Here is a 115,343-nt window from a genome sequence, read left to right on the forward strand (position 1 = left end):
CGGTGGTTGCCGCGCGCAGTGCCTCGGTCGGCGTCATGCCCAGGCGCACCATCCACTCCAGCTCGCGCTCGTTGGTGCCGTGGGTAAACACGCCGACGTCGCTGCCGTTGCCGATGATCACGCCCAGCTTGTGCGCCAGGCGGAAGGCGCGCGCCGCTTCCTGCATCCCCGGCGTCGGCGTACCGCCGCGCACGTGCTTCTGGAAGTATTCGCCGACCGCTTCCGGCGCCGTCAGGGTCGGCACGTAGGCGGTGCGGCGTTCCACCATTAACTTGAACGTGGCTTCGCTGGCGCCGTAACCATGCTCGATCGTGTCGACGCCGGCCAGCACGGCCAGGCGGATCGCATCGTCGCTGCTGGCGTGGGCCGCCACCTTGCGTCCCGTGACATGGGCGGCCGCCACCATCGCCTTCATCTCTTCCAGGGTGAAGGTGGGGCGGGTGCTGCCGTCGATGCCGGTGCGGTAGTCGGCGTAGAACTTGATCCAGTCGGCGCCATGCGAGGACTGCTCGCGTACCGCCTTGGTCGCTTCGTCGACGCCGGTGGCCTGCTGGGCGCCATAGGGAATCTCCATGTCCGGGCGGTAGCTGCGCTCGGCCGGGCCATAGCTGGCGGTGGCGACGATGGCGCGCGTGGCCACCAGCAGGCGCGGGCCCGGCACCTGGCCTTCCTCGATGGCGCGCTTGACGCCGACATCGGCGTAGTCGACGCCTTCGGTGCCGAGGTCGCGCAGGGTGGTGAAGCCGGCCTGCAGGGTGTCGGCGGCATGACGCACGGCCAGCGCGATGCGGTAGGCCGGCGCCTCCTTGATCACCTGATCGTCCCAGGTGGTTTCGTTATACGGGTGCAGCAGGACGTGCGAGTGCAGGTCGATCAGGCCGGGGATCAGGGTCTTGCCGGGCAGGTCGATGCGCTCGGCGTCGCTTGGGACCGTCATCTTGTCCGCCGGGCCGACGGCCTGGATGCGGCCTTGCGCCACCAGCAAGCTCCAACCCTGGTGCGGGGCGCCGTCGCCGGTCCAGACCTTGTCCGCGGTGATCAGGACCGGACCGGGTGGCGGGAGCTGGGGTGCGGCCTGGGCGCCGATGAAGCTGGCGAGGGCGGTGGCGATGGAAATGGCGAGCTGCCTGGCGCGGATCCGCATGGGGGTCTTCCTCTTGTCATTATGAAATGGAAGACGCCATCATAGCCGCCGAAAGTGAGAATTGGCGAGCTTTGCGGCCATCCGGCGGCGTATGCTGGCGCCTATGAAACTACGAGAACTCATCCTGCTGGCCGGCTGCGCGGTGCTCAGTCTGCCGTTCGCCGCCGGCGCCCAGGAGGCGCAGCAACTGATGGACAAGATGGCCGGCGTCTACAAGCACCGCTTCATGAGCGGCGTCGTCGTGCCGGGCAAGGCCGACGAAGCCTACCAGGCCGAAGACGTGATCGAGATCGTGCCTTTCGATGCGGACCACATCTACGTGCGCGCCGACCTCGAGTTCTATAACGGTCACCAGTGCCAGATCTACGGCATGGCGCGCTTCGAGAGCGGCAAGTTCGTCTACCACGACCCGGAACCGCCGCTCGAGGGACACGCGCCCTGCGTGCTCAGGGTCGGTATCGAGAAAGACAAATTGACGCTGACCGACCGCGATGGCGCAGACGGCGAGTCGAGCTGCTGGACGCATTGCGGGGCGCGCGGCAGCCTGACCTACGACATCGGCATGGACAAGCGCCGCAGCATCCGCTACATGGACAGGCTCAAGGCATCCCGCCAGTACCGGCAGGCGCTCGACGAGCTGCACAAGACCGAAGCGCCGGCGCGCTAGCCCTCCAGATCCCCCAGCGACTGCTCGATCCCCACCTGCACGTCGCGCAGGAAGGCGCCACCCTTGCTAGAGAGCGCAATCCCCGGCACGGCCAGCTCCACCAAGCACACCAGCGCCTGCCGGAACCACTCCATGTCCGTGCCCATCAGGGGCAGGGCGTGGGCGTCGATCAGGTAGTGGACGGCGCGCGTGAGCAGGTTCGGATCGCGTCCCGCGCGCGCGATGCCCGGTGCGAAGTCGATCACTTCGCGGTGGAAGCGGTCGGCCAGGGTCTCGAGGATGTCGTTCGAGACCTGGGAGTGGCCGGCGGCCAGCACCACCCGGGCCAGGTCCAGGCAGACGTCCTGCAAGTCCTGTTCGTCGAGGCGCTGCGTCATGGTGTTGCTGCTTTCGTGCGTTGTGAAGGCCGTTAGCATGCCATGAAACGCGTACTTGCGTCGGCTTCAAATTCGCGCGTCTCCGGCCGTTTCAGGAGTGAGGAAGGATTACTGTGCGGCCCAGCCGCCGTCCATGTTCCAGGCCACGCCGCGCACCTGGTCGGCGGCCGGCGAGCAGAAAAACACGGCCAGCGCGCCCAGTTCTTCGGGGGTGACGAATTCGCCGGACGGCTGCTTCTCGCTCAGCAGGGCCTTCTTGGCCTGCTCGTTCGAGACGCCGTCGCGGGCGGCGCGGTCGTCGACCTGCTTCTGCACCAGCGGGGTCAGCACCCAGCCCGGGCAGATCGCATTGCAGGTGACGCCGGTGTGGGCGTTTTCCAGCGCGGTGACCTTGGTGAAGCCGACCAGGCCGTGCTTGGCCGCGACGTAGGCCGATTTGCCGCTTGATCCGACCAGGCCGTGCACCGAGGCCAGGTTGATGATGCGGCCCCAGTTCTTCTGCTTCATGCCGGGCAGGGCCAGGCGGCTGGTGTGGAAGGCCGAGGTCAGGTTGATGGCGATGATGGCGTCCCACTTCTCGGCCGGGAATTCTTCGACGTTGGCGACGTGCTGGATGCCGGCGTTGTTGACGAGGATGTCGACGCCGCCGAACTTCTCGGCCGCGAAGGCCATCATGGCTTCGATCTGGTCCGGCTTGGACATGTCGGCGTTGTGGTAAGCGGTGCGCACGCCGAATTCCTGGCCGATGTCGGTGTACAGCTTCTCGATCTGCTGGGCGTCGCCGAAGCCGTTGAACACGATATTCGCGCCCTGTTCGGCCAGCGCGCGCGCGATGCCGAGGCCGATGCCCGAGGTCGAACCGGTCACGAGGGCGGTCTTGCCGCGGAGTATGGCTGACTGCATAGTCGAATTCATTGCTTCCTCATCTCTGATTAAGTGGATTGGAGTGCTGTGTCGGTCCAGAGTGCCTGATACAAGCTCCATGGCAGCGTTGCCTCGTCTCGCCGTACTTTCGTACTGTCTTCGACGAGGCGCCTTGCCCTGAAGCTTGTGTCAGCCACTCTTGATCGGCCGGACTTGGTAGAATTCTAATCGCTTCGCCGGTTAAAATGTTGGCGGCCGTTTAAGACATCGAAGAGTAAGGGAGGGAAGGCATGGGCGAACCGAGGCTGAAGAGCGTGCAATGCAGTTCGCCGGCCGGCCTGCACCGCATGGCCTACAAGGAGTGGGGCGATCCCGCCAATCCGCAGGTACTGGTGTGCGTACACGGCGTGACCCGCGTGGCCGACGATTTCGATGCGCTGGCGCGCGCCATGAGCGACCGCTATCGCGTGGTGTGTCCGGACGTGGTCGGGCGCGGCCGCTCGGAGCGGCTGCGCGACCCGCACCTGTACGTGGTGCCGCAGTACGTGGCCGACATGGTGACCCTGATCGCGCGCGCCACCGCGAACAATGACGAAGGCACGGTGCACTGGGTCGGCACCTCGATGGGCGGCCTGATCGGCATGATCCTGGCCTCGCTCGAGGGCAGCCCGATCCACCGCCTGGTGCTGAACGATATCGGCCCGGTGCTGGACGGGGCTGCGATGGCGCGCATCGGCGAGTACATCGGCCAGGACGTGCGCTTCGCCAGCTTCGAGGAAGGCGCGCGCTTCGTGAAGGAGGTGTCCGCCTCCTTCGGCCCGCACAGCGACGAAGAGTGGAACAAGCTGGCCGCCGACGTGCTGGTGCAGGAGCCCGGCGGCGCCTGGGTGCGCCATTACGACCTTGGCCTGGCCAAGCCCTTCGCCGCGATCACGCCCGAACGCGCCGAGCAGGACCAGGCCGCACTGTGGGGCGCCTTCGATGCGATCCGCTGCCCGACATTGCTGATCCGCGGCGAGCTGTCCGACCTGCTGTCGCGCGCGACGGCCGAAGAGATGACGCGGCGCGGGCCGAAGCCGCAGCTGGCCGAGATTCCCGGTGTCGGCCACGCGCCGACCCTGATGCATGCGCACCAGATCGGGATCGTCAGAGATTTTTTATTAAATAAGTAAAGGGATAGAAAGAACATGGATATCAAACGTCTGCACGTAGGCAAGCGCCTCTCCGAAATCGCCGTCCACAACGGCACCGTCTACCTGGCCGGCCAGATTGCCGAAGACACCAGCAAGGACATCGCCGGCCAGACCCGCGAAGTGCTGGGCCACGTCGACCGCCTGCTGGCGGAAGTCGGCAGCGACAAGACCCGCATCCTGAGCTGCCAGATCTACATCTCGAGCATGGACTACTTCCCCGCGATGAACGAAGTCTGGGACGGCTGGGTCGCCCAAGGCAACACGCCGCCGCGCGCCACCGTCGAAGCGAAGCTGGCGAATCCCGCCTGCCTGGTCGAGATCGTGGTCGTGGCCGCACTGCCTTAAGGCCATATGGTATCGATTGCCGCACTCGGCGACGCCACCACCCAGCTGGTCCACGGCCTCGGGCCCGAGGACCGGGCGCGGGTACAGGCGGCGCTGGACTTCGCCCAGGCCTCCTATGGCGAGCGCCTTGCTTCATCGGGCCAGAGCGCCTTCGAGTTCTCGCTCGGGGCGGCGGTCACGCTTGCGCTCTTGCGTTCGGATGCCGAGACGCGCATCGCCGGCCTGCTGTTCGAGCTCTGCCTGGTCGAGCCCATCATCGCCGAGACGCTCGAAGACCGCTTCGGCAAGGAAGTGGCGGACATGGTGCACGGCGTGCACCAGCTGATCCGCCTGCGCGACCTCACCGCCGCGCAGGCGCCTGTCGGGCGCGGCAAGAACGCCGCCCAGCAGGCGCTGGCCCAGGTCGAAACCCTGCGCAAGATGCTGCTGGCGATGGCCACCGACATGCGCGTGGTGCTGGTGCGCCTGGCCTCCTGCGTCACCACCCTGCGATATTTTGCGGAGATCAAACGCTTCGACGAGATGACCCGCAACTACGGCAGCGAGGTGCTGGACCTGTATGCGCCGCTGGCCAACCGTCTCGGCATCTTCCAGCTCAAGTGGGAGCTCGAAGACCTGTCCTTCCGCATGATGGAGCCCGAGACCTACAAGCGCATTGCCAAGATGCTCGAAGAGAAGCGCATGCTGCGCGAGAGCTTCGTGCAATCCTCGATCGAGCGCCTGCAGAAGGAACTGGCGGAAGCCGGCATCAAGGCCGAGGTGAGCGGCCGGCCGAAGCACATCTACAGCATCTGGAAGAAGATGCGCGGCAAGGAGCTCGATTTCACGGAGCTGTACGACGTCCGCGCCTTCCGCGTGATCGTGGCCGATGCCAAGACCTGCTACACGGTGCTGGGACTGGTCCACAACATCTGGACCCCGATCCCGAAGGAATTCGACGACTACATCTCGCGCCCGAAGCCGAACGGTTACCAGTCGCTGCACACGGTCGTCACCGCCGAAGACGGGCGCCCGCTCGAGGTGCAGATCCGTACCCAGGAGATGCACAACTTCGCCGAGTACGGCGTGGCCGCGCACTGGCGCTACAAGGAGGAGGGCGGCTCCAACTTCAAGAGCCAGCAGTACGACGAGAAGATCGCCTGGCTGCGCCAGCTGTTGGCCTGGAAGAGCGAGGTGGCGGATGCCGTCACCGGCGCCGGCGACGAGGAGAAGCAGCGCGGGTGGGTCGAAAAGCTCAAATCCACCACGTTGGACGACCGCATCTTCGTGCTGACCCCGCAGGCGCGCGTGCTCGAGCTGCCGCAGGGCGCGACCCCGATCGACTTCGCCTACCACCTGCACAGCGAGGTCGGGCACCGCTGCCGCGGCGCCAAGATCGACGGCGTGATGGTGCCGCTGAACACGGCGCTGAAGAACGGCCAGACCTGCGAGATCATCACCGCCAAGGGCGCACCCGGCAGCGCGGGACCTTCGCGCGACTGGCTCAGCCCCGGCTACACGGTGTCGAGCCGGACCCGCACCAAGATCCGCGCCTGGTTCCACGCGCAGGAACTGGCCGAGACCCTGGCGCATGGGCGCGCATTGGTGGAAAAATCGCTGCAGCGCGAAGGCAAGACCGCGGTCAACCTGGAGCTGCTGGCGCACAAACTCGGCTTCGCGAAGGTGGACGACTTGTTCATCGCGGTCGGCAAGGAGAAGTTCAGCCTGCGCCACGTCGAGGCCGCGCTGCACGATCCGGGCGAGGCCGCGCCGCCGCCGGAAGACGCGGCGGTGGTCAACAAGAGCCGCGCCTCCAGCGTGGAGCAGGGCGCTAAGTCGGGCGTGCTGGTGGTCGGCAGCGAAGGCATGCTGACCATGCTGGCCAAGTGCTGCAAGCCGGCGCCGCCGGATCCCATCGTCGGCTTCGTCACGCGCGGCAAGGGCGTGTCCATCCACCGCGCCAGCTGCAAGAACTTCGGCGAGATGGCGTCCAAGGCGCCGGAACGCGTGATTGAAACCGACTGGGGCCGCGCCGACAAGGAAACGGTCTACCCGATCGACATCTTCATCCTGGCCTCCGACCGCCAGGGCCTGCTGCGCGATATCTCGGAGGTGCTGGCGCGCGAGAAGATCAACGTGATCGGCGTGAACACCCAGAGCGCCAAGGGCCACGCGCGCATGGTGTTCACGGCGGAGATCGGGTCCACCGCGCAGCTGCAGAAGGCCCTGGCCGCGATCGGCGAGGTGTCGGGCGTGCAGGAAGCGCGCCGGACATGACGCGGGTGGGGGCATGATCACCTCGCTCATCTACCTCAAGCCGCGCGACTGGGGCGTCCGCATGGCGCGCTGGCTGCACAGCTGGTGGGCCATGCTGCACCTGGGCGCGATCGCGCTGGTGATGGCGATGTCGCCGTCCACCTGGCACCGCGGCAACCGGCTGGCCACTTCGCGCTACATCTACGTCAGCACCTGGGCGGTGCTGCCCTGGTTCACGCTGCTGACGGCGCTCATCAGCCTGGTCATCATCCGCATTGTGCTGGTGACGGCGCAGAGCTACGGCCTGTCGCGCTACGCGCTGGAGATGATGGTGCGAGTGCTGGTGCTGGAACTGATTCCGCTGTCGGCGGCGATGTTCGCGGCCCTGCGCGCCAGCATGGCCTTCGACGCCAATGCCATGGGCCTGGCGGCGAAGGGCGTGGCGCCGGGCGATGCCGCCGAGGCAACCCTGCGCCGCGTGCGCCGCGACCTGGTGCCGCAGGTGATCGCGAATGCCTTCTCGGTGCTGAGCCTGGCCATGGTCAGCACCGTGATCGTGCTGGTGCTGGCCTACCTGAACGTGTACGGCCTGTCGCCCTGGGGATTGAGCGATTACACCCGCACGGTGGGGCGCGTGTTCGATCCGACCGTGACCCTGGGCTTCGTCTTCAAGACCGTGCTGTTCGGGCTGGCCGTGGCGGTGATCCCGAGCGCTGCGATCCTGGACATGCTGCGCCACCGGCGCCGCCACCGCTCGAACGTGCAGCCGGGCGCACTGCGCCTGCTGTTCGTGCTGCTACTGATCGAGGCCAGCTCGCTGGCCGTCAAATACATTTAACGAAGGATTGCGCATGGCGGATACCGTCCCGGACAACCTACCGAACGAGCCGAAACACGTCGAAACCAAGGCAGTGATCCTGTTGATCCTGATCGGCGCGTTGATCGCCGGTTTCTTCCTGTACGTGATGTATGCGCGCGGCGTGTTCGAGCCCACCCAGCAGCTGGTGCTGGTGACCGACAATTCCGAAGGCGTCATACCCGGCATGGACATGAGCTTCGCCGGCTTCCCGATCGGGCGCGTGCGCCAGGTCGACCTGGGCAAGGACGGCAAGGTCAACATCCTGGTCGACATCCCGACGGCGGACGCCAAGTGGCTGCGCACCACCAGCGTGTTCACGCTCGAGAGCAGCGTGGTCGGCCAGACCCATTTGCGCGCCTATAGCGGCATCCTGACCGACCCGCCGCTGCCGGACAAGGCGAGCAGGCCGGTGCTGCGCGGCGACGCCGCCGCCGAGATCCCGCGCCTGCTGTCCACCGCGCGCACGCTGCTCGAGAACCTGCAGAACATGACGCAGGAAGGCTCGGCGATCGCCAACACGCTGGACAACGTCGAGACCTTCAGCGGCCGCCTGACCGGCAAGTATGGCGTGCTGGGCACGGCCCTGGGCGGCGACGCGGAAGCGCAGAAGCTGCTGCAGACCCTGCAGCGCGTCGATACCCTGCTGGCCAAGACCGACCAGCGCGTGTTCGGCAAGAACGGCGTGATGGACGATACCCAGGCCGCGGTGCGGCAGCTGAACGGCGTGCTGGCGGATGCCCGCGTGACCCTGCAGAAGGTCGACGCGGTACTGGTGGAAGCCCAGGCCGTCGGCGCCAACGCCAAGGTCGCGACCCAGGACCTGGGCCGGTTGCGCGGCGAGGTCGACGCCAGCCTGCGCAAGGTGAACCGGCTGGTCGACGAGATCAACCGCAAGTGGCCGTTCAAGCGCGACGAGGAGATCAAGCTGCCATGAAGACGACCGCCTTGAGCATGATTCTCGCGCTGGCATTGGCCGGCTGCGCCAGCAAGCCCCAGCCGCCGGACTGGCAACCGAACGCGAAGAGCGCCCTCGAGGGCTTCACGGACGCCTGGCTGCACGGCGACACCGCGGCCGCCGACGCCGAGTTCGCGCGCGCCCGCCGCGAAACCGCCAGCACGGGACGCTTCGACAACGTGGCGCAAGTGGAGCTGGTGCGCTGCGCCGCACGCGCGGCCAGCCTGGTCTACGACTGCCCCGGCTACGCGGCGCTGGCCGGCGATGCGACGCCGGCCCAGCAGGCGTATGCGGCATATTTGTCGGGACAGTGGCAGGGCCTGAATGCCGGCCTGCTGCCGGAGCAGCACCGCGCCGTGGTCACGACGGGCACGCTGGCCGGCGTCCAGGATCCGCTGGCGCGCCTGGTGGCGGCAGGAGCGCTGATGAAAGCAGGGCGCATCACCCCGGGCGACATCGTGAATGCCGTCGACACGGCTTCGAACCAGGGCTGGCGCAGGCCGCTGCTGGCCTGGCTGGGCGTGCAGGAGCAGCGTGCGCAGGCGGCCGGCGACAGCGCCGCCGTGCAGCAGATCCGGCGCCGCATCGCGCTGGCGTCCGAGGGCTAAGCCCAGTTCATAGAACGCCGAAGACCAGCAGCAGCACCAGCGTGATCACGGCAGACAGGAAAATCGACCCGAGGCAGCCCAGCTTGTTCGAGAAGAACAGGAACATTCGACGCCTCTCAATCGGCCATTGCGCTGGCCTGCGCCGGCCGCACGGGCGCTTGCCGCAGCGCCGGCGGCAGTTGGTTGTGTATGCGTACGGCCGCGCGCGCCGCGCCGCCGGTCGCCACCGCGATCTGGTTCAGGCCGACCACCACGTCGCCGATTGCATACAGCCCCGGCACCGTGGTGGCAAAATGGTCGTCCACTACGATTTCCTCGCACTGCGCAGTGCGCGCACCCAGCTTGGCGGCAAGGCTCGAGCGGGCTGTTTCGCCCAGCATCGGATAAAACACGTCGGCCGAGTATTCCTCGCCATCCTCGGTGTGCAGCACTGGCTTCATGGATGCATCCAGCGTCATGCCGCGCAGCGGCGACTGGATCAGCCGCACGCCGGCAGCATCCAGGCGGCGCCGCTCGTCGTCGTCCAGCATCGACGCCGGGCCGCGCTCGAACAGGGTGACGTCGGCGCTGAAGGTGCGCATGAAGAGGGCGTGGCCGATCGGGTTGGTGTCGGCGGTGGCGACGGCGATGCGCTTGTCCATCACGTCGAAGCCGTCGCACACGGGGCACAGCCGCAGCGCGCCGAAGGCAATCGCCTCGCGCCAGTTTTCGATCGGCAGACCCGCATCCGCCACGCCGGTGGCCAGCAGAACGGTGTGGGCGCGGATCTGCGCAAGTTTACCCTCCGGGGCGCCCTCGGCGGCGTAATCGCCGACGAATAGGCCGTCTTCGATACGCAGGTCGACGATCTCGCCCGGCATCACTGCGCCGCCGTAGCGCTCCAACTGCACGCCCAGGTTGCCCAGCAGGACGTGACCGGGCACGCCCTCGGGAAAGCCGGGATAGTTGTGCGAGACGGGGATCAAGCGCAGACGGCTGTTGCCCTTGTCAACCAGGGCGACGCTGCGGGTAAAGCGGCGCAAATAAATAGCTGCGGTCATGCCGCCCGGGCCGCCGCCGATGATGAGGGTGTCGTAGACTAGTTCTTGATTTGGCATGCCTTGATTATGAGCATGCGGACCGCGACCGGCCTATCGGCGCGTGCGCCGCAGCGGAGTCGGATGCCGCTGACACAGCTAGCAATGGTCACTTTGCGGCTCCGGCTGCAGGGTGACGTGGTCGATGCCGTGCTTGGCCAGGAGCATCTGTTTAACAGCACGCAGCACGTCCGGCCAGGCATTCAAGTCGGCGATCTCGAGGTGGCCGATCAGTGCCGGATCGCCTGGCGACATGTCCCATACATGCAGGTCGTGCACCGACAGCACGCCTGCAACCGCCGCCAGGTCGGCGCCCACGGCCAGGTAGTCGATCTGGTGCGGCACGCCCTCCATCAGAAAGTGGTAGGACTCGCGCAGCACGCCGGCGGTCGACTTCAGGATCAGCAGCGAGACGAAGATGGACAGAATCGGGTCGACCCGCACCCAGCCGGTCAGGTAGATGATGGCGCCGGCAGCGATGGCCGCTACCGAGCCGAGCAGATCGCCCAGCACGTTCACCATGGCAGCGCGGGTATTGATGCTCTGCTCGCCGCGCGACAATATCCAGGCCACCAGGATGTTGATGCAGGCGCCGATGGCGGCGACCACGAACACGGTTGACCCGTGCACGGCCTGCGGATGCGCCAGGCGCCGGGCGGCCTCGTACATGATCCAGCCGACCAGCAGCATCATTGCGAGGCTGTTGACGAAGGCCGCCAGCGCCTCGGCGCGCACGAAGCCGAACGAGTGGCGGCTGGATGGCGGGCGCCGCGCTATCAGCTGGGCCATCAGCGCCAGTCCGAGCGCGGCGGCGTCGGTCACCATATGGCCGGCGTCGGAGATCAGCGCCAGCGAATGCGACATGAAGCCGGTGACAGCCTCGATCAGCGCGAACAGCAGGGTCAGGCCGAGTGCGAAGCCCATGGTGGCCTGGCTGCGGCCCTCGATGGTGTGGGCCTGGCGGGCATCGCCGTCGAGGTGGGCGTGCAGGTGGGCGGAGGATGAGGCGGGTTGCTCGGACATGGGCGGGATCGATAACGGTTACGCAGGCGCGCAGTGTACCGGAATTCGACGCGGCAGTGGCCGCCCGGCGGGTCACGACAGGGCGCAGCTTGGCCGGTCGATCCGGTCGAGAAGGGCGGGCAGCGGTTCGGGCTGGCCGAACAGGTAGCCCTGCAGCTGGTCGCAGCCGAGTTCTGCGAGTATCCGGGCCTGGGCCTGGGTTTCGATGCCTTCGGCAATCACTTGCAGGCCGAGTGCGTGGCCGAGGCTGATGATGCTTGAAATGACGGTCAGATTTTCGGCGTCGTCCGGTAGCCCGAGCACGAAGGCGCGGTCGATCTTCAGGTAATCAAGGGGCAGCCTGGCCAGATAAGCCATCGACGAATAGCCTGTCCCAAAGTCGTCGATCGCGATCTTCAGGCCGAAGGCGCGCAGGCGGCGCAGCTTTTCGATGGACGCTTCGATATCGGTCATGATAAGGGACTCGGTCAGTTCCAGGTCGATCTCGGTCAGCGCGGCGCAGTCGCGGAATACCGTTTCCACCGTGTCGACGAAGTCGGGGCGCATCAGTTGCGACGCGCTGACGTTGACCGCGACCCGGAAGCCGGGAATGCGCTGCCGGATCTCCGTCTCGCTGTCGCGCGAAGCGCGGGCCATCACCCACGCGCCCACGTCGTCGATCAGGCCCATGTCCTCCAGGATAGGCACGAAGCGCGCCGGTCCGAGCGTATCGAAGCCAGGCGTCTCCCAGCGCAACAAGGCTTCCGCGCCACATGGCTGATTGGTTTCGCAATCCACCTTCAGCTGGTAATAAAGCCGGAACTCGTCGTGATCGAAGGCGCGCTTGAGGCGGGCCTGCAAGGCGAGCCGTTCGAGATTGCGCTCATTGCTGCCCGCATCGAAAAAACGCATGCGTTGTCCGGAGGAGCGCGCGACCACCAGCGCAGCTTCGGCGTTGTTCAGCAGCGTGCGGGCAACCTCGTCATCCTTGTTCTGGAGCGCGAGGCCGGCACGGGTAGCAAGCGTAAAATTGTGGCCGAGCAGGTGCAGTTCTTCATTGAAGCACTCGCGAACGATGCGGTCGTGCTCCTTCACGAGCGCCGCCTCGCTCGCGATGTCGTGCAGCAGGACCGCAAACAGGTTCGAGCCCAGCCGCCCACACGCGTTCTCGCCGCACGCATTACCGAGGCGGCGTGCGAGCGCTCTCAGTGTCTCGTCGCCAGCCTGGCGGCCGAAGGCATTATTCACGGTCTTGAATGACACCACGTCGAACACGATGACTGCCAGCCGGGTGCGCTGGCGCGCGGCACTGTCGATCGCCTGGCTCAACCGGTCTTCGAGCAGGCGAGGATTCGCCAGTCCGGTCAAGGTGTCGTAGTATGCCAGGCGGTCCAGCAGTTGCCGTTGCTGGAGGTAATGAATTGCGTAGCTGATGTCGCCAGCCAGTTCCTTCAAAAGGCGTAACTCATCGTCATGGAAGAAGTTCGGCACTTCTGCGTGCAACTTGAAAATGCCTATGACCTTTTCATTGATAAGCAGGGGAAATACGGCGAACGAATGAATGCCATGCGCTAGCAACTCTTCGCGGAACGGATCGTCGAACGCCAGGGCGACATCGTTGGTGACGATCGGCTGGCAACCGTGCACGGCGCGTGCGATCGGGCTGAAGCCTCCTGCACTAGGGCGCAGCGACAGGCGTTCGCGCAGGTCGTCGGATTCGGGCGCTGCCGTGTCGATGCCTGCGACTAGGCGCACCGCGCCGCCCTTTTCGTCCACCAAACCGAACCACGCGCGCGGGAAGCCTCCGCGTTCCACGGCGATGCGGCTTGCTTCTGCAAACAACTCTGACTGCTCGCCAGCGCGCATCATCAATGCGTTCACCTCGCTGAGCACGGAATATAACCGGTTTACGTACTGAATTCGAAGTTCGGCGCGGTGGGCGATGGTGCTGTGAAGAAGAATGATGACGGCCATGGTCACCAGCCCGGTCATCACCGAGAGCGCGATGCCGAACTCGGTGCCGTATAGGTTATGCGTCTGCCCCTGCATGCGCAGCCAAGCCAGCAGGGGCAGGAGCACGCAGACGGATGCGAACACGTTGCGCCCCATGCGCGCGGCCATCGTCGGGCCGCTGAGTGGCGCGATCATGCCTTGACCAGGGTGGAGGCCCAGAATGCTGATGGATAGCACCGCCATACAACCAGCCGTGCTCCATGCCATCGGAACATATGGGCCAAGCTGGAGCAGGCTGGGCGCGCGGTAGAGGTAGGCGAGGAGGGTGAGTGCTGTAGTACAGAGGACGGTCAGGCACATGCATTGCGCGGCAACGACAGCGCGCTTTTGGCCGGCAACGGCGCAGGCCAGCGCGCCCGAGCACAGTACGATGAGTGCCGCCGTCAATGGCGACATGCGGCCCGGCCAGTTGCTGGTGCCGGGATCGGCAGCGAGCAGGAGGTCGAAGCCGGACGTGGTTCCGAGCCAATACTCAGCGAGGGATAGTGCGCCGATCACAAATGCCAGGCCGATACACGCGCAAGCGAATTTCGTTCGGGCTTCCTGCCCCGGTTGTCGAGGGAGTAAAACCAGTGCGCATGCGATCAGAAACAAGGCCAACGCGGTGTTCGCCTTCATTGGCACCAGGGGACTGGCGGTCGGAAAGGAATGATCGAGATGCCATACCCAGCTGACAATAACGGCAAGAGAGAGAGTGGCGATGAGCACGCCGGCGAGCTGCGGAAGCGCGGGCCGAGGTCTCCGGGTGAACGAACGTAGTCCCTTCATGCTCTTCCCTAAATGGATGACCTTGCTCCGCGCGCCAGTTGTTGCGCAAGTGCTATCACAAGTTCATGTCGCACTGTTGATCTGATAATAACACTGATTTAACAATCTTATCGATTTTGCCGAATTTTTTACGGATCGCGCTTTACACCGCCGGCGAGTTCAATAGTCATAGACGTGCTAAATCGCGATGGCTGGGGTGACGTCGTTGACAGTGGTCGTAATTAGTTCAGGCTGCGATGGCGACACGCAGGTAGTCAAGTCGGACGAGCGGATCGCTGACGTAGCAGTGCCGGCAGCAACCACCGTGCGCCTATGCCCGGGCACCAGCACGGCCAGCGGGGCGCCGCTGTCGTTGACGGCGACGGAATGTGCCAGCATGTCGAAGGCCAGTGCGTAGGCCAATAGCACGCTCAGGCGCAGCAGGCAGCTTGGCGGGCAAACCGCCATTCGGTCTGGCCAGGGCGATGATCGATAGCGTGAACATGGGCGCATCCTTCGTGGTGAAACACGACGGCAGCGCATCCTTGCGCATCTGCAGCATAGCCCCTATAATAGTCGGACACGGGCGGTTAGTTCAGCTGGTTAGAATACTTGGTCGACATCCAAGGGGTCGCAGATTCGAATTCTGCACCGCCCACCAGAATACTTATGTAAGAGCGAGAAAGGCACCGACGGTTATGACACCGCGAACTACAACGATGTTGTGGGGGAATCGCTAGACGCGGTACGGTGGTCTTTTGTCTGAAGAAGCTCGACAACACTGATAAAAACGCGCCTGGTGCGCGTTTTTTTTCGTCCAAATACTTTCCATTTCAATTTTACTAATCTTAACGGGCGCAACCGGCGCCGATTGGAGATCAAGATGCTGAATGTGCGACTTCCGGACGGCTCCAGCCGTCAATTCGAAGGCCCGGTCACCGTGGCCCAGGTGGCCTCGAGTATCGCCCCGAGTCTGGCCAAGGCCGCGCTGGCCGGCAAGGTCGACGGCAAGGTGGTCGATACCTCCTTCCTGATCGAGAACGACGCCGACCTCGCGATCGTCACCGACAAGGACCCGGAAGGCCTGGACGTGATCCGCCACTCGACCGCCCACCTGCTGGCGTATGCGGTCAAGGAACTGTTCCCTGAAGCCCAGGTCACCATCGGCCCGGTCATCGAGAACGGCTTCTACTACGACTTCTCGTACAAGCGCCCGTTCACCCCGGACGACCTGGCCGCGATCGAAAAGAAAATGGCGGAACTGGCCAAGAAGGACGAGCCGGTCAGCCGCAAGGTGCTGCCGCGCGACGAGGCCGTCGCCTACTTCAAATCGATCGGCGAAGACTACAAGGCCGAGATCATCGCCTCGATCCCGGCGAACGAAGACGTCTCGCTGTACTCGGAAGGTAATTTCACCGACCTGTGCCGCGGCCCGCACGTGCCCTCGACCGGCAAGCTGAAGGTCTTCAAGCTGATGAAGCTGGCCGGCGCGTACTGGCGCGGCGATTCCAAGAACGAGATGCTGCAGCGCGTGTACGGCACCGCCTGGGCCAAGAAGGAAGACCAGGAACAGTACCTGCACATGCTGGAAGAAGCGGAAAAGCGCGACCACCGCAAGCTGGGCAAGCAGCTGGACCTGTTCCACTTCCAGGAAGAAGCGCCGGGCCTGATCTTCTGGCACCCGAAGGGCTGGACCGTGTGGCAGCAGGTCGAGCAGTACATGCGCAAGACCTACCAGACCACCGGCTACAACGAAGTCAAGGCGCCGCAGATCCTGGACGTGACCCTGTGGCAGAAGACCGGCCACTGGGACAACTACCGCGACAACATGTTCACCACCGAGTCGGAGAACCGTTCGTACGCGCTGAAGCCGATGAACTGCCCGGGCCACGTGCAGATCTATAACGCCGGCCTGCGTTCCTACCGCGACCTGCCGCTGCGCTACGGCGAGTTCGGCCAGTGCCACCGCAACGAGTCCTCGGGCGCGCTGCACGGCCTGATGCGCGTGCGCGGCTTCACCCAGGACGACGGCCACGTGTTCTGCACCGAAGAACAGATCGCGCCGGAAGTGATCGCCTTCCACGCGCAGGCGATGAGGGTGTACGAAGACTTTGGCTTCGCGAACATCGACGTCAAGATCGCGCTGCGTCCGGAAAACCGCATCGGCACCGACGAAGTCTGGGACCAGGCCGAGGAAGCCCTGCGTTCGGCCCTGCGCGGCTGCGGCGTCGAGTGGACCGAGCTGCCGGGCGAGGGCGCCTTCTACGGCCCGAAGATCGAGTACCACCTGAAGGACAGCCTCGGCCGTCCATGGCAGGTCGGCACCATGCAGGTCGACTTCTCGATGCCGGGCCGTCTGGGCGCCGAGTACGTGGCCGAAGACAATACCCGCAAGGTGCCGGTGATGCTGCACCGCGCGATCGTCGGCTCGATGGAGCGCTTCATCGGCATCCTGATCGAGAACTACGCGGGCGCGCTGCCGTTGTGGCTGGCGCCGGTCCAGGTTGCAATTTTGAACATTTCCGACGCGCAAGCTTCCTATGTGAAAGAAGTCGAAGCGCGCCTGAAGGCCGCCGGCCTGCGTGTTCACGCTGATTTGCGGAACGAGAAGATTACCTATAAAATCCGGGAGCATTCCGTCCAAAAACTGCCGTACATCTTAGTTGTCGGGGATAAAGAGCGGGATGCCAACACTGTGGCCGTTCGCGCGCGTGGCAATGTCGACCTGGGCGTCATGTCCGTCGATGCGCTACTGGAACGCCTCCAAAGCGAGGTGGCAACCAAGGCGAAATGAGCAATCATTCGCCTTGAGACGGCCCGATCATATTAACTTTTAAAGGAAACACCATAGCTACTGACAAGTCGTCACATCGCATCAATGGCGAAATCACCCATCCGGAAATGCGTCTGAATGGCGTGGACAATGAGCCGCTGGGCATCGTGAGCCTGGCCGACGCATTCCGTATGGCCGAGGAAGCGAACGTGGATCTGGTCGAGATCGCGCCGAACGCGGTCCCGCCGGTCTGCCGCCTGATGGACTACGGCAAGTTCAAGTATTCGGAGCAGAAGAAAGCCCACGAAGCGAAGCTGAAGCAGAAGATCATCCAGGTCAAAGAGATCAAGTTCCGTCCGGGTACGGACGAAGGCGACTACAGCATCAAGCTGCGCAACCTGATCAAATTCCTGGAAGAGGGTGACAAGACCAAGATCACCCTGCGCTTCCGCGGTCGCGAGATGGCCCACCAGGACATCGGCCAGCGCATGCTGGAACGTCTGCGTGGCGATCTGGAGCCGTATGGCCAGGTCGAACAGTTCCCGAAGCTGGAAGGCCGCCAGATGATCATGGTCGTCGCACCGAAGAAGAAGAAATAATCTTTTTGGTCTGACGGCGTGTTCGCCGTGACAGTCAAGCCGGGCCAGGCCCGGGCCCAGGTTCGCCTGCGGCCCGGGCTTGGCCTATTTGATTTGCCGGTCGAGCGCGTGGGCGCGGGGCGCCCACCCTACAACAATGAGCGTAGGGTGGGCATCCCATGCCCACGAATACGCAAACCTATGCTAGAATCTGCGGTTCCCGTATCGTTTGATGCGGGAATGCAAGACTGTAGTGGACTCGCTTCTGCTGCAGAAACAAGTGAAAGCAGGCATCCAAGAGTAGCGTTGCTGCCACCTGCAATCCTGTTACATATGAGGCTGCCTATAAAAGGGCAGATGACTATGCCGAAAATGAAAACCAAAAGCTCCGCGAAGAAGCGTTTTCGCGTGCGTCCGGGTGGTACCGTCAAATCGGGTATGGCGTTCAAGCGTCACATCCTGACCAAGAAGACCACCAAGAACAAGCGCCAGCTGCGTGGCACCCGTAACATCAATGCGTCGGACGTCCAAAGCGTCTACCGCATGATGCCGTCGGCCGTCTAATCTCACACTAAGGAGCGAATATGCCTCGAGTAAAACGTGGGGTTACTGCACGTGCCCGTCACAAGAAGGTTCTTGAACTTGCTAAAGGCTACCGTGGCCGTCGCAGTAAAGTATTCCGTATTGCCAAGCAAGCAGTCATGCGCGCTGGCCAGTACGCATACCGCGACCGCCGCAACAAGAAGCGCGTCTTCCGCGCACTGTGGATCACCCGTATCAACGCGGCTTCGCGTTCGCACGGCATGACCTACAGCGCATTCATGAACGGCCTGAAGAAAGCCGCGATTGAACTGGACCGTAAAGTCCTGGCCGACATGGCTGTGAACGACAAGCCGGCATTTGCCGCTATCGTGAACACCGTCAAGACCAAGCTGGCTGCCTGATCAGTCAGCAATAGAAGTACAGCGCCGTGCAGCCGAAAAGCTGCCGGCGCATAAAGGACGGGGCAAAGGTTGAAGGACCGATGCCCCGTTTTTGATTCTGGCGTTCCCCGCCATCAAAAACAGGAAAAGAACACGTATGAACTCGCTGGAAGAACTCGTCGTCTCGGCCCAATCCGATTTCGGAGCCGCACAAGACGCTGCCGCGCTAGAAAACGCAAAAGCGAAATACCTGGGCAAGACCGGCCAGATCACCGAACTGATGAAGGGCCTCGGCAAGCTCGACCCGGACCAGCGCAAGGCGCAGGGCGCCCTGATCAACGCCGCCAAAGAAAAAATCGAACAGGCGTTGACGGCCCGCCGCGAAGACCTGGCCAACGCCCAGCTGATGGCGCGCCTGAATGCCGAGAGCATCGACGTGACCCTGCCGGGCCGCGGCCGCTCCATGGGCGGCATCCACCCGGTCATGCGCACCTGGGAACGGGTCGAACAGATCTTCCGCTCGATCGGCTTCGACGTGGCCGACGGCCCCGAAATCGAGACCGACTGGACCAATTTCACCGCACTGAACAGCCCGGAAAACCACCCGGCGCGTTCGATGCAGGACACCTTCTACATCGAGGGCGAGGACAGCACCGGCAAGCCGCTGCTGCTGCGCACCCACACCAGCCCGATGCAGGTGCGCTATGCCCGCACCCACACGCCGCCGATCAAGGTGATCGCGCCGGGCCGCACCTACCGCGTCGACAGCGACGCCACCCACTCGCCGATGTTCCACCAGGTCGAAGGCCTGTGGATCGGCGAGAACATCAGCTTTGCCGACCTGAAGGGCGTATACCTGAACTTCGTGAAGGCCTTCTTCGAGACCGACGACCTGCAGGTGCGCTTCCGCCCGTCATACTTCCCGTTCACCGAACCGTCGGCCGAGATCGACATCGCCTTCGGCTCCGGTCCGCTGAAGGGCCGCTGGCTGGAAGTCTCGGGCGCCGGCCAGGTGCATCCTATCGTCGTGCGCAACTTCGGACTGGATCCGGAAAAGTTCATCGGCTTCGCGTTCGGCTCCGGCCTCGAGCGCCTGACCATGCTGCGTTACGGGATCAACGATCTTCGCCTGTTCTATGAAGGCGATCTGCGCTTCCTGAAGCAATTCAATTAAGAAGAACAAGGCAAAGATTATGCAATTCTCCGAAAACTGGCTCCGTTCCATGGTCGATCCGAAGATGAATTCGGTCGAACTGGCCCACCTGCTCACCATGTCCGGCCTCGAAGTCGAAGAGGTGGAAGCCGTTGCGCCGCCGTTCTCGAACGTCGTGGTCGCCGAAGTAAAGGAAGTCGCCAAGCACCCGAACGCGGACCGCCTGAACGTCTGCCAGGTCGACGTCGGCACCGGCACGCTGCTGAACATCGTCTGCGGCGCGCCGAACGTGCGCGCGGGCATGAAGGCGATCTGCGCCATGGCCGGCGCCGTGCTGCCGCCTGGCGCCGATGGCAAGCCCTTCGAAATCAAGGTCGGTAAACTCCGCGGCGTCGAGTCGCAGGGCATGATGTGCTCGGCCAAGGAACTGAAGATCTCGGAAGAGAGCAGCGGCCTGATGGAGCTGCCGGAAGATGCGCCGGTCGGCCAGAACATCCGCGACTACCTGGGCCTGAACGACCAGAAGTTCACCATCAAGCTGACCCCGAACAAGGCGGACTGCCTGTCGGTGCTGGGCGTGGCGCGCGAAGTGTCGGCCCTGACCGGATCGAAGCTGACCGTGCCGGCGGCGCGTGTCGTTCCCGTTACCATCGACGACGTCCTGCCGGTCAAGGTGTCGGCGCCGGACCTGTGCGGCCGCTTCACCGGCCGCGTGATCCGCGGCCTGAACGCGCGCGCCGCTACCCCTGAGTGGATGAAGCGCCGCCTGGAACGCAGCGGCCAGCGCTCGGTGTCGGCCCTGGTCGACATCTCCAACTACGTGATGCTGGAAAGCGGCCAGCCCTCGCACGTGTTCGACCTGGCCAAGATCCATGGCAGCATCGACGTGCGCTGGGGCCGCAAGGGCGAATCGCTCAAGCTCCTGAATGGCAACACCATCGAAGTGGACGAGTGGGTCGGCGTGATCGCCGATGAAAAGCAACTCGAATCGCTGGCCGGCATCATGGGCGGCGACTCGACCGCCGTCACCCTCGACACCACCGACATCTACCTGGAAGCTGCATTCTGGTGGCCGGGCGCCATCCAGGGCCGCGCCCGCCGCTTCAACTTCTCGACCGATGCGGCGCACCGCTTCGAGCGCGGCGTGGACTATGCCGGCACCGTGGAACGCATCGAGCGCATCACTGCGCTGATCGTCGAGATCTGCGGCACGCCGGAGACCAAGGTCGGTCCGGTCGACGACCAGATCGTCAACCTGCCGCAGCGCCAGCCCGTCACCCTGCGCACGGAACGCGCGCAAAAGGTGATTGGCGTGGCGATAAGCGACGATACCGTCGCCGACATCTTCACCCGCCTGGGCCTGCCGTTCGAGCGCGAGCCGGGCCGCTTCACGGTGACTGCGCCTTCCTACCGTTTCGACATCGAGATCGAGGAAGACCTGATCGAGGAAGTCGCCCGCGTGTACGGCTTCGAGAACATCCCGGCGCTGCCGCCCGTGGCCCCGAGTGCGATGCTGATCGAGCCGGAAAACACGCGCTCGCTGTTCGCGATCCGCCACCAGCTGGCCGACCTGGGCTACCAGGAAGTGGTCAACATGAGCTTCGTGGAAAGCCAGTGGGAAGCCGACTTTGCCGGCAATACCGACCCGATCAAGCTGCAGAACCCGATCGCCAGCCAGATGAGCGTGATGCGCTCGAACCTGATCGGCAGCCTGATCGCCAACGTGCGCTACAACGTCAACCGCAAGGCCGGCCGCGTGCGCGTGTTCGAAGTGGGCGCCGTGTTCCACCGCAATCCGGCGGCCCAGGACGGCCCGCTGTCCATCGCCGGCTTCGACCAGCCCAAGCGCGTCGCCGCCATGGCCTACGGCCCGGCTGCGGACGAGCAGTGGGGCCAGTCGACCCGTGCGGTCGACTACTTCGACGTCAAGGGCGACCTGGAAGCGCTGTTCGCCCCGCGCGCGCTCCGCTTCAGCAAGCTCGAGCATCCGGCCCTGCACCCGGGCCGCTCGGCCGCCGTCGAACTGGACGGCAAGGTCGTCGGTTTCATCGGCGAACTGCATCCGCGCTGGCTGCAGAAGTACGACCTGCCGCAGGCGCCGGTGCTGTTCGAGGTGGATGCCGAAGCGCTGCGCGAACGCGTGGTGCCTGCATACGCCGAAATCTCGAAGTTCCCGGGCGCCACCCGCGACCTCGCGCTGGTGGTGAAACAGGACGTTCCAGCGCAGGCGCTGCTCGACGCATTCAAGGCCGAACTGGCCGCCAACGCGAACGGGAAACTCGTGCAAGCCGTTGTTTTGTTTGATGAATATCGCGGCAAAGGTTTGGAGCAGGATGAAAAAAGTCTTGCTTTCCGCTTTGGCTTGCAAGATACTCAATCGACGCTGCAGGACGATGCGGTCGAGGCCATCATGGCCGCGCTCGCACAGGCAGCGCAACAACAACACGGCGCCAGACTGCGCGCTTAAAGGGGCCTGAAAGGCCGCCGCATTCCGGCGGCCTTCTCGGTGTTCCGACATCCAAAACTGATTGAAGGTAGGGCTTCAAAATTAATAACAACGACCTTGATTCTGCCGTCCTCGAAGAAGCGCTTGCCGCTCACCGGGTCCGGAAAGAAGCGGAACAGGAGTTACCGACCCTGACCAAGGCGGAGCTGGCCGAGCTGCTGTTCGAGCAGGTGGGCCTGAACAAGCGCGAAGCCAAGGACATGGTCGAGACCTTCTTCGACGAGATCCGCAATGCGCTCGAACGCGGCGAGGCGGTCAAGCTCTCCGGCTTCGGCAACTTCCAGTTGCGCGACAAGCCGCAGCGTCCCGGCCGCAATCCGAAAACCGGGGAAGAGATTCCCATTACGGCGCGCCGCGTCGTGACCTTCCACGCCAGCCAGAAACTCAAGAGCATGGTCGAGGAGGCCAATCCGGCCAACGCCGACAAGGCTTCGCTGGCGCGCGCAGCCTGAGTAGTGAGCCAAACTGAGCCATGAATGACCGACCCAACAAGATGGAACTGACTGTATTGCCTCCGATTCCGGCGAAGCGTTATTTCACGATCGGGGAAGTCAGTGAATTGTGCGGGGTCAAACCGCATGTGCTGCGCTACTGGGAACAGGAATTTACCCAGCTAAAACCGGTCAAACGCCGAGGAAACCGCCGCTATTACCAGCACCACGAAGTGCTGTTGATCCGGCGTATCCGCGAGCTTTTGTACGAGCAGGGCTTCACGATCAGCGGCGCCCGCAATCGCCTCGATGGCAGGAGCGGGTCCGTCGAGGACGTCGAGGCAGTGCCGCCGGTGCCTCCAGCGCCGCCCGAGCCGACCATCGCGCCGGCACTGCTGCGGGAGGAGCTGCATGCCATCCTCGCCATCCTGAAACACGGACCGTCGGCAGCCTGAACCGGCTAATCGCCAGCGCAGCGTTCGAGTATCGGGCTCAAGTATTCGTGCTCCTGTTGTTCTGCACCTAGGAGGTGCTAGAATGTCACTTGCTTATTTTGCTGACTCAAAACGCAAGCCAGTTCCGGGCGTGAGGTGTCAGCCTCGGCTCTTTCCTGCCTCAGGAAAAATCTAAGGGAAGACAATGATACGCGTTGCCATTTGTGACGATCACCAGATAGTTCGAGCAGGTTTCAAGCAGATTTTTTCGTCGTCGGGCGACTTCGAAGTCGTCGCCGAAGGCGCCACCGGGCGTGAAGCCCTCGACATCGCACGTCGCGAGATTTGCGACGTGCTGCTATTGGATATTGCGATGCCCGACCAGAGCGGCATCGACATCCTGCGCACCATCCGCCAGGGCCAGCCGAACCTGCCGGTCCTGATCCTGTCGGGTTACCCGGCACAGCAGTATGCGCTCAACCTGTTCAAGATGGGCGCCAACGGCTACCTGAACAAGGAATGCGACGCCGACGAGCTCAAGACCGCCGTGCGTACCGTCTATCAGGGCCGCCGCTACGTCAGCTCCCAGGTCGGCGAACTGCTGGCCCAGAGCTTCGACCGCGACCCCAACACGGCCCTGCACACGGAGCTGTCGGACCGCGAGTTCCAGGTCTTCCTGCGCCTGGCCAAGGGCGCGACCGTGTCCGATATCGGCAATGCCTTGTCGCTGTCGATCAAGACGGTCTCGACCTACCGCACCCGCATCATGGAAAAGATGGGCCTGCAGTCGAATAGCGACCTGACCTACTACGCCATGAAAAATAACCTGCTCGATTGAGCAGGTTTGTCTGCTCATCTGAGCAGATTTTCCCGGAAAACGACGCGCCAGCCGCGTCGTCCTTCCGCTACAATCCTCCGCACGGCAGCCGCCATCTGAAGCAAGGTAATTGCTCTCAGTCTATAATCGCGCACATCGTCGCTGCGTGAGAGGACCTTCCAGGATGTATTTCAGTGCCGACCCCGCCTTCCGGCCAGTCCGCAGCCTGCCGTGGTATCAGACGCTGCTGTGCGCCGTTTGCGTGCTCATCCTGGTGCTCAACGGTGTCAGCCTGGTAGGCAACCTCGACGCGCTGAAGGCGGCCAATGCGAGGCAAGCCCAGGCGGACCGCGTGTCGACCAGGCTGCAGTACGTGAACCTGCTCGTCACCGATGCCGACAGCGGCTTGCGCGGCTATTTCCTGTCCGGCTCCGAGACCTATCTCGGCCCGCTGCGCACCGCCCAGCGCGAGCTCGACGGCCAGTTCGAGACACTCAAGACGCTGCTGGCCGATAACCCGTCCCAACTGAAGAATCTGGCCCAGCTGCAGACCCTGGTGCGGCGCCGCGTCGGCCTGATGAACGAGGCGCAGGAAGTCTACCGCCACGGCGGCCTGCAGGACATCGTCGCGATCGCCCGCAGCCAGGAAGACCAGGTCCGCATGGACGAGATCCGCCTGCAGGTGGTGGTGATGACGGGCGAGCAGAACGATACCCTGGCGGCGGGCGCCGCTTCCTTCTACGACCAGTACCGCCGCACCGCGCTGATCGGCATCGGCATCGATGCCGCCGCCATCGTCGTGCTGGTGCTGTTCTATAACCTGATCTGGCGTGGATTCAGCCTGCGCCTGTCCGCCGAGCGCGCCCTGCAGGAGAGCAACGATCAACTGGAAACGCTGGTGGCGGCGCGCACCGAGCAGCTGTCGGTGCTGTCGCGCCACCTGATCAGCGTGTCGGAAGAGGAAAAGGCGCGCCTGGCGCGCGAACTGCACGACGAGATGGGCGCCAACCTCACCGCGATCGGCATGTATCTGTCCACGGTCGGCGAGCAATTGAAGGACAGCCATCCGGAACAGGCGGCCGCGCTCGGCTGTGCGCGCGCGACCCTGCTCGAAACCGTGCAGCTGAAACGCCGCATCGTCGAGGATCTGCGCCCCAGCCTGCTGGACAACATGGGCCTGGCGGCGGCGCTGCAGAGTTATTGCGAGGATTTTGCGCGTGCTACGCGCCTGGATTGCGAAGCCCTGGTCGATGCCGACGTCGACAGCGCCGGCACCATGCAGGCGATCGCGCTGTTCCGCATCGCCCAGGAATCGCTGAACAATGTCGCCAAGTATGCGCAGGCCCGCCACGTGGTCGTGCACTTGGCGCGTGAGGGAGAAGGGCTGGCGCTGGAAGTCAGCGACGATGGCGTCGGCATTTCGCCCGATGCGATGCGGCGTTCGAAGTCGCACGGCCTGCTGGGCATGCGCGAACGCGCGCTGCTGCTGGGCGGGACCCTGAAAGTGGAACGTGGTGTGAACGGCGTGGGCACCTGCGTGCAAGCCTGGGTGCCCTTCGCCTCGCCGGCTGCCGAGCCTGTCGGGGCCGTGCCGGGAGGGCCGGTGGTGCCGGCCCTCGACATGTCACCGCTTATGCGCGTGCAACATCCATCAGCAGGCGGTCGTACTCGCTTTTAGCGACCTTGTAGCATTCGCCGGCGTAGTCTTCCAGGCCCTGGCGGTTCAGCACGGTGATGTTACCGCGGCGGTACTGGATCAGGCCTTCGTCCTGCAGCTTGCCGGCCGCAGCGGTGATGCTTTCGCGGCGCACGCCGAGCATGATCGAGATCAGTTCCTGGGTCACTTTCAGCTCGTTCGAAGCCGAGCGATCCAGGCGGTCCAGCAGCCAGCGGCACAGCTTCTGTTCGATCGAGCTGTGACGGCCGCCGACGGCGTTCTGGGCCATCTGGGCGAACAGGGCGTTGGTGTAGCGCATCAGCAGCTGGGGCAGGGCGCCGCCCTTGTTGAAGGCGTCGCGCAGGAACTGGGTTTTGAGGCGGTAGCCGTAGCCGGCGCTCTGGACCACAGCGCTGCAGGTAGCGCGTTCGCCCATGAACAGCGACACACCGACCGCGCCTTCATGGCCGACCACCGCGATTTCGGTGGTGGCGCCGTCTTCCATCACATACAGCAGGGAGACGATGGCGGTGGTGGGGAAGTACACGTATTCGAGTTTGCTGCCGAATTCGAACAGTTCCTTGCCGAAAGGCAGCGGAACCAGTTCCAGGTGTTCAAACAGGTTTTCCAGGTCTTGGCGCGGCAAGGCCGCGAGCAACTCATTCTGTTGGGTGCCGCTGTAGCTGACGACCGGACGGGACGCCACTTTGAATTCCTCGGTCGATGCGGGAATCTGGTTGACCGACTGGGGCTTCTGAGCGGCAACACCAAGTTGAGCGTTATTCATATTGTCCTCGTTATCTTCTGACTTACTTCACGATACTTCGTGGGGGGCGAATGCTTGGATGGGTTTCCTCATCGCGATGTGTGTACTTTATTGCCATAGTCTCTTGCCGAACATAAGACTAGTCGACGCCCCCATGTAGGTTCTATGCATGATGTTTTGTCAGTCCAGTCCTACTAGAGAGAAACATTCAAATTAGGCCACTTTTCGCCGGCCGGAGCTGCCAAAACGGCATTAAAACGATTTCGCGCTCAGCCATATATGACGTCCCGACAACAAAGCACCTGTTGTTAAGTTCGTCAGGAACATAGTGCGCCGCTCTGGCGTTTACCCTCGTTAACGAAAACTTCACACACCAGGGTAGTGGAAGCCCGACTTGTCCTACAGCGGTTTGCAAGACAAACGGGGCGAGACTCGGTAAAATCGCGCGTTTATGCACACGCGCCGCAAGGGCGAGACCATGTCCAACGAAACCGCAGCAAGCAATCAAGAATCCGGCGACGATCTCGCCGTCCCGCAGGCCAAGACCGCCGCGCAGATCGCGCGCGAAGTCGGCCGCCGCCGCACTTTCGGCATCATTTCCCACCCCGACGCCGGTAAGACCACGCTCACCGAAAAGCTGCTGCTGTTCTCGGGCGCGATCCAGCTGGCCGGCACCGTCAAGGGCCGCAAGAGCGGACGTCACGCCACCTCCGACTGGATGGACATCGAGAAGCAGCGCGGCATCTCGGTCGCGTCCTCGGTGATGCAGTTCGAGTTCCGCGACCACGTGATCAACCTGCTGGACACTCCAGGCCACCAGGACTTCTCGGAAGACACCTATCGCGTGCTGACCGCGGTCGACTCGGCCCTGATGGTGATCGACGCCGCCAAGGGCGTGGAGGAGCAGACCATCAAGCTGCTGGACGTCTGCCGCATGCGCGCGACCCCGATCGTCACCTTCATGAACAAGATGGACCGCGAAACCCGCGATCCGCTGGAACTGCTGGACGAAGTGGAATCGGTGCTGAAGATCGAGTGTGCGCCGGTGACCTGGCCTATCGGCATGGGCAAGAACTTCCGCGGCGTGTACCACCTGATCAAGGATGAGATCATGCTGTTCAAGGCCGGCGAGGAAAAGGCCGACGGCGACTACGAGATCATCAAGGGCATCGACAACCCGCGCCTGGCCGAGATGTTCCCGATGGAGATCGAACAGCTCAAAATGGAAGTGGAGCTGGTGCACGGCGCCTCCCACGTGTTCGACCTGGAGCGCTTCCTGTCCGGCGTGCAGACCCCGGTGTTCTTCGGCTCCGCGATCAACAACTTCGGCGTGCGCGAGATCCTGTCGGCGCTGATCGACTGGGCCCCGGCCCCGCGCGAGCGCGACGCCACCGTGCGCGCCGTGAAGCCCGAGGAGCAGCCGTTTTCCGGCTTCGTCTTCAAGATCCAGGCCAACATGGACCCGGCCCACCGCGACCGCATCGCCTTCCTGCGCGTGTGCTCGGGACGTTTCGAAAAGGGCATGAAAGTCAAGCACCTGCGCCTCGGCCGCGATGTGAAGCTGTCCTCCGTGGTGACCTTCATGGCATCCAGCCGCGAACAGGTCGAGGAAGCCTACGCCGGCGACATCATCGGCCTGCCGAACCACGGCAACATGCAGATCGGCGACAGCTTCTCGGAAGGCGAGCTGCTGACCTTCACCGGCATTCCTTACTTCGCGCCTGACCTGTTCCGCACGGTGCGCATCCGGAATCCGCTGAAGATGAAGCAGCTGCACAAGGGCCTGCAGCAGCTGGGCGAAGAGGGCGCCGTGCAGGTGTTCAAGCCGGTGCTCGGCTCCGACCTGATCCTGGGTGCGGTCGGCGTGCTGCAGTTCGAGGTGGTCGCCAGCCGCCTGCTGAACGAGTACGGCGTCGACGCCGTGTTCGACGGCTCCAGCATCAGCAGCGCGCGCTGGGTCTCCAGCGACGACAAGAAGGCGCTGTCCGACTTCGAATCGCAGCTGGCGCCGCAGGTGGCCTATGACGCCGCCGGCAACCTGGCCTTCCTCGCGACCTCCGGCGTCAACCTGCGCCTGACCCAGGAGCGCTGGCCGAAGCTGCAGTTCCACGCCACCCGCGAGCACGCGGCGAAGCTGGACTAAGCCGGCGCATAATTGACGTGGGCACGGGTGCCCACCCTACGGCGATGTAGGGTAGACACTCCGTGCCCACGGTCGTTTACGGCGCCAGTTTCGTAGGGTGGGCACCCTGTGCCCACGGTCGTTTACGGCGCCGGCTTCCTCAACCACGCCTCCAGCACGCTGCCTATCCAGCACAGCGCGAATACCCAGCCCGACAAGCTGACCCGTAGCGGCGACGCCTGTCCCTCCAGTTTGGCCGCCAGCGCCGCCGGATCGAGCGGCATGGCGCCGGACAGCAGCTGGCCGGCGATGGCATTCGCCTCGTCCATCGACCAGCTCAGGTAGACGTAGCCCGCCGCCAGCGCCGGCAGCGCAAGCAGCAGGGCCAGGCGGCGCCGGCCCATATACCACTGGCCGACGCCAGGGAAGACCAGGGCGGACAACAGGGCGGCGAGCCCTTTGGAACGGTTCATGCACATCCTTTCCGGATTTGAGCAGGCACAAGAGCTTGCGTGTTGGACAGCGTAGATTTCCCCAATGCACGCCTTTCCGCGTGTACACGACATCGTTGTTGACAGGGGAGAGGACAATGACGCTCGAGTTCAATATGCTGGCCCGGCTGCGCATCGGGCCCAAGCTTTTGCTGGCGCCCGGCGTCGTGCTGGTGCTGCTGGTCCTGCTGTCCTGCGGCGCCTACCTGGCGATGGTACGCCAGAACGACTCGCTCGACGCCGTCGTCCAGCAGCGCGCCACCCACATGCGGGCCGCCACCGACCTGGTGGCCTCGGCCCAGCGGGCGAATGCCCAAGCCTACCAGATCCTGACCTGGATCAGCGGCAGCTTCCCGCGCACCCGGGTCGAGCCGCTGGTGCGCGACGTCCAGCAGCAGCAGGCAGCCATCGAACGCGGCTTCGCCAGCCTCACGAAACTGGCCCAGGAGACCCCTCCGCGGCACCGCGAGGCCGAGCTGCGCTACATCGAGCAGGCCGCGTCCGCCTGGCGTCTGTACGTGGCCGCGGTGCGCGACGTGATCGAGATCGCCCGCGAAGACCAGTCGATCAGCGCCAACGCCATGGCCAAGGCGGAGCGCGCCTTCAGCGTGGTGGCCGAGCGCCTGACCGAATTGTCGCGGCGCGAGCAGGAACTGTCGGAAGAGGTCTCCGACAAGGCCTCCGAGGACTTCAAGACTGTCGCGACCCTGATGCCGATCGTGATCATCCTGTCGATCGCGGCCTCGCTGGTCATCACGATGGCGGTGCGGCGCTCGTTGCTGACCGAGATCGGCGCCATCGAAGCCGCCGCCAGCAGCCTGGCCAGCGGCGACCTGACGGTGCGCACCCGGCTCGACGGCGACGACGAGATCGCCACCACCTCGCGCGCGCTGGACGACAGCATACGCAACCTGAACCTGTCGCTGCGCACCATCCTCGAGTCGGCGCGCTCGATCGGCTCGGCCTCGCGCGAGATCGCCCTCGGCCGCGCCGGATTGCCCGCGCGCGCCGGCGTGCGCGCCTCGCTGGAGCAGACCACGACCTCGATGCAGGACCTGGCCACGGTGATGATGGAGACCGCGTATTCGGCGCGCCAGGCCAACCGCCTGACGGAAGCCGCATCCAGCGCGGCCCAGCAGGGCGGCAGCGTGGTGCACCGGCTGGTGGCGACCCTGGAAAGCGTGCGCCGCTCGGCTACCCGACTGGACCAGCTCGGGGAAGACATCGAGATCGCCTGCGCCCGCGCCGGCGGGGTGGCCCTGAGCGCAGCGGTGGAGGCGGCCCAGAGCGGCCCGCAGGCCCTGAACTTCGCCCAGGCAGCCTGCGAGGTGAGGGCGCTGGCGGGTCGTGCGGTGGCGGGCGCGCGCGAAGCACGCGAACTGGCGCGCGAGACCATGGCCGCGATCGAAGGCGGCACCGGCATCGCGCTGGACGCCGGCTCCAGCATGGCGGACCTGGCCAGCTCGGTGCAGGCGGTCGGCGACATCGTCAACCGCATCGGCTCCACCAGCGCCGAACGCGCCGAGAACCTGGCCGGCGTGAACCAGGCCATCGTGCGCATGGACGAGCTGACCCAGCAGGGTACGCGGATGGTGGAAGACGCGGCGATGGCCGCGCGCACCCTGCAGCAGCAGGCGCTCAGCCTGTCGCAGGCGGTGGCGGCGTTCCGGCTGGACGAGGTGGCGCAGGCGCCGGAACCACAACATGAAGACGGGGCTGCAGGAGCGCTCGACAAGCGCCCCGGCAGCCCCGGGCATCCCTACTTAAGACTGGCTAGCAGCCGTCGCGGGAAAGACTAGATCACTCGTAGTCCTCGATCGGTGCACAACCGCAGAACAGGTTACGGTCGCCGTAGACGTTGTCCGCGCGGCCGACCGGCGGCCAGTACTTGCGCTTGCGCAGCGACGGCACCGGGAAGGCAGCCACTTCACGCGTGTAGGTGTGCTGCCAGTCGTCGGCGGTGACGACTTCCGCGGTGTGCGGCGCGCCCTTCAGCGGGTTGTCCATGCGGTCGTACTCGCCGCGCTCGACCTTCACGATCTCGGCGTGGATGGTGATCATCGCCTCGATGAAGCGGTCGAGTTCCACCTTCGACTCCGACTCGGTCGGCTCGATCATCAGCGTGCCCGGCACCGGGAAGCTCATGGTCGGGGCGTGGAAGCCGAAGTCCATCAGGCGCTTGGCCACGTCTTCGTTGCTGATGCCGGTCTTGTCCTGCAGCGGGCGCAGGTCGATGATGCACTCGTGCGCGACCAGGCCGTCGTGGCCGGTGTACAGCACCGGATAGTGCGGGGCCAGGCGGCGGGCGATGTAGTTGGCGTTCAAGATCGCCGTCTCGGTCGCCGCGGTCAGGCCTTCGGCGCCCATCATCGCGATGTACATCCAGGAGATCGGCAGGATCGAGGCCGAACCGTAAGGCGCTGCGCTGACTGCGCCGATACCCTGCTCGTTGCGCTGGTAGCCGGTCGAGGCCTGGTTCGGCAGGAAGGGCACCAGGTGTGCGCCGACCGCCACCGGACCGACGCCCGGGCCGCCGCCGCCGTGCGGGATGCAGAAGGTCTTGTGCAGGTTCAGGTGGCTGACGTCGCCGCCGAAGATGCCGGGGCCGGCAACGCCGACCAGCGCGTTCATGTTGGCGCCGTCCACGTACACCTGGCCGCCGTGCGCATGCACGATCTCGCACAGTTCCTTGATGCCTTCCTCGAACACGCCGTGGGTCGACGGGTAGGTGACCATCACGCAGGCCAGGTTGGCGCTGTGCTGCTCGGCCTTCTTCTTCAGGTCTTCGAGGTCGACGTTGCCGTTCTCGTCGCAGGCGGTGACGACCACCTGCATGCCGACCATGCTGGCCGATGCCGGGTTGGTGCCGTGCGCCGAGGACGGGATCAGGCAGATGTTGCGATGGCCTTCGCCGCGCGACTCGTGGTACTTCTTGATGATCAGCAGGCCCGCGTACTCGCCCTGCGAGCCGGCGTTCGGCTGCAGCGACACGCCTGCATAGCCGGTCACGGCGCACAGCATCTTTTCGAGCTGGGCTATCATCTCGCGGTAGCCGACGGTCTGGTCATCCGGCGCGAACGGGTGGATGTTCGAGAACTCGGGCCAGGTGACCGGGATCATCTCCGAGGTCGAGTTCAGCTTCATCGTGCACGAACCCAGCGGGATCATGGTGCGGTCCAGCGCCAGGTCCTTGTCGGCCAGCGAGCGCAGGTAGCGCAGCATCTCGTGCTCGGCGTGGTAGCGGTGGAAGGTCGGGTGGGTCAGGTAGGCGCTGGTGCGGCTCAGCGATGCCGGGAAGGCGTCGGCGGCGTCGCTGTCCAGCGAGTCGAAGTCCACTGCGGCGTCCTTGCCCGCGGCTTCGCCGAAGATCTTCGCCAGCAGGGCGATCTCGTCGCGGCCGGTGGTCTCGTCCAGCGACAGGCCGACATGGCGGGCGTCGATGCGGCGCAGGTTGGCGCCATTGTCGACGGCGATGCGGTGCAGCTCGTCGGCATTGTCCGCGATCACGGTCAGGGTGTCGAAGTAGGTCTCGTTGGCCAGCTGGTAGCCCATGCTTTGCAGCGAGGCGGCCAGGATGCCGGTGTAGCGGTGCACGCGGCGGGCGATCTGCTCCAGGCCTTTCGGGCCGTGGTAGATGGCGTACATCGAGGCCATCACGGCCAGCAGCACCTGCGCGGTGCAGATGTTCGAGGTCGCTTTTTCGCGGCGGATGTGCTGTTCGCGCGTTTGCAGCGCCAGGCGGAATGCCTTGTTGCCCTGGGCGTCGACGGTGACGCCGGCCAGGCGGCCCGCCATGCTGCGCTTGTAGTCGTCGCGGGTGGCCAGGTAGCCGGCGTGCGGGCCGCCGAAACCGAGCGGCACGCCGAAGCGCTGGCTGTTGCCGACCACGACGTCGGCGCCCCATTCGCCCGGCGGGGTCAACACGGTCAGGGCCAGCAGGTCCGCGGCCACCACGACCATCGCACCCATCGCATGCAGCTTCTCGCAGGCGTTGCGGTAGTCGCGCACGTCGCCGTTCACGCCCGGATACTGCAGCAGCACGCCGAAGCAGGTCTCCGTCAGGTTCTCGATGTCGGCGGCGGCGATGGTGCGGACTTCGACGCCGATCGGCAGCGCGCGGGTCTCGACCACTTCACGGGTCTGCGGCAGCACGTCGTCGGCGACGTAGAAGACCTTCGAGGCCGACTTGCCGACGCGCTGGATCAGCGTCATGGCTTCCGCGGCGGCGGTGCCTTCGTCCAGCATCGAGGCGTTCGCGATGCCCATGCCGGTCAGGTCGGTGATCACCTGCTGGAAGTTCAGGATGGCTTCCAGGCGGCCCTGCGAGATCTCCGGCTGGTAGGGCGTGTAGGCGGTGTACCAGGCCGGGTTTTCGAAGATGTTGCGCAGGATGACGGGCGGGGTGAAGGTGCCGTAGTAGCCCTGGCCGATCATCGACTTCATGACCTTGTTCTGCGAGGCGATGCCCTTCAGCTTGGCCAGCGCGGCCTGCTCGGGCAGCGGGTCGAAGAATTCGCCCAGGTCCAGCTTGTCCTTGCGGCGGATGTTGGCGGGAACGACGGCATCGATCAGGGCGGCGCGGCTCTGGTAGCCGAGGACGGACAGCATGGCTGCCTGTTCGGCGTCGGACGGACCGATGTGGCGCGGGATGAAGCCATCGCGTGCTTCGAGTTGGGTCAGGCTGGTGCGGGTCATGATAGGAGGCGAAAAAAGAGAGGATCGGGCTGCTACAGACGTCGTTCCCGCGAAGGCGGGAGCCCAAGTTTGGTGGAGCTAACGCGGCGCATGCAGAACTTGGGCCCCCGCCTGCGCGGGGGCGACGAGTCGATTAACCTTCAGTGGTCTTGCCGTAAGCCGCTGCATCCAGCAGGCCATTGATCGCGGCCGGGTCGCTCGGCTGCAGCTTGAACAGCCAGGCGCCGTAGGCGTCGGCGTTGATCGAGTCCGGGGCGTCGGCGGTGGCCTGGTTGACGGCGGTGACGGTGCCCGAGACCGGGGCGTAGATGTCGCTGGCGGCCTTGACCGACTCGACCACGGCGGCGTCGTCGCCGGCGGTGAATGCCTTGCCGACCTGCGGCAGTTCGACGAACACGATGTCGCCCAGCGCGTCCTGCGCGTACTCGGTGATGCCGACGGTCAGAGTGCCGTCAGTCTCTTGACGGACCCACTCGTGGGACTCGGTGTATTTCAGGTCGGCTGGGATGTTCATGCATGGCTCCTAATGGATAGAGAGATGAGGCGGTAAGTATAAATTGTTCTTGTCTGCGCAGCGTATCAGGACGCCAGCACTTTGCCGTTGCGCACGAACGGCAGCTTGACCACGGAGGCGGCCAGCTTCTTGTCGCGGATTTCGACGTGCACGGTGTCGCCGACCTGCACCTCGACCGGCACGCGCGCCAGCGCGATCGCCTGCTGCATGCTCGGGCTGAAGGTGCCGCTGGTGATCTCGCCGGCATTGCCGGAGGCTGCCACGACCTTCTGGTGGGCGCGCAGGATGCCGCCTTTTTCACGCAGGATCAGGCCGACGAAGTTCTGCTGCTGGCCGTTTTGCTGCAGGGCCGATTTGCCGATGAAGTCGCGCTCGGCGACCAGGTCCACGGTCCAGGCCAGGCCGGCGTCGAGCGGGGACACGGTATCGTCCATGTCCTGGCCATACAAATTCATGCCGGCTTCCAGGCGCAGGGTGTCGCGCGCGCCCAGGCCCGCGGGCTTGACGCCGGCGGCGGCCAGCGCCTTCCACAGCGCTTCGGCCTGGGTGGCGGGGACGCCGATTTCGAAGCCGTCTTCGCCGGTGTAGCCGGTGCGCGCCACCATCACTTCGCCGAACGGGGTGTCGTCGACGATGACCACGTTGAAGGGCTTCATGGCTTCCGATGCGGCCTTGGTGGCCGGCAGCACGTCCCACACCTTGGCGCGGGCGTTCGGGCCCTGCACGGCGATCAGGGCGATACCGTCATCCGAGAGGTCGGCGCGGCGCGGCGTGATGGCCAGGCCGCTGCCGGTGGCCTCGTTCTGCTGGCGGATCCAGGCGATGTCCTTCTCGGCGGTGCCGGCGTTGACCACCAGGCGGAACCAGTCTTCGCGGAAGAAGTAGACGATCAGGTCGTCGATCACGCCGCCTTCGGGGTTCAGCATGCAGGAGTACAGGGCCTTGCCGGCCGCCTGCAGCTTGTCGACGTTGTTGGCCAGCAGGCCGCGCAGGAAGGGGCGGGCGTTGGCGCCGTGCAGGTCGACCACGCACATGTGCGAGACGTCGAACATGCCGGCGTCGGTACGCACGGCATTGTGTTCTTCGATCTGCGAACCGTAGTTGACGGGCATGTCCCAGCCGCCAAAGTCGACCATCTTGGCGCCGGATGCGCGGTGTACGGAATTGAGCGGGGTCGCTTTGAGCGTCATGGCGTGAGATCCTCGGGCAGTTAAATAGGGTTACGGCACGCTTGCGCGTGCTGTTCGCACCCCTCTGTCCTCGATACCTGAGAGATAGCGGTAGATACCGCCTGCCCCTTCGGTGGGCTCATCAAGAGCCGCTCTCCAGAGTTGGTCGCCGCGCTTGCCAAGTGCATAGCGCGGCGTCCCCCGACCGGTCCGGTTGCCTGAGAGTTTTCGGGTGATGCCCCTTCGGCGGCAGCCTTGCGCTGCGCTCTCCCGGTCAAGACTGCGAAGGATATGCGAGGCGTGCAGGGAAGTCAATTCTAAAGGCCCATGGCGCGAGGTCCCGGCACCTGCGGAGGAGGGCTCGCACTATTGCAGTGCGTCCACATAGGGAAAAAACCGTGTTTTGTTACACTTACCCTACGACCTTGTCACGGAAGAGAGCCCCCTATGAGCGAAGATCAAGCAAAACAGCAAAAAGAGGCGTACTTCACGCTGTCCGGCGACGTGAACAGCGACATGGTGCATCGCGTGTTCGAAGCCGTCTCGATGATGACCGAGGACGGTACCGAAACCGCCCACATCCTCGTGCAGTCGAACGGCGGCTACGTCAGCGACGGCCTGTGCCTGTACAACTTCCTGGCCAATTCGCCGATCGAGTTCGTGATGTACAACGGCGGCGCGGTGGCATCGATCGCGGTGATCCTGTTCCTGTCGGGCACCCGGCGCTACGCCAGCGAGACGGCCCGCTTCATGATCCACAAGTCGCACGCGACGGCTTCGCCGGGCTCGCGTCCGGACGCCCTCAACATCATCGTCGAGGGCCTGCGCGCGGACGATGCCCGCACCGAGGCCATCCTGCGCAAGCACATCGAACTCACGCCGGAGCAATGGGGCATCCACCAGTACGGCGACCTGCACCTGAACGGGCGCGACGCCAAGACCGCGGGCCTGGTCAACGACGTCAAGGACTTCGCGCCGCCCAAGGGCGCCAGCCTGCGCAATATCTGATCGCTGCCCTGCGGCACGCCTGCCGCAGGGCTTCCCGCACCGGCACAGCCAAAGAAAGAGGGCGTGCACCGTTCCCGGTCCACGCCCCCGATGCCGTCCTGAAGGCCGAAGGCGGCGCTGCGGCTGGTGCCGCGGCGCCGCCTTCGGCCTCAAGCGGATCAGCGGTTGCTGCTGCGGCTGCTGCCCGAGCGCGAACCCGAGCCGGACGCCGACTGCTTGTTGCCGTCGTTCTTGTGGCTTTGACGGCCTGCTTCGGCATGCTGCTCCGGGGTGCCGCCGCGGGTGCCGCCCGAACCGCCCGAACGCGAGCCCGAACCCGAGCCCGACTGCTGGGAACCGGATTGCTGGGAACCCTGTTTGTTGGCGTCGTTCTTGTGGCTCTGACGACCTGCTTCTGCGTGCTGCTCGCGCGAGCCGCCCTGCTTGCCCGACCTGCTGTTCTTAGCCATGATCATTCCTTTCTAAAATTGGAAGTCCTGCTTACCGAAGCGTTTCCGGTAGTGCAATAATGCAAGCCCGTCAGTAGATGTGGTATCGGAACACGACGCGGTGAATTGTAGGAGATACACCTACGTTCAAAGAATAAATTTTCCGCAAAGATTGCTGCAGCGCGATATATATTCTTCTTGGTGGTATTGCATAGCCGATAAGCTTGTGATTTTATTGTTGAGCTAACTCTTCAGTAGAATATTTGTTCCTGTCGACGGCGCTGTCTCATCCACCGCCGGCTATGATCGGCCAGCCGCAATTTGCAGATAGTGATTGCCATGTGGCAATTATGTGCCACAATAAGCATAAGCAAGCCATCGTATTCACCGTCCACCATGTCATCGAGCCGAGTCCAGAGTCCGGCAGCGCGTCAGGCCGCCCAGCAAAAGCAGGCGACCCTGGATGCGCTCGCCGATATCGCGGCCGCCCAGCTCAAGGAGCAGCTGACGCCGATGATCGCCCGCTTCGGCGAGGCTCTGGCGGACCTCAGCCAGCCCGAGCTCGACACGCGCGAGGTCTACGGGCGCGTCCGCTCCAGCAAGCTGCTGCGGGATAACAGCTACGCCTTCTACCACCTGGCCAGTACCGGCATCGAACTGGCCCTGCGCCAGGAGCTCGAACGCCTGCAGCCGCAAGGCGCCGCCGACAAGCCGGCGCCGGGCTCGCTCAGCCTGGTGCCGCTCGAAGTCATGGACAGCAAGGTCGCCTTCGGCGCCATCACCCGTCCCTTCGACATCGCCCACTCCGAGCAGCTGGCGACCCTGTCGGTGCGCCTCGGTCTCCTGTTGGGCAAGGGCGTATTGCGTGCCGACGCCAATCCCTTCCGCCCCGAAGTCTTCCTGAAGGCGCTGGAAGAAGCCTGGCGCGAGTTCGAGCCCGAGGAAGCATCGCATGGCCTGATCCTGGAGCTGCTGCGCCCCGAGCTGGCCTTCGATTTCGGCGCGCTGTACGAAGCCCTGGTCACGGGCCTGACCGGCAAGGACGGCCAGGGCTCGCTCGAGGCCTGGCGCATCCAGAAGACCGACGACGCGGCCGCCGCGCGCGCCGCACGCGCCAGCGGCAAGGCGGCGCTGGCCGAGCAGCTGCGCAAGCTGTTCGGCGACGAGGATGGCGCGGCCCTGGCGGCCGTGCCGCTGATTCCCGAGCTGCCGGAGATGCCGTCCGGGGCCGGCGGCTGGCGGCCGAGTGCAGCGGCGGGATTCGCTTCGGCGCCGCTGGAGCAGGGCGTCGACGCGGCCGCCACGAGCACCGCAGCGGCGCAGGCGTCAGCGGCGGCACAGGCGGCACAGGCGGCGCAGCCCGCAGGCGGATTCGTGGCTGCGGGCGGTGTCGCGGTTCCGGGCCTTGCGACGGCCGGCGCCGCATCGAACGCTGCGCCGGGCGCGGCGCCTTCGGCCGGCGGCAGTGTGGCGGCTGGACCCTTTGCAATGGCGCCAGGCGGCGTGGCCGCAGCCGGTTTCGCAGCGGCTGGCGCCGCGCAGGCATCGGGCGCCGTACCTGCCGCCGGCTTCTCCGCTGGTCTTCCGGCCATCCCCGGGCTGCCGGACGGCGTCCCGCTGCTGGTCCCCGGCCAGGTCGCCCCGCTGCTGGAACTGCTGGCCCGCATCGAACCCGGCCTGCAGGCGGCACAGGGAGGGGCGGATCCTTCGCTTGCGGTCCCATCGACGGCCGGCGCGCTGCCGCACAACGTCTTCTACCTGCCGCGCTTTGCGCAGAGCCTGCCCAAGGGCAGCCTGTCGCGCGGCGACGAGAGCACCCTCGGCCTGCTGTCGCGCGTGTTCGAGACCGTGCTGCTCGACGACAGCATCCCGCCCCAGACCCGCGAGCTGCTGCGCGTGCTGCAGGTGCCGGTGCTGAAAGCGGCCCTGCTCGACAAGAACTTCTTCTTCGAGGAGGCGCATCCGGCGCGGCGCCTGGTCGACCTGGTCTCTCGCATGGGCTGGGAGCAGCGCAAGGACCTCGACGATCCGCTGTTCCAGGTCATGCAGCGCAGCGTCGAGCGCGTCGGCGAGGCTCGGCCGGACGCCTTTGCCGAGGCGGTGGCCGAGCTGGAAGCGGGCATCGCCGCCGAGGAAGACGCCCAGCAGGAAGCGATGGCCGCCCCGGTGGCCAGCGCCCTGAAACAGGAAAAGCTGCAGGTCGCAACCCGCGCCGCGCGCGATGCCGTCGCCCTGCGCGTGCAGGCCGGCGACGTCGAGCAGGTGGTCAGCGGCTTCCTCGAGCAGCGCTGGACCACGGTCATGACCTTCGCCTACAGCATCGACGCCGACAAGCCGGGCGCGGTCGTCAACGCCACCCGCGCGATGGATGACCTGATCTGGAGCGTCAAGCCGAAACAGACCCAGGAACAGCGCAAGGCTTTGATCGCCAAGCTGCCGCGCCTGCTGCAGACCCTGAATAAATGGCTGGACGCGATCCGCTGGCAGGACGCCGAGCGCCTGCAATTCTTCGCCCGCCTGGCCGAATGCCACGCCTCGATCGTGCGCGCGCCGATCGAGCTGTCGCCGGAACGCCAGCTGGAACTGGCGGTCGAAGCCGCCCAGCAGGACGCGCTGCGCCGGGTCGAGCTGGAGCAGGCCGCAGCCGAGCAGGAAGCGGCGCGCCAGCAGATGATTTCGCCGGTGGACGGCCTGGAACGCGGCATGTGGTTCGAGTTCAAGACCAGCGAAGGTGCGCGCAAGGTCAAGCTGGCCTGGGTCAGCCCGCTGCGCACGCTCTTCATTTTCTCCGGTGCGGGACGGCGCGAAGCCTTCTCGCTGTCGGCGGAAAAGCTGGCCGGGCTGCTGCACGCCGGCGCCGCCCGCGTGCTGGCCATCGATGGCGTGGTGGGGCAGGTGCTGTCGGAGGCGATGCAGGCTGGGGCAGTCAACGACGCTTCGATGAAAGTGGCGGCCGGGCGCTGACACGCAGCGCGGGACCTGCGCGGATTGCGGTATAGTCGAGCCATGATCTGGTGGTACCACCTTTCCGCTCTCGGCGGCCTGAACGTCACCGCGCTGCTCGCCGTCGCCATCGCCGCCTGGCTGGTCGGCGCGCGCTGCTGGCGCCTGGCGCTGGCCTGGTGCCTGCTGTTCGGCGCTGCGCTGCTCGTCGCCGTGGCCAGCCAGATGGCCTTCCTCGGCTGGGGCATCGGCGTGCGTTCCCTCGAATTCACCGGCTTCTCCGGCCACGCCACGCGTGCCGCCGCCGTGTTCCCGGTGGCCTTGTTCCTCTTGCTGGAAAGGCGCGGTCTGCGGCGCGAAGACAGGCGCAGCGAAACCCGGCCCGGTGGACAGGATCGGCGCGGCGGCAACTGGCTGCGCGCAGGCGTACTGGCCGGCGCCGTCCTGGCGGTGGCGGTGGCCATCGCCCGCGTCAAGGTCGGCGCCCACTCGGCCAGCGAAGCGGCGGCCGGCTGCCTGCTGGGCCTGGGCTGTGCGGCGCTGTTCATCATGCGCACCCGCGCCGCGCGCGACCGCTCGCCGCAGCCGCTGCTGCTTGGCCTGCTGGCGGCCACCATGCTGCTGCCGCGCGCCGACCCGGTCAATTCCCATCAGTGGCTGACGGCGGCCGCGCTCAAGCTGTCCGGCAGCGACCGGGTGTGGCTGCGCAACGGCTGGCAGCCGGCCCGCGGGCCTTACGTGCCGCCGTGCGCGCCGGAGAGGCGCCGTTTCGAGGTGCTTTGTACCTGATTCAAGGTAGTGCGGCGACGCGCGTCTTGCGCTGCAAGAGCGCCTGCGCCACCTTCAGCGCCTCGGCGGGCGCCGCCTCGACGTCGGGAATCACGCCCACGCCCTCCCAATCGCCGTGGGTGAACGGGCTGATGAAGCGCGCATCCGGTACCACGGCAAGGAAATGGTCGCCAAGGCGGTAGGGGCGGCCCAGATTGGCGCCACCCCAGGTCCGCGTGCCGACGACGGTGGCGCGCTTCATCGCCTGCATCGTGTAGGCAAAACTTTCCGCTGCCGACTTGGTGTCGCGGTCCACCAGGATGACAACCGGCTTCTTGCCGCCATAGCGTTTGCCTTCGAGCTTGTCCTCGGTCCAGAGCTGGGTCGTCGATCCGGTATTGCGCGACCAAATGTCGGTCACGTGGGTGCGCCGGTCGACAAAATAGCTGAGCATCAGATTCACGCCTCCGGGGTGGCCGCCTCTGCTGCCGCGCAGGTCGATGATGAGGGCCTCGGTATCGGCCAGCTTGTCCATCGCGCTGCCGACCTTGTCGGCCGACATGGCAGGCGGCGCAAAGGCCTTCAGCTGCAGCAATCCCAGCTTGGCGCTCAGATGTTTAACCTTCTCGACGCCGGCCTTGTCCCTGCTGAGGATGATGGTGCCAAACAGGCGCATGAAGAGGGGCGCGTCCCGGGGCGGCGCGCGGCCCAGCAGGTCCGGCTCCCCGACCGGATCCGGCGGCGTCACGCGCCCGCTGAAGTAAACGCCCATGTGCAGATCGTGGGCAACGCTCGCGATGTCGGTGTCGAGCTGTTCGGCGAACGTCCTGCCATCGCTCATGGCGTCGTATGCGCCAAGCTTCTGGCGCTGGCGCAGCAGGGTTTCGATCTCCTTGGCCTTTTCGGGAAACACGTAGTGCCGGTTCAGCTTCTCCACCAGCGCGGCTATCGTCTGCGTGCGCATGGCGGCATCGACCGTCACCCTGGGTTGCGACCGGTGCGAAAACCAGAAGCGCGCCAGGTCCGGCAGGAAGACAAGTGCAGCAAGCAGCCCCAGCAATACCACAGCTGGTATGACAAGCCATTTCTTCTTCATATTATGGGTTTCCTCTTGTTGAATGGGCGGGCAATGGGCTCGTCAGCAGCACTGTCTTCGGGTTCTCAGCAATATTGCGAAATTAGAATAGCATTAAATTTGCTATGTAGTAGCATTTATATCTGCTATTGAGTTGACCGCGCACGCTGCATGTGCGCCAGGGCCGATGCATGAGCCCACAGAGAGGAAAGCGACGCCGAATCTTGGCCTTAAAGCAAGGAACAGATGGTATGATGCGGTTTTTCACGACACCCATCCTTCCTCGAGAACGTGCGTCTATCCTCCATCAAATTGTCGGGATTTAAGTCTTTCGTCGATCCCACCAATTTCCAGGTGCCGGGACAGCTGGTCGGCGTGGTCGGCCCCAACGGATGCGGCAAGTCGAACATCATCGATGCCGTACGCTGGGTGCTGGGCGAGTCGAAAGCCTCCGAGCTGCGCGGCGAGTCGATGCAGGACGTGATCTTCAACGGCTCCACCTACCGCAAGCCGGCCGGGCGCGCTTCGGTCGAACTGGTGTTCGACAACAGCGCCGGCAAGGCGGCCGGGCAGTGGGGCCAGTACGCCGAAATCGCCGTCAAGCGCACGCTGACGCGCGACGGCACCTCGACCTACTACATCAACGGCCAGCCGGTACGCCGGCGCGACATCCAGGACATCTTCCTCGGCACCGGCCTCGGCCCGCGCGCCTACGCCATCATCGGCCAGGGCATGATCTCCCGCATCATCGAGTCGCGCCCCGAAGAGCTGCGCGTGTTCCTGGAGGAGGCGGCCGGCGTCTCGAAGTACAAGGAGCGCCGCCGCGAGACCGAGAACCGGCTGTCGGACACGCGCGAGAACCTGACCCGCGTCGAAGACATCCTGCGCGAGCTGAACGCCAACCTGGAAAAGCTCGAAGCCCAGGCGGCGGTGGCGAACCGCTTCCACCAGCTGCAGGCGGACCAGGAAGAGAAGCAGAAGCTGCTCTGGCTGTTGCGCAAGAACGAAGCCAAAGCCGAGCAGGCGCGCTGGTTCCTCGAGATGGAACAGGCCCAGACCGGCCTCGAAGAACAGAACGCGAAGATGCGCCACCTGGAGCTGGAGCTGGAACGCATGCGCCAGGCCCACTACGCCACCGGCGACCGCCTGCACGCGGCCCAGGGTGAGCTGTACCAGACCAATTCCGAGATCGGCAGCCTGGAAGCGCGGATCAAGTTCGTGGTCGAGTCGCGCACCCGCCTGCAGAACCAGATCGGCACCTTGACCGCCCAGCGCGAGCAGTGGCTGAACCAGGCGCGCGACACCCAGGAACAGATCGAGGAAGCGGAGTACCGCCTCGAGGAACTGGCGGCGCGCGTCGAAGGTGCGCAGATCGCGGTGGAAGCGCAGAACGAACGCCTGCCGGAACTCAATGCCGCCTGGCGCGCGTCCCAGGAGCAGTCGACCGAATCGCGCGCCCGCATCATGCAGATCCAGCAGCGCATCGAGCTGTCGTCGGCGCATCAGCGCAATGCCTCGAACATCCTCGCGACCCTGGCCACGCGGCGCGAGCGCCTGCAGCAGGAGCGCGGCAACCTGAACCTGCCGGACGCCGGCCACCTCGACAATCTGCGGATGCAGCAGGAAGAGAAGCAGCTGCAGCTGGAAGAGCAGAATCTGCTGCTGGAGGAAGCCGCAAGCCGCCAGGAATCCAGCGAACAGGAAAGGCGCGAGGCCCACGCCCAGGTCCAGCAGGAGACCGCGGCGAACGCCAAGCTGGAAGCGCGCCTGTCGGCCCTGCGCCAGCTGCAGGACCGCGTCCAGACCCAGGGCAAGGTCCAGCCCTGGCTGCAGAAGCACGAACTCGACAAGCTGCCGCGCCTGTGGCAGAAGCTCGATATCGAAACCGGCTGGGAGACCGCGCTGGAATCGGTGCTGCGTGAGCGCACCGGCGCCCTCGAGATCTCGAACCTGGACTGGGCGCGCGGCTTCTTCGGCGACGCCCCGCCGGCGCGCATGGCCGTGTACACGCCGTCCACAAGCGCCCCGGCCGCGCCGGAAGCGCATGGCCTGAAGCCCTTCGCCAGCCTGCTGAAACTGAATGACCCTGGCCTGCGCGGTCTGCTGGACGACTGGCTGCACGAAGTCTACGCCGCCGACGATCCCGGCACAGCGCTGGCCCAGCGCGATCGCCTGCCGGCCGGCGGTTGTTTCGTCACGCCGCACGGCCACATCGTCAGCCGTTCCAGCGTGCGCTTCTATGCCGCCGACGCCGAGCAGGATGGTGTGCTGGCGCGCCAGCACGAGATCGACAACATCGGCAAGCAGCTGCGCGCCCAGGTCCTGCTGCTGGACGAGGCGCGCAGCCGCGCCACCCGCGCCGACGCCGCCGTGAGCGAACTGCAGCGCCGCCTGCAGGAAGGCCGCCAGAAGGTCGCCACCCTGCAGCGCGAAACCCACGCCCTGCAGATCGAGGTGGTGAAACAGGCCGAGGTCGAGGCGCGCTTCAACCAGCGCAGCGGCCAGATCTCCGCCGACCTCGACGAGATCGCGGCCCAGGAATCCGAGCAGCGCCAGGCCAAGATGGAAGCCGAGGCCCAGTTCGAAGAGCTGGACATGGAGCTGGCCGAACTGCAGGGCGCGCACGAGGATCGCCAGACCGAATTCCTCGACAAGGAACGCGCATTGAACGAAGCGCGCGAAAAGCTGCGCGAGCTGGAACGGGCGGCCCAGGAAGCGGTGTTCGCCGAGAAGACCCAGCGCACCCGCATCGAGGAGCTGCGGCGGACGATCGCGACCGCGAACCAGCAGGCGGAGCAGGTGCTGGAAAGCATAGGCGCGGGCAAGATGGAGCTGGAAGCGCTGGAATCCGGGACCGCGGCCGAGGGCTTGCAGGAGCTGCTGGCGCGCCGCACCGCGCAGGAACAGGCGCTGTCCGATGCGCGCCATGAGCTCGACCAGCTGACGCAGCAGCTGCGCGCCGCCGAGGAAGCACGCATGGCGGCCGAGCGCAGCCTGCAGCCGCAGCGCGAGCGCATCACCGAGATGCAGCTGAAGGAGCAGGCCGCACGCCTGAACCAGGAGCAGTTTGCCGAAGCCCTGAGCGCCACCGGCGCGGTCGAATCCGAGCTGCAGGACAAGCTGCAGCCGGACATGAAGCCGCAATACCTGCAGGGCGAGGTCACGCGCCTGACCAATGCGATCACGGCGCTGGGCGCGGTGAACCTGGCGGCGGTCGAGGAGCTGGCCCAGGCCACCGAGCGCAAGCGCTTCCTGGATTCGCAGAACGCCGACCTGCAGGAAGCCATCGCCACGCTGGAGGGTGCGATCTCGCGCATCGACCGCGAATCGCGCGACCTGCTGCAGGACACCTTCGACCGCGTCAACGCCAACTTCTCGGAGCTGTTCCCGATCCTGTTCGGCGGCGGCACGGCCAAGCTGGTGATGACCGGCGAGGAGATCCTCGACGCCGGCGTGCAGGTCATGGCCCAGCCGCCTGGCAAGAAGAACGCCACCATCCACCTGCTGTCCGGCGGCGAAAAGGCCCTGACCGCAACTGCGCTGGTGTTCTCGATGTTCCGTTTGAATCCCGCGCCGTTCTGCCTCCTCGACGAGGTGGACGCGCCCCTGGACGACGCCAATACCGAGCGCTTCTGCCGCATGGTCAAGCGCATGTCGGACCATACCCAATTCCTCTTCATCTCGCACAACAAGATCGCGATGGAGATGGCCAATCAACTGATCGGTGTGACGATGCAGGAGCAGGGCGTATCGCGCATCGTGGCGGTGGACATGGAGTCCGCCGCGAATTTCGCTACTGAGGCACAAGCAGCATGAACGACTTACAAATGAGTTTGATCGCGGCCGGCGGCGTTTTCGTCGTCGGCATCATCAGTTATAACAAGTGGCAGGAGTACAAGGCCCGCAAAAGCGTCGAACGTGCTTTCTCATCGAGCCATGACGACGTGCTGATGAAGAGCGGCGCCGCGCCGAGCGCGCCGGTGGAGACCGACCCGGCGGAACGCCACGAGCCGGTGCTGGACGCGAGCGCCGATGAGCCGTATGCGGAGCTGGCCGGCAGCGATGCGCTGGCCGAGCCGGTGGTGCGCGAGCCTGTACCGGCCGGCGTGGCCGCCGGTGGCGCCGCCGCGGGTGCGCCGGTCGCCGGCGCAGCGACGGCCGCCGCCCTCGATCCGCTGGCTTCGCTGCCGGGCGCAAAGGCGGATACGCCGCCGGCCCAGCTGGCCGAGAACCTGGTCGATCCCCTGATCGATTGCCTGATCCCGCTGAACGTCGAAGGCGCCGCGCGCGGCGACAAGATCCTGCCCGCGCTGCTGAAGCTGCGCCGCGTCGGCAACAAGACGGTGCACTTCGTCGGCCTGGCCGTCAACGGCGATTGGGAGCCGATCGTGCATGGCGGCGTCTACACCAAGCTGCAGGCCGGCGTGCAGCTGGCCACCCGCAGCACGTCCCTGAACGAACTCGAATACTCGGAAATGGTCACGCGCCTGCGCGCGGTGGCCGACGAGATTCAAGCGGAGCCGGAAGTGCCGGACATGATCGAAGTGATGAGCGAGGCGAAGAACCTGCACCGCTTCGTCGCCGGCCACGACGCCCAGCTGGGCGTGAACCTGGCCTCCAAGGGCGCACCGTGGGCGATGTCCACCCTGATCGGTGCGCTGGAAAACCAGGGCTTCGACGTGCGCCCGGACGGCCGCTTCGCGATGCCGGATGGTGAGGGCGGCGTGCTGTTCACCCTGTCGACCAACGTCAACCTGGGCGCCGACACCACCTCGCGTCTGACCCTGCTGCTGGACGTGCCTTGCGTCGCCCCGGCACGCGATGGCTTCGGCAAGATGGTCGCCTGCGCCAAGTCGCTGGAACTGCGCCTGGACGCGGCCATCGTCGACGACTTCGACCAGCCGCTGTCCGACGAAGCCCTGAGCGAGATCGCCGGCCAGGTCGGCGAGTTCTACCAGGAGATGGAAGCGGCCGACATTCCGGCCGGCTCGACCCGCGCGCTGCGCCTGTTCAGCTGAGGTTCGCATGGCAGAGCAGCAGGATCACTTGGAGCGCATGGCGTGGCTGGTCAAGGAACTGAACCACCACATCTATAACTACCACGTGCTCGACGCGCCGACGATTCCGGACGGCGAGTACGACAAGCTGTTCCAGGAATTGCAGGCACTGGAAGCGGCGCACCCGGAAGCGGTGTCGAACGACACGCCGACCTCGCGCGTGGGCGGCGCGCCCATCCCCGAGTTCAAGCAGGTGACGCACGCGATGCCGATGCTCTCGCTGAACAACGGCTTCTCGGATGAGGACATCGACAACTTCGACCGCCGCGTGCGCGAAGGCCTGGACCTGGCCAACGGCGCCCAGGTCGAGTACGCGGCCGAGCTGAAGTTCGACGGTCTGGCCATGAGCCTGCGCTACGAGAACGGCGTGTTCGTGCAGGCGGCCACCCGCGGCGACGGCTATACCGGCGAGGACGTCACGGCGAATATCCGCACCGTGAAGGTGATCCCGCTGCGCCTGCATGGCGATGACATCCCTGAAGTGCTGGAAGTGCGCGGCGAAGTCCTGATGTTCAAGCAGGACTTCGAGCGTCTGAACCAGCGCCAGCGCGACGCCGGCCAAAAGGAGTTCGCGAACCCACGCAACGCCGCCGCCGGCAGCCTGCGCCAGCTGGACGCCCGCATCACGGCCCAGCGCAAGCTGCGCTTCTTCGCCTACGGCATCGGCGTGCTGGAAGGCGCGGATATGCCCGAATCGCACTCCAAGGTGCTGGACTGGTTCGAGCGTCTCGGCCTGCCGGTCTCGAAGGAGCGCGCGGTGGTCAAGGGCTGCGAAGGCATCCTCGGTTACTTCCGTTCGATCGGCGAAAAGCGCAAGTCGCTGCCCTACGAGATCGACGGCGTGGTCTACAAGGTCGACCGCATCGCCGACCAGGCGGAGCTGGGCTTCGTCTCGCGCGCGCCGAGGTTCGCGCTGGCCCATAAATTCCCGGCCGAGGAAGCGCTGACCACCGTGCAGGCGATCGACGTGCAGGTGGGCCGCACCGGCGCCATCACGCCAGTGGCGCGTTTGACGCCGGTGTCGGTGGGTGGCGTGACCGTCACCAACGCCACCCTGCACAACGAAGATGAAGTGCGGCGCAAGGACGTGCGCGTGGGCGATACGGTCGTCGTGCGCCGCGCCGGCGACGTCATCCCCGAAGTGTTGTCGGTGGTGCTGGAGCGCCGCCCGCAGCCCGAGCCGGCCGTGTACGTGCTGCCCAAGACCTGCCCGGTGTGCGGCTCGCACGTGGTGCGCGAGGAGGGCGAGGCGGTCGCGCGCTGCTCCGGCGGCCTGACCTGCGCGGCCCAGCGCAAGGAGGCGATCCGCCACTTCGCCGGCCGCCGCATGATGGACATCGAGGGCCTGGGCGACCGCTACATCGACAGCCTGGTCGAAGCGAACCTGATCCACGGCGTGGCCGACCTGTACCGGCTGACGCTGGAAGACCTGCTGCAGATGAAGCGCCTGGCCGACGAGCGCGACGGCACCACGCCGGAGACGGTCAAGCAGGGCAAGGTCGCCACCAAGTGGGCCGACAACCTGCTGGCCGCGATTGCCGCCAGCCGCAATCCGCCGCTCGAGCGCCTGCTGTTCGCGCTCGGCATCCGCCACGTCGGCGAGTCGACCGGCAAGACCCTGGCCGACTGGCTGGGCGGCCTGGCGCTGGTGCGCCGCGCGCCGGCCGCGCTGCTGCGCGTGCTGCCCGATATCGGCGGCACCGTCGCCGAAGCGATCGCCGAGTTCTTTGCCGAGCCGAAGAACCAGGTGGCGCTGGATGCGCTGCTGGCCGCCGGCGTGACGCCGCAGGGCGAGCATGCGCCGAAAGCCCAGCTGCGCGAGCGCCTGGACGAAGTCGCACTGCTGGCGGCGCTCGGCATCCCGAAACTGACCGAGCCGCGCGCCAGGCAGCTGCTGGACGGCCGCAGCCTGGACGATCTTGCGCACCTGAAGATCTTCAGCGTGTTCGGCCTGCCGGCCGCGGTGGCGGAGTCGCTGGAAAGCTGGATGGCGGCGCCGGGCAACCGCGAGACATTGCAAAAGATCGCCGACCTGCGCCGCGAACTGCTGGCGCAGCTGCCGGAAGAAGCACCGGCGGGTGAAGAAGGCCCGCTGGCCGGCAAGACCTTCGTGCTGACCGGAACCCTGCCGACCATGTCGCGCGACCAGGCCGGGGCGCTGATCGAAGCGGCCGGCGGCAAGGTGTCGGGCTCGGTGTCGAAGAAGACGTCGTATGTGGTGGCCGGCGCGGAAGCCGGCAGCAAGCTGGAAAAGGCGGAGAGCCTGGGCGTGACCGTGCTCGACGAAGCCGGTCTGCTGGCGCTGCTCCCGAAATAAAGAATTCGATTGAGAGAACGAGAATGAGTGCAATCAAGAAGGCAGTATTCCCCGTCGCCGGTCTGGGCAGCCGCTTCCTGCCGGCCACCAAGGCCCAGCCGAAAGAGATGCTGCCGATCGTCGACAAGCCGCTGATCCAGTATGCGGTCGAGGAGGCGGTCGCCGCCGGCGTCACGGAGCTGATCTTCATCACCGGCCGCAACAAGCGCGCGATCGAAGACCACTTCGACAAGGCCTACGAGCTCGAGGCCGAGCTGGAGGCGCACGGCAAGGAGCAGCTGCTGAAACTGGTGCGCGGCGTGATCCCGAAGAACGTCAACTGCATCTACATCCGCCAGTCCGAGCCGCTGGGCCTGGGCCATGCGGTGCTGTGCGCGCGCCCGGTGGTGGGCAACGAACCATTCGCGGTGCTGCTGGCCGACGACTTCATGGACAGCGCGCCCGGCCACAAGCCGGTGCTGGCCCAGATGACCGATCTGTACGGCTACGAGAAGTGCAGCGTGCTGGCGGTGCAGGACGTGCCGCGCGCGCATACCCGCCAGTACGGCATCGTCAGCGCCAGCCCCTACCGCCCGGACCTCGAACTGGTGTCGGGCATCGTCGAGAAGCCGCAGCCGGACGTGGCGCCGTCGACCCTGGCCGTGGTCGGCCGCTACGTGCTGTCCGGTTCGATCTTCGAGCACCTGGAGAACCTCGGCACCGGCGCCGGCGGCGAGATCCAGCTGACCGACGGCATCGCCTCGCTGATGGGCAGCGAACGCGTGCTGGCCTACCGTTACGCCGGCCAGCGTTATGATTGCGGTTCCAAGCTCGGTTACCTGAAAGCGACCACGGCGATGGGCCTGAAGCACCCGGAAACCGCGGAAGGCTTTGCCGAGTTCCTGACTCAGTTGAGAGAGGCGCAGCCATGACGATCCGTGAGATTTTGAAGATGGGGGATCCGCGCCTGCTGCGGGTGGCCGAGCCGGTCAAGGCGTTCGATACGCCCGAGCTGCACGCGCTGATTGCCGACATGTTCGAGACCATGCATGCGGTCGACGGCGCCGGCCTGGCCGCGCCGCAGATCGGCGTCAACCTGCAGCTGGTGATCTTCGGCTTCGGCAAGAACCAGCGCTACCCGGACGCTCCCAGCGTGCCGGAGACGGTGCTGATCAACCCGGTGCTGAAGCCGCTGTCGGATGAGATGGAAGAAGGCTTCGAAGGCTGCCTGTCGGTGCCCGGCCTTCGCGGCAGCGTGCCCCGTTATACGCGTTTGCACTATGAAGGCGTCGATCAATATGGAAAACATATCAGTCGCGACGTCGACGGTTTCCATGCGCGCGTCGTGCAGCACGAAGTCGATCACCTGCTGGGCATTCTCTACCCGATGCGCATCAAGGACTTTTCCCGCTTCGGTTACACCGAAGTGATGTTCCCCGATCTCGATCCGAAAGCAGACGATTGAATAAGCACTTCATCAAGCTGGCATTGGCCTGTGGCCTGGCGCTGCCCTTTGCGAACGCGTCCCATGCCGACGACCTGTTCACGAAAATCGACCCGGCGCCGAAGAGCGAGTGGTGGATCGACAGCGGCTTCGCGACCTGGCACTTCGACCGCGACAAGGACCTGAACGGCGCCAACTGGGGCCTCGGCGCCGAGTACCGTTTCTCCGGCACGATGGCGGCCACGGTCGGCCGCTTCTACAACAGCGACCGCGACTACTCGAACTACGCCGGCGTGATCTGGCAGCCGTATGCGATCGGACCGGTGCGCCTGGGCGCGGCCATCGCCGCCTTCAACGGCTACCCGCACATGCGCGACGGCGGCTGGTTCCCGGCCGCGATTCCGACCCTGACCTACGAGTACCAGCGCGTGGGCGTCAACGTCGGCATCATCCCGAGCTACAAGGACCGCTTGTACGGCGGGATTTCGGTGCAGCTGAAGATCAAGCTGTTCGAATAGCGCCGATCGAAGGAGGGCTCATGGGCGAGATGGGGAACGTGGATGCAGGTGTGCCTTTCACGGGTTCGCTGAGCTATCCGCGTTTCGTCGACGTTCAGCGGGCTCTTACGCCGCGCTGGGCTTCGCCGGTCGTCACCTGGTTCAGCCTGTTGGTACTCTACTTCATCTTCAGCGATCCTTATTTCCTCGATACGCTGGGCGACCCCGTCGAGCTGCTGAGCGCCGCCATTTTTTGTGCCGTGGGCGTTCTGATCCTGCATGGGCTGACGCGTTTCATCTGGCGCCGTAACTGGCGCAAAAGCATGCTGGTGCACGGCGACGTGACGGGGTGCGTCAGTGCGGAACACATCGCGTGGCGGACGGAGCTCGCCGACTCGACCTTCCAGTGGAACAAGTTCATCCGTGCCCGCTCGGCGCCGGATCTGCTGTTGTTGTGTTACTCGTCGCGCTGCGCGCTCTACTTCCCGCGCGAGTTTTTCGGCAGCGATGAGGACTGGGCTGCATTCCGCGCGCTGGTCGACACCAAGCTGCCCACCCGCTAACTGGAGCCGCCCATGTCCCACGACTGGACCCAGCCTCTCCCGCGCGAGCAGATCCGTCCCTTCCTGGCGAAGTCCGACCTGGCAGGCTGGCGCATGCTGGCCTTCAACTGGGGCCTGATCGCGGCCTGCTTCGCGCTCGTGATGTGGCGCGCGAATTTGCTGACGGTCGCGGTCGCGCTGATCGTGCTGGGCGGCCGCCAGCTCGGCCTGGGCATCCTGATGCACGAGACCGCGCACCGCTCGCTGTTCAAGACTGCGTCGATCAACGAGTGGGTAGGCCAATGGCTGTGCGCGGCGCCGATGTTCGTCGAACTGCGCATCTATCGGCAGTACCACTTCACCCATCACCAGCCGGCCGGCACCGATGCCGATCCCGACCTGCCGAATTACGAGAACTACCCGGTCAGCCGCGCCTCGCTGCGCCGCAAGCTGCTGCGCGATATCACGGGGCGGTCCGGCCTGCGCGCCTTTGCCGCGCTGATGGTGCTGTACGCGAGCGCCGACCAGCGCAGCGGCTACAGCTACCGTTCAGGCGAGCAGGCGGATAAAGCGCGCACGCTGAGCGCAGGCACGCTGCTGCGCAACAGCTGGCGCTGCGCCGTCGCCAACACCGCGATGCTGGCCGTCTGCGCGGCAGCCGGCCACGCGCTCGCCTATCTGTTGTGGCCCGTGGCCTGGCTCACCACCTACATGCTGTACAGCCGCATCCGCAATGCCGCCGAACACGGCGCGCTGCCGGGCACGCGCGAGCCCGATATCTGGCGCAACACGCGCACCGTGCTGGCCTCGTGGTGGGAACGCCTGACGGTGGCGCCGAACTACGTCAACTACCACTTCGAACACCACCTGGTGCCGGCGGTGCCGGCCTGGCAGCTGCCGCGCTTTCACCGCTGGCTGCGCGAGCAGGGCGCTTACGAACATGGCGCGCCACTGGAACGTGGCTATGTGCAGGTACTCAAACGAATGACGGCATGAGGCAGGACGACATCAACGGACGTGGCCCGGCCACTTCCATGCACCTTCTTATTTGATGGCCTCGCGATAAGGCGACTTTCCACCCTCGGCAATGAAGGCATCGATGCGCGCCTCCAGCACCGGCAAGGGCACCGACCCAAGCTGCAGCACGGTGTCGTGGAAGGCCCGGATATCGAACTTCGGCCCCAGCGCCGCCTCGGCCTTCTTGCGCGCCCCCATGATCGCCATCTCGCCCAGGTAGTACGACAGCGCCTGGCCCGGCCAGGAGATGTAGCGGTCGACTTCGGTCTCGATCTCGTGGTCGGACAGCGCCGTGTTGTCGTGCATGTAGGCCTGGGCCTGTTCGCGGGTCCAGCCCTTTGCGTGAATGCCGGTGTCGACCACCAGCCGCGCCGCGCGCCAGGCCTGGTAGCTCAGCATCCCGAACACCTCGTAGGGCGTCTCGTAGATGCCCATCTCGGTGCCGAGGCGCTCCGAGTATAGCGCCCAGCCCTCGCCATAGGCCGAGATGTAGGCCCGGCGGAAGGGCGGCACGCCTTTCTGTTCCAGCGCCACCGGCATCTGGAAGGCGTGGCCGGGCGCCGATTCGTGCAGGGTCAGCGCCGGGAGGCTGTACAGCGCGCGGGCCGGCAGGTTGTAGGTGTTGACGAGGTAGATGCCCGGACCGCCGCGCGCCGAGGTGTAGTAGGGCGCCTGATCGAGCGGCACCGGAACGATGGCGAAGCGGCGGCGCGGCAGGTAGCCGAAATACTGGTCGGCCTTGCCGTCGAATTTCTTGGCGATCCAGGCCGCGGCTTTCAGGAGCTCGTCCGGGGTCTTGGCGTAGAACTGCGGATCGCTGCGCAGGAAGGCCAGGAAGGCCGGCAGGTCTTTCTTGAAGCCGGCATCGTTCATCGCCTGCTGCATTTCGGCGCGGATCTTCGCCATCTCCGACAGGCCGATGCGGTGGATTTCCTCGGCGTTCATCGAGGTGGTGGTGTACTCGACGATCTTCGACTGGTAATAGGCGCGGCCGTCCGGGAGGCTCTCGGCCGCCAGCGGCACCCGCGCCTTCGGGAAGTATTCGCTGCGCACATAGGCCAGCACCTCGGCGTGGGCCGGCTGCACGCTGTCGCGGATGACGTTGGCGGCTTCCTCGCGCAGGCGGGCCTGCTCGGCGGCCGGGATATTCGCCGGCATGCTCTTGAAGGGCGCGTAGAAGATGGTGTCCTGCGGGCTGCCTGCTTCCGCCACCGTCGCCAGCGGAACGTCGCGGCCGGCCAGGGTCACGCGCGGCGGCGTGAAGCCGCGCGCAAGGCCGGCGCGCATGTTCGCCAGCTGCTCGCGGAAGTAGCGCGGCATGTCGCGCAGCAGCAGGAGGTAGTCGCGGTATTCCTGTTCCGTCTTGAACGGGCGCCGTGCGGCATAGGTGATGTCGGTCCAGAAGGCGCTGTCCGCATTCACCGGCTGCTCGTATTCGCGGAAGCGCTGGGCCTCATACAAGGCCTGGATCTGGGCGCGGTAGACGGCGTAGTTGATCCGCTCTTCCTTCGACAGCGAGGCCGGGGCGATGGCGGACAGGCGTTTCAGCACCTCCTCCCAGTAGCGGCGGCGCGCCTCCTGGGTGGCGGCGTCTACGCGCGGCAGTTCCGGCCGCCGGCCCTTGGGCAGGGCCTCGTCGTCGGCCAGGCGCTGGTCGATGCGCCACTTCCATTCCTGCTGGTAGATGGACTGGAAGCGGGCGTCGGCCGCGGTGGCCGCGCCGGCGGCGGGCGCCAGCGAGGACAGGGCCAGCATCAGTGGCAGAGTCAGGGGCAGGATCGCCCGGCGCAGTGTCATGGCCTTCATCGTTTCACCTTGCCCCAGGCCTCGCCCGCGCGCCAGGTCGGCATCGCCGGCGCATTCGCCACCGCATAGCCCAGGTTCAGCGTGAACTGCGCCTGCTGCACCATGCCGCTCAAGTCCCAGGCCGGATCGTACGTGTCGCTGACCTGGTGGTAGTCCTTCGTGAACGCGCGCATGCGGGCGCTGGACGCCGACGGATCGTGCGCGAAGCTGAAGCTGCCGTCGCCCGAGAACACGGCCGAGCCGACGTTGAAGGCCGGGACGCCGGCCCTGGCGAACATGAAGTGGTCGGCGCGGTAGTAGGCGCCGCCGAGGTCGGGCACGGCCGGGGCAATCGACAGCCCCATCGCCTGCGCCACCTGGCGCGAGGTCTCCAGCAGCGAGCTGCGCTCGGCGCCGGGCACGCCGATGTCGCGGGTGGGGCCGACGAAGTTCATGCTGTCGAGGTTGAGGTCGGCCGCTGTCTTCGCCAGCGGCCATAGCGGAGCGCGGGTGTAGGCCAGCGCGCCCAGCAGGCCCTGTTCCTCGGCGCAGGGCCACAGAAAGATCTGGGTGCGGCGCGCCGGCTGCGCCACCGCGGCCTGGGCCATCGCCAGCAGGGCCGCGGTGCCCGAGCCGTTGTCGATGGCGCCGTTCCAGATGTGGTCCGGCTTGCCGCCAGGCTGCGCCATGCTGTCGTCGACGCCGAGGTGGTCCCAGTGCGCCGAATAGATCACCGCCTCCTCGCGCAGCTTCGGATCCGTGCCGGGCACGATGCCGGCCACGTTGTACTCGGCCACCTCGCGCACCGTGCTATTCACCTGCGCGTGCGCCCTCGCTTTCAGCTCGACCGGGCGGAAGCCTTTCACCTCGGCGCGGGCGCGCAAGGCGTCGAGATCCTGGCCGGCGGCGCTGAACAGGGTGCGCGCCATGTCCTCGCTGATCCAGCCCTGCAGCGCATTGCCGGGGCCGGCGAGGTGGAACTGCTCGTGCGTGAAGCTGGTGACCGGCACGCTCCAGCCATAGGAGGCGGACGGCGTCGTATGGATCAGCAGGATGCCGGCCGCGCCCTGGCGCTGGGCCTCTTCGAACTTATAGGTCCAGCGGCCGTACCAGCTCAGCGACTTGCCGCCGAAGCGCGCCGGCTCGCCGGCCGTGGGCTGAGGGTCGTTAACCATCGCCACCAGCAGCTTGCCCTTCACATCGACGCCCTGGAAATCGTTCCAGCCCTCGTCCGGCGCGTCGATGCCGTAGCCGACGAAGACGATGGGCGCATCCAGCCGGGTGTCGACCTGGCCGTTGGCGTTGCCGTACACGGCGCCCTGGCCGAAGGCCGCGGCGATGCTCTTGCCGCCGGCCTCGAAGCGGAGACTGCTATTGGCGGCCTGGGTTTTCTGGCCGACCAGCTCGACTTTCTGGCGGTAGCCCTTGCCGGCTGCCGGCTTGAGGCCGATGGCGGCGGCCTGGGTTTCCAGGTAGCGCACCGTGAGTTCGCCGCCGCGCTGGCCGGTGCCGCGCCCTTCGAGCAGGTCGTCGGCGAGGAAAGCCAGGTGGGCGCGCAGCGGCGCTTCCTGCACGGCCGGTTGGGCGGACGGGGCTGCGGCATGCACCCTGGAAGCGGCGGCCAGGGCGGCGAACAGCGTGAAGCGCAACAGGGCGGGATAGCGGAATCGGCGGTCTGGCATGGCGTGCAGCTCGTCCTTGTTATATGAAGCAAGAATGTTAGCAGCCGCCAATGCCGCACAGTAAAACATTTATTGTCACGATATTACGAGGCGACATCCACCGTTCCCGCTATAATGTGCCCCACATGCCTTGGCCGCCTCGGCGGTGCCGCACCAAGATAAATCCAGTTGACCTGCATGGAAAGAGACGACAAAGAGCGGCAACAACCCAGCGATGACGGAAAGGCGCTGCCTCGGGGCGGCGTCGCCGTGGACCGGCTGCGCCCGTGGCGCCGCATCAGTAGCCAGTTGGTGGCGCTGATCGGCGAGAGCGGGTTCTGCGCGTTGTTCGGCCGCGCCCTGCGCACGCTGGCAGCCCGTTACGAATGGCTGAGCGTGGATCCCGCGCGCAAGTCCATCGGCGGACTGCTGAGTGCACTGGAGAGCGACCTCGCCGGCGTCGAGCCGGCCGTGGCCGACATCGCGAACGCGGAGTTGCTGAACACATTCACCAGACAGCTGTCGTCGCTGATCGGCGAGGCGCTCACGGCCAGGCTCCTCGAGCAGGCCAAGGCTTCGGAGCAGCAGGGACCGGAAGATGTACAGGAGCACAAGTAAATGACCGACAAAGTACGCCTGGGATTGCTGGCCACGGGGGTCCCGGGCCTGGATGTCCTTCTCGGCGGCGGCCTGACCGAATATTCCTTCACGCTGATTGCCGGCGCCCCCGGCAGCGGCAAGACGACGCTGGCGCACCAGATGATGTTCGCGCTGGCCGGTCCCGAACGGCGCGCCCTGTTCTTCACCGTGCTTGGCGAACCGCCGCTGAAGATGCTGCGCTACCAGCAGCAGTTCACCTTCTTCGACATGGCCAAGGTGGGCCCGGCGATCCGCTACGTGAACCTGGCCGACGACCTCCGCGCCGGCCACTTCCATGGGGTGCTCGAACGCATCATGCGCGAGGTCGAGGACTTCGGCCCCGGCCTGGTGTTCGTCGACTCCTTCCGCTCCGTCATGCAGTCCGCGCGCAGCGGCAACGAAGGCCTGTCCGACCTGCAGCAGTTCATCCAGGAGCTTGGCTCGCGCATGGCGACCTGGCAGGCGACCACCTTCCTGATCGGCGAGTATTCCCAGGCCGATGTCGAGGCCAACCCGATCATCACGGTGGCCGACGGCATGCTGACCCTGTACCAGGCGGCCGACGACAATTCGGCCCTGCGCAAGTTGCGCGTGAACAAGATGCGCGGCCAGGCCCACATGACCGGGGCCCACACCATGCGCATCGGCGACGACGGCATCCGCGCCTATCCGCGCCTGCTGCCGCAGCTGGCGACCGACCGCACGCCCGGGACTCCGGTGGACCGCAATCCCAGCCGTATCCCGACCGGCGTGCCGGGCGTGGACGAGCTGATGCACGGCGGCCTGCCGCAGGGCCACACGATGCTGGTCTCGGGGCCGACCGGCGCCGGCAAGACCATCATGGCGACCCGCTTCCTGCAGGCCGGCGCGGCGCTCGGCGAGAAGGGCGTGGCGCTGTTCTTCGAGAAGGGCACGGCGCGCCTGCGCAATGCCGAGCTGGCGCAGATCGTCCAGGAAGGCCACGTGTCGGTGGTCGAAAGCCGCTCGCTGTCGCTCAGCGCCGAGGAGCTGATGGACGAGATGTGCAGCGCGATCGACCGCACCGGCGCCACCCGGGTGGTAATCGACTCGCTGTCCGAGATCGGGCTTTACCTGGCGCCGGAAGTGCGCGCCGACCTGCGCGTGGCCGTGTTCCGCACCCTGGCCGAACTGGCCAAGCGCGGCGTTTCCGCGCTGGTCACGGTGGGCACCGAAGACGACTACACGCGCGCCAGCTTCAGCCCGGACGAGCTGTGCTTCCTGACCGATGCCGTGCTGTCGATGCGCTACGCCGAATTCGAGGGTTCGATCCGCAAGTTCATGACGGTCGTGAAGGTGCGCGGCTGCGATCACAGCTGCGACCTGCGCGAGTACACGATCACGGCGGAGGGGATCGAGGTCCATCCCAAGTCCTCGCAACTGAATGGTGTCCTGGTCGGCCGGCCGACGCTGGAACGCTGAGGCGGTATGATTCTGGACGAGGACGCAATGGAACCGCTAGACGACGACATCACGGCCTCGCAACAGCGCGCCAGCACCCATGAGCTGCCGCGTCCGGCCCTGCCGGAGGAGTTCCTGCTGCGCCGCGTGCGCATGCTCGAAGACGAAGTCGAGGTCCTGCGCGAGGTGGCGGCGGAAAAACGCCGCCTCGACGACACCGTGGCCCAGCTGCGCGAAGCCAACGAGCACCTGGTACTGGCGGCGGTCCAGGCCCAGCATCTGCAGGAAGACGCCGAGGCGGCCAACCGGCGCCAGAACGAATTCCTCGCCATGCTGGCGCACGAGCTGCGCAACCCGCTGTCGCCGATCGGTATGGCGGCCTCGCTGCTGGACCGCATGCCCGACGCCACGCCCCAGCTGCACAAGCTGTCGCGCGTGATCGGGCGCCAGGTCGACCACATGGCAAAGCTGCTCGACGATCTGCTCGACGCCGCCCGCATCAGCAGCGGCAAGATCACCCTGGCGATCCAGCCGCTGGTGCTGGCCGACGTGCTGCAGCAGGCGGTCGAGACCATGCAGCCCTGCATCCAGGACCGCCGCCAGAGCCTGCAGCTGGAGCTGCCGCCGGAATCGGTGGTGGTCGAGGGCGACCAGGTGCGCCTGACCCAGGTGTTCACCAATCTGCTCGCCAACGCCTCCAAGTACACCGGCGACGGCGGCAAGCTGCACCTGTCCGCGCGCGCCGACAGCGACCAGGTCGCGGTGGCGATCCAGGACAACGGCAACGGCATCGCGCCCGAGATCATTCCCTTCATCTTCGACCTGTTCACCCAGGGGCCGCGTTCGCTGGCGCGCTCCGAGGGGGGATTGGGCGTGGGCCTGAACGTGGTGCGCAACCTGGTCAACATGCACGCCGGCTCGGTGACGGCGGAGAGCCGCGGCGCCGGCCAGGGCAGCTGCTTCACGGTGCGCCTGCCGCGCTCCGTCCAGCAAAGCGTCGACCGCGGTCCGGCCGAAGTGGCCGTCACCGGCGGGCGCAAGCGCATCCTGGTGGTGGAAGACAATCCGGATACCTGCGCCACGCTGGCCGCCTGCCTGCGCGAAGAAGGGCACGAAGTGGTGACGGCGCTGGACGGCCGCAGCGGCCTGGCGGCGGCGCTGGAACGGCCTTACGACGTGATCCTGTGCGACATCGGTTTGCCGGGACTGGACGGACTGGGGCTGATCCGCGCGGTGCGCGCCGCCGTCAACACGGACGCTGGCGGCGCCCGGCCGGTGGCGATCGCGCTCACTGGTTACGGCCAGCCGGAAGACCAGGCGCGCGGCATGGAAGCCGGCTTCGATCACTATCTGGTGAAGCCGGTGAGCCTGGAAGCACTCCTACCCCTCATCGGCGCGGTCGCGCCGAAAGCCGCCAGCTAGCAGCGCCTACCTGCCGAGCAGGCGCGCCAGGCGCTGCACGGCTTCCTCGATGCATTCGTATTTGGTGGCGTAGGAAAAGCGCACATGGCGGCTCGGCGCCGCGAAGCCGAAGTCGTCGCCGGGCACGATCGCCACATGCGCTTCTTCCAGCACCGCCTTGCCGAAGGCCGTGCTGTCGTTCGCATGGCGGTGCGGCAGGCCGACGATATCCGCGTACACGTAGAAGGCGCCGTCCGGCATCACCGGCACGGAAAAGCCCAGCTCGCGCAGGGCCGGCACCAGGAAGTCGCGGCGGCGCTGGAATTCCAGGCGGCGCGCTTCGAAAATCTCCAGCGCGTCGTCGCGGAAGCAGGCCAGGGCCGCGTGCTGGGCGATGGTCGGCGCGCAGATGAACAGGTTCTGCGCCAGCTTTTCGAACACCGGCACCAGGGCCTCCGGCACCACCAGCCAGCCGAGGCGCCAGCCGGTCATGCTGAAGTACTTCGAGAAGCTGTTCACGGTGATGACATCGTCGTCCAGCGCCAGCGCGCTGACCGGCTTGCCGTCATAGGACAGGCCCTGGTAGATCTCGTCGACGATGGCGAAGCCGCCGCGGGCGCGCACGGCGCCCAGCAGTTCGCGCGCCTGCGGCACCGTCATCGAGGTCCCGGTCGGGTTCGAGGGCGAGGCCACCAGCACGCCGCGGCTCCTGTCGCTCCAATGCTCGGCCAGGTGATCGGCGGTCAGCTGATAGCGTTCGGCGGCGCTCGAATGCAGGAGCACCGGCTTGCCGCCGAAGGCGCTGACGAAGTGGCGGTTGCAGGGGTAGCAGGGGTCCGGCATCAGGACTTCGTCGCCCTCGGCGACCAGCGCGGCGCAGGCCAGCAGCAGGCCGGCCGAGGCGCCGGCGGTGACCACGATGCGGCGCGGATCGATATCCAGGCCGTAGAAGCGTTGGTAATGCCCGGAGATCGCCTCGCGCAGGGCCGGCAGGCCGAGCGATTCTGTGTACTGGGTGGCGCCGCCGCGGATCGCATCGACCGCGGCCTGGGCGACCATCTCGGGGGCGGTGAAGTCCGGCTCGCCGACGCTCATGCTGATGACGTCGATGCCGGCGCGGCTCATGGCTGCCGCCTGCTTGACCATTTCCATCACGCGGAAAGGTTCGATGGCGTCGACGCGGGCAGCTAGCTGGTGGAGATTCTGATGTGGTGGCATCCCCGGATTTTATCTCAGGCCGCGATGGGCTGCTGGCGCACCAGGAAAGTGGCGCAGTCGGCTGCGGGCAGCGGCTTGCTGATGTAATAACCCTGGATCTCGTCGCAATTGTACTGTTCCAGTTCGCGCAGCTGGGCGATGTTCTCGACGCCCTCGGCCACCACCTTCAGGCTGAGGCTGTGCGCCAGGCGGATCACCGCCTTGGTGATGGCGGCGTCGTCCGGATCGTCCGGCAGGTCGCGCACGAAGGTGCGGTCGATCTTCAGCGCGTCCAGCGGGAAGCGCTTCAGGTAGGCCAGGCTCGAATAGCCGGTGCCGAAATCGTCCACCGACAGGCGCATGCCGAGCGCCTTGATGCGGCACAGGATCGCCACCGCGGCTTCCGGGTTCGTCATCAGCATCGATTCCGTCAGCTCGAATTCGAGCAGGGCCGGATCGACGCCGGCGGCGCCGACGATGCGCTCGATGACGTCGGCCAGGTCGGCCTGCTGCAGCTGGCGCGCCGACAGGTTGATCGCCACCGGCGGCGCGGGCAGGCCGGCCGCTTGCCAGTCACGCAGCTGGCGGCAGGCCTCGGCTATCACCCATTCGCCCACCGGCAGGATCAAGCCGGTATCTTCGAGGATGGAAATGAATTCGAGCGGCGGCACCAGGCCGCGCTGCGGATGCTTCCAGCGCAGCAGGGCCTCGAAGCCGCTGATGGTGCCGGCCGTCAGGTCCATCTTGGGCTGGTAGTGCAGCAGGAACTCGCCGCGCTCCAGCGCCTGGCGCAGCTGCGATTCCAGCTGGATGCGCTGGGCCGCGTTCTCGTGCAGGGCCGCCGAATAGAACTGCCAGGTGTTGCGGCCATTGTTCTTGGCGCCGTACATGGCAGTGTCGGCGCTCTTGAGCAGCTGCTCGGCGCTGGCGCCGTCATCCGGATAGCTCGCGATGCCGATGCTGGCCGAGACGAACAGCTGCTGCCCCTGCAGGTGGAAGGGCTGGGCCAGGGCCTCGACGATGCGGGCGGCCAGGTGGGCCGCGGCGGGGGATTCCTTCTCGTCGCCGGCCAGCCAGGGCAGCACCACCGCGAATTCGTCGCCGCCGAGGCGCGCCACCATGTTGTCGTCGCGCGCGCAGGCTTCCAGGCGCGCCGCGGCCTGCACCAGCAGCTGGTCGCCGACGCCGTGGCCGAGCATGTCGTTGACGTTCTTGAAGCGGTCCAGGTCGATGAACATCACGGCCGCGCGGTGCCCGTGGCGGCCGGCCTGGGCGATCGCTTCCTCCAGGCGGGCGCCCAGCTGGCGGCGGTTCGGCAGGTTGGTCAGCGAGTCGTACTGCGCCAGGTAGGTCAGGCGGTTGCGCGCCTCCTGGCGCTCGATCGCGGTGCCCAGGATGTTGGCGATCCCGCGCAGGAACACGGCGTCGTCGTCGTCGAAGCGGCGGCCGGTGTCGGTGTAGGCGCCGAGCACGCCGAAGCGGCCGACCCCGGCGTCGAGGCCGCCGCGCAGCCCGTGCATCGCGGCCAGCGGCCCGAACCAGGGACGCAGGCCGGGCGCCGCCACGCCGGCCAGCGGATCGCCGCTGCAGCCCAGCTGCAGGCCGACGGCCTGGCTCAGGCGGCCGGCGCCGGTGCGCACGGTCAGCTGGCGGCCGAAGCTGGTATCGGACGGCGCGGCCTCGAACAGCGCTGCGCAAGGGGTGCCGAGACCGTGGGCGGCGGCCTGCACGGCGTCGATGAACAGCTCGTCGAGGTCGTTGGCGGCCAGCGCCTTGCGGCCAAGCTCGGCAATCAGGGTCTGGCGCTTGGCGTTCTCGACGATGGCGCGCTCGAATTCCTTGCGCTCGGTGATGTCGATGTCGATGCACAGGTAGCGTTCGATGCCGCCTTCGCCGTCGAAGATGGGGACGATGGTGCGGTACCACTGCAGGCCGCCGTCGCGGGCCTTGATCACGACTTCGCCATTCCAGACGTCCGGCGAGGGGCTCCAGGGCACGCCGCTGCCGGCCGGGCGGCCGAAGTCGAGCAGCTCGCGGCCGAGCGCTTCGTCGCGGGTGTAGCCGCTGGCGCGCTCGAACAGTTCGTTGACGCCGATGATGCGCCCTTGCGTGTCGACCTCGCACACGATGGCGGCCTGGTCGACCGCGTGCTTGTGCTGCATGAGGGAGTTGGTGAGCGAATCGATGCGCTGGCCGAACTGCACGCGCAGGCTGGCCGCGCTGCGGTTGACGGCGCGGATCGCTTCCTGGATTTCGGTCGGGGCGTCGGCGTGCAGGTCGGCTTCGGCGGTGACGCGGCCGGCGGCGACGTCGTTCTCGAACGAGTGCAGGCGCCCGAGGCTGGCCAGCCAGCGCTTCAGCAGGGTGCGCATCAGGACCATGCCGAGCACGAAGGCCACCAGCGCGAAGCTGGCGGTCTCGATCACCAGCGCCCACAGCTGGGCGGCGATCTTGTCGGCGTCGAATTCGACGCGGATCACGCCGTAGTCGCGGCCGCCGACGCTGGCGACGCGGTTCACCTCGTACAGCTTGGACGCGATCACGCGGCTCAGCCAGGCGGGACCCGGCGCGCGCTCGAACTTCGGCGCCTGCACGCGCAGGGTGTTGCCGGAGACGTCGATGAAGGCCGCGCTTTTGAACGGCGACTGGAACAGCATCTTGCCGAGGGTGCGCTGGACCGTGTCGTAATCGCCGATCACCACGCTGTCCTCGATGTTCTGGGCCGCCACCTCGACCAGGGTGAGGGCGGCATCCTGGGTTTCCTCGACGTGCTGCAGCAGGTGGTAGCGGTAGAACAGGCCCATGCCGGTGCCGAGGAACAGCAGCATGGTGAGGCTGAAGACGGCAAACACCCGTCCCGCCAGCGAGCGCGGCAGCAGGGTGGTCGGCGAAAAGCGCGGCAGAAGCATGGGTCGGTTCCGGAAAGTCAGCGCAGGCTGATCGGGGCGCTGGCGTAGAAGGCGCGGTAGCTGGCGTAGTCGGCGTCGGTGGCGTCCACGAAGCCGAGCGGCTGCGGCGAGCGCACCAGTTCGCCGGCGGCGTCGAGGATGCGGCGGCCTTCCGGGTCCTTGCGCATGCCCAGGAAAGCTTGCGCCACCGCGCGCACGTCGGCGGCCGGCACGCGCGGCGAGGCCATCAGCGCGAGGTCGTTGAAGGGCGCCGAACTCCACAGCACGCGGAAGGACTTGCTTTCGCGCCCGCTGTAATTCTCGACCAGTTGGGAATTCGCGCCGCTGGCACGGGCGCGGCCGGCGAGCACCTGGCTGAAGGCGGCATCCATGTTCCCTGCGAACACGGGGTTGACGTCGACCTTACGGCGCAGCAGCTCGGCGTAGGGAAGCTTGTAGGCGATCAGGGCTTCCGGGCCCGGGAACACGATGGTGCCGCCGGCCAGGTCGGCCAGGCTCCGGACCGGCGAATCGGCCGGCACCACGATCTGCCCGCGCACCGGCGGTGCGTCGCGGCGGCCGAACACGGTCCAGCCCATCTTTTCGCGGTCCGGACTGAACAGGTGATTGGTAAAGGCGAAATCGACTTCGCGCGCCAGCACGTAGCTGGTGGTGTCGGCCGAGGTGCGGCCCAGCTTCAGGTTCAGGCGCACGCCGCTCTTTTCCGAGACGTAGCGGATGATGGGGTTCCAGAAACTGGCCGAGACCTTCAGGTTGTATTGGTTGACCGGCGAAAAATTGTAGCTGTGCGGTTCGGCGGTGGCGCTTGCGGCGAGGGCGCAGGCAAACAGGACGAGACCGGCTTTGGCGATGGAATGCATGGTATGGGGCTTTGCGGCCGGGAGCGGGGGCCAGTGTTTAAAGCCGGGCAAAGTCTGGGCCCGCGACGCACTATATCATATTTCCCTTTTGCAACAAATTATGCATCGATCATTGTTCTTGTAATGCAACGCGGAACCGGCGAGGGCGCCTCGGCGGGGCGCGCTCACCGGGTGGCGCATCAGCGCTGCGGCCGCCGCAGCCGGCGCAGGCCGAGCATGCCCAGTCCGAGGCTGAGCGTGGCCCAGCTTCCCGGCTCGGGCACGGCCGACACCAGGTCGAGGCGCACCGCGTAGCATTCGGTGATGCCGCCGCCGCGGCAGGCGGTCGCGGCGATCTGCTGGGCGCCGTTGATGCCGGAGGCGTCCGTGATCTCCCAGCCGGAGGCCGGGTCGATCAGGGTGTTCAGGTCGACCATGCCGCCGGCGCCCGCGTCGTACAGGAAGCCGTGGTAGCCGTAACGGTCGCTGGAAAGGCTCACTGCGGCGTAACCTACGATCTGGCCGAGCTTGTTGATGTCCCGCGCGCCGCTGTCGTCGACGAAGGCGTCGAGCGCGCCGAGGTCGGTGATGACGCCTCCCTCGTACAGGAAGGCGTGCGAACCGTGGGGGAAGGACGAGGTCGGGATGCCGCCGACCGCCTGGCCGAGGTCGTTGATGGCGTAGATCGCGCTATTGCCGAGGTCCGGCGCACCGATCGGGACCACGCCGCCGCCGCGGAATTCCACGGCGTAGAAGGGATACTCCGGCACCGTGCTTTCGCCCTGGTAGGAGGCGCCGCCGATCAGGCCCTTGTTGTTGATCGCATAGGCATCGCTGCCGGCGCCGCCGGGCAGGGTGCCGAGCCCGGTCATGGTGCCGCCCTCGTAGCGGAAGGCTTGCTGGTAGTAGGCGTCGGGTTCGGCTCCGGTGCTGGCGCTGCCGACGATCACCCCGTGGTTGTTGATGTCCCAGGCCACGCTGCCGCTGCCGCCGAGCGTGCCGAGGTCGTTGAGGCTGGCGCCGGCATACACGAAGGCGTGGGTATTCCCGGCCAGCGTGTTGGCGCTACCGACCACCTGGCCGTAGTCGTTGATGGCGTTGGCAAAGCTGTTGAGGCCGCCGAGCGTGCCGAGGACGGTGTAGCCGCTGCCGGTGTAGACGAAGCCGTTGGTGGCGGCGCCGCTGGTGATGTTGCCGACCACGTCGCCGTAGCGGTTGATGTCGGTGGCGGTACTGCCGAGCCCTCCGACGACGGTGACGTTGTATAGGGGATCCGCTAGTGCGGCGGCGCCGGGCACGGCGAGTACCGCGGCGAACAATAAGCGTGACAGGTGCGACAGGCGCATGCCGGCCTCCATGATGGGTAGTGTAGGGAGAAGAACTGCGCCCAGCTTATGCGGCTCTGCGGTATCGCTGACTGACGAGGATCAGCAGTATGCGCCGTGGATGGGCTGGCGATGCCCGGCGGGAAATAGAAACGGGCGCGCAGAACGCGCGCCCGGGAGGGTATGACTTGTTACTTGTTACTGGTGCGACTGGTGGCTGGCCGTCAGCTTGCGCATCAGCGGCAGCGCCAGCAGCGCAATCACGGTGCAGGCAATCGCGCCCATGCCCAGCTTGTTGAACAGGCTGGTGTAGATCGGCAGGGTCAGCACTGGGTCGGTCAGGTCCTTCGGCACGCTGGCCAGGTTGGCGACCACGCCGCCCAGGTATTGCGAGATGCCGGTGGCGACGAAGTAGGCGCCCATCATGAAGCCGCTCATGCGGGCCGGCACATAGCGCGCCACCATCGCCAGGCCAAGGCCGGACACCAGCAGCTCGCCCAGCGAGTACAGGCCGTAGCCGGCGATCATCACCCAGGAAGAGGTCATGCCCTTGACGGCAAAGGCGCCCGCCACGCCGTAGGCGAAGAAGCCGGCCGCCACCGAGGCGAAGCCGAGCGCGAACTTGCCGGCGATCGACAGATCCTTGCCGGTGCGGCCGGCGAAGGAATAGGCCCAGGCCAACACCGGGCTCAGCACCATGATCCAGATCGCGTTCAGGGCCTGGAACTGCGCCGGCGACCAGGTCCACAGGTGGGCGCCGAAGACGGTGAAGTCGAGGTCGACGTTACGCAGCGCGAACAGCGACAGCGAGGTCGACATCTGCTGGTAGAAGATGAAGAAGAACACGGTCTGCAGGGTCAGCACCAGGGCCGCGATCAGGCCGGCGCGCTCGCTCGGCTCGCTCTTGCGGATCAGGTGCACGAAGATGCCCAGCACCACCAGGCCGGCCAGGTAGACGAAGGCGCGCGCCAGGCCCTGGTTTTCCAGGATCTCGGCCGAACCGAACACCACCGCCACGGCGCCGGCCAGCACGGCCAGCAGCTTGCCGACCTGCAGCGGACGCTCGTCCGGCAGGCTGCCGACGTGGGCGATGGTGGCGCGCATCAGCAGCACGTTGAGCAGGCCGATCACCAGGCCGACGCTGCAGACGGCGAAGGCGGCGTGCCAGCCGAAGTTGTTGCCGTAGCTGGCGTTCACATAATCCTTGATCCAGGGCGTGGCCAGCATCGACACGGTCGAGCCGACGTTCACCGCCATGTAGTACAGGGTGAAGGCGCTGTCGATTTTCGAATCGTCGCCTTCATAGATCTTGCGGACCAGGTTGGCGGTATTGGGCTTGAACAGGCCGTTGCCGACCACCACCACGCCGAGCGCGCAGAACAGGAAGCGGGTGCTCTCGGTCGGCACCGCCATCAGCGCGTAGCCGACGGTCAGGACCATGGCGCCGAGGTACATCGAGCGCTTGGTGCCCAGCACCTTGTCGCCGATCCAGCCGCCGATGGCGGGCGCGACGTAGATCAGGGCCGCGGCGGCGCTCCAGACCAGGTTGGCGCGGCTGTCCTCGAAGCCGAGGCGCTCGACCATGTAATAGACGATCAGCGCCTGCATGCCGTAATACCCGAAACGCTCCCACAGCTCGATCAGAGCGACGGTGAGGAAGGAACGGGTTTGTGTGTAGGGTAGTGGTAGGGTTTCGGTTTTCATGGGTCTCCCGGATTCTCGGATGCCGGTCCTTGTGGGCACAGCAATTCCGGGATGCTACGCGAGCGCGGCCCTTCGCGCAATGCCGGAAAACAGGGCGTAAAGACTGTCGCGGCGGGCCTCGTGCGTTTTACTCTGCCGTGCGGCATGAAAAAACTTGCTGAATATAAAATGGAACGTTGCCCGACTTTGTCCTGACCAACCGAGGACCGAAACGACACCATGAGAGTGCGCACCCACCTGAGCTTGTTGGCCGCGGCGGTCTTCCTGCCGATGATCGTCGGCGCCGGCGTCGCCATCAAGCTGCTGCTGGACGCCGAGCGCCACGCGGTGCTGCGCGGGATGCAGGAGCTGGCGCGCGCCTCGGTGCTGGCGATGGACCAGGAACTGCAGGCGGCACTCGCCTCCGGCCAGGCGCTGGCGACCTCTACCCGCCTGCAGGAGGGCGACTTCGAAGGCTTTTATCGCCAGGCGCGCGTGGCCAACGCCGGCACCGGCCGCGAGACGGCGCTGCTGCGCGAGGATGGCGAGCAGCTGTTCAACACGGCGGTGCCCTTCGGTCAGGCGATCGCGCAGCCGGCGGCCGGCGCGCGGCAGCGCGTACGCGACGTGTTCGCCAGCCAGCGTCCCGCCGTGTCGAACCTGATTGTCGGCAGCGCCACCCGGCGCTACGTGATTTCCGCCGAGCTCCCGCTCACGCTCGACGATGGCCGCCGGGTGCTGCTCGACCAGTGGTTCGACGTCCAGCACCTGAAGCGCCTGCTGCCGCGCGACGTGCCCTCATCCTGGCAGGTGACGGTGTTCGACCGCGAGGGCGCGGCGCTGGCGCACAACGGGGCATCGGGCGCCGCGGTCGGCACACGCGCCGGCCCGGAACTGCTGAAGGCCCTGCGCTCCGGCGCCGCAAGGGTCGAAGTGGCGGGGCGCGGCGGCGAGACGATGGCGGCTGCGCTGGCGAGTTCCGCGCTGTCCGGCTGGACCGCGGTGATCGGCGTGCCGGTCAGCGAACTGGAGGCCACGGCGGCGCGCGCGGTGTCGCTAATCGCGGCGACCCTGCTGTGCGCAGTGGTGCTGGCGCTGGCGGGGGCGATCCTGTTTGCGCGGCGCCTGCTGGCGGCCACCGAATACCTGGGCGCCGCCACCGAAGGCATGGCCGAAGGCTGGCTGCCGCCGCCGGCCGACCTGCGCATCACCGAATTGAACAGCCTGCAGCAAGTCCTGCACGCGGTCTCGCGCCGCCTGCAGAAAGCCGAGACCGGGCGCCGCAAGCACCTGGCCGAGGTGCAGGCGGCGCGCAGCGTGGCCGAGGCCCAGAACCGCGCCAAGGACGAATTCCTGGCCATGCTCGGCCACGAGCTGCGCAATCCGCTGGGCGCGATCAGCTCGGCCATCGCTCTGATACAGTTGGGGGCCGGCGGCCCGGCGGCGGCGCGCGCGCACCAGATCATCGGACGCCAGAGCCGTCACCTGGCCCACCTGGTCGACGAACTGCTCGACGCCAATCGCGTCCTGAGCGGCAAAGTGGTGCTGGCGCTGGCGCCGCTGGACCTGGCCGCCGCTGTGCGCGAAGCGGCCCTGATCCTGCAGACCCAGGGCACGACCGCCGGGCACGAAGTGAGCCTGGATCTCGAACCCATGTGGGTGCACGGCGATCCGACCCGGCTCCAGCAGGTAATTGGCAACCTGGTCGAGAACGCCGCCAAGTACACCCAGGCCGGCGGCCATATCCGCGTCAGCACGCGCCGGCAGGGCGGCATGGCCGAGCTGGTGGTGGCGGACGACGGCAAAGGCATCGAGGCCGAGCTGCTGCCGCGCGTCTGGGACGTGTTCGTGCAGGGCAAGGTGAGCAGCCGCGCCAAGGGCGGCCTCGGGATCGGCCTGGCGGTGGTCAAGTCGCTGGTCGAGCAGCAGCGTGGATCGGTGGCCGTGCACAGCCGCGGCGCCGGGCAGGGCAGCAGCTTCACGGTGCGGCTGCCGCTGGCGCCCGAGGCGGCTGTTGTCGCCGAGCTGCCGGCGCCCGAGACGAGTGCGCTGGACGGCCTGCGCGTGCTGGTCGTCGAGGACAACGAGGACTTGCGCGAGATGATGTGCGCGCTGCTGGCCTCGCGCGGCTGCGCGGTGAGCAGTGCCGCCGACGGCCGGAGTGCGATCGCGCTGGCCAGCAACGCGCTGCCGCAGGTGGCCTTCGTCGACATCGACCTGCCCGATATCTCCGGCCATGAGGTGGCGCGCGCGCTGGCCGGACAGGGCGGCATCAGGCTGGTGGCGGTGACCGGCTATGGCCAGCCGGACGACGTGCGGCAGGCGCTCGCGGCCGGTTTCGACCGCCACCTCAAGAAGCCGGTGCGCCTGGAAGATCTTGAACGCGCAGTCGGCGAGATGGAGCTGGCGCGCTAGATTGTAAATCTGCAACAAAAGAACGCGCCATCTGCCGGGGCCGCCTTCTGCACCGCTTTATTCTCTTTGGCAGCGCTTCCATTTGTCCAGGACAGAATCCCTTGTCGCATACGGCGTCAAGGCGTTCTCTCGAGCCAGGCGCACATCGAGCCCATCCGGGCCAAGCGGCCCCATGTACGATTGAATAAGCTTTGGAGATTATCGACTTGTAAAGTAATCTTGGTTACAAAATGTAGCAAACTCACACATTTCCACGAGAGTCCTTATGGCCGAGTTCAGCCCAGGTTCTACCGTCGGATACCGCGACGACGCCGTCATCGCGGCGCTCTTGCATGGGCGTGGAGTGCATGTGCAGGGCCGGGACAGCGCCGCAGAGCGCGCCGCGCTGGCCGCGCTGGCCCAGAACATGGCCGACGATCCGGAAGCCCTGCTGCAGCGGATTGCCGAGACCGTGCGTGTGCTGTGCGCCGCCGATTCCGTGGTGATTGCGGTGCGCGAGCCCGGGCCGGGTGGAGACGAAATCTGCTGGAATGCGACTGCGGGAGGCGTGGCTGGCCAGGCGGGAAAGCGCTGGCCGCTGCAGGCCTGTCCCTGCGGCGCCAGCGTACTTGCAGACGGCGCGGTGCTGTTCGAGCGGCCGGCGCAGGAATTCGCGTCGGTGCGCGAGGCCGGCGTCCGGGCCGGCGAAGCCCTGGGTGTGCCGTGGCGGGTGCGCGGCCATCCGGCCGGTGCGCTGGTGGCGATGCTGGACGGCGACGACCAGCATTTCGACGCCCATGACCTGCAGCTGCTGCGCGACCTGGCCGGCTTTGCCGCCGCCGCGCACCAGGCCAGCGGCGCCCTGCGCAGCGCGGATCCCGAGCGCCTGGAACGCGAAGTGGAGCAGCGCATGCGGCCCGTGCTCGAAAGCCGCGAATCGCTGCAGCGCGAAGTCGAGGAAAGCCGCGCCGCCGAACGCGCGCTGCGCGAGCACAAGGCCCTGATCGACGCCACCCTCAGCATCAGCACCGTCGGGGTGGTCTATTTCGACCTCGACGGCACCGTCCGCGACGTCAACCAGGCCTACCAGCGCATGACCGGCTACAGCGAGGACGAGCTGCGCCAGTTCGACAACTGGAAGGCGATCACGGCGCCGGCCTTCTGGGAGGCCACGCTGCGCTCCGGCTACGAACTGCGCGACACCGGCTTCACCCGCCCCTACACCAAGCAGATGGTGCGCAAGGACGGCAGCCTGTGGTGGGGCCTATACGCGCCGGCCCGCATCTCCGGCGAGGGCGCGCAGGCGCGCTGCGTCTGCTTCATCCTCGACGTCAGCGAGCTGAAGGAAGCCGAGGCGCGCCTGGCCGAGAGCGAGGAGCGCTTCCGCGCGCTGGTCGAGGGCTTCGGCCAGGCGGTCTGGGAGGCCGACGCCGACGGCAATTTCGTGCTGCCTTCGCCCAGCTGGTGCGCCTATACGGGGCAGCGCGAGGCGGCGTCGATGGGGCGGGGCTGGCTCGACGCCGTGCATCCGGACGACCGCGAGTACGTGCAGCGCGAGTGGCGCGCGGCGATGGCGATGCGGCGCGGGATCAACATGGAGTTCCGCGTGCACGTGGCGATGGGCGGCTGGCGCTGGACCAATGTGCGCGCGGCCCCGCTGTTCGATGCCGACGGCAGCCTGCGCAAGTGGTTCGGCATGAACATCGACATCGACGAGCGGCGCCGCACCCAGGCTGCGCTGGCCGAGAGCGAGCGGCGCTACCGCATGCTGTTCGAAGCGATGGACGAAGGCTTCCTGCTGGCCACCGTGCAGTACGACGGGGAAGGGCGCCCGTCCGGGCTGGCCTATGCGGAAGCGAATCCGGCGGCGGTGCGCATGACCAGCATCCATTACGTCGGTCCGGGCCAGCTGAAGGTGCGCCCCGAGCACGAGCCCTGCTGGCTGGACGCCTGCGCCCAGGTCGCGCGCACCGGCGCCAGCACCCGTTCGCAATGCTTCTCCGAAGCGCTGAACAGCTGGTTCGATTTCTTCGTCTACCCGGTTGGCGGCGACATGCCGCGGGTGGCGATCCTGTTCCATGACATCACCGTGCGCAAGCGCGCCGAGGATGCCCTGCGCGAAAGCGAGGCCCGTTTCCGCGCGCTGGCCGACGCCTCGCCGGCCCTGATCTACCAGTTCGACCCGGACGGGACCCTGATGTACCTGAACCAGCGCGGCGCGGACGGCCCGGACGCGGCAGACGGCGAGGGCTGGCGCGCCCTGGTGCAGCCGGACGACATGCACATGTATCTGGTGCAGGTGTCGGACGGGATCCGCCAGCGCGCCGCCTACAACCAGCGGATCCGGGTGCCGGCGCGCGACGGCAGCTGGCGCTGGTTCGAATCGCACGCCGCGCCCTGGTATTCGGGCGACGGCCAGCACCGCGGCTATGTCGGCATCTCGCTCGACATCACCGGCGCCGTGCAGGCCGAGGACGCGCTGAAGGACGCCGACCGCCGCAAGGACGAATTCCTGGCGACCCTGGCCCACGAGCTGAGGAACCCGCTGGCGCCGATCAGCAACGCGGTGCAGCTGATGCGCCGGCCCGACGGACGCCGCCAGTCGGACCGCGTGGTCGAGATGGTGGGGCGCCAGGTGCGCCAGATCGTGCGCCTGGTGGACGATCTGATGGAGGTATCGCGCATCACGCGCGGCAAGATTGACCTGCGGCTGGAGCGGGTGCCGGTGGCCGAGATCATCCACAGCGCGGTCGAGACCAGCCAGCTGCCGATCGAGCGCGCCGGGCACCAGCTGGCGGTGGCCTTGCCGGAGGAGCCGCTGGTGCTGCTGGCCGACCGTGTGCGCCTGACCCAGGTGTTCGCCAACCTGCTCAACAACGCCGCCAAGTACACCGATCCGGGCGGCCGCATCTGGGTCGACGTCTGGCGCGAGGACGGCCACGCCGTGGCCTCGGTACGCGACACCGGGATCGGCATCCCGCCGGAAGCCCTGGGGCGGGTGTTCGACATGTTCGCCCAGGCCCACCGCTCGGTCGGACGCGGGCAGGGCGGGCTCGGGATCGGCCTGACCATGGTGCGCAGCCTGGTCGAGATGCACCACGGGACCGTGGAGGCGCACAGCGGCGGCGCCGGCATGGGCAGCGAATTCCTGGTGCGGCTGCCGCTGGCGACGCAGGACGAATGCTGCCAGGAGCGGCCCGGCACGGCCCAGGACCGCCCTTACGCCCCCTTTGCCGGGCAGCGCATCCTGGTGGTGGACGACAACCGCGACGCCGCCGATACCCTCGGCCTGCTGCTGGAAGCCGACGGCGCCGAGGTGCGCGTGGTCTACGACGGCCGCAGCGCGCTGTCGATGGCGGAAAGCTTCCAGCCGTCCAGCGTCCTGCTCGACATCGGCATGCCGATCATGGACGGCTACGAGGTCGCGCGCCGCCTGCGCCAGGAAGAGCGCTTCTCAGGCATGCGCATCATCGCCCTGACCGGCTGGGGCCAGGATGCGGACCGCCGCCAGACCCGTAACCGCGGTTTCACGCATCATTTGACCAAGCCGGTCAGCCTGGAGGAATTGCATCGGATACTGACTTAAAGACAAATAAGTGCAGATGGGAACAATTTCCCGGCGTATCGATGCATGCTGCATTTTCTATGCAGTGTGAGTTGGCTAACATCAAAGCCCGAAACCCGCTGATAGACTGAAATCACGTCAAACCCCTGTTGGGAGGCAGCGATGACGTGGATTTCGGAATTTGTCAGATATTTGTCCGTGCTGGGCGACCCGCGGCTCGAGCCAGGCACGATCGAGGGATTGCCCCCGTTCGCACTGCGCCAGACGGCCGATGCCTTGCTGGCGGCCGGCTGGATCACGACCTACGAATACGGCGGCGACGACGCCTGGGTCGACTACGCCCGTGTCGACCTGCGCAAGGGCCGCTCCAAGCTCAAGCTCGAGTGGGACCAGGAGAGCGGCGGCAGCGTCGACGGGCCGCGGGCGGTTCTGGATGCGCTGCGCGTGCTGGATCCCTGGACCCAGGCGCGGCAGCATTGAACGTGGGCATCAAAACTGTTCGTCGGGCCCGAGATAGCGCCACTGTCCCGGCGGCAGTTCGCCCAGCTTGACGCGGCCGATCCGCACCCGCTTCAGGCCGAGCACCTTCAGGCCCACCATGTCGCACATGCGGCGGATCTGGCGCTTGCGGCCTTCCTTCAGCGTAAAGCTGAGCTGGTCCTCGTTCTGCCAGCGCACCTTGGCCGGCAGCAGCGGCTTGCCGTCCATCCACAGGCCGTGATTCAGCTTCTTCAAATCCGCGTCCGGCAGCTTGCCCGGCCTGGTGTACTGCACGCGCACCAGGTATTCCTTTTCGATGGACGTATTCTCGCCGATCAGCTGGCGCGCGATGCGGCCGTCCTGGGTCAGCACCAGCAGGCCGACCGAATCGATGTCCAGGCGGCCGGCCGGCACCAGCGAGCGCAGCTGCGTCGGATGGAACTGCTCGGACGAGGGATCGTCGGCCCAGCGGTTTTCCTGCTTGACCAGCACCACGGCCGGCTTGTAGCCGTCCTCGGCCTGGCCGCTGACGAAGCCGACCGGTTTGTTGATCAGCACCGTCACGCGCTTGGACTGCTCGGCCGCGGCCTGGCGCTCCACCGTGATCTTCTGGTGCGGCAGCACTTTGCTGCCCAGCTCATTGACGACCTTGCCGTCCACGCGGACCCAGCCTTTGGCGATCCAATCGTCGGCTTCGCGGCGGGAGGAGAGGCCCAGTTCGGACATGCGTTTGGATAGGCGTACGGGTTCGGTCATGGTAAATCGAGTAAAAGCGTGAGTATTCGAACGTCATTCCCGCGAAAGCGGGAATCCATGCTGAGCCACTGATCATGCAGGGTATGGATTCCCGCTTCCGTGGGAATGACGGTGGTGTTGTTCAGATCTTCAGTGCATCCAGCAATTCGGTTTCCAACTGCACCTGCACCCGCTGGTTGTTCAGCGCGGCGCCATCGATCAGGAACACGTCCTCGACGCGCTCGCCCAGGGTCATGATCTTGGCGGTGTGCAGGTTGATGCGGTAGCGGGCCAGCACGCTGGCGATCGCGTACAGCAGGCCGTTGCGGTCGTTGGCGGCGATCGACAGCAGCCAGAACTGGCCGCGCTCGTCCGGGCGCAGCTCGACGGTCGGGGCGATCGGGAAGTTGCGCGACATGCGCGACAGGCGCGCACGCAGCGGCGGGCTGAGCGGCTCCTGATGGGTCAGGACTTCGCACAGCTCGTGCTCGATCAGGCTGATGATGTCGCGGTAGTTGTTGGCGAAGTGCTCGTCCGTGATCAGGAAGGTGTCGAGCGCGTAGCCGTCGCGCGTGGTGTGGATCTTGGCGTCGAGGATGGAGAAATTCTTGCGGTCGAAGTAGCTGCAGATGCGCGCGAACAGGTCCGGCTGGTCCTTCACATACACCGTGACCTGCAGGCCCTCGCCGATCGGCGCCAGGCGCGACTTCACCACCGGCTTGTCGCGTCCCAGCTTGTCGTGCAGGGAGCGTGTCTGCCAGGCGATGTCGGAGGCGTCGTGGCGCAGGAAGTAGGCGACGTCGAGCTGCTTCCACAGCGCTTCGTGAGCCTGCGGGCCGAGGCCGAACAGGCGCAGGGTGGCCAGCGCTTCCTGCTGGCGCGCGCGCAGTTCGCGGTCGGCCGACGGTGTTTCGCCGCCCAGCACGCGCAGGGTCATCTTGTACAGGTCTTCCAGCAGCTTGGCCTTCCAGGCGTTCCACACCTTGGGGCTGGTGCCGCGGATGTCGGCCACCGTCAGCAGGTAGAGCGCGGTCAGGTGACGTTCATCCTTGACCAGGCCGGCGAAGGACGCGATCACGTCCGGATCCGATAGATCCTGCTTCTGCGCCACCTGCGACATGGTCAGGTGCTGCTCGACCAGGAAGACCACGAGTTCCGTGTCTTCCGCCGAGATGCCGTGGTCGCGGCAGAACTCCAGCACGTCCGCCTTGCCGAGCTCCGAGTGGTCGCCGCCGCGGCCCTTGGCGATGTCGTGGAACAGGGCGGCCACGTACAGCAGCCAGCGGCGCGGGAAGTTGGCGATCAGCTGGCTGCAGAAGGGGTATTCGTGGGCATGCTCCGTCATCGTGAAGCGGCGCATGTTCCGCACCACCATCATGATGTGCTGGTCCACGGTGTAGACGTGGAACAGGTCGTGCTGCATCTGGCCGATGATGCGGCGGAAGTTCGGCAGGTAGCGGCCGAGCACGCCCATGTCGTTCATGCGGCGCAGCGCATGCACCAGGCCGACCGGGGCCTGCAGGATGCGCAGGAACAGCGCGCGATGCGCCGGATTGGCGCGGAAGGACTCGTCGATCAGGGTCCGCGCATGCCACAGCGCGCGCATGGTGCGCGCCGTCATGCCCTTGATGTCCGGGCGCTCCGTCATCAGCACGAAGATTTCCAGCACGGCCGAGGGATTCGCCTCGAAGGTGTCGTCGGCGGCGATGTCGATGAAGCCGCCCACTTCGTTGAAGCGCTCATTGATCGGCTGCGGCCGCGAATCCTGCGGGAACAGCTGGGCTTCGATGTTCTGCAGCAGGATGGTGTTCATCTGGGTGACGGTTTTCGCCGCCCAGTAGTAGCGCTGCATCAGGTATTCGCTGGCGCGGCGCGCCTCCAGCCCCTGGCCGGTGGAGCTCAGGCCGAAGGTCTCGGCGATCGCGGTCTGGACGTCGAACACCAGGCGGTCTTCGCGGCGCCGGGTCTGCAGGTGCAGGCGGATGCGGATGTCCTTGAAGGCGTATTCCTTCTCCATCAGCTGGCGTGCTTCCGCGCGCGTGATCAGGCCGCGGATCGCCAGCTGGGTCCAGGAATTGCCCAGCCCCGCCGCCTTGGCCACCCACAGGATCACCTGCAGGTCGCGCAGCGCGCCCGGGCTTTCCTTGACGTTCGGCTCCAGGCTGTAGGGCGTGAATTCGTACTTGGCGTGGCGCAGCCGCATTTCGGCCGTCTTGGCGTGGAAGAAGGCTTGCGCGTCCATCGCCTGCAGGTAGCGCCGCTGCAGCTCGGCGAACACGGGCTGGCTGCCGGCCACCAGGCGCGCTTCGAGCAGGCTGGTCTGCACGGTGATGTCGGCCGCCGATTCGCTCATGCACTCGTCGACGGTGCGGATCGAGTGGCCGATTTCCAGGCCCAGGTCCCACAGCAGCTGGACGAAGTTCTCCAGCTTGGCCTGGGTGAGGGCATCGGCCGGCGCGCCGAGCAGGATCAGCAGATCGACGTCGGAATAGGGGAAGAGTTCGCCGCGGCCGTAGCCGCCGACCCCGACCAGCGCCGACTCGGCCGGCAATCCGGCAGCCTTCCAGGCGTCGGCCAGCACCCCGTCGACGCTGTGGCGCAGGCCGCGCAGCAGCTTCTCGGGTTTGCCGTTGCCGCGGAAGTCCGCGATGATCAGGTTGCGCTCATCCTTCAGGCGCTGGCGCAGCTGGACCTGGAGCTGCGGCTGTTCGGTGGTGGCGGTGCCGGTCATGGAAGGCTAATCAGGCCGCAACGGCGTCCTTGTTGAGAACGATCGCCGGCGGCGGCGGGGTGCCGGCCGAGGTGGTCAGCACTTCGTAGCCGGTTTCCGTCACCAGGATCATGTGTTCCCACTGGGCCGACAGGCTGCGGTCCTTGGTCTTGATGGTCCAGCCATCCGGCATTTCGCGGATTTCGCGGCGGCCGGCATTGATCATCGGCTCGATCGTGAAGATCATGCCCGCCTTCAGCTCCTCGCCTGTGCCGGGGCGGCCGTAGTGCAGCACTTGCGGCTCTTCGTGGAAGACCTTGCCGATGCCGTGGCCGCAGAATTCGCGCACCACGCTGTAGCCGTTCTTTTCGGCATGCTGCTGGATCACATGGCCGATGTCGCCCAGGTGGGCGCCCGCCTTGACCTTGCTGATGCCCAGCCACATGCATTCATAGGTGACTTCGGCCAGGCGGCGCGCCTGGATCGAGGGTTCGCCCAGCAGAAACATGCGGGAATTGTCCCCGTGGAAGCCATCCTTGGTGATCACGGTGACGTCGATGTTGACCGAATCGCCGTTTTTCAGGACCTTGTCGCCGGGGATGCCATGACAGATCACGTCGTTGACCGAGGTGCAGACCGCCTTCGGGAAGGGCGGGTAGCCCGGCGGCGCGTAGTTCAGCGGGGCCGGCACGGTGCCTTGCACTTGCACCATGTATTCGTGGCACAGGCGATCGAGTTCGCCGGTGGTGACGCCCGGCTTGACGAAGGGGGTGATGTAGTCGAGCACTTCGGCGCCGAGGCGGCCTGCGATGCGCATGCCTTCGATCTCTTCCGGGGTCTTGATGGAGATGGACATAGTCTTTGTATGGTGCGATTGGATATCTGTCCATTATATGTGATCGCGCGAACCACGTATGAACTTGAAATTGGAGCCAAATCCCGCTAGAATCTCGGGTTGCTCGTGTTCGTATCGAGCAATGTTGTAAAAATCGTCTTTTTATTGAATCGCGAATGCGGCCGACAAGGGTGCCTGGAATCAGGTGTACTGGCCGTTATTCAAGACCCAACCCTGGAGAATATTATGTCCGTTACTATGCGCGAAATGCTGGAAGCCGGTGTTCACTTCGGCCACCAGACCCGTTTCTGGAACCCGAAAATGGCACCGTTCATCTTCGGTCATCGCAACAAGATCCACATCATCAACCTGGAAAAAACCATGGCGATGTACCAGGATGCGATGAAGACCATCAAGCAGATCGCTGCCAACCGCGGCACCATCCTGCTGGTCGGCACCAAGCGCCAGGCCCGCGACATCATCGCCGCTGAAGCCCAGCGCGCTGGTGTGCCTTACGTCGACCAGCGCTGGCTGGGCGGCATGCTGACCAACTTCAAGACCATCAAGACCTCGATCAAGCGCCTGAAGGACATGGAAGCCATGATCGAAGCCGGTGACGTCGAGAAGATGTCGAAGAAAGAAGCGCTGATGTTCTCGCGCGAAATGGAAAAGCTGCAGAAGTCGATCGGCGGCATCAAGGACCTGGGCGGCGTGCCGGACGCGATCTTCGTCGTCGACGTCGGCTACCACAAGGGCGCCATCACCGAAGCCGCCAAGCTGGGCATCCCGGTCATCGGCGTGGTCGACACCAACCACTCGCCGGAAGGCGTTACCCACGTGATCCCGGGTAACGACGACTCGTCGAAGGCCATCACCCTGTACGCACGCGGCGTCGCCGATGCGATCCTGGAAGGCCGTGCCAACGCCACCAACGAAGTCGTTGAGGCGGCCAAGGCTGGCGACGACTTCGTCGAAGTTTCCGAGCAAGCATAATTGATGGCGGACTCCGGTCCGCAGTAGTCCAGAAAGGGGCGCCGAGCCTAAGATCGAGCGCCCCTTTTTGCAAGCAGATTCAGCAAGAACAAAACTTTCTAGGAGAAATAACATGGCAGCGATTACTGCAGCGATGGTCGGCGAACTCCGTGCCAAGACCGATGCCCCGATGATGGAATGCAAGAAGGCCCTGAACGAGGCCGAAGGCGACATGGCTCGTGCGGAAGAGATCCTGCGCGTCAAGCTGGGCGGCAAGGCTTCGAAAGCTGCCTCGCGTATCACCGCCGAAGGCGTGGTGACGGCTTATGTTGCCGGCAACATCGGCGCGCTGGTCGAAATCAACAGCGAAACCGACTTCGTCGCCAAGAACGACGAATTCATGGCCATGGCCAACCTGGCAGCCAAGCTGGTCGCCGAGAACAACCCGGCCGACGTCGCCGCCCTGGCAGCCCTGCCGGTCGACGGCAAGACCTTCGACGACGTGCGTACGGCACTGATCGGTAAAATCGGCGAGAATATGACCGTTCGCCGCTTCCAGCGTTTCGAAACCACCGGCAAGCTGGCTTCCTACCTGCACGGCAACCGTATCGGCGTGATCGTTGACTTCGAAGGCGCCGACGAGCAAGTCGGTAAGGATGTCGCCATGCACATCGCCGCAATGAAGCCGGTCGCCCTGTCGTCCGAGCAAGTGCCGGCCGAAATGATCGAGAAAGAGCGTTCGGTCGCCCAGCTGAAGGCCAAGGAAGACGCAGAAAAAGCCGTCGCCGAAGGCAAGCAGCCGCAGTCGGAAGAAATCGTTGCCAAGCGCATCGATGGTTCCGTGCAGAAGTACCTGAAGGAAGTGTCGCTGTTCAACCAGGCTTTCGTGAAGAACGACAAGCAGAGCATCGAGCAGATGCTGAAGGCGAACAACGCCAGCGTCAAGGCATTCACCATGTACGTGGTGGGTGAGGGCATCGAGAAGAAGGTCGATGACTTCGCAGCCGAAGTCGCTGCCCAGATGGCCGCAGCAAAGCAGTAATCAGCAGTAAATGAAGACGGGCCGAAAGGCCCGTTTTTGTAGGGTGGGCTCCCTGAGCCCACGCGTGACCTACGCACCGCAGTACCGCATTCGATTCATTACAATTTAGGAGCCCATTCATGACCAAACCCGCCTACCAACGAGTCCTCCTCAAACTGTCTGGCGAAGCACTGATGGGCGACGACCAGTTCGGCATCAACCGCGCCACCATCGAGCGCATGGTTGCCGATGTGGCGGAGGTGCAGAAGCTGGGCGTGGAACTGGCCGTGGTGATTGGCGGCGGCAACATCTTCCGTGGCGTGGCGCCGGGCGCCCAGGGCATGGATCGTGCAACCGCCGACTACATGGGCATGCTGGCCACCGTGATGAACGCGCTGGCCCTGGCCGACGCCATGCGCCAGCAGGGCATCACCGCGCGCGTGATGTCGGCGATCGGCATCGAGCAGGTGGTCGAGCCCTACGTGCGCCCGAAAGCCCTGCAGTACCTGGAAGAAGGCAAGGTGGTCGTGTTCGCCGCCGGCACCGGCAACCCCTTCTTCACCACCGACACCGCGGCCGCGCTGCGCGGCTCCGAAATCTCGGCCGAAATTGTTTTGAAGGCAACCAAGGTCGATGGCGTATATACTGCCGATCCGAAGAAGGATCCGCACGCTACCCGCTACGAGTCGATTTCCTTCGACGAGGCGATCTCGAAGCACCTGCAGGTGATGGACGCCACCGCGTTCGCCCTGTGCCGCGACCAGAAGCTGCCGATCAAGGTGTTCTCGATCGTCAAGCCGGGCGCGCTCAAGCGCGTGATCATGGGCGAAGACGAGGGTACACTGGTACACGTTTAACATTCAATACTTAGCAAAACACAGGAGAGCAGCATGTCCGTCGCTGACGTGAAGAAAAACGCCCAGGACAAGATGGCCAAGTCCATCGAGACCCTGAAGGCCGACCTGGCCAAGGTCCGCACCGGCCGCGCCCACACCGGCATCCTCGACCACGTGATGGTGGATTACTATGGTTCGCCCACCGCGCTGCCGATGGTTGCCAACCTGACGCTGATCGACGCCCGCACCATCGGTGTTCAGCCTTACGAAAAGAAGATGCTGAACACCATCGAAAAGGCGATCCGCGATTCCGACCTCGGTCTGAATCCGTCGACCTTCGGTGAAATGGTCCGCGTGCCGACCCCGGCCCTGACCGAGGAGCGCCGCAAGGAAATGGTCAAGCTGGCCAAGTCGGAAGCCGAAGATGCCAAGATCGCCGTGCGCAATGTGCGCCGCGATGCCAACGAACAGCTGAAGAAGCTGATCAAGGACAAGGCCATCTCCGAGGACGACGAGCGCCGCGCGCAAGACGAAATCCAGAAAATGACCGACAAGTCGGTCGTCGACATCGATAAACTCGTCGCCGAGAAAGAAAAAGAAATCATGACGGTGTAAGCTGCGGGGGCAGGGCGCCTTTGCGCCTGCTGCCGCAACCTGTCCGCCGGCCCGGCCTGTCCGTGCCGGCGCCTTGTTTTTACCGCCGATTCCGGCCTGATTTATGATTTTCAAAAGTTCGACCACCGCAGTTCCCGACGCGCCGGCGGTGCCGCGCCATATCGCCATCATCATGGACGGCAATGGCCGCTGGGCGACCAAGCGCCTGCTGCCGCGCGTGGCCGGTCACGTCAAGGGCGTGGATGCCGTGCGCAAGATCGTCGAGGCCTGCGTCGAGCGCGGCGTCGAGTACCTGACGCTGTTCGCCTTTTCCTCGGAAAACTGGCGCCGTCCCGCCGAAGAGGTGTCCTACCTCATGGGCCTGTTCGTCACCGCGCTCGAGCGCGAAGTGGCGAAGATGCATGCCAATAACATCCGCCTGAAGGTGGTGGGCGACCTGTCGCGCTTCGATCCGAAGCTGCAGGACATGATCGCCAACGCCGAACGCAAGACCGCCAACAATAGCCGCCTGACCGTCACCGTCTGCGCCAACTACGGCGGCCGCTGGGACATCATGCAGGCCACGAGCAAGATGGTGGCCGCGAATCCGGGCGTGCTCGAGTACACCGAAGAAATGCTGGCGCCGCACCTGGCGATGGCCTATGCGCCGGAACCGGACCTGTTCATCCGCACCGGCGGCGAAGAGCGCATCTCCAACTTCCTGCTGTGGCAGCTGGCCTATTCGGAGCTGTACTTCACCGACGCCTTCTGGCCGGACTTTTCGCCGGAATCGCTCGATACGGCGATCGCGTCCTACCAGAGCCGGGAGCGCCGCTTCGGCCGCACCGGCGAGCAGCTGGCAACCAAGGCTAAATAATCGATGCTGAAAACCCGGGTCATCACCGCGCTCGTCCTGCTGGCAATCCTGTTGCCGGTCCTGTACTTCAACAATTTCACGGCGTTCGCGGTGGTGGCCACGGTGTTTTTCGGCGCCGCAGTGTGGGAATGCGTGCGCCTGTTCAATCCGGGCACCGCCAACGGCCACATCATCGCCCTGGTCTGGACCGCGGTGTTCGCCGTCTCGATGTTCACCGGCCATACGAATGCCGCGTTCTGGTCGGCGCTCAGCCTGGCGCTGTGGATCGCGCGCTTCACGCCTTCGCTCAAGACCGGCCTGCCGCCGCTGGGCAGCCCCTCCAACACCCTGCTGAGCCTGGTTTACGGCTTTGCCATCTTCGGCTGCTTCGTCGCCATCGTGGTGCTGTTCTCGCACTCGCCGCTGTTCCTGCTGTCGGTGATGGCGATCGTCTGGGTGGCCGACATCGGCGCCTACTTCTCGGGCAAAGCCTTCGGCAAGCGCAAGCTGGCGCCCTCGATCTCGCCGGGTAAATCCTGGGAAGGCGCGATCGGCGGCGGCATCGCCGTGCTGGTCCTGGCCTCGCTGTCGGTGGCCTATGGCGGCGACGCCTTCGCCGACACCTTCGCCGCGCGCGTGGCGCACGGCCTCGGCTGGCCGGCGCTGCTGGCCATCCTGGTCCTGATGGTTGCCGCCAGCGTGGTCGGCGACCTGTTCGAGTCCCAGCTCAAGCGCCGCGCCGGCATGAAGGACAGCAGCAACCTGCTGCCCGGCCACGGCGGCGTGCTCGACCGGATCGACGCCCTGATCCCTGTATTGCCGCTAGCAGCCCTGATCGGCTCCAGGCTTTAAAAGGTCCCACAATGCAACGCGTTACCATCCTGGGCGCCACCGGCTCGATCGGCGCCTCGACCCTCGACGTGCTCGCGCGTCATCCCGAACAATATGAAGTGTTTGCGCTGAGCGCCCACGGCCGCGTCGACGAGCTGGCGGCCCAGTGCCGCCGTTTCCGCCCGGCCCGCGCCGTGGTCGGCTCGCCCGACGCCGCCGCGCGCCTCGCCAGCATGATCGCCGACCTGCCGACCGAAGTCTCGTGGGGCGAGCAGGCCCTGTGCGAGATCGCCGCCAGCCGTGACACCGACACCGTGATGGCCGCCATCGTCGGCGCCGCCGGCCTGGCGCCGACCCTGGCCGCCGCGCGCGCTGGCAAGAAGGTCCTGCTGGCGAACAAGGAAGCGCTGGTGATGTCCGGCCAGCTGTTCATGGACGCCGTGCGCGAGCACAAGGCGACCCTGCTGCCCATCGACAGCGAGCACAATGCGATCTTCCAGTCGCTGCCCGCCCACTATTCGCGCCAGCCCGAGGCCGCCGGTGTGTCCAGGATCCTGCTGACCGCCTCCGGCGGCCCCTTCCTCAAGCGCGAGGTCGAGACGCTGGAGCAGGTGACCCCGGAAGAAGCCTGCAAGCACCCGAACTGGTCGATGGGGCGCAAGATCTCGGTCGATTCCGCCACCATGATGAACAAGGGCCTGGAAGTGATCGAGGCCCACTGGCTGTTTGGCGCCCCGGCCGATCTGATCGAGGTGGTGATCCACCCGCAGAGCGTGATCCACTCGATGGTGTCCTACGTGGACGGCTCGGTGCTGGCCCAGCTCGGCAACCCCGACATGCGCACCCCGATCGCCCATGCGCTGGCCTTCCCGGAGCGGATCGCGTCCGGCGTCGCCCAGCTCGACCTGACCGCCATGGCGGCGCTCGAATTCCATGCGCCGGATTTCCGCCGCTTCCCTTGCCTGGCGCTGGCCTTCGAGGCCCTGCGCGCGGGCGGCACCGCCCCAAGCCTGCTGAACGCGGCCAACGAGGTGGCGGTGCAAGCCTTCCTCGACCGCCGCATCGGCTTCCGCGACATCGACCGCGTGGTGCAGCGCGTGATGAACGAGGTGCCGTACGGCGCGGCCTCCAGCATCGAGGCGGTGCTGGACCAGGATGCCGTGGCGCGCATCGCCGCCGGCCGCATCGTCGACGGCCTGGCCCGGACCTGACGCCATGAGCTTCACCCACATCCTGTTCGGCTTCCTGCTGGGCCTGGGGCCGCTGATCATCATCCACGAACTGGGGCACTACTTCGTCGCGCGCTGGTGCGGCGTGAAGGTGCGCCGCTTCTCGATCGGCATGGGCCGCGTTATCTGGTCGCGCCGTGTCGGCCCGGACCAGACCGAGTGGGCGCTGTCGATGCTGCCGATCGGCGGCTACGTCAAGCTGGTCGACAAGCGCGACCCCAGTTCCGCCCCCGTGGACGCCAGCGAAGAGGCGCGCGAATTCACCGGCCAGAACGTGTGGAAGCGCATCGCCATCATCGCCGCCGGCCCGGCCGTCAACTTCGCACTGGCGATCCTGCTGATGGCGGGCCTGTTCATGGCCGGCAAGGAGGAGCCGGGCACGCGCCTGCGCGCGATGCCGGCGCAATCGGCGGTCTACGTGGCCGGCGTGCGCGGCGGCGATTCCGTCACTGCCGTCAACGGCCGCCAGGTACAGGCCTGGAGCGAGCTGCGCTGGGAAGTCGTGCGCGCCGCCCTCGACAAGCATGACGCCGAACTCACCCTGCATGGCCAGGCGGGCGGCAGCTACCGCGCCGTGATCCCGGCCGCGACCCTGGCGCGCTTCGACCCCGACGGCCAGGCCGACATCATGGAGCAGCTGGGCATGCAGATGTGGCGTCCGCCGGCGGTGGCCAACAAGGTGCTCCCGGACGGGGCGGCCGCGCGCGCCGGCCTGCGCCAGGGCGACGTCATCACCGCGATCGACGGCAAGCCGGTGATCGACGGCGTCGACGTGATCCTTGCGGTCCGCAAGGCGCCCGGCCGCAGCCTGCAGCTCGACCTGCTGCGCGCTGGCCAGCCGCTGCACCTGGCGCTGACGCCGGACCGCGAACCGACCCACGGCCAGGGCGTGATCAAGCTGGAACTGGCGCAGATGCCCGAGCTGGTGACGGTGAAGGCCGGCCCGCTGGACGCGCTGGTGAAGGGCGCCGCGCGCGCCTGGGACGGCAGCGTCACGACCCTCAAGATGATCGGCCGCATGCTGACCGGCGAAGTCTCGCTGAAGAACGTCTCGGGCCCGCTGACCATCGCCGGGGTGGCCGGACAGGCCGCCGATGCGGGCTTTTCGACCTATATCGAGATACTTGCCTTCATCAGCCTGAGCCTGGGTGTAATGAATCTGTTACCAATTCCCGTTCTGGATGGCGGCCAATTGCTGTATTATTCGCTGGAAGTTTTGACCGGGCGCCCCCTGCCAGCGCGGATAGGAGAGATCGCGCAGCTCGCCGGGTTTGGCCTGATGCTCATGCTGATGGCGCTCGCCGTCTTCAACGACCTGGTGCGGCTGTTCTGATACCGGGCGCAGAATACGTACGTTGTCCAAATGACTGACCCATTGATCTAGCCAATGAAATTACACTCCGATCGTCCTGTTCTGCCACGTTTCGCCATGCCTTCCCGTCACAGCCTGATCGGCGCAGCAGTGCTGGCGCTTTGCGCCGGCCATGCCTCCGCCAACGCTCCCTTCGTCGTGAAGGACATCCGGGTCGAAGGCATCCAGCGTACCGAGGCAGGCACGGTCTTCAGCTACCTGCCGGTGCGCGTCGGCGAGACCTTCGACGACGACAAGGGCACGGCTGCGATCAAGGCCCTGTACGCGACCGGCTTCTTCAAGGACGTGCGCCTGGAAGAAGAGAACGGCGTGCTGGTCGTGCTGGTCGAGGAACGTCCGGCGATTTCGAGCGTGGACTTCACCGGCACCAAGGAATTCGAGAAGGACATGCTGGTCAAGGCGCTGAAGGAAATCGGCGTCGGCGAAACCAAGATCTTCGACAAGGCGTCGGTCGACCGCGCCGAGCAGGAACTGAAGCGCCAGTACCTTTCGCACGGCCTGTACGGCGTGAAGATCACCACCACCGTCACCCCGATCGAGCGTAACCGCGTGACGATCATGTTCAACGTGGACGAGGGCGACGTCGCTAAGATCAAGGGCATCAACATCGTCGGCAACAAAGCCTTCAGCGACAAGCAGCTGCGCGAACTGCTGCAGCTGAACACCTCCGGCTGGTTCACCTGGTACTCGAAGGCCGACCAGTACTCCAAGCAGAAGCTGACCGGCGACCTGGAATCCATCAAGTCCTGGTACGCCAACCACGGCTATCTGGAAGCGAACGTCGAATCGACCCAGGTCGCGATCACCCCGGACAAGAAGGAAATCTACCTGACCATCAACATCACCGAGGGCGAGAAGTACACCGTCACCGGCGTCAAGATGGAAGGCGAGACCTTCGGCCGCGAGGAAGAACTGAAGCAGCTGATCCTGCTGCGCGCCGGCCAGACCTATTCGGGCGAGCTGCTGGAAGCCTCGAACAAGCGCATCTCCGACCGCCTGGCGAGCTTCGGCTATGCCTTCGCCAACGTCAATGCGAATCCGGAAATCGACCAGGCCAGGCACGAAGTCAAGTTCACCTTCATCGTCGACCCGGGCAAGCGCGCCTATGTGCGCCACATGACCATCTCGGGCAACACGATCACCCGCGACGAAGTGATCCGCCGCGAATTCCGCCAGTTCGAAAGCTCGTGGTACGACCCGACCCGCGTGAAGATCTCGCGCGACCGCGTCGACCGTCTCGGTTACTTCAAGGACGTGACCGTGGAGACCCCGGAGTCCCAGGGCACCACCGACCAGGTCGACGTCAACATCGCCGTGGTCGAAAGGCCGACCGGTAACTTCATGATCGGCGGCGCGTTCTCGCAGGCCGAGAAGTTCACCTTCACGGCGTCGGTCACGCAGGCCAACTTTGCCGGCAGCGGCAACACGGTCGGCATCGAGCTGAATACCAGTAAATACAACCGCACGATCTCGTTCGCCCAGACCAATCCGTACTTCACGGACGAAGGCGTGTCGCGCGCCTTCCAGCTCTACCTGCGCACCTCGCGTCCGCCGGCGCTGAACATCGGCTCGTACACCGTGCGCCAGATGGGCGGCAACCTGACCTTCGGCGTGCCGTTCTCGGACATCGACACCGTCTACTTCGGCGCCGGCCTGGAACGCACCAAGCTGGAGACCGACGAGAGCTCGCCGACCCCGTACCAGGAGTTCGTGCGCCAGAACTCGAAGGACCCGCTGGCGAAACTCACCGGCGTCGGCAGCGCGAGCACCAACGCGATCCCGTTCACCGTGGCCTGGGGCCGCGATTCGCGCGACAGCGCAGTCACCCCGACCCGCGGCCGCTACCAGCGCGCCAACCTGGAAATCGACCTGCTGGGCGATTCGAAGTACTACCGTGCGATCTACGAACATCAGTGGTACCGTCCGGTCACGCGCTGGATGACGCTGGCGCTGAAGGGCGAGCTGGACATCGGCGGCGGCCTGCAGGGCCGTGACTACCCGGTCTTCAAGAACTTCTACGGCGGCGGTATCGGCTCGGTGCGCGGCTACGAGAGCTCGTCGCTGGGCCTGGTGGACTACCGTACCCTGGACGCCCTGGGCGGCGCGCGCCGCGTGATCGGCAACGCCGAGCTGCAGTTCCCGTTCCCGGGCAGCGGCAGCGACCGTTCGCTGCGCTGGTTCACCTTCGCCGACACCGGCCAGGTGTTCCAGGAAGGCCAGCGCTTCCGCGTCGACCAGCTGCGCTACTCGGCGGGTATCGGCCTGTCGTGGATTTCGCCGGTGGGCCCGCTCAAGTTGAGTTATGCTAAGCCCTTGAACGCCAAGCCGGGCGACCGCCTGGAACGCTTCCAGTTCCAGATGGGTACCGGCTTCTGATCAGGAGAACCATGTTGAACAAGACGATTTCGTCGTTGCCGCGTAATTTGCTGCTGGCTGCCCTGTGCGCCGGCGCGCTGGCGCCGGTTTGCGCCCAGGCGCAAGTCGGCACCGGCCGCATCGGTTTCGTGTACACCGAGCGCCTGATGACCGAATCGAAGCTGGCGCGTATGGCTGACGAGAAAATCCAGAACGAGTTCTCGAAGCGCCAGAAGCAGGTCGACGACATGGTCAAGCGCTACAAGAGCGCACGCGAGAAATTCGACGACGATGCGCCGAAGCTGAACGATATCGACCGCACCCGCCGCACCCGTGAGCTGCTCGACATGGAAAAGGACGTACAGCGCATGCAGCGCGAGTTCAACGAAGACCTCTTCCAGCGCAAGAACGAAGAGCGCGGGGCGATCGCCCAGCGGGCATCGAAGCTGATCGAGCAGGTGGCCGAGCAGGAACACCTCGACGTGGTGCTGCAGGAATCGGTCTGGACCAGCCCGCGCATCGACATCACCGACAAGATCCTCAAGCTGCTCGATAAATAAGCGGCAAGACACGTTACGAACGCCGGCCGGACGGATGCGCCCGGCCGGCGTATCATTATTCAGTTTTTACTTTTTAGACGGAACGACCAGATGGGCACTCGACTGGGTGAATTGGTCGAACGCTTCGGTGGCCAGCTCGTGGGCGACCCGGACCTCGAGGTCCAGGGCATCGCACCGCTCGACAGCGCCGACGCTTCGCACATCAGCTTTCTCAGCAATAGCAAACTGCGCGCGCTGGCTGCGCAGAGCAGGGCGGCGGCACTGATCGTCGCCCCGCTCGACGACGCCACCGTCGCCGCCACCTACGAAGGCGCGCGCATCGTCACCACCAACCCCTACGCCTACTTCGCCCGCGCCGCCCAGTACTTCGTGGCGCTGGAAGAAACCGCGCCGCCGGCCGGCGTGCACCCGAGCGCAGTGGTCCACGAAAGCGCGCAGATCGACCCCAGCGCCCATATCGGGCCGCAGGTGACCGTCGAAGCGGGCGCCGTGGTCAAAGCCGGCGCCGTGATCGGGGCCGGCTGCTTCGTCGGCCGCGAGGCCGAGATCGGCGAAGATACCCAGCTGTTCGCCAACGTGAGCTTCCACGCGCGCTGCAAGATCGGCAAGCGTGGCATCCTGCACTCGGGCGCGGTGATCGGCACCGACGGCTTCGGCTTCGCGCGGGAAAATGGCGTCTATATCAAGATTCCCCAGACCGGGCGCGTGATCCTGGGCGACGACGTCGATGTCGGCGCCAACACGACCATCGACCGCGGCGCGCTGGCCGACACCATCATCGAGGATGGGGTCAAGCTCGACAACCAGATCCAGATCGGCCACAACTGCCATATCGGCGCCAACACGGCCATGGCCGGCTGCGTGGGCGTGGCGGGCAGCGCCAAAATCGGCAAGAATTGCACCTTCGGCGGCGCCGCCATGGTGCTCGGCCACCTGGAAATCGCGGACAATGTCCATATTTCCTCGGGCAGCATGGTCTCGCGCTCGGTGCTCGAGCCGGGCCAGTACACCGGCTTCTACCCGCTGGCCAAGAACGCCGAGTGGGAAAAGAGCGCGGCCATCGTGCGCAACCTGTCCTCGATGCGCGAGAAGATCCGCGCGCTGGAAAAACAGATCAAATCTTTGACGGACCAAGCAGAAGAAAAATGACGACTGAAACCAAGACCGAATCCAAGACCCTCAACATCACCCAGATCAAGGAATACCTGCCGCACCGCTATCCGCTGCTGCTGGTCGACCGCGTGGTCGATTTCGAACTGGGCAAGACCATCACCGCGATCAAGAACGTCACGGTGAACGAGGAGTTCTTCAACGGCCACTTTCCGCACCAGCCTGTGATGCCGGGCGTGCTGATGGTCGAGGCGCTGGCCCAGACCGCGGCGATCCTCTCCTTCATGACCATGGGCGTGAAGCCGGACGAGAATTCGGTGGTCTACTTCGTTGGCATCGACAATTGCCGCTTCAAGCGTCCGGTCGGTCCTGGCGACCAGCTCAAGATGGACGTCGAGATCCTGCGCAGCTCGCGCGGCATCTGGAAGTACAAGGCGGAAGCCAGCGTCGACGGCAAGGTGGCCGTGGAAGCTGAACTGATGTGCACCATCCGTTCGAACGAAACGGCGGGAGCGCCGGCAGCGGGGCAGTAATGAGCACCCGGATTCACCCGACCGCGATCGTCGATCCCAAGGCCGAGCTGGACAGCTCGGTCGAGGTCGGCCCGTATTCGATCGTCGGCCCGAACGTGCGCATCGACGCCGGCACCGTGGTCGGCCCGCACGTGGTCATCGAAGGCCACACCACGATCGGCAAGGACAACAAGATCTTCCAGTTCGCCTCGCTGGGCGCGGCGCCGCAGGACAAGAAGTGGGCCGGCGAGCCGACCCGCCTCGAAGTCGGCAACGGCAACACGATCCGCGAGTTCGTCACCTTCAACCTGGGCACCGCCCAGGATGCCGGCGTGACCCGCCTGGGCGACGATAATTGGATCTCGGCCTACGTCCACCTGGCCCACGACTGCCAGGTTGGCAGCCACACGATCTTCTCGAACAACGCGCAGCTGGCCGGCCACGTGGTGGTGGGCGACTGGGCGATCCTGTCGGGCTACTGCGGCGTGCACCAGTTCTGCAAGATCGGCGCGCATGCCTTCATCGGCATGTACACCAGCCTGACCCAGGACGTGCCGCCCTACGTGCTCGTCTCCGGCAACCCGGCCGAGGCACATGGCGTCAACATCGAAGGCCTGAAGCGCCGCGGCTTCACGCGCGAGCAGATCAACGCCATCCGCGCCGCCTACAAGGACATCTACCGTTCCGGCATGACGCTGGAAGAGGCCAAGGCCAAGCTGGCGGCGGATGCGGCGCAGGCCGGCGATGCCGCCCCGCAGATCCAGGCCATGCTGGACTTCCTCGGCACGACCACCCGTGGCATCGTCCGCTGAGAGGGCGGGCGGCACCGAGCTCGCGCTGGTAGCAGGCGAGCTGTCCGGCGACATGCTGGCCGCGCGCCTGATGGCGGGGCTCAAGCCGCAGCTGCCCAATGTCCGCTTTACCGGCATCGGCGGTCCGCGCATGCTGGAGCAGGGTTTGACATCCGACGTGCCGATGGACACCCTGACCGTGCGCGGCCTGCTGCCGGTGCTGCTGCGCTACCGCGAGCTGAAGGGCATCCAGAACCGCCTGCGCGACCGCTTGATCGCCGAGCGGCCGGCCGCATTCATCGGCGCCGACTACCCCGGCTTCAACCTGGGCCTGGAAGAGCAACTGCGCGCGGCCGGCATCCCGACCGTGCACTTCGTCGGTCCGCAGATCTGGGCCTGGCGCGGCGGCCGCATCAAGAAGATCCAGCGCGCGGTATCGCACATGCTGCTGATCTTCCCCTTCGAAGAAGAGATCTACCGGAAGGCCGGCGTGCCGGCGACCTATATCGGCCATCCGCTGGCCGAACAGATTCCGCTGCAGCCCGACGTGGCAGCCGCAAGGCGCCAGCTCGGCATCCCGGAGCATGCGAAAGTCGTGACCGTCATGCCGGGCAGCCGCATGGCCGAGATCAAGTACCTGACCGAGCCCTTCGCCGGCGCCGTCAGGCTGCTGGCCCGGCGCGACCCGTCGCTGCGTTTCATCGCGCCGATGGCGGGCGAGCGCCAGAAAGCGTCTTTCATGGCGCTGCTGGCGAGGGCCGGCTTGCAGGATGTCCCGCTGGAGCTCGTCGACGGCCAGTCGCATGCATGCATCGCGGCGGCGGATGCGGTGCTGGCGGCCTCGGGGACGGCAACGCTGGAAGTCGCGCTGTTCAAGAAGCCGATGGTCATCGCCTACAAGGTGGTGCAGGCCGAGTGGCTGCTCATCCGGAACATGGGCTACCTGCCGTGGATCGGCCTGCCGAACATCCTGGCGCGCGAATTCGTGGTGCCGGAATTCCTGCAGCACGCGGCGACGCCGCAGGCCCTGGCCGACGCCGTCTGGTTCCAGTTGACGGACGAAGCGAATCGCGCGAAGCTGCAGCAGCGCTTCCTGGACATGCACCACAGCCTGCTGCGCAACAGCGCCGAAGAGAGCAGCCGGGCCGTGCTTGAGGTAATTGGTAAGAACAAATGAGCAAGAAGAAGTTCGATTTCTATCCGGGCCTGCCCACCAGGGGCCGCCCGTTCACCGCCGTCGACATCGTTTGTGGTGTGGATGAAGCCGGGCGCGGCCCGCTGGCCGGGCCGGTGTACGCCGCCGCCGTCATCCTCGACCCGAAACGGCCGATCGAGGGCCTGCGCGACTCCAAGAAGCTGACCGAGGCACGCCGCGACGAGCTGGCGCCGATCATCCGCGAGCAGGCGCTGGCCTGGGCCATCGCCGAGTGCTCGCACCACGAGATCGACACCCTGAACATCCTGCAGGCGACCATGCTGGCGATGCGCCGCGCGGTCGAGCAGCTGGCCACTATCCCGACCATCGCCCTGATCGACGGCAACCGCTGCCCGCAGCTGCCGGAAGCGATCCGCGCCCATGCCGTGGTGGAGGGTGACGACAAGGTGCACGCCATTTCGGCAGCCTCGATCCTGGCCAAGACCGCGCGCGATGCCGCCCTGGTGGCCCTGCATGAGGCCTATCCGCAGTACGCCTTCGACCAGCACAAGGGCTACTCGACCGCGCTGCACCTGGAGCGCCTGCGCCTGCACGGGCCTTGCCCGGTGCACCGCCGCTCCTTCGCGCCGGTGCGTGCGCTTCTAAAGCCCGACCTTTGCGAGCCGGACCTGTTCTCGGCCTTCGAGGGCGCGCCCGCATGAAGACCGTCAGCTCGCGCGACAACCCGTTTTATAAAGAACTGAAAGCCCTGGCCACCAGCTCGCAGGCGCGCCGCAAGGCCGGCCGCTCGCTGCTGGACGGCGTGCACCTGTGCCAGTCCTGGCTGGACCTGAAAGGCTTGCCGGCCCACTGCGTGGTGTCCGAGGATGCCCTCGCCAACCCGGAAGTGGCGGCCATCGTCGGCCGCGTTGAAGCGGGCCGCGGCCATGTAACGGCGCTGCCGGACGCGCTGTTCGGCGCCATCAGCCAGGTCGAACATGGCGTCAACCTGGTGTTCGTGGTCGATACGCCGTCGCCGCTGGCGCCCCGCGCGCTGACAGAATCCGCGGTGCTGCTGGATGGCGTGCAGGACCCGGGCAACGTCGGCTCCATCCTGCGCAGCGCCGGCGCGGCCGGCATCAAGCAGGTCTGGTGCAGCCCCGGCACCGCCTTCTGCTGGTCGCCCAAGGTGCTGCGCGCGGCCATGGGCGCGCACTTCGTGCTGGAGATTTTCGAGAACGTGGACCTGCCTGCGGTCGTGCGCGCCGCACAGGTGCCGGTGCTGGCCACCAGCGGCTACGCGGCCGAATCCCTGTACGAGGTCGAGCTGTCCAGGCCGGTGGCCTGGGTGCTGGGCCATGAAGGGCAGGGTGTGTCGGACGAGCTGCTGAACCTGGCCAGCCGGCGCGTGGCCGTGCCGCACGCCGGACAGGTCGAGTCGCTGAACGTGGCGGCCTGCGCCGCCGTGTGCTTTTTCGAGCAATTACGGCAGGCCCGGCACCGCCAGCCATAGACGGCAATGCTGGCGCCATGTACCCTTCGGGTTGGGCAAGCGGAGTCGGTATGGACACAATGCAGTTAGCTTTACAAAATCTTCATTTCCTGGTGGCGGAAGCCGAGCCGGTGCAGCGCCGCGCGCTCATCGAGGCGCTGGGCCAGCTGGGCGCGACCCGCGTCACCGACGTGCCCGACGGCCCCACCGCGCTGCGCACCCTGCAGGCCGGCTTCACGCCGAAGGTCGACGTCGCCATCATCGACCTGGCCCTGGGCGGCATGGACGGCCTCGAGCTGCTGCGCGCGATTGCCGCGCTCAAGTCCGCGGTAAGGCTGATCGTGATCGGCGCCCAGCCCGCCGGCGTGCTGTTTTCGGTCGAGACCCTGGCGCAATCCTACGGGGTCGACCTGCTGGGCACCATCGCCAAGCCCGTTTCCAGCGCCAAGCTGAAGGCCCTACTGGACAACTTCCAGCCGCCGGCGCGTCCGCGCAGCAACCCGACAACGCCGGCTTTCAGCTTCGCGGAAGTCGGCGTCGGCCTGCAGCAGCGCCAGTTCGAACCCTTCTTCCAGCCCAAGATCGAACTCGCCACCGGCCAGGTGAAGGGCCTCGAGACCTTCGCGCGCTGGCGCCATCCCGAGCACGGCGTGCTGGGCCCGGGCGCCTTCATCGACGCGCTGGAGCAGAACAACCGCGTCGACTTCCTCGACTGGACCATGATCGAGCTGTCGGTCGAGCGCTGCCGCCAGTTCCACGACCAGGGCATCCCGATCTCGATCTCCCTGAACCTGGCGCCGGAAACGCTGGCGAATCCCAACTTCATCCGCCAGGTGTCGTCCTGCATGAAGCGCCACGGCGTGATGCCCGACTACCTGACCTTCGAGATCACGGAAGGGTCGATCCTGAAGTTCGACGCCGACTTCATCGAACGCCTGGTGCGCCTGCGCATGATGGGCTTCGGCCTGGCGATCGACGACTACGGCACCGGGCGCTCCAACCTGCAGCTGCTGGCGCGGATTCCGTTCTCGGAGCTGAAGATCGACCGCTCGTTTGTCGATGGCGCTTCCAAAAAGCGTCCGCTTGGCACGGTGCTAAAATCTTGTCTGGGGCTGGCGCACAGCCTGGACCGGATGTCGGTGGCGGTGGGTGTCGAGACGCGCCAGGATTGGGACTTCCTGCAGGGGCTGGGGTGTACTTATGCGCAGGGCTACCATATTGCCAATCCGATGGAGGCTTCGGCGTTTCCTGATTGGCTGGAAGACTGGCGGCACTTTTTCTAAAGCCGCCACGTCATTCCCGCGAAAGCGGGAATCCATGCGTCGCGTGAACAGTGCCTCAGTATGGATTCCCGCCTTCGCGGGAATGACGGTAATGCCTTAATACTCCCGACGATCCGGCTTGATCTCCTGAAGAATGGTCGTCGAAATCTCCTCGATCGACTTGGTCGTCGACGACAGCCAGCGGATCCCCTCGCGGCGCATCAGCGTCTCGGCCTCGTTCACCTCATAGCGGCAATTCTCCAGCGACGCATATTTGCTGCCCGCACGCCGCTCGTTGCGGATCTCGGCCAGGCGTTCCGGCGTGATCGTCAAACCGAACAGCTTGTGCTTGAACTGCGGCAGCGCCGAAGGCAGCTTGCCGCGTTCGAAATCGTCCGGGATCAGCGGGTAGTTGGCGGCCTTGATCCCGTATTGCATCGCCAGGTACAGGCTGGTCGGGGTCTTGCCCGAGCGCGAGACGCCGACCAGGATCACGTCGGCATCGGCCAGGTTCTTATGCGACTGGCCGTCGTCGTGGGCCAGCGAGAAGTTGATGGCTTCGATGCGGCTCTTGTATTCCTCGCTGTCGACCACGTTGTGGATGCGGCCGATGGTGTGGGTCGACTTCACGCCCAGTTCCTGCTCGAGCGGCGCGACGAAGGTCTGGAACAGGTCCATGTGCATGCCCTGGGCGGCGCGGATCACGGCCGACAGGTCGTGCTTGACCAGGGTCGAGAACACGATGGGGCGCTGGTTGTCGCTGAGTGCGACCTCGTTGATGCGGCGCGCCGCCTCGTAGGCTTTCTCCATGGTATCGATGAAGGGCAGGCGGATCTGGCGGAAGCGCATTTCGAACTGGCTCAGCACCGCATGGCCGAAGGTTTCGGCGGTGATGCCGGTGCCGTCGGACACGAAGAAAACGGTGCGCGCGGCGTTCGGATTGGCCGGAGTGCTCAAGGAAGTCATGGTGCCTTTTTGCTAAGATGATGACGAAGTTGCAGCCAGCGCACGGTGCATTGCACAAACGCGGGTTAAAATGCTCGGCAACGGTTGTAAGGATTCTGCTGCACGGCGCGAAGAATAACAAGAACACACCGCCTTTCCAGCGAATCCGCGAAAGATTCCTATCATCAAAAAAGGTGTTTCATCATGACTAACCTGTCTACTGCAGCATTGACTCCACCCGATCCCGCGGCGGCCGGAGAAAGCGTCTACGTCGCTCCGTTCGAAAAACTGCGCATGACCGACGTCGAGTCGGTCGGCGGCAAGAATGCGTCGCTGGGCGAAATGATCAGCCAGCTGGCCGAAGCCGGCGTGCGCGTACCGGGCGGCTTTGCCACCACGGCCGATGCCTTCCGCGACTTCCTGCGCCACAGCGCCGACGGCGGTCCCTCGCTGGGCCAGCGCATCGAACTGCGCCTGGAGAACCTGAACATCGACGACACCCGCGCGCTCGCCGCCGCCGGCGCCGAAATCCGCCAGTGGATCGTCGAGACCCCGTTCCAGCCGCGTCTGGAACAGGAAATCCGCAACTTCTACGAGCGCCTGGTCGCCGATTCCGAGAGCGAGATGTCGTTCGCCGTGCGCTCGTCCGCGACTGCGGAAGACCTGCCGGACGCCTCCTTCGCCGGCCAGCAGGAGACCTTCCTGAACGTGGTCGGCATCGACAACGTGCTGGAAGCCATGAAGCACGTGTTCGCCTCGCTGTACAACGACCGCGCCATTTCGTATCGCGTCCATAAAGGCTTCACCCACGCCGAGGTCGCGCTGTCGGCCGGCGTGCAGCGCATGGTGCGCTCGGACACCGGCGCCGCCGGCGTGATGTTCACCATCGATACCGAGTCGGGCTTCAAGGACGTGGTCTTTATCACCTCCAGCTACGGCCTGGGTGAGACTGTGGTGCAGGGCGCCGTCAACCCGGACGAGTACTACGTGCACAAGCCGATGCTCGAGCAGGGCAAGAAGCCGGTCATCCGCCGCAATATCGGCTCCAAGCTGATCAAGATGGAGTTCACCAAGGAAGCCAAGGCAGGCCGCTCGGTGCAGACCGTCGACGTGCCGGTCGAGCTGCGCAACCGCTATTCGCTGAACGACGAGGAAGTGGTCGAACTGGCCAAATACGCCGTCATCATCGAGAAGCACTACGGCCGCCCGATGGACATCGAGTGGGGCAAGGACGGCCGCGACGGCAAGCTGTACATCCTGCAGGCGCGTCCGGAAACCGTGAAATCGCAGCAGAAGGCCGGCGACGCCCAGCAGCGCTTCAAGCTGAAGGGCACCGGCACCGTGCTGACCTCGGGCCGCGCGATCGGTCAGAAGATCGGCGCCGGTCCGGTCCGCGTGATCAACGACCCGTCCGAGATGGAACGCGTGCAGCCCGGCGATGTGCTGGTGGCCGACATGACCGACCCGAACTGGGAGCCGGTGATGAAGCGCGCTTCCGCGATCGTCACCAACCGCGGCGGCCGCACCTGCCACGCGGCGATCATCGCGCGTGAGCTGGGCGTGCCGGCGGTGGTCGGCTGCGGCGACGCCACCGAGACGCTGAAGGACGGCACCTTCGTGACCGTCTCCTGCGCCGAGGGCGACGAAGGCCGCATCTACGACGGCCTGCTGGAAACCGAGGTGTCGGAAGAAGTGCGCGGCGAACTGCCGCCGCTGAAGACCAAGATCATGCTCAACGTCGGCAACCCGCAACTGGCCTTCGACTTCCAGTCGGTGCCGAACGGCGGCGTCGGCCTGGCGCGTCTCGAGTTCATCATCAACAACAACATCGGCGTGCACCCGAAGGCCATCCTCGAGTACCCGAACATCGACAACGACCTGAAAAAGGCGGTCGAGTCGGTCGCGCGCGGCCACGCTTCGCCGAAGGCCTTCTACGTCGACAAGCTGGCCGAAGGCGTGGCGACCATCGCTGCCGCCTTCTGGCCGAAGCCGGTCATCGTGCGCCTGTCCGACTTCAAGTCGAACGAGTACAAGAAGCTGATCGGCGGTTCGCGCTACGAGCCGGACGAAGAAAACCCGATGCTGGGCTTCCGCGGCGCCGCCCGCTACCTGGCCGAGGACTTTGCCGAGTCCTTCGAGATGGAATGCCTGGCCATGAAGCGCGTGCGCGAAGAGATGGGCCTGACTAACGTCGAGCTGATGATCCCGTTCGTGCGCACCCTCGGCCAGGCCGAGAAGGTGATCGCGCTGCTGGCGAAGTACGGCCTGAAGCGCGGCGAGAACGGCCTGCGCGTCATCATGATGTGCGAAGTGCCTTCGAACGCGATCCTGGCCGAGCAGTTCCTGGAACACTTCGACGGCTTCTCGATCGGCTCCAACGACCTGACCCAGCTGACCCTGGGCCTGGACCGTGACTCTGGCATGGAACTGCTGGCCAAGGACTTCGACGAGCGCGATCCGGCCGTCAAGGCGATGCTGTCGCTGGCGATCAAGGCCTGCCGCGCGCAGGGCAAGTACATCGGCATCTGCGGCCAAGGGCCGTCGGATAATCCGGACTTCGCGCAGTGGCTGGTGGAGCAGGGCATCGAGTCGATGTCGCTGAATCCGGACTCGGTGATCGATACCTGGAAGAAGCTGGCGGCGATGTAAGACTGCGGCGCTGCTGAACAAACCCCGTTGGCCTGGTGCGGCCACGGGGTTTTTTTCAGCCTTCCGCCGGATGCGGGTCTGACAGAGTGTCGAGCCAGGTCAGGTAGGCCGGATCGATGTCTGCCGGCAGGCCGGCGCGGTAGGCGTGTAGCTCGGCGTCCATGCCCAGGGCTGTCCATGCGACCGGGGCCAGTCGTGCAGTCGCACTGCCGGGTGCCGCCTCGCGGATTAGTTGCTGGGTGCGGTTCCGGAACTCCGGCAGGATGTCCGATCCGTAGTCCTTTGCCTTTCCCAGGCCGGCCAGGTACATGATGCTGGCCGCCTCGCCCGCCCTGAATCGCAGCGCCATGCTCAGTGGCCAGTCGAGCATTGTCCGTTCGCCCCAAAGTGAGGACTTCGGAACGATGCCGTTTGCCGTCAGGGACAGAACCAGTGATTGTCCCAGCGCCGCGAGATAGATGTTCATGGCGGGCACGGAGGGGCGCCGGTAGAAGGCATCGGCTGGGGCGCTGCGCCCTGCGCCGAGCAGGCTGAGCAACGTCTTTTCCAGTCTCAAGACTGCCGCGCCGATGTCCTGCATGCCGCAGGTTTCGGTGCGTGTGGCAACGATCTCGCGTTTCGCGCAGTCCCACAGATGCAGCGCGATGGCGTGCTCGCCGCCTTCCCGAGCAGCGCAAGTGATCTCGCCGCTGACCACCCAGCGAAGCGTAGGCGGAACGCGGGCGAAAAGTTCCGGGCCGTCCGCGGTGCCGAAGACCACAGCGCCGCCGCCCTCGATGACTGGAATGAATGTGCTGGAGGCGAGGTCGGTCCAGTAATGCACCGCCTCGGCAAGATAGAGGGGTATTGAGCGTGTCAGTCGCCCGATTTCGTCCTCCTGCTGCACTTCGGCACCGCTAGAGTTCGACCCAAGCATGGCAAAGGCGGCAACGCCGATTTGCGGCGCTTGTTCTGCTTTTTCTTCAAACAGCCAGGAAGCATCGTGGAGTCCAAAATGCCAGATGGGGCGGCCGAGCTGACGCACTTCGATGCTGGGTTGCCCCTCGAAAGGTGTGCTGGATGACATGGCCTCGCGGAGCTGAAGAAAGGCAGCGGCAGCCTGGTCGAGGGCGGACTTGTACGGCGGCAGGTCGAGGGCGTATAGGCGGGCCAGAAGCGCCTCACCGCGCGCAAGATGACCTCTCACGTGCATGGCGCGCAGGAGGTTCAGACCGGTTTCCGGTCCATGCCGGTCCGGATCGTATTCGGGCTCGACCAGTTCAAGCGCCAGGTCGGCTCGGTCGTGATTGCCGAGATCCCCGGAGATCATCAACAGCGCCCCGGACTCGTAGGTTCCGGCGCCCAGCACTTCCTTGTAGTAGCGGAGTGCGGATTCCACGTTGCCGGTGTCCAGCGCATGGCGGGCCAGCCACAGCTGTGCGCGCCAGCTGCCGGGGACGCTCGCCACTTCCTGCAGGGCCTCCAGATACGCAGCCTCTCCGCCGCGCTCGCGCTCGGCAGCCAGCCACCACATGAGCGCGTTCTCCAGGTTTGGGCCTTTCTCGAGCGCTTGTCGCAGGATGCGCATGGCCTCTGCCTGACCGCTTTCCTCGAAAGCAACCTTGGCGAGATTGGTCAGGAGAACACCTGAGGCACCAACCCGCGCGATGGCCTCATTCAGCACCGCGCGAGATTCGGCAGGCCGGCCGTTTTTCAGCAATACGATGCCGAACAAGGTATGACTGCGCTCCGGATTCGGGTCGATCTCGACCAGGCGCCGCCCGGCGTCGAGCAGATCCCGCTCGAAACCGTCATCGAGCGCTGACATCAAGATGCTGGCCAGGGCATCCGGATCATTCCACTGCTTCAGCAATTGCGGCAGCAGCACGTTGTCGCGCCATTGGCTACGATCGATCTTCAATTCCCGTCCATATTGATCGAAGGCGGAAATCGGCTCCTGTTTCGCGGAGGAGCCCGGGGATGGTGATTGGACGTTCCGGGGCTTGAATGCAGCGAGCAAGCGTTTCAGCATAATTTCTTAAGCTCAATGGAGGGATCTGTTAGATTACGATGCAGAATTTCCACATTGCAAGCGCCTAGCGCAAAGAAGTGCTCCGAGCTGATCGGATTTGGCCTTATTGTTTTTGATATTCCTGCACCGAAGGAAACCATGGGAGCTCTCGTTGCGAAGACAAGCCTGGTAACGCCGCCCTGCATGTTCATCACCGGCGCCGCCAGCGGCATCGGCCGCGCCACCGCCATCCTGTTCGCCCAGCGCGGCTGGTTCGTCGGCTTGGCGGATATCGACGATGTCGCATTGGCCGCGCTCGCGCAGGAACTGGGCCCGCAAAACGCCTGGACCTGCCGCCTCGACGTCACCAGCGAGCAAAGCTGGGAAACCGCGCTGGCCGGCTTCGCGCGCCGCGCCGGCCGCCTCGACCTGCTGGTCAACAATGCCGGCATCCTGATCTCGGGGCCGTTCACCGCCAGTCCGCTGGCGCGCCACCATGCGCTAGTCGAAGTCAACGTCAAGGGCGTGCTGAACGGCTGCCATCTCGCTCGGCCCTACCTGCTGCGCACGCCGGGCGCGCGCGTGATCAACCTGTCCTCCGCGTCGGCCGAGTACGGCCAGGCCTCGCTGGCAACCTATTCGGCGACCAAGTTCGCGGTACGCGGCCTGACCGAGGCCCTGAACGTCGAATGGCAGGCGGACGGGATCCGCGTGATGGACGTGATGCCGCTGTTCGTGCGCACGGCGATGGTGGACGGGATCGATGCGGCCAGCGTGCGCCGGCTCGGCGTGAAGCTCACGCCCGAGGACGTGGCGCAGGTGGTCTGGCGCGCTGCGTGCTACCGCGGCTTCGGCAAGGTGCACTGGCCGGTCGGCTGGATGGCGCGCCTCATGCACGCTCTGGGCGGGATGGGGCCGGACCGGGTCAGCCGTTTTGTCGCCAGCCGGCTCGCGACCTGAGAGCAGCTCTACGCTTGCGGTTGCAGCGCAATCACCGCCATCCCCGCCAGCGCCAGGCCGGCTCCGATCAGGTCGAAGCGCGTGAGCGCAATGCCGTCGACGAACCGAAGCCACAGCAGCGCCACCGCGATGTACATGCCGCCATAGGCCGCATAGGTACGGCCGGCCGCGGCCGGGTGCAGGGTCAGGAGCCAGGCGAACAGCGCCAGCGACAGCGCTGCCGGCAATAGCAGCCAAGCGCTCCTGCCGGCCTTGAGCACCAGCCAGGGCAGGTAGCAGCCGAGGATTTCCGCCAGCGCGGTGAGGGCGAACAGGCTTGCGAACTTGACGAGTACGGGCATGTGAAGCTAAGGCTAAACGATTTATGCCATTTTAACCGGCAGTTCGCGCGCATCGGCCACCGCATTGCGGCCGCTGGCCTTGGCCGCATAGAGGGCAGCGTCGGCGCGAGACAGCATGGCGTCGATGCTCTCGCCGGTGGCGAGCGTGGCGGCGCCGATGCTGACCGTATAGCCGGCGGCGATGCCCGACGCGCTATCCGCCGGCCGCTCCAGGCCAAGGCGCAGGCGCTCGGCCACCAGCATCGCGGTGTCGGCGCCGGTATCCGGCAGCAGCACGGCGAATTCCTCGCCGCCCAAGCGGGCCACGGTGTCGATGCTGCGCACCACCGCGCCGGTCCGCTCGACGATATCGACCAGCACCCGGTCGCCGGCCGCATGGCCGTGGGTGTCGTTGATGCGCTTGAAATGGTCGACGTCGAACAGCAGCAGCGACAGCGGATTCCGGCTGCGCAGTGCGCGCGCCTGTTCGCGCGCGGCCAGTTCGAAGAAGGCGCGGCGCGAGCGGGCGCCGGTCAGGTGGTCGTGGTCGGCGGCGTGCCGGGCGCGCGCGATCAGCTCGGCGTTCGCCATCATCACCGCCCCCAGGGTCAGCGCCGGCAGGGACAGGGCGCCGGCCGAGAAGAACACCATGCTGATGACCGCATCTTCCCAGGGCAGGGGCATGCCGGCGGCCTGCGCGCCGTAGACGATCGCGCGCACCATCTGGACGGCGGCGTTGGCATAGGCCGCGCAGATGGTGAACACGACCGGATAGCGCCGTCCCGGGCGCGCCAGCTGCGGCCGCAGCACCACGCCCATTTCCACGCACAGGGCGCCGTGCAGGATGGCCATCGCCACGACCCGTCCGGCAATGGAATCGACGCCGTGGTGCAGCACCAGGATCGCGGCCAGGCCCAGCGCGACGCAGACGCCAAGGCGGCGCCACGGCACGGCCAGGCCGAGGTGGCGGCGGTAACCTGCCAGCATGCATACCGTGGTGCCCAGCAGCAGGGTGTTCGCGACCTCGATCGACAGCAGGTCCGGCACCGCACCGCGCGCCGCGAACAGCGGCAGCGAGACCACCGCCATCGCGTTGGCCGCGGACCATTCGCGGATGCCGCGGGCGCCGCTCTTCTTCAGTGAGGACAGGACGAGGAGCATGACGGCGGACAGCGCCATGGTCAGCAGCAGCAGGCTTACGACGATCAACATAATTTCTCTATGGTATCAAATATTTACGTAAAACCCTATTTGCATGTCGGATTTTTGGTCGTTGACACCTTGTCTAGACGAGGTAGACTGCGCTTGTTGTCATACCGAAAACACAAGGAGGAGATCATGGCCGAATGGATGGGCTGGCTCGTTGCAGCCGGCGTGCTCGTGATCCTGGAGCTGTTCACCGGGACGTTCTACCTGTTGATGATCGCCATCGGACTGGCGGTCGGCGGTCTTGCGGCCCTGGCCGGAACAAGCGGACCCATGCAGACGATCGCCGCGGCCGTGATCGGCGTGCTGGCGACGGCCCTGCTGCACCGCTCGCGCTTCGGCCGGCCGGCGCGCAGCGATGCGACCCGCGACCGTAACGTGAACCTCGACATCGGCCAGCGCGTGAGCGTGCCGGCCTGGGACAACGGCCGTGCCCGCGTGATGTACCGCGGCGCGCTGTGGGACGTCGAGCTGGGCCAGGACGCCACGCCGCTGGCCGGCGACTTCCGCATCGTCGAGGTGCAGGGCAGCCGCCTCGTCGTCGCCAACTCCTGATTCATCAGTTTTGCTACAAACATAACCAGATATATAAGGGATGCTCATGGAATTATCATTCGGCACGGTTGCACTGGTCATCTTCATCGTCGCGCTGGTCTTCGTGTTCAAGACCATCAATGTGGTGCCCCAGCAGCATGCCTGGGTGGTCGAGCGGCTCGGCAAGTACCACGCCACGCTGGCACCGGGGCTGAACATCGTCGTGCCCTTCATCGACCGCATCGCCTACAAGCACAGCCTGAAGGAGATCCCGCTCGACGTGCCGCCCCAGGTCTGCATCACCCGCGACAACACCCAGCTGCAGGTGGACGGCATCCTGTACTTCCAGGTGACCGACGCGATGCGCGCGTCCTACGGCTCGTCGAACTTCATCACGGCAATCACCCAGCTGGCCCAGACCACGCTGCGCTCGGTGATCGGCAAGATGGAGCTGGACAAGACCTTCGAGGAGCGCGACCACATCAACACCACCATCGTCAACGCGATCGACGAATCGGCCGCCAACTGGGGCGTGAAGGTGCTGCGCTACGAGATCAAGGACCTGACCCCGCCGGCCGAGATTCTGCATGCGATGCAGCGCCAGATCACCGCCGAGCGCGAGAAGCGCGCCTTGATTGCCGCCTCCGAAGGCCGGCGCCAGGAAGCGATTAACATCGCCAGCGGCGAGCGCGAGGCGGCCATTGCCCGTTCCGAAGGCGAGAAGCAGGCCGCCATCAACCGCGCGCAGGGCGAGGCGACCGCCATCGTCGCGCTGGCCGACGCCAGTGCCACCGCGCTGCGCCAGGTCGGCGACGCGATCCGCAGCCCGGGCGGCATGGACGCCGTCAACCTGCGCGTGGCCGAGGAATACGTCGACGCCTTCGGCAAGCTGGCCAAGACCAATAATTCCATCATCGTTCCGGCGGACCTCGGCAATATGAGTGGGCTGATCGCCAGCGCGCTGCAGATCGTCAAGGCCGAACGTTGAAGGCTGCGGTGACGCGGGTTGTCGTCGTCACCGGCGGCTCGGACGGCATCGGCGCCGAGATCGCGCGCCAGCTGGCAGCCAGGGACGGCGCCGGCCTCGCGCTGGTGCTGGCCGCCCGCGACCGGGACAAGCTGGAGCAGGTGGCCGGCCAGTGCACGGCCCTCGGCGCACAGGCCCTGGCCGTGCCGACCGACGTCGGCGATCAGGCCCAGTGCCGCCATCTGATCGATGCCACGGTGGCGCGTTTCGGCCGCATCGACGTCCTGATCAACAATGCCGGCCGCTCGGCGCATGCGCTGTTCGACGAGGTCCCGGACCTGGGCTGGTATGAGGAACTCATGCGCATCAACCTGTGGGGCAGCGTGTGGTGCACGCAGGCCGCCTTGCCGCAGCTGAAGGTGACGCGCGGACGGATCGTCGCCGTCTCCTCGCTGGCCGGGCTGATCGGCGTGCCGGGGCGGACCGCCTACAGCGCCAGCAAATTCGCCATGACCGGCTTCTTCGAGGCGCTGCGCGCGGAACTGAAAGGCGCCGGCGTCTCGGTGACGATCGCCTACCCGGGCGTGGTCGATACCCGGATCCGCTACCGCGGCTTCAATGCGCTGGGCCAGGAGATGGGTACGAGCGGGCTGCGCGAGGAGGGCGCGATGACGGTGCATGAATGCGCGCGCCTGATCGTCGACGGCATGGAGAAGCGCAAGCGCGAAGTCGTGATGACGGGCAAGGGCAAGCTCGGCAGGTTGCTTAAACTGATCGCTCCCGGCCTGGTCGAGAAAATGGCTTTGGCCGCCCTCAAGGACGACGTCCGGCCGCACTGATCGCTGTGGCCGGGACAAGGAGCCAGGATGAACACAACCCCCGCCACCGCTTACTTCCCGATGACGCCCACCCGGCTGGTCACCTGCATATTGATGCTGATGATCGGCGTCGGCCTGGGTGAGGGCGACTTCGCCACCCGCGCTTCGCATCCGGCCCTGTATCCGATGGTGGGCCTGATCGTCGGCTACATCTGCTTCCTGTGGTTGCGTAGCGATAGCGATGCGCGCGGACTCGCCCGTTCGCGCCTGCTGGGGATGGCGATGGTCGTGCTCCCGCTGGCTGCGGCCCCATATTATCTGCTGCGCAGCCGGGACGCGGCCGGACGCGGACCCGCGCTGGGCGCTTTTGCCGGCCTGCTGATCCTGATGCCGCTGGCGTATTGCGTGGGTATCGGCATCTACCTCGCAATCCGCTACGCCGGCAGCTAGACAGGCCGCCGCCTCAACTCATCTGTTCTGAAACAGAGCAGCAAACTCAGGCACAAGCAGCACAAATACTGCTCAGTTTCTGCGCGCTTTTCCGGATTCCCGGCTGCCTCTGCCCTTGATGCGCGCTGGGTACGCTTATTGCCTTGTTAGGGATGCGTCGGCCTTGTGTCGATCCCCAATCATAACGAGGAGAAAGCGATGAAAAGAACGCTCATGCTGGGCCTGCTTGCCGCTGCCACCGTACCTCCCGCCCTGGCAGTCGACATCAAGGCCGGCGACTGGACCGTCAACGTCGGCGGCAACGTCAATGCCTATTACACGCTGGTCAGGTGCAAGGGCGGTTTCGACAGCGGGGTGGCGCTGGCCGGGCGCACCCTCGGCTGCGGCGGCGAGGACCGCCGCACGACCATCGGCAACGGCCTGCTGCCGAGCTCTCTGGTGACCACCGCCACCACCAGCCAGGGCGGCTGGGACGTCAAGGCGCTGATCGGCATCTACGTCGCCACCGCCACCGACAGTGCGATCGCCCAGAACAGCGAAGTCGACGTGCGCCAGGCCTTCTTCAGCTTCGGCCGGCCGGACTTCGGCACCGTCAAGCTGGGGCGCGACTACGGCCTGTTCGGCTTCCGTGCGATCACCACCGACATGACGATCCAGGGCATCGGCGCTCCGGTGCAGGCCACCCAGCGCGGCCGTGTCTCGCTAGGTCACATCGGCGCCGGCTACGCTTACCCGAACCATTACGGTCAAATCGTCTACTCGGCGCCATCCATGCTGCCTTACGGGATCGGCCTCGATGTCGGCCTGATGAGCCCGATTTCCGACACGCCCATCGTCGCGGCCTCGCGTTATTCGGCCAAGTCGACGCCCCAGGTGCAGCTGCAGCTGACCGGCGCCTTCGGCCCGGCCAAGGGCTGGCTGGGCTACAAGACCCAGCACTTCGAAACCGTCGATCCGGCCGCTTTCAGCAATTTCCGCATGAATGCCGTCGAAGTCGGCGCGACCATGGACTACGAGCAGTTCGCTTTCCTGGTCAACTTCCAGCGCGGCAAAGGCCTGGGTCTGCTGTCGGATGCCGACCAGGCCAACGTCAAGTCGACCCACTGGTTCCTGCAGGCGATGTATAAGGCCGACGAGAGGCTCAAGGTCGGCCTCAACTATGGACGCAGCAGGAACAGCGACAACGGCCCCGGCACCGGCGGGCTGAAGGAGAACGCCAACTACACGCTCGGCGCCTACTATGGCTTGAACAAGTACGTGACCCTGGTCGGCGAGCTGGGCCGCACGCGCTCCAAAGGTTTCACCGGCGGGTCCAGCCACATGAACGGCGTCTCCGTCGGCGGGGTCATCAACTTCTGAACATGACCCTCAGAAGTCGACCGTGGCCGAGACCGTGAAGGTCCGCGGCGCGCCCAGCACCAGGTAGCCGGCGCCCGGATAGCCGCCCGCCGAGGCCCAGTAGTTGCGGTCGAAGGCGTTGTCGACGCGCGCGCGCAAGGTCACGTCGCGGTCCATCACGCGGGTGAGGTAGTTCGCGCCCAGGTCGAAGCGGGTCCAGGACGGCAGCTGCTGGGTGTTGGCGGCGTCCGCGTACTGCTTCGCCGTGTAGACGGCGCGCGCGTTCAGCGACAGCCCCGGCACCGCGGCAATGTCCCACTCGCCGCCCAGGTTCAGCTGGGTCTTCGGCACGCCGATCGCGTCCTTGCCCTGGTTGAGGGCGCCGGCGGTGCGGCGCTGCTCGGCGTCCAGCAGAGTCAGGCCGCCCAGCACGCGCAGGCCCTTGGCCGGCATGCCGAATACCGACAGTTCGAGGCCGCGGTTGCGCTGCTCGCCGAAGATGCCGAACACGTTGTTCTGCACATAGCCCAGTGGCTGCGACACCGTGAACAGGGCGGCGGTCATGCCCAGCTTGCCGCTGTCGTACTTGACGCCGACTTCCTTCTGGCGCGAGGTATAGGGCGCGAACACCTGGCTCTGGTTGGCCAGCACCACGCCGAAGGCGGAGGCGGTTGGGCCCTGCTGCAGGGCCTCGGCATAGTTCGCGTACAGCGACAGGTTCTTCATCGGCTTATAGACAATGCCGGCCAGCGGGGTGTTGGCGCTTTCGTCGTAGCCCGCGTTCTGCACGCCGCTGCTGTAGTCGTAGCTGTAGTCCTTGATGCGCTGGCGGCGGATGCCGACCGTCAGCAGCAGTGTGTCGTCCAGCATGGACATCGAGTCGGCCACGGCGTAGCTGCCGAGGATGGACTTGTGGGTCAGCAGCGGGTGCGCCATCGAACCGCCGGTGAAGAAGGTGGGCGAGGGCGCGGCCACGTCGACGGGGCGGTACAAATTGGTCGACCAGCCGGCGAAGTCGCTCAGGCCGTAGGCATTGAAGGACTTCAGTTCGAAGGCCGAGGCGGTCGCGCTGATGGTGTGCTTGACCGGGCCGGTGACCAGTTCGCCGCGCACGCCGACTTCACCGGTCTGGTTCCGGTCCTTGCGCTGGTTGTCGAAGCGGCCCATGTTCAGGCCGCCGGCGTTGTCCGTGGTGGTGGTCGTGGTCAGCGCATTGAACTCGCTGCCGTTACGGGCGCCGAAGGCGGCCCAGGCGACCGTATTCGGGGCCAGGTCGACTTCACCGCGCAGGGTGCCGAAGGTATCGCGTTCGAGCGAGCGGGTCCAGGGCTGGGCGAAGTTGTGGCTCGCGTCCGGTGCGCTCGGCACGCGCAGGCCGGCGCCGACCGTCACGCTGGGGCGGGCGTTATCCAGCATGTGCTCCTGGAAGCCGACGTCGGCCGACAGGCGGTAGTTGCGGCCGCGATAGTCCAGGCCCACGGACAGTACGTTCAGCTCGCGCTTCTCGCGGTCGACGGCGGTGTCGCCGTCGCGGTGCACGGCATTCACGCGGATGCCGGCGCGATCCTGTTCGCCGAAGCGGCGCGCGACATCGAAGGAACCGACTATTTGACCGCCCGACTCCGTGCCCAGGGTCACCTGGTTGAGCGGGTGGTTGGGCGCGCGCTTCGGCACCAGGTTGACCGAACCGCCGATGCCGCCGCCGCCCGGGGCCGCACCGTTGATGAAGCTATTGGCGCCGCGGAGGATCTCGACGCGCTCGAGCAGCTCGGAAGCCACGAACTGGCGCGGCAGCAGGCCATACAGGCCGTTGTAGGCCATGTCGTCGGAATTCACGGCGAAGCCGCGGATCACGTACAGCTCCTGGAAGTTGCCGAAGCCGCGCGCCACGCGCACCGACGGGTCGTTCTGGACCACGTCGGCCACGCTGCGCGCCTGCTGGTCCTGGATCAGGGCCTGGGTGTAGTTGGTGGCGTTGAACGGCGCGTCCATGATGTCGGCGTTGCCCAGCAGGCCGAGACGGCCGCCGCGCGCGACCTGGCCGCCCGCATAGCTCGACGACAGGCCCTGGGCCGACGCATCGGCCGAGGCGCTCACGACCACGGTGGCGATGCCCGGCTGGGAAGCCTGGACGGTTTGCGCTTCCTGGGCCTGGGCGCAGGAGACGGCGAAGAGCAGGGCGGCGGTGGCGAGCGGAGTCAGTTTGCAGTGCATGGTGTGTTTTTCTTCTTGAGCTTTGATGAGAATGATTCGCATTATACCCAGCGTGCTTGATTCCGTAAATGAGAACTATTATTATCTAGCCCCATGTCCCCCGTCTCCCTCCGCCGCTGGTCCTGGATCCATAAATGGAGCAGCCTGGTCTGCACCGTCTTCATGCTGCTGCTCTGCCTGACCGGCCTGCCGCTCATCTTTAACCACGAGATCGGGCAGCTGCTGGGCAACGAGGTCGAGCCGCCGGCGCTGCCGGCCGCGCAGGCGGGAGCGACCCCGCCGCGCGCCAGCCTGGACCGCGTGATCGCCGCCGGCAAGGCGCGCTATCCGGACAAAGTCATGATGTACATGTCGCAGGAAGCCGACCAGCCGGCCCTGTGGTTCCTGACCATGGGCGCGAATCCGACCGACCCGCACTTCGTCTCGATCGCCATCGACGCGCGCACCGCGCAGTACGTGGCCGAGCCGCCGATCGAAGGCGGCAAGGTGATGGCCTTCCTGTTCCACCTGCACGTCGACCTGTTCGCCGGCGTGGCGGGCAAGCTGTTCCTGGGCTGCATGGGCCTGCTGCTGCTGGTGGCGGTCGTCTCCGGCGTGGTGCTGTACGCGCCCTTCATGCGCAAGCTCGAATTCGGCGCCGTCCGCCATGGCCGCACCGCGCGCCTGAAATGGCTGGACCTGCACAACCTGCTCGGCATCGTGACCCTGGTCTGGACCCTGGTGGTGGGCGCCACCGGCGTCGTCAACACCCTGGCCGACGTGCTGCTGCAGTACTGGCAGGCGACCGAGATCGCGGCCATGGTCAAGCCGAAGGAAGGAGAAATGCGAGGCCAGCCGCCGTTGAACGAGCTGGCCTCGATGGAGCAAAGCGTGGCGCGCGCGCAGGCGCTGCAGCCGGGCATGCGGGTCGGCTTCGTCGCCTTCCCGGGCACGCCTTTCGCGAGCTCCCACCATTACGGCATCTACATGCACGGCGACCAGGCGCTGACCGCGAAACTGTACAAGCCGGTGCTGGTCGATGCGGGCACGGGCCAGGTGACCGACCAGCGCACGCTGCCCTGGTATCTGAGCACACTGCTGCTGTCGCAGCCGCTGCACTTCGGCGACTACGGCGGGGCGGGCATGAAGTTCCTGTGGGCGCTGCTCGACCTGGCGACCATCGTGGTGCTGGGCAGCGGCTTGTACCTGTGGTTGAAGCGCGGGCGGGCTGCTGCGAAAACCAGGACAGCCGTCGCCGCCGAGCCGGCGCCGCAGCCTGCGCTGGTCCGTGAAGGGGAGCCGCGATGACGGCCATTCGTCGCCTGTGGGGCATGCCGATCCTGCTCGGCGTGCTGACTGCGATCGGCCTGGTGGCCGGGCTGCTGGGCGATGGCTGGTGGGATGTGGTGTCGGTGATCGGGCTGGGGATTCCGGTGCTGGTCGGCGCCTGGCACATGTTCAAGCCGGTGATCCGTCGGCAGTGAACGCGGGCACGGGGTGCCCGCCCTGCGGTAGGGTGGGCACCCCGTGCCCACGTCCCCGCGCGACATGCATATCTTTGGTTTAATTTTCTATTAAGCATCAGCACATCAATACAGCGTATAAACCGGGGTAACAACCAACCGAGGAGCCCCCGTGAAGAACTTCGTCCGCAACAACAAAGGCTTTCTGGCCTTCCTGCTCCTGTTCGGCGTGTTCCGCACCGCGGTGGCGGACTGGAACCCGATTCCCTCGGCCTCGATGCACCCGAACCTGCTGGAAGGCGACGTCGTGCTGGTGAACCGCATGGCCTTCGACCTCAAGGTGCCGCTGACCGACATGGTGCTGGCCCACATGGGCGAACCGGCGCGCGGCGACATCGTCACCTTCCGCTCGCCCAAGGACGGCACGCTGCTGATCAAGCGCCTGGTGGCGCTGCCCGGCGACACCGTCGAGATGCGCAACGAGCGCCTCTACATCAACGGCAAGGGCGCCGACTACGACGTCGTGGCGGAGTCGCTGGACTCGATCCAGGGCTCGACCCTGCGCGCGCTGCAGCTGTCCGAATCGATCGAAGGCGGCAAGGGCCAGCGCCGCCACATCCAGGTGCTGCCGGACGTGGTGGCGCCGCGCACCTTCGGCCCGTTGCGGGTGCCGAGCGGCGAATATCTGATGCTGGGCGATAACCGCGACAACAGCGCCGACTCGCGCGTGATCGGCCTGGTGCCGCGCAAGCTGCTGATCGGCCGCGCCGAGCGCGTGCTGGTGTCCGCCGACTACCAGGGCAACTGGATGCCGCGCACCGAGCGTTTCGGGATGTCTCTGTATCGACCCAACTGAAACGCCGTACAATCTCGCCTTTCGAGACATGGAAGGCGAAGTAGATGCAAAGACTGTTGACGGTGATCCTGGCCTGCCTGGGTATGGTGGGTGCGCTGGCGATCGATACCTATCTCCCTTCCATTCCCGCGATCGGGCGCGCCTTCGAGGTTGGCCCGGTCGCCGTGCAGCAGACCCTGAGCGTGTTCCTGTTCACGTTCGCGTTCATGATGCTGTTCCACGGGACCCTCTCCGATTCCTTCGGCCGCCGCCCCGTGATCCTGGTAGCGCTCGTCATCTACACCTTCGGTTCGATCGGCGCCGCGCTGGCGCCCAGCTTCGGCTGGCTGCTGGCCTTCCGCGCGCTGCAGGGCCTGGCGGCGGGCGCCGGCTCCGTGATCGGCCAGGCCATCGTGCAGGACCGCTTCAGCGGCGCCCAGGCGCAGAAGATGATGTCCCACATCATGATGGTGTTCGGCCTGGCGCCGGCCATCGCGCCGGTGCTGGGCGGCTGGCTGCACGTGAACTTCGGCTGGCGCGCCACCTTCTGGTTCCTGGCCATGTTCGGCGCGCTGATGCTGCTGGTCTGCTGGCGCCTGCTGCCCGAGAGCCTGCCGCGCGAGAAGCGCCACGCCTTCCATGGCATCGCCATCGCCCGCAACTACCTGAAGGTGCTGGGCCATCCGCAGTTCCTGCTGCTCTCGCTGTCGGTGGGCCTGGCCTTCGGCGGCCTGTCGCTGTACATCGGTTCGGCGGCCAACTTCGTGATGGAGATCCTGCACCTGCCGGAGACCGCCTTCGCCTGGATGTTCATCCCCCTGATCAGCGGCATGGTGATCGGCTCTGCCTGGGGCGGCAAGCGCGCTGCTACCCACAAGCCGGCGACGATGCGTGCAATCGGTTTCGGCCTGATGGCCCTGGCCTGCGTGCTGAACGTCGGCTACACCGCCTGGGCGCACGACGCCGTGACCGTGCCCTGGGCTGTGCTGCCGCTGATGGTCTACACCTTCGGCCTCGCGGTGGCGATGCCGGCGATCCAGGTTGCGGCGCTGGGCCTGTTCCCGGAAAACCGCGGCCTGGCGGCCTCGATGCTGGCCTTTATCCAGATGATGTCCTTCGCGCTGGTGTCGGGCCTGGTGGCGCCCATCCTGTTCGGCAGCGCCTTCAGGCTGGCCTGCGGCGTGGCGGTCGGCCTCGCCGCCAGCTATGCGGCGGTGCGCCTGGCCGGGCTGTTTGCGCGGGACGTGCATATCCAAAAGTGATTTGCAGGCGAGGGCGCTGCCGGTAGACTGGAACGATCGCTATTCCGGAGACCGACATGTCCACGCTTGCCCGCAGCCTCGTCCTGGCTGCCTCCCTGTTCGCCGGCGCGGCCCATGCGCAGACCCCGGTCGGCGACTACCACCAGCATGTCTTCAGCGACGAGGACATCAAACTGGCCGGTCCGAAAACCAGCCTGCAGCCGCTGGACGCGAAGGACGTCGTCGCGCTGCTCGACACTGCCGGCATCCGCAAGGCCACGCTGCTCTCGCTCGCTTACATGGTTGGCAAGCCGGGGCGCCAGGTCGAGGATGAACTGGGCGCGGTCAGGCGCGAGAACGACTGGACTGCCGCCCAGGCCGCGCGCTACCCGGACCGCCTGGTCGCCTTCTGCAGCTTCAACCCGCTGAAGGACTACGCGGTCGGGGAACTCAAGCGCTGCGCAGCCACGCCTGGCCTGGCGCGCGGCATCAAGCTCCATTTCGGGAATTCGGACATCCAGCTCGAGGATCCGGCCCACGTCGCGCGCCTGCGCGAGGTCTTCGCCGCCGCCAATGTGGCGAAGCTGGCGATCGTCGTCCACATGCGCGCCAGCATCAGCAAGGGCCGGCCCTACGGCGCCCGCGAGGCCAGGATCTTCATCGAGAAGCTGCTGCCGGCCGCCCCCGATGTGACGGTGCAGGTGGCGCACTTCGCCGGCACCGGTCCGGGCTACGAGGATCCGCCGGCGCGCGAGGCGATGGCGGTGTTCGCGGCGGCCATGGCCCAGCACGACCCGCGCACCCGCAATCTGTGGTTCGACGTTGCCTCGATCGTCGACCGCGACATCAAGCCGGAACTGGCGAAGCAGGTGGCGGACATGATCCGCCAGGTGGGGCCGGGCAAGGTGCTGTACGGGACGGATTCGGCGCAGGGCGGCAACCTGCGCCCGCGCGAATCCTGGGACGCCTTCCGCAAGCTGCCGCTCACGGAGGCCGAATTCGCGCAGATCGCCGCCAACGTGCCGCCTTACTTCCGCTGAAGCGAAAGCGTAAGACCTAGCTCGCCGCGGAGCGCTGCTTCAGGCCGGGAATGATGGCCAGCAGGCGGTCGACCGACAGCGGCTTGCCGAGGTGGGCGGAGAAGCCCGCCTGCCGCGCCGCCGCGATGTCCTGCTCGCGTCCGAGCCCGGTGACCGCCACCGCCGGCAGGGTGGCGTAACGCGGCATCTTGCGGACCTCGCGCAACAGGCCGTAGCCGTCCATGTCCGGCATCGAGATGTCCGAGATCAGCAGGTCGATGTCTTCCTGGCCGAGGATGCCGAGCGCCTCGCGGGCGCTGGTGGCGACCTTCACGTCGGCGCCATACATTTCCAGCAGCGACTGCATGACCAGCACCGCGTCCTCGACGTCGTCCACCAGCAGCACGCGCAGGCCGGCGATGTCGGCCGGGGTCTCGCCCGCGCCGCCGCCAAGGTCGTGGCCAGCCTGTTCGATGAGCGGCAGCCAGACCGAGAAGCAGGCGCCCTTGCCGATGCCTTCGGAATGCGCTTCGATGCGCCCGCCGTGCAGGTTGACCAGTTCGCGCACCAGCGCCAGGCCGATCCCGAGGCCACCCTTGGCGCGCGTGGTGACGGAATTCGGCTGGCCGAACATGTCGAACACCTTGGCCAGGCTGCCTGGCGCGATGCCTTGTCCGCTGTCGATCACGTCGAGGCGCATGGCGCCGTCCACGGCCGCCAGCCTGATCTGGATGCTGCCACCCTGGGGCGTGAACTTGATGGCGTTGCTGAGCAGGTTCATGACGATCTGCTCGAAGCGCACGGCGTCCGCCATCACGACCAGCGGCTTGTCCAGGCCCCAGGCTTCGATCAGCAGGCCGCGGCTGGATGGGTCGGCGCGGGCGACGTCGATGATGGCGCCGACCAGTTTGTCGGCATGCACCGGCGCCACCGACAGCGCCAGCTTCCCGGTGCGCACGCGCGACAGGTCGAGCAAGTCTTCGATGATCTTGGCCTGGCTCAGCACCGAGGAGCGGATCGTTTCGGCGCAGCGTGCTGCAAGGCTGGACGCCCTCACTTCCGGAATGCGCGACAACAGGTCGGCGTTAATGCCGATCATGTTGAGCGGCTGGCGCAGTTCGTGCGACATGATGGCGAGGAACTGGTCCTTCATCGCCGCCGCATGCTCGGCGCCGGTGCGCTCGCGGTGCTCGAGGTTGAGCGCCTCGTCGCGCTCGCTGATCTGGCGCAGGCGCTCGGTTTCGTCGCGCGCGATCTTGGCAAAGCCGTACTGGGCGGCGGGTCCGAGCGGGTTGGTGACGCCGCTGGCGTAGAAGCGGCTGCCGTCCTTGCGCAGGTGCCAGCGCTCGTCCTCGGAGCGGCCTTCCTCGCGGGCGCGGCGCATCTCTTCCTCGCGCGCGCCGCGCATCCGGTCTTCGGGCGTGAACAGGGTGTCGAGCGAGCGGCCCAGCATGTCGTCCTCGTCGTAGCCGAACATGCGCTCGGCGCCCTTGTTCCAGCTGGTGACGCGGCCGTCGGCATCCATCGTGATGATGGCGTAGTCGTGGGTGCTCTCGGCCACCATGCGCATGCGCGCCTCGCTGGCGCGGGCCTTTTCCTCCGCCTGGCGGCGCGCGGTGATGTCGAAGAAGGTCATGATCGCGCCCTCGATCCTGTCCTCCGTGGTGCGGTAGGGCAGCAGGCGCACGATGTACCAGCGGCCGTCGGTGCTGCGCACCTCG

At 66.0% G+C, this 115,343-nt stretch carries 95 protein-coding genes, 1 tRNA gene and 2 riboswitches (2 of these 98 running past the window's edge); of the genes, 66 read left to right on the top strand and 30 right to left on the bottom strand.

Translation table 11 applies throughout. The annotated features are described in order from the left end of the window. Positions 1–1,144, bottom strand: the 5' portion of a protein-coding gene (locus tag AC07PE_RS09665) for a metal-dependent hydrolase family protein (protein ID WP_498763617.1). It extends 158 nt beyond the left edge of the window; the window shows 1,144 of its 1,302 coding nt (coding positions 1–1,144); the start codon lies at positions 1,142–1,144; its stop codon lies beyond the left edge, outside the window. A gap of 103 nt (positions 1,145–1,247) precedes the next feature. Between AC07PE_RS09665 and AC07PE_RS09670 the strand changes: the two genes are divergently transcribed. Continuing rightward, positions 1,248–1,811, top strand: a complete 564-nt coding sequence (locus tag AC07PE_RS09670; protein WP_498763619.1) for a hypothetical protein — start codon at positions 1,248–1,250, stop codon at positions 1,809–1,811. On the opposite strand, the gene AC07PE_RS09675 is transcribed toward AC07PE_RS09670, so the two are convergent. Further along, the gene (locus AC07PE_RS09675; RefSeq protein ID WP_498763621.1) at positions 1,808–2,188 is read right to left on the bottom strand and encodes a hypothetical protein; all 381 of its coding nucleotides are present in this window, start codon (positions 2,186–2,188) and stop codon (positions 1,808–1,810) included. The two genes, AC07PE_RS09670 and AC07PE_RS09675, sit on opposite strands and share 4 nt — an antisense overlap. 108 nt (positions 2,189–2,296) lie before the next feature. Then, positions 2,297–3,091, bottom strand: coding sequence for a 3-hydroxybutyrate dehydrogenase (locus AC07PE_RS09680; RefSeq protein ID WP_498764749.1), 795 nt, complete (start codon positions 3,089–3,091; stop codon positions 2,297–2,299). 251 nt (positions 3,092–3,342) lie between these two features. On the opposite strand from AC07PE_RS09680, the gene AC07PE_RS09685 reads away from it, so the two are divergent. From AC07PE_RS09685 to AC07PE_RS09710, 6 genes are read left to right on the top strand one after another with little or no spacing between them, the layout of a single operon-like run. Continuing rightward, positions 3,343–4,224, top strand: coding sequence for an alpha/beta fold hydrolase (locus tag AC07PE_RS09685; protein ID WP_498763623.1), 882 nt, complete (start codon positions 3,343–3,345; stop codon positions 4,222–4,224). 15 nt (positions 4,225–4,239) lie between these two features. Then, on the top strand, positions 4,240–4,590 hold the full coding sequence (locus AC07PE_RS09690; protein ID WP_498763625.1) for a RidA family protein: 351 nt from the start codon (positions 4,240–4,242) through the stop codon (positions 4,588–4,590). A 6-nt stretch (positions 4,591–4,596) separates the two neighbouring features. Next, positions 4,597–6,846: a RelA/SpoT family protein gene (locus AC07PE_RS09695; protein ID WP_498763627.1), complete on the top strand. Its 2,250-nt coding sequence runs from the start codon at positions 4,597–4,599 to the stop codon at positions 6,844–6,846. Between the two features lie 13 nt (positions 6,847–6,859). Next, entirely contained in the window at positions 6,860–7,663 is an 804-nt protein-coding gene (locus tag AC07PE_RS09700) for an MlaE family ABC transporter permease (protein ID WP_498763629.1), read from the top strand. Between the two features lie 13 nt (positions 7,664–7,676). Continuing rightward, complete coding sequence (locus AC07PE_RS09705) at positions 7,677–8,618, top strand: MlaD family protein (RefSeq protein ID WP_498763631.1); 942 nt, start codon at positions 7,677–7,679, stop codon at positions 8,616–8,618. Next, entirely contained in the window at positions 8,615–9,247 is a 633-nt protein-coding gene (locus tag AC07PE_RS09710; protein WP_498763633.1) for a hypothetical protein, read from the top strand. Before AC07PE_RS09705 ends, AC07PE_RS09710 begins: the two co-directional genes overlap by 4 nt. Before the next feature lie 116 nt (positions 9,248–9,363). Here the strand turns inward: AC07PE_RS09710 and AC07PE_RS09715 are convergent, their stop codons facing one another. The 4 genes from AC07PE_RS09715 to AC07PE_RS09730 form a co-directional block, all read right to left on the bottom strand. Then, a complete protein-coding gene (locus AC07PE_RS09715; RefSeq protein WP_498763635.1) occupies positions 9,364–10,344 on the bottom strand; it encodes an NAD(P)/FAD-dependent oxidoreductase in 981 nt (326 codons plus the stop codon). Between the two features lie 78 nt (positions 10,345–10,422). Continuing rightward, on the bottom strand, positions 10,423–11,346 hold the full coding sequence (locus tag AC07PE_RS09720) for a cation diffusion facilitator family transporter (protein WP_498763637.1): 924 nt from the start codon (positions 11,344–11,346) through the stop codon (positions 10,423–10,425). Between the two features lie 72 nt (positions 11,347–11,418). Next, entirely contained in the window at positions 11,419–14,106 is a 2,688-nt protein-coding gene (locus AC07PE_RS09725) for a putative bifunctional diguanylate cyclase/phosphodiesterase (RefSeq protein ID WP_498763639.1), read from the bottom strand. A gap of 177 nt (positions 14,107–14,283) precedes the next feature. Continuing rightward, the gene (locus tag AC07PE_RS09730) at positions 14,284–14,553 is read right to left on the bottom strand and encodes a hypothetical protein (protein ID WP_498763641.1); all 270 of its coding nucleotides are present in this window, start codon (positions 14,551–14,553) and stop codon (positions 14,284–14,286) included. 116 nt (positions 14,554–14,669) lie between these two features. Between AC07PE_RS09730 and AC07PE_RS09735 the strand changes: the two genes are divergently transcribed. The 11 genes from AC07PE_RS09735 to AC07PE_RS09785 all read left to right on the top strand — a co-directional run bounded on the left by AC07PE_RS09735 (position 14,670) and on the right by AC07PE_RS09785 (position 25,378). Then, positions 14,670–14,746 (top strand) — tRNA-Val (locus tag AC07PE_RS09735). A 222-nt stretch (positions 14,747–14,968) separates the two neighbouring features. Beyond that, entirely contained in the window at positions 14,969–16,879 is a 1,911-nt protein-coding gene (gene thrS, locus AC07PE_RS09740) for a threonine--tRNA ligase (RefSeq protein ID WP_498763643.1), read from the top strand. A gap of 53 nt (positions 16,880–16,932) precedes the next feature. After that, positions 16,933–17,457, top strand: coding sequence for a translation initiation factor IF-3 (gene infC / locus AC07PE_RS09745; protein WP_498764751.1), 525 nt, complete (start codon positions 16,933–16,935; stop codon positions 17,455–17,457). A gap of 342 nt (positions 17,458–17,799) precedes the next feature. Next, complete coding sequence (gene rpmI, locus AC07PE_RS09750; protein ID WP_036228503.1) at positions 17,800–18,000, top strand: 50S ribosomal protein L35; 201 nt, start codon at positions 17,800–17,802, stop codon at positions 17,998–18,000. Between the two features lie 20 nt (positions 18,001–18,020). Beyond that, a complete protein-coding gene (rplT, locus tag AC07PE_RS09755) occupies positions 18,021–18,380 on the top strand; it encodes a 50S ribosomal protein L20 (protein ID WP_047826396.1) in 360 nt (119 codons plus the stop codon). Positions 18,381–18,516: 136 nt separating this feature from the next. Then, positions 18,517–19,533: a phenylalanine--tRNA ligase subunit alpha gene (gene pheS / locus AC07PE_RS09760; RefSeq protein ID WP_498763646.1), complete on the top strand. Its 1,017-nt coding sequence runs from the start codon at positions 18,517–18,519 to the stop codon at positions 19,531–19,533. Between the two features lie 19 nt (positions 19,534–19,552). Next, positions 19,553–21,979, top strand: a complete 2,427-nt coding sequence (gene pheT, locus AC07PE_RS09765; RefSeq protein WP_498763648.1) for a phenylalanine--tRNA ligase subunit beta — start codon at positions 19,553–19,555, stop codon at positions 21,977–21,979. An 80-nt stretch (positions 21,980–22,059) separates the two neighbouring features. Continuing rightward, complete coding sequence (locus AC07PE_RS09770) at positions 22,060–22,470, top strand: integration host factor subunit alpha (protein ID WP_498764754.1); 411 nt, start codon at positions 22,060–22,062, stop codon at positions 22,468–22,470. A 20-nt stretch (positions 22,471–22,490) separates the two neighbouring features. Beyond that, positions 22,491–22,904 carry a MerR family transcriptional regulator gene (locus AC07PE_RS09775; protein WP_498763650.1) on the top strand — a complete coding sequence of 138 codons (414 nt, stop codon included), beginning with the start codon at positions 22,491–22,493 and terminating at the stop codon, positions 22,902–22,904. A gap of 184 nt (positions 22,905–23,088) precedes the next feature. Continuing rightward, positions 23,089–23,721, top strand: coding sequence for a response regulator (locus AC07PE_RS09780; RefSeq protein WP_141837548.1), 633 nt, complete (start codon positions 23,089–23,091; stop codon positions 23,719–23,721). Between the two features lie 163 nt (positions 23,722–23,884). After that, positions 23,885–25,378 carry a CHASE3 domain-containing protein gene (locus AC07PE_RS09785; protein ID WP_498763653.1) on the top strand — a complete coding sequence of 498 codons (1,494 nt, stop codon included), beginning with the start codon at positions 23,885–23,887 and terminating at the stop codon, positions 25,376–25,378. On the opposite strand, the gene AC07PE_RS09790 is transcribed toward AC07PE_RS09785, so the two are convergent. Next, complete coding sequence (locus AC07PE_RS09790; RefSeq protein WP_498763655.1) at positions 25,332–26,144, bottom strand: Crp/Fnr family transcriptional regulator; 813 nt, start codon at positions 26,142–26,144, stop codon at positions 25,332–25,334. The two genes, AC07PE_RS09785 and AC07PE_RS09790, sit on opposite strands and share 47 nt — an antisense overlap. Before the next feature lie 457 nt (positions 26,145–26,601). On the opposite strand from AC07PE_RS09790, the gene AC07PE_RS09795 reads away from it, so the two are divergent. Next, positions 26,602–28,266 (top strand): peptide chain release factor 3, encoded by a 1,665-nt coding sequence (locus AC07PE_RS09795; RefSeq protein WP_498763657.1) that lies wholly within the window; start codon positions 26,602–26,604, stop codon positions 28,264–28,266. A gap of 122 nt (positions 28,267–28,388) precedes the next feature. On the opposite strand, the gene AC07PE_RS09800 is transcribed toward AC07PE_RS09795, so the two are convergent. Then, on the bottom strand, positions 28,389–28,718 hold the full coding sequence (locus AC07PE_RS09800) for a hypothetical protein (protein WP_498763659.1): 330 nt from the start codon (positions 28,716–28,718) through the stop codon (positions 28,389–28,391). Positions 28,719–28,834: 116 nt separating this feature from the next. Between AC07PE_RS09800 and AC07PE_RS09805 the strand changes: the two genes are divergently transcribed. Continuing rightward, on the top strand, positions 28,835–30,535 hold the full coding sequence (locus AC07PE_RS09805; RefSeq protein ID WP_498763661.1) for a methyl-accepting chemotaxis protein: 1,701 nt from the start codon (positions 28,835–28,837) through the stop codon (positions 30,533–30,535). A gap of 1 nt (position 30,536) precedes the next feature. Here the strand turns inward: AC07PE_RS09805 and gcvP are convergent, their stop codons facing one another. The 3 genes from gcvP to gcvT all read right to left on the bottom strand — a co-directional run bounded on the left by gcvP (position 30,537) and on the right by gcvT (position 35,135). Further along, entirely contained in the window at positions 30,537–33,431 is a 2,895-nt protein-coding gene (gcvP, locus tag AC07PE_RS09810) for an aminomethyl-transferring glycine dehydrogenase (protein ID WP_498763663.1), read from the bottom strand. Between the two features lie 133 nt (positions 33,432–33,564). Further along, positions 33,565–33,945 carry a glycine cleavage system protein GcvH gene (gene gcvH / locus AC07PE_RS09815; protein ID WP_230020835.1) on the bottom strand — a complete coding sequence of 127 codons (381 nt, stop codon included), beginning with the start codon at positions 33,943–33,945 and terminating at the stop codon, positions 33,565–33,567. Between the two features lie 65 nt (positions 33,946–34,010). Continuing rightward, the gene (gene gcvT, locus AC07PE_RS09820; RefSeq protein WP_498763666.1) at positions 34,011–35,135 is read right to left on the bottom strand and encodes a glycine cleavage system aminomethyltransferase GcvT; all 1,125 of its coding nucleotides are present in this window, start codon (positions 35,133–35,135) and stop codon (positions 34,011–34,013) included. A gap of 54 nt (positions 35,136–35,189) precedes the next feature. Continuing rightward, a riboswitch (glycine riboswitch) is annotated at positions 35,190–35,284 on the bottom strand. A 26-nt stretch (positions 35,285–35,310) separates the two neighbouring features. After that, positions 35,311–35,397: riboswitch (glycine riboswitch) on the bottom strand. Between the two features lie 164 nt (positions 35,398–35,561). Between gcvT and AC07PE_RS09825 the strand changes: the two genes are divergently transcribed. Further along, entirely contained in the window at positions 35,562–36,122 is a 561-nt protein-coding gene (locus AC07PE_RS09825; RefSeq protein WP_498763668.1) for an ATP-dependent Clp protease proteolytic subunit, read from the top strand. Positions 36,123–36,280: 158 nt separating this feature from the next. On the opposite strand, the gene AC07PE_RS09830 is transcribed toward AC07PE_RS09825, so the two are convergent. Continuing rightward, on the bottom strand, positions 36,281–36,571 hold the full coding sequence (locus AC07PE_RS09830; protein WP_498763670.1) for a hypothetical protein: 291 nt from the start codon (positions 36,569–36,571) through the stop codon (positions 36,281–36,283). A 375-nt stretch (positions 36,572–36,946) separates the two neighbouring features. Between AC07PE_RS09830 and AC07PE_RS09835 the strand changes: the two genes are divergently transcribed. Both AC07PE_RS09835 and AC07PE_RS09840 read left to right on the top strand, forming a co-directional pair. Further along, positions 36,947–39,514 (top strand): DUF1631 family protein, encoded by a 2,568-nt coding sequence (locus AC07PE_RS09835; RefSeq protein WP_498763672.1) that lies wholly within the window; start codon positions 36,947–36,949, stop codon positions 39,512–39,514. A 42-nt stretch (positions 39,515–39,556) separates the two neighbouring features. Continuing rightward, positions 39,557–40,282 carry a phosphatase PAP2 family protein gene (locus AC07PE_RS09840; RefSeq protein ID WP_498763674.1) on the top strand — a complete coding sequence of 242 codons (726 nt, stop codon included), beginning with the start codon at positions 39,557–39,559 and terminating at the stop codon, positions 40,280–40,282. A gap of 1 nt (position 40,283) precedes the next feature. On the opposite strand, the gene AC07PE_RS09845 is transcribed toward AC07PE_RS09840, so the two are convergent. Then, a complete protein-coding gene (locus AC07PE_RS09845) occupies positions 40,284–41,357 on the bottom strand; it encodes a S41 family peptidase (protein ID WP_498763676.1) in 1,074 nt (357 codons plus the stop codon). A 270-nt stretch (positions 41,358–41,627) separates the two neighbouring features. On the opposite strand from AC07PE_RS09845, the gene smc reads away from it, so the two are divergent. The 8 genes from smc to AC07PE_RS09885 are packed head-to-tail and all read left to right on the top strand — an operon-like array spanning position 41,628 to position 52,168. After that, complete coding sequence (gene smc / locus AC07PE_RS09850; protein ID WP_498763678.1) at positions 41,628–45,152, top strand: chromosome segregation protein SMC; 3,525 nt, start codon at positions 41,628–41,630, stop codon at positions 45,150–45,152. Then, positions 45,149–46,354, top strand: a complete 1,206-nt coding sequence (locus tag AC07PE_RS09855; protein ID WP_498763680.1) for a cell division protein ZipA C-terminal FtsZ-binding domain-containing protein — start codon at positions 45,149–45,151, stop codon at positions 46,352–46,354. The genes smc and AC07PE_RS09855 overlap by 4 nt, the downstream gene beginning before the upstream one ends. Before the next feature lie 7 nt (positions 46,355–46,361). Next, a complete protein-coding gene (gene ligA, locus AC07PE_RS09860; protein ID WP_498763682.1) occupies positions 46,362–48,710 on the top strand; it encodes an NAD-dependent DNA ligase LigA in 2,349 nt (782 codons plus the stop codon). Between the two features lie 23 nt (positions 48,711–48,733). Beyond that, complete coding sequence (gene galU / locus AC07PE_RS09865; RefSeq protein ID WP_498763684.1) at positions 48,734–49,621, top strand: UTP--glucose-1-phosphate uridylyltransferase GalU; 888 nt, start codon at positions 48,734–48,736, stop codon at positions 49,619–49,621. After that, positions 49,618–50,154: a peptide deformylase gene (gene def, locus AC07PE_RS09870; RefSeq protein ID WP_498763686.1), complete on the top strand. Its 537-nt coding sequence runs from the start codon at positions 49,618–49,620 to the stop codon at positions 50,152–50,154. Before galU ends, def begins: the two co-directional genes overlap by 4 nt. Next, entirely contained in the window at positions 50,151–50,651 is a 501-nt protein-coding gene (locus AC07PE_RS09875; protein WP_498763688.1) for a hypothetical protein, read from the top strand. Before def ends, AC07PE_RS09875 begins: the two co-directional genes overlap by 4 nt. 20 nt (positions 50,652–50,671) lie before the next feature. Further along, complete coding sequence (locus AC07PE_RS09880; protein WP_498763690.1) at positions 50,672–51,193, top strand: YcxB family protein; 522 nt, start codon at positions 50,672–50,674, stop codon at positions 51,191–51,193. A 12-nt stretch (positions 51,194–51,205) separates the two neighbouring features. Then, positions 51,206–52,168, top strand: a complete 963-nt coding sequence (locus AC07PE_RS09885; protein ID WP_498763692.1) for a fatty acid desaturase family protein — start codon at positions 51,206–51,208, stop codon at positions 52,166–52,168. 48 nt (positions 52,169–52,216) lie between these two features. On the opposite strand, the gene AC07PE_RS09890 is transcribed toward AC07PE_RS09885, so the two are convergent. Both AC07PE_RS09890 and AC07PE_RS09895 read right to left on the bottom strand, forming a co-directional pair. Then, the gene (locus tag AC07PE_RS09890) at positions 52,217–53,995 is read right to left on the bottom strand and encodes a DUF885 domain-containing protein (RefSeq protein ID WP_498763694.1); all 1,779 of its coding nucleotides are present in this window, start codon (positions 53,993–53,995) and stop codon (positions 52,217–52,219) included. Continuing rightward, on the bottom strand, positions 53,992–55,656 hold the full coding sequence (locus AC07PE_RS09895; RefSeq protein WP_498763696.1) for a M28 family peptidase: 1,665 nt from the start codon (positions 55,654–55,656) through the stop codon (positions 53,992–53,994). The genes AC07PE_RS09890 and AC07PE_RS09895 overlap by 4 nt, the downstream gene beginning before the upstream one ends. A gap of 177 nt (positions 55,657–55,833) precedes the next feature. Between AC07PE_RS09895 and AC07PE_RS09900 the strand changes: the two genes are divergently transcribed. From AC07PE_RS09900 to AC07PE_RS09910, 3 genes are read left to right on the top strand one after another with little or no spacing between them, the layout of a single operon-like run. After that, positions 55,834–56,253, top strand: a complete 420-nt coding sequence (locus AC07PE_RS09900) for a hypothetical protein (protein WP_498763698.1) — start codon at positions 55,834–55,836, stop codon at positions 56,251–56,253. Beyond that, positions 56,254–57,714 carry an ATPase domain-containing protein gene (locus tag AC07PE_RS09905; protein ID WP_498763700.1) on the top strand — a complete coding sequence of 487 codons (1,461 nt, stop codon included), beginning with the start codon at positions 56,254–56,256 and terminating at the stop codon, positions 57,712–57,714. 27 nt (positions 57,715–57,741) lie between these two features. Continuing rightward, a complete protein-coding gene (locus AC07PE_RS09910; protein WP_498763702.1) occupies positions 57,742–59,115 on the top strand; it encodes a hybrid sensor histidine kinase/response regulator in 1,374 nt (457 codons plus the stop codon). Between the two features lie 6 nt (positions 59,116–59,121). Here AC07PE_RS09910 and AC07PE_RS09915 read toward each other — a convergent pair whose 3' ends face one another. The 5 genes from AC07PE_RS09915 to AC07PE_RS09935 form a co-directional block, all read right to left on the bottom strand. Beyond that, positions 59,122–60,312, bottom strand: a complete 1,191-nt coding sequence (locus AC07PE_RS09915; RefSeq protein ID WP_498763704.1) for a pyridoxal phosphate-dependent aminotransferase — start codon at positions 60,310–60,312, stop codon at positions 59,122–59,124. A gap of 14 nt (positions 60,313–60,326) precedes the next feature. Next, positions 60,327–63,200 (bottom strand): sensor domain-containing protein, encoded by a 2,874-nt coding sequence (locus AC07PE_RS09920; protein ID WP_498763706.1) that lies wholly within the window; start codon positions 63,198–63,200, stop codon positions 60,327–60,329. A gap of 17 nt (positions 63,201–63,217) precedes the next feature. Continuing rightward, entirely contained in the window at positions 63,218–64,060 is an 843-nt protein-coding gene (locus AC07PE_RS09925; protein ID WP_498763708.1) for a phosphate/phosphite/phosphonate ABC transporter substrate-binding protein, read from the bottom strand. Between the two features lie 179 nt (positions 64,061–64,239). Then, positions 64,240–65,385: a DUF3466 family protein gene (locus AC07PE_RS09930; protein ID WP_498763710.1), complete on the bottom strand. Its 1,146-nt coding sequence runs from the start codon at positions 65,383–65,385 to the stop codon at positions 64,240–64,242. A 177-nt stretch (positions 65,386–65,562) separates the two neighbouring features. Beyond that, positions 65,563–67,068 carry a peptide MFS transporter gene (locus AC07PE_RS09935; protein ID WP_498763712.1) on the bottom strand — a complete coding sequence of 502 codons (1,506 nt, stop codon included), beginning with the start codon at positions 67,066–67,068 and terminating at the stop codon, positions 65,563–65,565. 219 nt (positions 67,069–67,287) lie between these two features. On the opposite strand from AC07PE_RS09935, the gene AC07PE_RS09940 reads away from it, so the two are divergent. The 3 genes from AC07PE_RS09940 to AC07PE_RS09950 all read left to right on the top strand — a co-directional run bounded on the left by AC07PE_RS09940 (position 67,288) and on the right by AC07PE_RS09950 (position 73,486). Then, positions 67,288–69,462 carry a hybrid sensor histidine kinase/response regulator gene (locus AC07PE_RS09940; protein WP_498763714.1) on the top strand — a complete coding sequence of 725 codons (2,175 nt, stop codon included), beginning with the start codon at positions 67,288–67,290 and terminating at the stop codon, positions 69,460–69,462. Positions 69,463–69,727: 265 nt separating this feature from the next. Continuing rightward, complete coding sequence (locus tag AC07PE_RS09945; RefSeq protein WP_498763716.1) at positions 69,728–73,027, top strand: PAS domain S-box protein; 3,300 nt, start codon at positions 69,728–69,730, stop codon at positions 73,025–73,027. 141 nt (positions 73,028–73,168) lie between these two features. After that, positions 73,169–73,486: a hypothetical protein gene (locus AC07PE_RS09950; protein ID WP_498763718.1), complete on the top strand. Its 318-nt coding sequence runs from the start codon at positions 73,169–73,171 to the stop codon at positions 73,484–73,486. 9 nt (positions 73,487–73,495) lie between these two features. Here the strand turns inward: AC07PE_RS09950 and AC07PE_RS09955 are convergent, their stop codons facing one another. The 3 genes from AC07PE_RS09955 to map all read right to left on the bottom strand — a co-directional run bounded on the left by AC07PE_RS09955 (position 73,496) and on the right by map (position 77,811). Continuing rightward, positions 73,496–74,242, bottom strand: a complete 747-nt coding sequence (locus tag AC07PE_RS09955; protein ID WP_498763720.1) for a pseudouridine synthase — start codon at positions 74,240–74,242, stop codon at positions 73,496–73,498. A gap of 121 nt (positions 74,243–74,363) precedes the next feature. Beyond that, positions 74,364–76,952: a [protein-PII] uridylyltransferase gene (locus AC07PE_RS09960; protein WP_498763722.1), complete on the bottom strand. Its 2,589-nt coding sequence runs from the start codon at positions 76,950–76,952 to the stop codon at positions 74,364–74,366. 10 nt (positions 76,953–76,962) lie between these two features. Beyond that, the gene (gene map / locus AC07PE_RS09965) at positions 76,963–77,811 is read right to left on the bottom strand and encodes a type I methionyl aminopeptidase (RefSeq protein WP_498764756.1); all 849 of its coding nucleotides are present in this window, start codon (positions 77,809–77,811) and stop codon (positions 76,963–76,965) included. Between the two features lie 201 nt (positions 77,812–78,012). Between map and rpsB the strand changes: the two genes are divergently transcribed. The 17 genes from rpsB (at position 78,013) to AC07PE_RS10050 (ending at position 94,715) form a co-directional block, all read left to right on the top strand. Further along, the gene (rpsB, locus tag AC07PE_RS09970; RefSeq protein ID WP_498763724.1) at positions 78,013–78,759 is read left to right on the top strand and encodes a 30S ribosomal protein S2; all 747 of its coding nucleotides are present in this window, start codon (positions 78,013–78,015) and stop codon (positions 78,757–78,759) included. 112 nt (positions 78,760–78,871) lie between these two features. Continuing rightward, a complete protein-coding gene (gene tsf / locus AC07PE_RS09975; RefSeq protein ID WP_498763726.1) occupies positions 78,872–79,780 on the top strand; it encodes a translation elongation factor Ts in 909 nt (302 codons plus the stop codon). Between the two features lie 119 nt (positions 79,781–79,899). Continuing rightward, a complete protein-coding gene (gene pyrH / locus AC07PE_RS09980; protein WP_230020738.1) occupies positions 79,900–80,616 on the top strand; it encodes a UMP kinase in 717 nt (238 codons plus the stop codon). A gap of 33 nt (positions 80,617–80,649) precedes the next feature. After that, positions 80,650–81,210: a ribosome recycling factor gene (gene frr / locus AC07PE_RS09985; RefSeq protein ID WP_498763728.1), complete on the top strand. Its 561-nt coding sequence runs from the start codon at positions 80,650–80,652 to the stop codon at positions 81,208–81,210. A 103-nt stretch (positions 81,211–81,313) separates the two neighbouring features. Beyond that, positions 81,314–82,066: a polyprenyl diphosphate synthase gene (gene uppS, locus AC07PE_RS09990; RefSeq protein ID WP_498763730.1), complete on the top strand. Its 753-nt coding sequence runs from the start codon at positions 81,314–81,316 to the stop codon at positions 82,064–82,066. Between the two features lie 3 nt (positions 82,067–82,069). After that, entirely contained in the window at positions 82,070–82,897 is an 828-nt protein-coding gene (locus AC07PE_RS09995) for a phosphatidate cytidylyltransferase (protein ID WP_498763732.1), read from the top strand. 11 nt (positions 82,898–82,908) lie between these two features. Further along, complete coding sequence (gene ispC / locus AC07PE_RS10000; protein ID WP_498763735.1) at positions 82,909–84,087, top strand: 1-deoxy-D-xylulose-5-phosphate reductoisomerase; 1,179 nt, start codon at positions 82,909–82,911, stop codon at positions 84,085–84,087. A gap of 4 nt (positions 84,088–84,091) precedes the next feature. Then, positions 84,092–85,438, top strand: a complete 1,347-nt coding sequence (gene rseP / locus AC07PE_RS10005) for an RIP metalloprotease RseP (RefSeq protein WP_498763737.1) — start codon at positions 84,092–84,094, stop codon at positions 85,436–85,438. Between the two features lie 54 nt (positions 85,439–85,492). Next, the gene (gene bamA, locus AC07PE_RS10010) at positions 85,493–87,853 is read left to right on the top strand and encodes an outer membrane protein assembly factor BamA (protein ID WP_498763739.1); all 2,361 of its coding nucleotides are present in this window, start codon (positions 85,493–85,495) and stop codon (positions 87,851–87,853) included. An 11-nt stretch (positions 87,854–87,864) separates the two neighbouring features. Beyond that, positions 87,865–88,392 carry an OmpH/Skp family outer membrane protein gene (locus AC07PE_RS10015; RefSeq protein WP_498763741.1) on the top strand — a complete coding sequence of 176 codons (528 nt, stop codon included), beginning with the start codon at positions 87,865–87,867 and terminating at the stop codon, positions 88,390–88,392. Positions 88,393–88,482: 90 nt separating this feature from the next. Then, a complete protein-coding gene (lpxD, locus tag AC07PE_RS10020) occupies positions 88,483–89,541 on the top strand; it encodes a UDP-3-O-(3-hydroxymyristoyl)glucosamine N-acyltransferase (RefSeq protein WP_498763743.1) in 1,059 nt (352 codons plus the stop codon). Then, complete coding sequence (fabZ, locus tag AC07PE_RS10025) at positions 89,538–90,035, top strand: 3-hydroxyacyl-ACP dehydratase FabZ (RefSeq protein ID WP_498763745.1); 498 nt, start codon at positions 89,538–89,540, stop codon at positions 90,033–90,035. Before lpxD ends, fabZ begins: the two co-directional genes overlap by 4 nt. Then, positions 90,035–90,826 carry an acyl-ACP--UDP-N-acetylglucosamine O-acyltransferase gene (lpxA, locus tag AC07PE_RS10030; protein ID WP_498763747.1) on the top strand — a complete coding sequence of 264 codons (792 nt, stop codon included), beginning with the start codon at positions 90,035–90,037 and terminating at the stop codon, positions 90,824–90,826. The genes fabZ and lpxA overlap by 1 nt, the downstream gene beginning before the upstream one ends. Then, positions 90,810–91,982 carry a lipid-A-disaccharide synthase gene (gene lpxB, locus AC07PE_RS10035; protein WP_498763749.1) on the top strand — a complete coding sequence of 391 codons (1,173 nt, stop codon included), beginning with the start codon at positions 90,810–90,812 and terminating at the stop codon, positions 91,980–91,982. Before lpxA ends, lpxB begins: the two co-directional genes overlap by 17 nt. Continuing rightward, complete coding sequence (rnhB, locus tag AC07PE_RS10040; protein WP_498763751.1) at positions 91,979–92,662, top strand: ribonuclease HII; 684 nt, start codon at positions 91,979–91,981, stop codon at positions 92,660–92,662. The genes lpxB and rnhB overlap by 4 nt, the downstream gene beginning before the upstream one ends. After that, complete coding sequence (locus AC07PE_RS10045; protein ID WP_498763753.1) at positions 92,659–93,453, top strand: TrmH family RNA methyltransferase; 795 nt, start codon at positions 92,659–92,661, stop codon at positions 93,451–93,453. The genes rnhB and AC07PE_RS10045 overlap by 4 nt, the downstream gene beginning before the upstream one ends. A gap of 50 nt (positions 93,454–93,503) precedes the next feature. Further along, positions 93,504–94,715, top strand: coding sequence for an EAL domain-containing response regulator (locus AC07PE_RS10050; RefSeq protein WP_498763755.1), 1,212 nt, complete (start codon positions 93,504–93,506; stop codon positions 94,713–94,715). Between the two features lie 96 nt (positions 94,716–94,811). On the opposite strand, the gene ppsR is transcribed toward AC07PE_RS10050, so the two are convergent. After that, positions 94,812–95,660 carry a posphoenolpyruvate synthetase regulatory kinase/phosphorylase PpsR gene (ppsR, locus tag AC07PE_RS10055; RefSeq protein WP_498763757.1) on the bottom strand — a complete coding sequence of 283 codons (849 nt, stop codon included), beginning with the start codon at positions 95,658–95,660 and terminating at the stop codon, positions 94,812–94,814. Between the two features lie 183 nt (positions 95,661–95,843). Between ppsR and ppsA the strand changes: the two genes are divergently transcribed. Further along, complete coding sequence (gene ppsA / locus AC07PE_RS10060) at positions 95,844–98,288, top strand: phosphoenolpyruvate synthase (RefSeq protein WP_498763759.1); 2,445 nt, start codon at positions 95,844–95,846, stop codon at positions 98,286–98,288. Positions 98,289–98,343: 55 nt separating this feature from the next. On the opposite strand, the gene AC07PE_RS10065 is transcribed toward ppsA, so the two are convergent. Further along, positions 98,344–100,299 carry a tetratricopeptide repeat protein gene (locus AC07PE_RS10065; RefSeq protein WP_498763761.1) on the bottom strand — a complete coding sequence of 652 codons (1,956 nt, stop codon included), beginning with the start codon at positions 100,297–100,299 and terminating at the stop codon, positions 98,344–98,346. Between the two features lie 138 nt (positions 100,300–100,437). On the opposite strand from AC07PE_RS10065, the gene AC07PE_RS10070 reads away from it, so the two are divergent. Continuing rightward, positions 100,438–101,238, top strand: coding sequence for an SDR family oxidoreductase (locus AC07PE_RS10070; protein WP_498763763.1), 801 nt, complete (start codon positions 100,438–100,440; stop codon positions 101,236–101,238). An 8-nt stretch (positions 101,239–101,246) separates the two neighbouring features. Here AC07PE_RS10070 and AC07PE_RS10075 read toward each other — a convergent pair whose 3' ends face one another. Beyond that, positions 101,247–101,579 carry a YnfA family protein gene (locus tag AC07PE_RS10075; RefSeq protein WP_498763765.1) on the bottom strand — a complete coding sequence of 111 codons (333 nt, stop codon included), beginning with the start codon at positions 101,577–101,579 and terminating at the stop codon, positions 101,247–101,249. Positions 101,580–101,600: 21 nt separating this feature from the next. After that, positions 101,601–102,770, bottom strand: coding sequence for a GGDEF domain-containing protein (locus tag AC07PE_RS10080; RefSeq protein ID WP_498763767.1), 1,170 nt, complete (start codon positions 102,768–102,770; stop codon positions 101,601–101,603). Positions 102,771–102,896: 126 nt separating this feature from the next. Here AC07PE_RS10080 and AC07PE_RS10085 point away from each other — a divergent pair, with 126 nt between their 5' ends. The 5 genes from AC07PE_RS10085 to AC07PE_RS10105 all read left to right on the top strand — a co-directional run bounded on the left by AC07PE_RS10085 (position 102,897) and on the right by AC07PE_RS10105 (position 106,892). After that, positions 102,897–103,319, top strand: a complete 423-nt coding sequence (locus AC07PE_RS10085; protein WP_498763769.1) for an NfeD family protein — start codon at positions 102,897–102,899, stop codon at positions 103,317–103,319. 46 nt (positions 103,320–103,365) lie between these two features. Then, on the top strand, positions 103,366–104,286 hold the full coding sequence (locus AC07PE_RS10090) for an SPFH domain-containing protein (protein ID WP_498763771.1): 921 nt from the start codon (positions 103,366–103,368) through the stop codon (positions 104,284–104,286). A gap of 8 nt (positions 104,287–104,294) precedes the next feature. Further along, positions 104,295–105,104 (top strand): SDR family oxidoreductase, encoded by an 810-nt coding sequence (locus AC07PE_RS10095; RefSeq protein ID WP_498763773.1) that lies wholly within the window; start codon positions 104,295–104,297, stop codon positions 105,102–105,104. A gap of 27 nt (positions 105,105–105,131) precedes the next feature. Beyond that, positions 105,132–105,533, top strand: a complete 402-nt coding sequence (locus tag AC07PE_RS10100; protein WP_498763775.1) for a hypothetical protein — start codon at positions 105,132–105,134, stop codon at positions 105,531–105,533. Positions 105,534–105,731: 198 nt separating this feature from the next. Continuing rightward, complete coding sequence (locus AC07PE_RS10105) at positions 105,732–106,892, top strand: porin (RefSeq protein WP_498763777.1); 1,161 nt, start codon at positions 105,732–105,734, stop codon at positions 106,890–106,892. 9 nt (positions 106,893–106,901) lie between these two features. Here AC07PE_RS10105 and AC07PE_RS10110 read toward each other — a convergent pair whose 3' ends face one another. Continuing rightward, positions 106,902–109,085, bottom strand: a complete 2,184-nt coding sequence (locus AC07PE_RS10110; protein WP_498763779.1) for a TonB-dependent receptor — start codon at positions 109,083–109,085, stop codon at positions 106,902–106,904. A gap of 93 nt (positions 109,086–109,178) precedes the next feature. On the opposite strand from AC07PE_RS10110, the gene AC07PE_RS10115 reads away from it, so the two are divergent. The 5 genes from AC07PE_RS10115 to AC07PE_RS10135 all read left to right on the top strand — a co-directional run bounded on the left by AC07PE_RS10115 (position 109,179) and on the right by AC07PE_RS10135 (position 113,643). Then, positions 109,179–110,372 carry a PepSY-associated TM helix domain-containing protein gene (locus AC07PE_RS10115; protein WP_498763781.1) on the top strand — a complete coding sequence of 398 codons (1,194 nt, stop codon included), beginning with the start codon at positions 109,179–109,181 and terminating at the stop codon, positions 110,370–110,372. Continuing rightward, positions 110,369–110,548 (top strand): hypothetical protein, encoded by a 180-nt coding sequence (locus AC07PE_RS10120; protein WP_498763783.1) that lies wholly within the window; start codon positions 110,369–110,371, stop codon positions 110,546–110,548. Before AC07PE_RS10115 ends, AC07PE_RS10120 begins: the two co-directional genes overlap by 4 nt. Before the next feature lie 151 nt (positions 110,549–110,699). After that, on the top strand, positions 110,700–111,383 hold the full coding sequence (gene lepB, locus AC07PE_RS10125) for a signal peptidase I (protein ID WP_498763785.1): 684 nt from the start codon (positions 110,700–110,702) through the stop codon (positions 111,381–111,383). Positions 111,384–111,427: 44 nt separating this feature from the next. Further along, a complete protein-coding gene (locus tag AC07PE_RS10130; protein WP_498763788.1) occupies positions 111,428–112,624 on the top strand; it encodes a multidrug effflux MFS transporter in 1,197 nt (398 codons plus the stop codon). Positions 112,625–112,680: 56 nt separating this feature from the next. After that, a complete protein-coding gene (locus AC07PE_RS10135) occupies positions 112,681–113,643 on the top strand; it encodes an amidohydrolase family protein (protein WP_498763790.1) in 963 nt (320 codons plus the stop codon). A 16-nt stretch (positions 113,644–113,659) separates the two neighbouring features. Here AC07PE_RS10135 and AC07PE_RS10140 read toward each other — a convergent pair whose 3' ends face one another. Next, positions 113,660–115,343: the 3' portion of a CheR family methyltransferase gene (locus tag AC07PE_RS10140; RefSeq protein ID WP_498763792.1), read on the bottom strand. The gene runs 2,450 nt beyond the window's last position; the window shows 1,684 of its 4,134 coding nt (coding positions 2,451–4,134); its start codon lies beyond the right edge, outside the window; the stop codon is at positions 113,660–113,662.

This window comes from Telluria sp. GW821-FHT07G12 (assembly GCF_059418525.1).

Bases quoted from the DNA above. Each gene is read 5' to 3' on its own strand.
- AC07PE_RS09890 (WP_498763694.1), bottom strand. From the start codon at position 53,995: ATGAAGGCCATGACACTGCGCCGGGCGATCCTGCCCCTGACTCTGCCA.
- AC07PE_RS09805 (WP_498763661.1), top strand. From the start codon at position 28,835: ATGACGCTCGAGTTCAATATGCTGGCCCGGCTGCGCATCGGGCCCAAG.
- thrS (WP_498763643.1), top strand. From the start codon at position 14,969: ATGCTGAATGTGCGACTTCCGGACGGCTCCAGCCGTCAATTCGAAGGC.
- ispC (WP_498763735.1), top strand. From the start codon at position 82,909: ATGCAACGCGTTACCATCCTGGGCGCCACCGGCTCGATCGGCGCCTCG.
- galU (WP_498763684.1), top strand. From the start codon at position 48,734: ATGAGTGCAATCAAGAAGGCAGTATTCCCCGTCGCCGGTCTGGGCAGC.
- AC07PE_RS10070 (WP_498763763.1), top strand. From the start codon at position 100,438: ATGGGAGCTCTCGTTGCGAAGACAAGCCTGGTAACGCCGCCCTGCATG.
- AC07PE_RS09915 (WP_498763704.1), bottom strand. From the start codon at position 60,312: ATGCCACCACATCAGAATCTCCACCAGCTAGCTGCCCGCGTCGACGCC.
- AC07PE_RS10135 (WP_498763790.1), top strand. From the start codon at position 112,681: ATGTCCACGCTTGCCCGCAGCCTCGTCCTGGCTGCCTCCCTGTTCGCC.
- rplT (WP_047826396.1), top strand. From the start codon at position 18,021: ATGCCTCGAGTAAAACGTGGGGTTACTGCACGTGCCCGTCACAAGAAG.
- bamA (WP_498763739.1), top strand. From the start codon at position 85,493: ATGAAATTACACTCCGATCGTCCTGTTCTGCCACGTTTCGCCATGCCT.
- AC07PE_RS09925 (WP_498763708.1), bottom strand. From the start codon at position 64,060: ATGCATTCCATCGCCAAAGCCGGTCTCGTCCTGTTTGCCTGCGCCCTC.
- AC07PE_RS09710 (WP_498763633.1), top strand. From the start codon at position 8,615: ATGAAGACGACCGCCTTGAGCATGATTCTCGCGCTGGCATTGGCCGGC.
- pheT (WP_498763648.1), top strand. From the start codon at position 19,553: ATGCAATTCTCCGAAAACTGGCTCCGTTCCATGGTCGATCCGAAGATG.
- AC07PE_RS09945 (WP_498763716.1), top strand. From the start codon at position 69,728: ATGGCCGAGTTCAGCCCAGGTTCTACCGTCGGATACCGCGACGACGCC.
- fabZ (WP_498763745.1), top strand. From the start codon at position 89,538: ATGACGACTGAAACCAAGACCGAATCCAAGACCCTCAACATCACCCAG.
- AC07PE_RS09780 (WP_141837548.1), top strand. From the start codon at position 23,089: ATGATACGCGTTGCCATTTGTGACGATCACCAGATAGTTCGAGCAGGT.
- AC07PE_RS10100 (WP_498763775.1), top strand. From the start codon at position 105,132: ATGAACACAACCCCCGCCACCGCTTACTTCCCGATGACGCCCACCCGG.
- pheS (WP_498763646.1), top strand. From the start codon at position 18,517: ATGAACTCGCTGGAAGAACTCGTCGTCTCGGCCCAATCCGATTTCGGA.
- AC07PE_RS09950 (WP_498763718.1), top strand. From the start codon at position 73,169: ATGACGTGGATTTCGGAATTTGTCAGATATTTGTCCGTGCTGGGCGAC.
- AC07PE_RS09900 (WP_498763698.1), top strand. From the start codon at position 55,834: ATGGAAAGAGACGACAAAGAGCGGCAACAACCCAGCGATGACGGAAAG.
- AC07PE_RS09695 (WP_498763627.1), top strand. From the start codon at position 4,597: ATGGTATCGATTGCCGCACTCGGCGACGCCACCACCCAGCTGGTCCAC.
- AC07PE_RS09910 (WP_498763702.1), top strand. From the start codon at position 57,742: ATGGAACCGCTAGACGACGACATCACGGCCTCGCAACAGCGCGCCAGC.
- AC07PE_RS10065 (WP_498763761.1), bottom strand. From the start codon at position 100,299: ATGCTGAAACGCTTGCTCGCTGCATTCAAGCCCCGGAACGTCCAATCA.
- gcvP (WP_498763663.1), bottom strand. From the start codon at position 33,431: ATGACCCGCACCAGCCTGACCCAACTCGAAGCACGCGATGGCTTCATC.
- lpxD (WP_498763743.1), top strand. From the start codon at position 88,483: ATGGGCACTCGACTGGGTGAATTGGTCGAACGCTTCGGTGGCCAGCTC.
- AC07PE_RS09670 (WP_498763619.1), top strand. From the start codon at position 1,248: ATGAAACTACGAGAACTCATCCTGCTGGCCGGCTGCGCGGTGCTCAGT.
- AC07PE_RS09715 (WP_498763635.1), bottom strand. From the start codon at position 10,344: ATGCCAAATCAAGAACTAGTCTACGACACCCTCATCATCGGCGGCGGC.
- AC07PE_RS09785 (WP_498763653.1), top strand. From the start codon at position 23,885: ATGTATTTCAGTGCCGACCCCGCCTTCCGGCCAGTCCGCAGCCTGCCG.
- AC07PE_RS10130 (WP_498763788.1), top strand. From the start codon at position 111,428: ATGCAAAGACTGTTGACGGTGATCCTGGCCTGCCTGGGTATGGTGGGT.
- AC07PE_RS09840 (WP_498763674.1), top strand. From the start codon at position 39,557: ATGATCTGGTGGTACCACCTTTCCGCTCTCGGCGGCCTGAACGTCACC.
- AC07PE_RS09800 (WP_498763659.1), bottom strand. From the start codon at position 28,718: ATGAACCGTTCCAAAGGGCTCGCCGCCCTGTTGTCCGCCCTGGTCTTC.
- AC07PE_RS09960 (WP_498763722.1), bottom strand. From the start codon at position 76,952: ATGACCGGCACCGCCACCACCGAACAGCCGCAGCTCCAGGTCCAGCTG.
- AC07PE_RS09930 (WP_498763710.1), bottom strand. From the start codon at position 65,385: ATGCGCCTGTCGCACCTGTCACGCTTATTGTTCGCCGCGGTACTCGCC.
- AC07PE_RS10080 (WP_498763767.1), bottom strand. From the start codon at position 102,770: ATGTTGATCGTCGTAAGCCTGCTGCTGCTGACCATGGCGCTGTCCGCC.
- ligA (WP_498763682.1), top strand. From the start codon at position 46,362: ATGGCAGAGCAGCAGGATCACTTGGAGCGCATGGCGTGGCTGGTCAAG.
- AC07PE_RS09825 (WP_498763668.1), top strand. From the start codon at position 35,562: ATGAGCGAAGATCAAGCAAAACAGCAAAAAGAGGCGTACTTCACGCTG.
- AC07PE_RS09835 (WP_498763672.1), top strand. From the start codon at position 36,947: ATGTCATCGAGCCGAGTCCAGAGTCCGGCAGCGCGTCAGGCCGCCCAG.
- AC07PE_RS09795 (WP_498763657.1), top strand. From the start codon at position 26,602: ATGTCCAACGAAACCGCAGCAAGCAATCAAGAATCCGGCGACGATCTC.
- AC07PE_RS09955 (WP_498763720.1), bottom strand. From the start codon at position 74,242: ATGACCGAACCCGTACGCCTATCCAAACGCATGTCCGAACTGGGCCTC.
- AC07PE_RS09940 (WP_498763714.1), top strand. From the start codon at position 67,288: ATGAGAGTGCGCACCCACCTGAGCTTGTTGGCCGCGGCGGTCTTCCTG.
- ppsA (WP_498763759.1), top strand. From the start codon at position 95,844: ATGACTAACCTGTCTACTGCAGCATTGACTCCACCCGATCCCGCGGCG.
- AC07PE_RS10075 (WP_498763765.1), bottom strand. From the start codon at position 101,579: ATGCCCGTACTCGTCAAGTTCGCAAGCCTGTTCGCCCTCACCGCGCTG.
- rpsB (WP_498763724.1), top strand. From the start codon at position 78,013: ATGTCCGTTACTATGCGCGAAATGCTGGAAGCCGGTGTTCACTTCGGC.
- AC07PE_RS10085 (WP_498763769.1), top strand. From the start codon at position 102,897: ATGGCCGAATGGATGGGCTGGCTCGTTGCAGCCGGCGTGCTCGTGATC.
- AC07PE_RS09855 (WP_498763680.1), top strand. From the start codon at position 45,149: ATGAACGACTTACAAATGAGTTTGATCGCGGCCGGCGGCGTTTTCGTC.
- AC07PE_RS09830 (WP_498763670.1), bottom strand. From the start codon at position 36,571: ATGGCTAAGAACAGCAGGTCGGGCAAGCAGGGCGGCTCGCGCGAGCAG.
- AC07PE_RS09845 (WP_498763676.1), bottom strand. From the start codon at position 41,357: ATGAAGAAGAAATGGCTTGTCATACCAGCTGTGGTATTGCTGGGGCTG.
- AC07PE_RS09685 (WP_498763623.1), top strand. From the start codon at position 3,343: ATGGGCGAACCGAGGCTGAAGAGCGTGCAATGCAGTTCGCCGGCCGGC.
- tsf (WP_498763726.1), top strand. From the start codon at position 78,872: ATGGCAGCGATTACTGCAGCGATGGTCGGCGAACTCCGTGCCAAGACC.
- lpxA (WP_498763747.1), top strand. From the start codon at position 90,035: ATGAGCACCCGGATTCACCCGACCGCGATCGTCGATCCCAAGGCCGAG.
- AC07PE_RS09920 (WP_498763706.1), bottom strand. From the start codon at position 63,200: ATGCTTCTGCCGCGCTTTTCGCCGACCACCCTGCTGCCGCGCTCGCTG.
- AC07PE_RS09680 (WP_498764749.1), bottom strand. From the start codon at position 3,091: ATGCAGTCAGCCATACTCCGCGGCAAGACCGCCCTCGTGACCGGTTCG.
- AC07PE_RS09790 (WP_498763655.1), bottom strand. From the start codon at position 26,144: ATGAATAACGCTCAACTTGGTGTTGCCGCTCAGAAGCCCCAGTCGGTC.
- frr (WP_498763728.1), top strand. From the start codon at position 80,650: ATGTCCGTCGCTGACGTGAAGAAAAACGCCCAGGACAAGATGGCCAAG.
- AC07PE_RS10110 (WP_498763779.1), bottom strand. From the start codon at position 109,085: ATGCACTGCAAACTGACTCCGCTCGCCACCGCCGCCCTGCTCTTCGCC.
- gcvT (WP_498763666.1), bottom strand. From the start codon at position 35,135: ATGACGCTCAAAGCGACCCCGCTCAATTCCGTACACCGCGCATCCGGC.
- pyrH (WP_230020738.1), top strand. From the start codon at position 79,900: ATGACCAAACCCGCCTACCAACGAGTCCTCCTCAAACTGTCTGGCGAA.
- AC07PE_RS10120 (WP_498763783.1), top strand. From the start codon at position 110,369: ATGACGGCCATTCGTCGCCTGTGGGGCATGCCGATCCTGCTCGGCGTG.
- AC07PE_RS09880 (WP_498763690.1), top strand. From the start codon at position 50,672: ATGGGCGAGATGGGGAACGTGGATGCAGGTGTGCCTTTCACGGGTTCG.
- AC07PE_RS10015 (WP_498763741.1), top strand. From the start codon at position 87,865: ATGTTGAACAAGACGATTTCGTCGTTGCCGCGTAATTTGCTGCTGGCT.
- AC07PE_RS10115 (WP_498763781.1), top strand. From the start codon at position 109,179: ATGTCCCCCGTCTCCCTCCGCCGCTGGTCCTGGATCCATAAATGGAGC.
- AC07PE_RS09730 (WP_498763641.1), bottom strand. From the start codon at position 14,553: ATGGCGGTTTGCCCGCCAAGCTGCCTGCTGCGCCTGAGCGTGCTATTG.
- AC07PE_RS09885 (WP_498763692.1), top strand. From the start codon at position 51,206: ATGTCCCACGACTGGACCCAGCCTCTCCCGCGCGAGCAGATCCGTCCC.
- AC07PE_RS10105 (WP_498763777.1), top strand. From the start codon at position 105,732: ATGAAAAGAACGCTCATGCTGGGCCTGCTTGCCGCTGCCACCGTACCT.
- rnhB (WP_498763751.1), top strand. From the start codon at position 91,979: ATGAGCAAGAAGAAGTTCGATTTCTATCCGGGCCTGCCCACCAGGGGC.
- AC07PE_RS09775 (WP_498763650.1), top strand. From the start codon at position 22,491: ATGAATGACCGACCCAACAAGATGGAACTGACTGTATTGCCTCCGATT.
- AC07PE_RS10090 (WP_498763771.1), top strand. From the start codon at position 103,366: ATGGAATTATCATTCGGCACGGTTGCACTGGTCATCTTCATCGTCGCG.
- AC07PE_RS09705 (WP_498763631.1), top strand. From the start codon at position 7,677: ATGGCGGATACCGTCCCGGACAACCTACCGAACGAGCCGAAACACGTC.
- AC07PE_RS09725 (WP_498763639.1), bottom strand. From the start codon at position 14,106: ATGAAGGGACTACGTTCGTTCACCCGGAGACCTCGGCCCGCGCTTCCG.
- AC07PE_RS09905 (WP_498763700.1), top strand. From the start codon at position 56,254: ATGACCGACAAAGTACGCCTGGGATTGCTGGCCACGGGGGTCCCGGGC.
- AC07PE_RS09700 (WP_498763629.1), top strand. From the start codon at position 6,860: ATGATCACCTCGCTCATCTACCTCAAGCCGCGCGACTGGGGCGTCCGC.
- AC07PE_RS09935 (WP_498763712.1), bottom strand. From the start codon at position 67,068: ATGAAAACCGAAACCCTACCACTACCCTACACACAAACCCGTTCCTTC.
- rpmI (WP_036228503.1), top strand. From the start codon at position 17,800: ATGCCGAAAATGAAAACCAAAAGCTCCGCGAAGAAGCGTTTTCGCGTG.
- ppsR (WP_498763757.1), bottom strand. From the start codon at position 95,660: ATGACTTCCTTGAGCACTCCGGCCAATCCGAACGCCGCGCGCACCGTT.
- AC07PE_RS09675 (WP_498763621.1), bottom strand. From the start codon at position 2,188: ATGACGCAGCGCCTCGACGAACAGGACTTGCAGGACGTCTGCCTGGAC.
- rseP (WP_498763737.1), top strand. From the start codon at position 84,092: ATGAGCTTCACCCACATCCTGTTCGGCTTCCTGCTGGGCCTGGGGCCG.
- AC07PE_RS09895 (WP_498763696.1), bottom strand. From the start codon at position 55,656: ATGCCAGACCGCCGATTCCGCTATCCCGCCCTGTTGCGCTTCACGCTG.
- gcvH (WP_230020835.1), bottom strand. From the start codon at position 33,945: ATGAACATCCCAGCCGACCTGAAATACACCGAGTCCCACGAGTGGGTC.
- AC07PE_RS09720 (WP_498763637.1), bottom strand. From the start codon at position 11,346: ATGTCCGAGCAACCCGCCTCATCCTCCGCCCACCTGCACGCCCACCTC.
- AC07PE_RS09690 (WP_498763625.1), top strand. From the start codon at position 4,240: ATGGATATCAAACGTCTGCACGTAGGCAAGCGCCTCTCCGAAATCGCC.
- AC07PE_RS10050 (WP_498763755.1), top strand. From the start codon at position 93,504: ATGGACACAATGCAGTTAGCTTTACAAAATCTTCATTTCCTGGTGGCG.
- AC07PE_RS10045 (WP_498763753.1), top strand. From the start codon at position 92,659: ATGAAGACCGTCAGCTCGCGCGACAACCCGTTTTATAAAGAACTGAAA.
- AC07PE_RS09995 (WP_498763732.1), top strand. From the start codon at position 82,070: ATGCTGAAAACCCGGGTCATCACCGCGCTCGTCCTGCTGGCAATCCTG.
- uppS (WP_498763730.1), top strand. From the start codon at position 81,314: ATGATTTTCAAAAGTTCGACCACCGCAGTTCCCGACGCGCCGGCGGTG.
- def (WP_498763686.1), top strand. From the start codon at position 49,618: ATGACGATCCGTGAGATTTTGAAGATGGGGGATCCGCGCCTGCTGCGG.